This is a genomic window from Paenibacillus sp. 276b (genome assembly GCF_900107875.1).
GTDB lineage: Bacteria > Bacillota > Bacilli > Paenibacillales > Paenibacillaceae > Paenibacillus > Paenibacillus marchantiae.
Window position 1 is genome coordinate 980416 of sequence record NZ_FNRR01000001.1, and the last position, 115343, is coordinate 1095758.

A 115343-nucleotide genomic window follows, 5' to 3' on the forward strand; every position below is an offset into this window, starting at 1 on the left:
TGTGAGCAAACGATTGGCAAGGCTTACTGTAGGCACGGAAGTTGATCCATTCCGCAAAGAGTTCGCTTCAGAGATCGCGGATCATGTGTTCTATCCTCAGGATCTGACACTGGATAAAGTATACGAGATCAATAATAACAAGAAGTTTGATATTGTAGTGGACGCGGTTGGTAACCAGCTTCATGTGGGATTTGAGATGATTGCCAAAGGCGGCAAGATCATTCCTATGGGTTATGACGACAGCTATGAGGTGACGTTCAAATCAACTGCCGTAATTAATGATGGTATTAGTATCATTGGTGCGGTAGCTAATCACTCGATGATCAGTACAGCATTGAAATTTGCACAAAGTATTCCGGAACTGGAGCAAATGGTTACCTCCAAGGAACTGCTGAGTGATTATGAACAGGCATTCAATGGGACAATTGGGTATCATCTGCGTAGCGGAGAGAAATTGCCCATGAATTCGGTTAAAACAGCTCTAATCTTGTAAGTATGTAGACATTGTCGGGTTTGCCGCTGCGAAAAGAAGGAGTTCGCAGCGGTGAAAACCACCGCAAAAAAGGGGGAGATATCGATTGAAGCTGCTACAGGATTTGCCGAGAAATCCGCGGTACTCCATCTTACTTGAACCGGTATGGGCCATTCCGGGCACGATTGTTCTTTTTTATGCTCCCTTATATATGAAGGAAGCCGGACTTTCGGATATTGAAATTGGTTTGATCAATTCGGTGAATCTTTATTTTGCCTTTATATTTCAGTTATTTGCGGGTTCAATCACGAATAAGCTTGGCCGCAAGCGAACAACACTGATTTTTGATCTGATTGCTTGGAGTGTTCCCATGTTCATCTGGGCTTTCTCCCAGAATTTTTGGTTGTTTCTGATCGCTTACCTGCTTAATGCAACCTCCAAATTTGTGACGGTTTCCTTCAACTGTCTAATTATTGAGGATGTTGAGGAACACAAGCGATCCAAGGTATTCGCCATTCTCAACATGATCATTACTGGTGCTGGAGTACTGACACCGATCGCTGGGGTAGTGATTGCTGATGTTGGCATTGTGCCAACACTAGCCAGTATTTATTTTGTCGGTGGCATCCTCATGACCGTCATGTTCTTCATTCGCAACCGATATACGGATGAGACCGCAGTAGGGAAGGAACTTATGGGAATGCATAGCCAGACCCGGGTGATCCAGAGTCTGGCTTCCAGTATGCGACTTTTCGGCAAATCATTCTACAAACGGAGACTTTTACCGATTATTCTCATCACGGTGCTTTCCAATCTGATCCTGCAGCTGAACTTTTTTCAGGTGATTTTTTTCAAGGAACAATTAAAATTCAATGATCAGATTATTTCATTTATCCCGGTCGTCACCGCTGTAACCGTCATGCTCTTGTATTTGGTCATTATCCCGCGTCTGAAACGGCGTTCAGAAGAGAAGTATGTCAGTTTCTCGATCATTTTGAGTACAGTGGGGGCAATACTTTTTCTGTTGATCCCTGCGGGAAATATAGCCATGTTATTTCTGACTCTAATTGTACTGGCGGCAGGCAATTTCATCTTACAAACGTACCGGGACTCACTGCTTATGAACCGATTGGGTACACATGAAAAAGCGGATATGTTCTCGGCAGTGCAGACCGTCATGACGTTAACCGCGATTCCATCAGGTTACCTGACAGGGCTACTGTATCACTATAATCCTGTGCTGTTATTCAGTGTCATTCTTATATTTTACATCGTACTCATGGTCATTATGTTATTCCTCCCTGATCCCCAGAAACACTCCCAAGTGATCAGTTCTTACAAAAATATGTAGGAGAAGGGGTTTTCTGTATAACGAACGAATATATAATACAGAAAATGAACCTGGGAGGCATAGAAATGACAAACGTATTTGCAACAGAAACAAGAAACCAAATGAACTGGATTAATGAGCCGAAGACCTGGTCTTATACCGATCAAGGCGTTCTAATTGTAGAAGCTCAGGCTGATACAGACTTTTTCCAGGACCCAGCGGGTAAACACATCCGTGCAACCGCGCCATTTCTGTCGATGCCGGTGCCTAACGATTTTGAAATGACGACCCAGCTAACCGTGGACATGCAACATCAGTATGATTCCGGATGTTTGATGGTGATGGCGGATGAACGAAACTGGTGCAAGCTTTGTTTTGAGTATGATGGAAAAGCAGCTACCATTGTGTCGGTAGTAACGAAGGAAGGTTCATCCGACGATTGCAATTCGGTTGAAGTTCCCGTAACGAATCCTTATCTGCGCATACGCAAAGTGGAGGACTGCATTTCATTTTTTTATTCACCCGATGGGGTGGAGTGGAAATTAATTCGATATTTCGGCATGCCGATAGAGGGGGAGATCCGGGCTGGAATTGTTGGACAGTCACCAGCCGGAACGGGATGCACCTGTCACTTTTTATCGATGAATGTTACCCGTCCGGACGTGACTGCACGCTTCTAAGCCCATTTTCCCGCCAATCGGCTGATCATTGGAGGGAGAAAAGCGGAATGGTAAAAGCCTTTATTTTGGATTTTGATGGACTTATTGTGGACACGGAGACTCCCTGGTTCTATGCTTTTCGCGATATTTATAAAGAGCATGGACTTGAACTTGGGCTGGAGCTTTGGTCGAAAAACGTAGGAACATCGTTTGAAGAATTTCATCCTTTTCTATACCTGGAGCAAGCGCTGCAAAAACCGATCGATCACGATCATATCAAGTTGCTCTCTGAACAGAAATACGAAGCATACCTGGGACAGGCAGCAATTCTTCCAGGCGTGCATGAGTTGCTCCGGTCTGCCCGTAAAAAGGGAATTCAACTTGCCGTTGCTTCCAGCTCTACCCGGGATTGGGTTCATGGTTATTTGCGCACACTCGGCATTTTCGAACTATTCGATGTCATTCATACAGCCGAGGACGTCAAGAGGGTTAAACCGGACCCGGAATTGTATCTGCTCGCCCTGGAGAGTCTCGGGATCGGGGCATCCGAAGCGGTTGTGTTCGAAGACTCACCGAATGGACTGAAGGCAGCCAAAGCCGCGGGGATTCGCTGTGTCATTGTGCCTAACGAGGTAACGCATAATCTGGAATTCTCGAAGTATGATCTGCGGTTAACCTCGCTGGCAGAGATCACGATGGAAATCCTTTAACTCTGGTATTGCTTGCGTAACTCGATAGGGGAGATTCCTTCATATTTTTTGAATACGGATCCAAAATAACTGGCGCTGTTGAAACCAACAGCCCGGGCAATCTCGTGGGCCGTTATTCCGGCGTCATGGACGAGCATTTCTTTGGCTTTCAATAACCGATACCGTGTCAGATAATCAAGCGGAGTCATTTGGAATTCCTTTTTGAATATCCGATTCAAATGCTGTTCGGTGACGTCCATTTGCTGAGCCAGCATGGAGAGCGAGATATCCTGATCATAATTTTGCTTGATAAAAGTAACCAGTCCACCCAGCTTTAATCGGGCATCCGAGCGTTCATAAGCACCATAACGATCTCCATCAATGGTTAACCTGACCAGTAGCATGTATAGCAATGCGGATACGTGCCAGATCTGATCCTTGTGCCGGGACTGTAGCGCCAACGTTATTTCATGCAACAGGATATGAAGCATCCCATCCGGCTTGAAGGCGCGCAGCTCCCCGATCTGCAAGGTATGCAGAAACCGGGGCAATAAATAGCCATTAAAGGACAAACAATCGAACAACAATGAATCACTCAGATTGTCGTAACGGTATGTGACCTCCGGGAACATAATAAGAGCTGTTCCTTTCCGAATCGAAAACTCATGATTTTGGGCTGCAATTTTCCCTGTTCCCCCGATACACTGCACAATACTGTAATCCCGTGAATGGCCGTTCCAATTCATTAATTCATCTACGGTCAGCTGGTTTTGACCTGTAATCATAAGCGGCATATCGGTATCCAGTGAATTCCCCGTACTAGGTTTCGGCATCGTTGTGTTATTCCTCATTTCGTTAAAGGTCGTGTGCGTAAATGGCGCGGATACAGAGTTAAAAGAAACCTGATTTGAATTATATTACATAAATAACATTAATTTAAACGAACTATTTACTTCGATGAACGACTTATCGAAAACCTTTTAGGATTATGTATCATCATGTCGATGCCTTGCCATTATCAGACCAAACAGTATACGCTATAATGGATACAGTGATTTAGGAAAGGGATGCAGTCATGAAGAAAGTCATCGTCGTAGGATCAGGAATTCTTGGGGCTTCCACAGCATATCAATTGGCAAAACGGGGTGCGGAAGTTCTTATTATAGACCGGAAAGATCGAGGGCAGGCTACGGATGCTGCTGCCGGGATCATCTGTCCCTGGTTATCTCAGCGCCGTAATCAGGATTGGTATCAGCTTGCCAAGGCTGGTGCACGTTTTTATCCCGGTTTGATTGAAGAACTCAAGAGTGAAGGGGAAACGGAAACGGGTTACGCTCAAGTGGGTGCTCTTAGTATTCATACGGAAGTAGAGAAAATCAACAAGATGCAGGAGCGAGCACACCTTCGTAAAGAAGATGCACCGGAGATTGCCGATATTACCCGTCTGGATGCAAAAGAAACCCATGAGCGTTTTCCTCTCCTGGAGGAGAACTTTCAGTCCGTCTACATCAGTGGTGCTGCGCGTATCGATGGACGTGCACTGCGTGATGCCTTAATCCGATCGGCACAGCGAAATGGAGCGGTCCTGATTAATGGGGACGCGACACTTCAATATGAATCGGACCGAGTAACTGGAGTGGTTGTTGACGGTCAAGTCATATCGGCTGACGAGGTTATTGTGTGTGCCGGCGCTTGGGCTAGTGAACTGTTGAAGCCCTTGGGCATTGATTTTAAGGTTCATTATCAGAAGGCGCAAATTATGCATTTGCAGGTTCATGATCGAGAAGACACTGGGAAATGGCCTGTGGTCATGCCTCCTTCGGATCAATATCTGTTAGCCTTTGATCAACAGAAGATTGTGATCGGGGCGACTCACGAAAATGATATTGAAGGCTATGATATAAGAGTAACCGCAGGCGGAATGCAGGAAATTTTGAATAAAGGATTGGAACTGGCTCCAGGTTTAGCCGATAGCACGTTTCAGGAAGTAAGAGTAGGTTTCCGTCCGTTTACACCAGGTTTTCTTCCGGTAATGGGTGCTGTTCCTGGTTGGAATGGCTTAATCACAGCCAACGGGCTTGGTGCGTCTGGGCTAACGATGGGGCCTTTTATTGGAAGTCAACTTGCCAAATTGGCTCTGGGTATGAAATTGGATATCGATATTCAGCCATATGACCTTGGAAAAGCAATGGATCATCAGAAATGAGGTGAACGATGACGTATTCACAGCGCTTAACTCACGGTAACTCATCAGACATTATTTATCTGGAGCACCAGATTGGCATCACCGAGGAGGAATTAGCAAAAGCCGAGGAAGAGCGGAGGGGTTACGAATCGGATTTAAACAAGTTAAAGACGTCTCCGGCGTATCATTCAAATTCAGCGACGAACGTCTCTAATGAGCAAAAATGGGTAGATGAGTTAAACAAATTGCAAAGTATGATTAAGGATATCCGCACCCGACTTAAGAAGTTGCAAGAAGATTTAGGGGAACTTGAAGATTAATAGGAATGGATTGACATTTGGAAAAACACATGTTGTAATAAGCCTGAGCTATTTGCAGGGGGACTGTTCGCAGTTGAGAAGGTTAAAACCTGACCCTTTGAACCTGTTAGTTAATACTGACGTAGGGAGCAAATGACATGTACTCATGTTATTTTGCCCTTGCCGAAAATAGGACAAGGGCTTTTTGGTCTGCATTTTGGATGACAGAACGCGATAGCTGGATGTGAAGCGGGAACATTATAATTTTAATATAAGGAGAAATGATCATGTCATTTTCAAGAACGTTAAAAGATAAGTCCAGAACCGTATGGGAAGATGGATACAACCATCCTTTTTTACATGAAATGGGGAAAGGCACACTGGATCAAGAAGCGTTTAAGTTTTATCTTCTTCAGGACTATACATATCTGATTGAATATGCGAAGATTTTTGCCATGGGTGCGGTGAAGGCGACAGATGAAAAACTGATGACGAACTTTACGGTGATTCAACACGCTATTCTGTACGAAGAAATGGATTTGCATCGAAATTATATGAATGAATTTGGGATTACGCTGGATGAAAATCATGCTGTCAAACCCTCTCTTTACAACAAGGCGTATACGTCGAATATGATGAGTGTTGCACAAACAGGTGGGGTTGCTGAAATCATCGCCGTCATTTTCCCTTGTGCGTGGACGTATTACGACTATGCCACAAGATTAAAAGAACAATATCGAGATTCATTAGAGGGCAATTTCTATCAGACTTGGATCGAAAATTATGCAAGTGATGAATTCCGCGACTCATTCGAATGGTTCTATGATACACTGGATGCATTATGCGAACATAAAACCGAGCAGGAACTGGAGGCCATTGAAGACATATTCAGAAGAAGTGTTGAATTTGAATATCTATTCTGGGATATGGCTTATAAACGGCAACTCTCGTACTTCTGATGAATGCAATCTACTACAACCAGAGATAAGGATGAACATACAGATGGACAATCGTGGAGAACGCATCTATTTACGATTTTTGAACGTGGAAGACGCTGCTGGGCTACTGGATTTGCAGTTCCGTAACCGGGCTATTTTCGAAGAAATATCGGCAAGCGAACGATCGGATACATTCTATACATTGGAGGGCCAAGTAGCCCTTCTCGAAGGTTGGAACAAGGCGAGGGAAGAGGGGAAACGGTACTCTTTCGGGATCTTTCTGAACCATACGCATGAGCTTATTGGGGAGATCTCTCTGTTCGAGCTTGAACTGGATTCCACCACCAAATGGATTGTTGGTTATGTGCTCGATCAGGTGCAGAATGGCAAGGGATATATGAGTGAAGCCCTTCAGCTAGCACTGGATTTTGCTATGAATGAAGCGGGTATAAAACGAGTGGAGGCAGGTGCGCTGCCTGACAATGCCGGATCGATTCGAGTGCTTCGCAAGGCGGGCTTTCAGGAGACGGACCGGCAGAATATTAAAATCAAGGGGATTTGGAAGGAACATATGATGTTTGCAGTGGATTTGCAATAGGTTACTAGATATCGTAACGTGAACCACCTAAATCATCCAGGGGGAACTTATGAATAAGCGGAAACAAATGTTATTGGACTCAGCGCTTGTACTCTTTGGGAAACATGGAGTGACCAACACCTCCATACAAATGATCCTAGACGAGTCAGGTGTGTCCAAAGGAACATTTTATAAATTCTTTGGCTCGAAGGATGATTGTATTCTTGCCATTCTGGAGCAACGTGTACAGGAAGATATGATGATTCGCAAAGATTTGGAGAGCCAAAGCTATGCTTCCGATTTTGATTTACTGGTGGATCAGATTATGGTGCCGATGATTTTGCCAGAAAAAAAGCTTGTTGTGGAGCTATTCTGGACAGGCTTCTACTCTGGAGAATGCGATCTGAAAAACTTGACTCGCATACAGTTAAATTGGTTATCTGAACGACTGGTACAGGTATTTGGTAAAGAATTAAAACCTTTTGCTTATGAAGGGGCTATTTTTGGTTTTGGCATGATCCATCAAATCTCGAACATGTGGAGAAACTTCCATCTTGACCAACCGGATTGGAACCATCTTGTGCCCAAAATCCTGAACTACATTGAAATCTTGCTTCGCTCCATGCTGGAAAGACAAGAGCATATTATAGATTTTCCAAGTCTTTTGATGATCGCTCCTGATTCCAAAGAAATTGTGTTGGATAAAAATAACCTGATTGCAGGTCTTCAGAAATTCAGTCATTCTATTCTCCAATTGGAAGTACCTATTAAAGCGAAAGAACTGACCAAAGGGCTGCTTGTTTTAGTTGAGCAGAAAGAGCTCAATATCTCCATGTTGGAAGTAACGCTACAGGCGTTTCAAACGGAATTTGAATCGTCTTCTCTTCAGTGTGAGGCAAACAGGATTGTCAAAGACTGCAGATCGTATCTCGAACAATTCAGGCAGATCCTCATGGAGAGAACGAGTTAACGTAGCTGTTCTTAACTTAAGTGGGCAGGCAATTGTTCATTTATATTATGTAATACACCACAAAAAAGCGGCAGATTGGACGTAAAGCTTAGTGTCCTGATCTGCCGCTTTTTATATAAGATACAATAGGCTCTACATGATGTAATTCATGTAAATATTGCTCTTAATTTGTATTCATCGAGACTTTTTGTCTTACAGGCTGCTTGGAGTCTTCCTCCGTCGCTTGTTTGGTACGTTTGATGAAGAAGGAAAGTAGCAATCCGAGAACGGCAATGCCAATAATGACAACATAAGCATCATTAATTCCCTGGATCATGGATTCCATTCCCAATTGCTGCTGGGTTAAACCTTTGGCTGCGCCCGTTGCCACCATATCCTGTACATGTGCCGTTGTGCGACTGGTCATTACACTTACGAGCAATGAAGTACCCACAGCGCCAGCCACTTGTCTCACGGTGTTGGATATCGCTGTACCGTGTGGTCCTAGTCTTGGTGGCAGTTGATTCAAACCTGCTGTTTGGATAGGCATCATAAGCAAGGCCATACCAATTCGGCGACCTGTTGACATCAATACTAGGTAAGTATAGCTAGTAGAATCCGTTAAATCGATGAACCCGATGGTGGTTACAATCGTAATGACCATCCCGATAATCGCCAGCCATTTTGCGCCAAACCGGTCAAACAATCTACCCGTTATCGGCATCAGGAAGCCCATGACAAGCGCCCCTGGAAGCAATAATAATCCGGACTCCAATGCAGTGTAACCCCGTGCATTTTGGAGGTATAAAGGAAGCAACATCATATCAGCATACATGATCATCGTGATCGCGATATTAATGATTGTGGTCAGTGAGAACATATTATACTTGAAAGCCCGCAGATCGAGCAGCGGATTTGCAGACGCGAGTTGTCTCCATGTGAACAGTCCAAGAGCAATGACTCCTGCTGCAATGCATATGATTACTTCTGCGCTTGACCATCCCAGAGTTCCTGCCCGGCTGAAGCCATACAGCAATGCGCCGAATCCAATCGTGGACAGCAACACGCTGAGTGTGTCGAACTTGAGATTGATTCGTTCCGATACATTTTTGAGATATACAAACGCAAAACCAATAACAATAACGGTTAGTGGGATCATCCCGTAAAACATCGTTTGCCATGTGTAGTTCTCAAGAATATATCCAGCAAGGGTTGGCCCAATCGCTGGAGCGAAAATGATGGCAAAGCCGACCATCCCCATCGCGGCGCCCCTTTTCTCAGGAGTGAACAAGGTAAGAATGACATGCATTAACAATGGCATGATAATACCAGCACCGGCTGCTTGAACCATACGTCCTGTCAACAGTGTACCAAAATTACTCGCAAGGGCAGATATAATCGTACCGATGAGGAAAATAAACATCGAAGCTTGAAATAATTGCCGTGTCGAAAAGCGTTGCATGAAATAGGCCGTGATAGGAATGAGTACACCATTCACCAGCATGTAGCCTGTTGTAAACCATTGGGCTGTTGCTGCTGAGATATTAAAATCCCCCATCAGCTCCGGAGTTGCCACGCTCATAACGGTTTGGTTCAATGTGGCAAGAAATGCACCCAAAATCATAACAAACAGTATGGGGCCCTTTTTTACGTCATCTCTTTCTTTTAATCTAGCCTGACTCAATCCATTCCATCCTTTCAATCCACACGTGACTAAATTTACAACGTGTTGTATAGTTTACATTGTATTTATTGAATTATATACATATTCCCGTAGATTACAATTTACGATTTTGGGTATTTTCGTTGCTTATTTTACTAAATAATAAAATATGTCGTCTAATTCAGAAATAAACGACTGATCATTTAAAATTGTAATTTTTAAAATTTGAGGAGTGATATTGCATGAAAAATGAAAAGAAGTCTGCTACAGATCCTCGTATACTTCGTACAAGACAGTTGATTCGTGATGCTTTTGTAGATCTGTTGCAGGAAATGGACATCGAGAAACTATCCGTCAATCGAATTGCAGAACGTGCGACGATCAACCGCGTGACTTTCTATCTGCATTATCGTGACATCACAGACATGATGGAGAAAATGGCGGACGAGATGATCGAGCACATTGAACGAATTGTGGACGAATATGCTCCTCAATTTGAAGATGCTGCCAAAGACGATGGTTGGCCAGTGCTTGTAAAATTGCTTGAACACTTTGCTGATCATTCCAAATTCTATCGTGTCGTTCTCGCTTCCAGACGAACCCCCATTTTTACGGAGAGGCTCATGAAATTACTAACGACACTCGTTTCGGCCAAGATCGAAAGCTTGGAGCTGGGAAGCTCTCTTTCACAAGCGGGTATTCATAAGGAGATCGCAATCTGGTACAGTTCCTCAGCTCTGATTGGTACCATTGTATCCTGGCTTCGTAATGACATGCCCTATGCACCGCATTTCCTTGCCAAACAGTTCTCTTTAATTCGTGCTTATTCTTACAATGACTTGATATAACAAAAAAAACATCCAGCTATAGTTAGACTCAACTATACGCAGATGTCTTTTCAACAGACTATAAATGGGCTAATCTCCTGTCGGAGTTCGTAAAATCATATACAGCCCGATGAGTGCTGCCAGAGCACCAAAAATGATGCCGGACAGTCCATTGTAAAAGGTGGGATCTCCTTTGTATGAAAATGACATGATCGCAGTTTGTGTTAATGAAAGTGAGATCAATGATGAAGAGAAGTTCGTCAGTTTGATGGCTTCAATGACCGGTTCATTATTCCGTCTCGCCATAATGGCGCCCCCAAGAGATACTGCGATTTCGGTAAAAGTAACGGCAGCAATGATGAAGGCGGCATAGTGAGGATAATGCGTTCTGCTGCCTGTAACAAATAATAACTTACTGCAATAAATGATGTACACCGCACTTGAAGCGAGCACAATATTACCTATATATCGGTATGCCGCGTATTGTTTTTTTAGGATTTCCTCCGGGCTGGAATCATCAAGATTCGAGTCCTCATGTGCTTTGGCTGCGTAATACTTAGCAACAGCGATGCCAATATTATAAAAGGCGTTAATACATAAAAAGAAGGAGAGCGTAAAGATTCCTAAAAGTATTTTCCCAACTGCGATAAGGGCATTAAGTGGAATAGATAATTTTGCAAAGTAGATAATTCGATTATTTTTAACTTTAAAAACAGATTCTCCTCTATTCACTGGACGTATCCAATTCACTGTATCCCTCCCGAACGAAACCTCGATGTGCAAAAAATGAGTCTAGTGTTCAAGCATACCATAGTAAACCATATGGTCCACGTATGAGGTTTAGACATGTTCATCCCTACCTATCTGTAATCCTGTATTATTATTGTTTTCATTTCTTGAGCTTGTTTATTTTGCCCAAAAATACATAACCCTTAAGAACTTAATTCTCGTCATTAAATATACGAACGGTATAAAAATATGCCTTTAATTTTCCATAAAATGAATATAGTTCGAAAGTTTCATTCCAAATAATATACGATTAGTATAAAATTGGTTGTGCGCTGAACTGTCAATTCATGTGCAACAAAGGAGGAATCAAAGGGAGCCGAAGAACTGAAGTGGCGCTGGTGATGATTATCAGAGGCATGGAAGAAATCCCTCTTTCCTTTGGATAAAATAGTTCGAGAGGCGGTGTACTGGATGTACAAAGAAGTGATTCGTGTTCACGATATTACCAATTTCCAGTCCAGATCGGAAGAGTTTTTTCCTCTTCACTGGTTTCGGAAAATGTTGTCAGAGAAACCTGTCTACTATCATGAGGATACGGACACATGGAATGTGTTCAGATATGACGATGTCAAGCAGGTACTAAGCAATCATGAATATTTTTCATCCGAAGGCTCAAGAACTACCATTTCAGTCGGAGCTAAAAACAAGGAAGGCACACCGCCGGACAAAATGAATATTTCGAGCATAGATCCTCCAAGTCATCAAAAAAGCCGTTCGTTGCTCTCAGCTGCTTTTACACCCCGCAGTCTGAAAAACTGGGAGCCACGGATTAGGAACATTGCGAAGCAACTGGTGGAGGATATCGAGCTGAACACAACAATCGACATTGTGCAAGCACTGGCAGCACCATTGCCTTCCATGGTTATGTCTGATTTGTTGGGCATACCGCTGACGGACAGCCACCGCTTCAAAAGTTGGGTAGATATTCTGTTTCAACCCGCCAATAGAGAAAATGCAGAGGCAATGGAAAAGAAAAAGCAGGTCGCAGCGCAGGAGTATTACCAATTCCTGTACCCTATTGTCGTTCAGAAACGGACTCAGCCTGGCGATGATATCATTACAGATCTGTTGAAAGTAGATGTAGACGGCGAGAAGTTTTCCGATGATGAGATTGTTCGAACCACAATGCTTTTGCTTGGGGCCGGTATCGAAACAACCAGTCATATGGTATCTAATACATTTTATTCTTTTCTCTATGATGACCCCAACCTGTATGTGCAATTACGAGAGAACCCTGAACTGATCCCACTTGCTGTGGAAGAGATGCTTCGTTATCGCTTCCATAACGCCAAGCGACACCGGACCGTTAAGAAGGATAATGATCTGTTGGGTGTAGAATTGAAAAAAGGGGATGTCGTTATCTCCTGGATGAGTGCGGCGAATATGGATGAAACTATATTTGAAAATCCGTTCGACTTGAACATTCACCGTCCCAATAACAAAAAACACCTTACCTTTGGAAATGGTCCACATTTCTGTCTGGGTGCTCCGCTGGCGAGAATGGAGTTGATTGTTGCTTTGACAGCATTCGTAGAAAGGGTACCTTTCATCGAATCGGTTGAATCATTTGATTTGGAAAACAACCTTACCGTCTCGGCTCCAGGTCAGTCGCTGACGTACTTGCCTATGAAGGTTGTGCATTAGGATATAGATTAAAATCATACAGTCAAAATAACAAAAGCCGTAGATTGGATGTTTAACAACATCTGATCAACGGCTTTTATAACGTTCAAGGCTTTTTTCTGTCAGGAAAGAATGGGAAAATAAAACAAGACTGATCAGAACGATGTAGTCGACTCTTACGGTGAGTGAGTAAGCCTTTGATTTAAAAGAGGGGAAGGGTCATCTCACACATAAGACAAATGAGAAGATCACATTAGAGGAGGTTGCGATGAAGACTCGAAGTGGTCTTCTTTGTGCATCATGTCTCTGTTTCCGTTGGGAACGGAGAACTGCTGAGCTAGAAGCTGCTGTTCCTTGATGAGCAGATCGACTTTATGGTGCAAATGGTCCAATTGTTTGTTGTAATGTTTGTAGGTGTAGAATCCGATTACAGCCTTAATCGCGAAGAAAATAACAGCTGCCGTAATAATCAATATATAGTTAGAAGCAATATGCCTGATCCAGCTATTGAGTTCACTTATCACGTATAACTCTTCCTTTCACAAGAAATGCAGATTACTTCTATTCATTGCCTTCGTTATAGGAAAGATTACGTGGAAAATGTTCTCAGATGGATTCCTCCGAAAGCAAGATGGAGCATAGCAACATTGTGTTTATTCCTGTTATTCAGTAGAATTATTTTAATTAATATTTTCCAAAGGAGAGCAAATACGTGCTGGAACTCAGCTTTAACGACCCGGAAAAACTGGTAACTGTAACCCACGCCTTGTCGACTCGTTCCCGGATTGACATTCTCCAGCTTCTTAATGCCAATAAATTAAACATTATTGAAATTGCCGAAGCACTTAACCTGCCCGTGTCAACGGTAGCCAACCATATTAAAGTGCTGGAGGCAGCCCATTTAATACATACGGAGATGCTCCCAGCCTCTCGTGGGGCCATGAAGGTTTGCAGCCGCAATTATGATGATATTCATATCGCCCTGGATCGAGTGACTTCCTTTCCCACACGGGATACGAATGTTTATGAAGTACAGATGCCGATAGGGCATTACAGCGACTGTGAAGTTGAGCCAACATGCGGCATGGCGAGCACGGAGGAGATGATTCTGAAGGAAGACGACCCGGCAAGCTTCTATCATCCTAAGCATATTGATGCTCAGATCATTTGGCTGGCAAAAGGTTATCTGGAATATTTGCTTCCAATGGATATTCCGCAAGGTGCAACGATTGAATCTTTGGAATTGTCCATGGAAATCTGTTCTGAAGTAGCAACTTATAACAATGATTGGCCCTCGGATATTTCCATTTGGGTGAATGGCACTGAGATCGGGATGTGGACTAGTCCCGGAGATTTGGGCGACCGCCGAGGTAAACTGAATCCGGCATGGTGGTCTGATGGTTCCACACAATACGGCATTCTCAAAAAATGGCGTGTGGACGACAACATGACCATGCTGGACAAGGAGAAAATTTCGGATGTGTCCCTGTCAGATCTTCATCTTGAGGATAAACACAAGTTAAGATTACGCATTGGAATTCATCCGGATGCTAGGCATCAGGGAGGCATGAACCTGTTTGGCAATGAGTTCGGAGATCATGAACAGAACATTATTATGCAGGTAAGGTATACGCTGAATGCGGGTGATCAGGATGCGAGATATGCCAAATAACGGTACCTCATGTATCATGAGTATCGAGCGTTTTAAACCGAACTTGTTTCATCTGGAGCAGGGTGAAGGTTTATTCAAATCCCATTCACATGCTGCACTGCTACTGTTCCAGCGGAATTGCTCAGTCGAAGCTCCTCATGCTGTCAACGATCTAACGGTTCAAGGCATCATTCAGGAAGTCCTGAAAGAGATCCATTCGTCTTACTACACGCCGATTACGGTTAGTGAATTGGCCTCTCGACATTTCCTGTCAGAAAGCAATCTGCGAAAGAAATTCACGGAATCGGTGGGGGGTTCTCCGAAGCAATGCATTATCAATCTTCATCTAATGGAAGCCAAACGGATGTTACAACAAACCAACAAGGCAGTCGAAATGATATCTTCGGGAGTAGGGTTTACTTCGTCCAGCCGATTTTATGATTATTTTGTCAGATTTGTCGGGGTTACCCCACTGGAATGGCGGATGCAAAGCATTCAGTAAAGCTTCAACAGGAAAAACCGTCTCCAGGACGGTTTTTTTCGACCGACGAAATCGCTTGAAGGTTGTCTTTTTTTACAACTTAATAAAAGCGTTTTCACAATTGTCTGCAAACAAATTCTTCCAGATAATAGAAAATAGCACGATATGAAGGGAGAGAAAAGAGATGACAACCAGTACATTTTGTAATCCGGTGGCATTGCAATCCGCAGACCCTTGGGTCTACAGGCACTCCGATGGTTATTATTATTTTATGCGTTTACGGGCAACGCGCATTCAAAAATTTGAATGGAACAGGGATGGAACTCCTGATTTTGGTGTGCCTTTCAGCGATGATCATGCGCTCCAAGTTCCATCGGAAGAGTAAAACAGAAGACTTGAGAATAGGGGCTGGGTATGCGTATAATTACAACTATTTTGTAATTAATGGCGGAGTAGATAAATGATTTGGTGAAAACGGATGCTCTCATTAAACGAAGAAAGTAATAATTATTTTGGCTTGAACTGGATTTTTCCGCATTGGAACAGTATTTTAATGGTGTTATTCGGTGGATAATTAACTTTCCCATGCTGTTTGAAGGAAATATAAGCAATAATACCAGACGAATTTTATTACAAGAAAATAAATTGAAAACGTTGACATCTAATTATTGTGTAATTATACTTTGATTCAAATACAGAACAAATATTGCCCCATTGTTGTGTCCACCATTCCAATACTGATGGTATACCCTTTCCTGCAAAAGTACTTTGTAAAAGGAGTATATACCGGTTCAATCAAAGGCTAATTAGGAGTGATTTACGTATGAATAAAGACAAGATGACATTAACACCACGCCCGGAATACCCTCGCCCTCAGTGGGTACGTAACCATTGGATCAATCTGAACGGAACTTGGCAGTTCGAAATAGATCATGGCAAAAGTGGAAAAGAACGAGGTTATGAACAGTCCGAACATCATCTCTCTGGGACAATCACTGTTCCGTTCTGTCCAGAGAGTAAACTGTCCGGGGTGGCCTATATCGATTTTATGGCTGCGGTATGGTACAAACGGGAATTCTCTATCCCGGATGCCTGGATGAATGGACGCATTTTGCTTCATTTTGGCGCTGTTGATTACGAAGCCGAGATCTGGGTCAATGGAAAAGCCGTTGGTAAACATCGGGGAGGCTATTCGCCATTTCATTTTGATATCACATCCCATGTTTCGTCGGGAACGAATGTAGTCACGGTTTATGCGGAAGACGATGTGCGTTCTGGACTTCAGCCGCGAGGAAAACAGAGCGAACGATTCCACTCACATGGCTGCGATTACACGCGGACTACTGGCATTTGGCAAACGGTGTGGCTGGAGCAAGTGCCAGAGGTGTATCTCTCCGACATGAAAGTCGCGGCTGATCCGGATAATGCATGTGTGCACCTTGAAGTGAAAATATGCGGTAACGCTGCTGGAGGAGAGCTGGCTGCAACTGCCCGCTTTGGCGGCAAGGATGTTGGATCGGCAACGGCGGTTGTTCATGGACCTGCTGTGAAGCTTACCGTCCCATTATCCGAAATCCATTTATGGGAGCCGGGGCATGCCAAATTGTATGATCTGGAGTTAAAGCTGCATGGGCAGGATCAGACCATCGATACGGTAGACTCGTATTTCGGACTGCGGACGGTAAGGCTGGATGGCATGGCATTTCGTATCAATGAGAAGTCCGTTTTTCAGCGGCTTGTGCTGGATCAGGGCTTTTACCCGGATGGCATCTACACGGCACCTAGCGACGAAGATCTGCGCAAGGACATCGAGATCTCCATGGGGCTTGGCTTTAATGGAGCGAGATTGCACGAAAAGATGTTTGAGCCACGTTTCCTATATTGGGCTGACCAGCTTGGTTACCTGGTATGGGGAGAACATGCCAACTGGGGACAGGATATTACAACGACCGAAAGCCTTGCCCGGTTCTTACCGGAATGGATGGAAGGTATGGAACGTGACTTTAATCATCCCTCGCTTATCGGCTGGTGTCCGTTCAACGAAACGTGGGATCGCGATGGAACCCGGCAGGATAACGACGTGCTGCGTATTGTCTATGAGATGACTAAACGTATGGACCCGACACGTCCTGTCATTGATACCAGCGGTAACTTTCATGTGGTGACGGACATCTTCGATTTGCATGACTATGATCAGAACCCGGATACGTTCCGGGCCAGATATGAACCGATGAAAAGCGGTGGGGAAGTATTTAATACCTTTCCAGAGCGGCAGACGTATGAAGGGCAGCCATATTTTATCAGTGAGTATGGCGGTATCTGGTGGAATCCGGATCAGCAAGATGAGAAAGCTTGGGGTTACGGGGACAGACCACAATCCGAAGAAGCTTTCATTGCACGTTATGAGGGACTAACCAATGTCCTGCTGGACCATCCGAAGATGTTCGGGTTTTGTTATACCCAGCTATATGATGTGGAACAGGAAGTGAATGGACTGTACACGTATGACCGCCGTCCCAAATTCGACCCGGAAACGATTCGTCGCATTAATTCCCGCAAGGCTGCCATCGAAGATTGAACGTTGCAGGTCAGGTACGCGCATGATTCATAATCCTATAGGGAGCGTGACTGTAGATGAAAATAATGAATTACAGGAACAAATTGTTGCTGGCCTTATGTGTATTTCTTATTTTCCCGATGGGACAGACGACGCATGCAGCGACCGTTCAGAATAATTTCTATAATGTCGTAATGCAGGATGGAGCTGATCCATGGGTCTACAAACACACTGACGGATTCTATTATTTCACCAAAACAACAGGTGGTAACGTTACCATCTGGAAGTCAGCTCAATTAACAACCATTGATGCGGCTCCAACCACTGTGGTGAATACCGGCTGCTGCGGCATCTGGGCTCCAGAGCTTCATTACATCAACGGTGCATGGTACATCTATTATGCGAAGGATGATGGAGACAACGTCAATCACCGTATGTATGTCATGGAAAATACGTCAGCTGACCCCACACAGGGGACCTGGCAATACAAAGGGCAGATTACGGATCCCACCAACAAGTGGGCTATCGACGGGACGGTATTACAGGTGAACGGACAGCTCTACTTCATCTGGTCGGGCTGGGAAGCAGATACGAATGTAAGGCAAAATCTGTACATTGCCCATATGAGTAATCCCTGGACGATCGATTCAAATCGCGTGGAAATTGCGCGACCAACCTACGCCTGGGAAACCAATCATTCCCCGAATGTAAATGAGGGACCGCAGGTGATCGTTCGAAACGGAGTTATCAGTCTAGTCTACTCGGCAAGTGGTAGTTGGACCAACGACTATTGTCTGGGGCTTATTACCGCTAACGCCTCAAGCAACTTGCTGAATCCGGCATCCTGGAGCAAGCGCAGTCAGCCTATCTTCCAATCGGGGAACGGCTTGTATGGTCCGGGTCATCATTCTTTTACGAAATCGCCTGACGGGACTGAGGACTGGATCATGTACCACACAGCGAAATTCAATAATTCCGGATGGAATCGTGAGATCCGCTTACAGAAGTTCACCTGGAATGCCGACAATACCCCGAATTTGGGTACACCGGTGAATCCCAACGTACCTATTGCTCTACCTTCGGGAGAAAAGTCAATCGTTCGATATGAAGGAGAAGAGGGAACCTTTGGTGGGATCGCTTATGCATCCCAGAGTCCTTCTGGTTCAGGCGGCATGAAAGCTGGTCATATCGATACGGCGGACAGCTATGTAGAATTTAACGTCAATGCAGCAACTGCGGGCACATATATTCTCCTGGCGAGGACAGCGAATGGCACAGCAGGCAGCAACTGGTCCAACCTGCTGCTGAGTGTGAATGGAGGCACAGCCAGTCCTTTCTACATTACGAACAAGGGATGGGAGAACTGGGGACTGTCCACAGCGAGAGTTCAGCTAAAGGCTGGTGTGAACAAAATTCGTTTCTCCAAAGGTGAAGGATATGGAGAACTGGACTTCTTTGATATCAAACCTGCAAATTAGAGTGTTATAATCCCATCCGAACCCTGCCGGTGTCCATTTGGACCTTGGCGGGGTTTTGTGATTTGAAATGGAAAACTTTCCGATTCCATTCATATTCAGTTCATAAAAGTACGATATTCTTCCCCTATAAACGATATGGGAGGAACCACAATTGACAAACATACAGCAAAGAACAACAGGTACTGAACTTGGAGATTGGGCCATTGAGGCAGAGGGGCTTGTGAAAATTTTTGGAGATAAACGTGCAGTGGATGGTGTGAATCTGAACGTGAAGGCAGGTACGATCTATGGCGTACTGGGCCCGAATGGAGCAGGGAAAACAACAACCATTCGGATGCTGGGCACGCTGCTTCGGCCCGATGGAGGATCAGCCAAAATATTTGGACATGATGTGGTGAAGGAGTCACATATCGTACGCCAGCTAATTGGACTTACAGGACAATACGCATCGGTTGACGAGTCACTGAGTGCCAACGAAAATTTGATGATATTTTCACGGCTGCTGGGTCTTGGCCGCGCAGAAGCGAAACGCAAAACAGCCGATTTGCTCGAAGAGTTCGGCTTGACGGAGGCGGCGAAACGTCCAATCAAAGGGTTCTCCGGAGGCATGCGCCGCCGTCTCGATCTCGCAGCAAGCCTTATTGCTCAGCCGCCGCTGATCTTTTTGGACGAACCGACAACTGGACTTGACCCACGGACACGTGCACAGATGTGGAATACGATTCGCCAGTTGGTCAAGACTGGTTCAACCGTGCTTCTTACAACACAATATCTTGATGAAGCGGATCAACTGGCCGACCGTGTTGCCGTAATTGATCAGGGCCATGTTGTGGCCGAAGGTACGGTGGATGATTTGAAAGCCTCCGTTGGCACTGCATCACTTCAACTGCGCATCCAGGAACCGACACGGATTGAACACGCCCGTCAGATTGTGGAGCAGATCCTTCGAACAGAAACCAGCGTATCAGCAGAAGCAGGAAAGATTACTGCACCGATGGCGAATGCGAATATTGCAGCAGATCTGCTGATTGCCTTTCGTTCCGCAGGCATTGATCTGGCAGAGATGAGTGTCCAGAAACCTACACTTGATGAAGTATTCCTCACCATTACGGGTCAAGATGCGAGTGGCAATGCGTCTCATACGTCTCAAGAATCAAAAGCAGTGGAGGAGTTGCAAGTATGAACAGTACAATAGCGAAACAAAATCCAAGCCGTAAGCTCAGAAAATACACAAGCTTTGGGCAAACCGTCCGGAATTCCTTAACGATGGCTTATCGCGGGATATTGAAGGTTAGACGAACACCAGAGCAATTATTCGATGTTACACTACAGCCGATCATTTTCACATTGATGTTTACGTACATTTTTGGTGGTGCGATCTCGGGAAATATTCAAGCTTATTTGTTGGTCATTATTCCGGGTATACTTGTGCAGACGGTAATTACAAGCTCCGTCGTGACTGGTGTGCAATTGCGTGAGGATATGGATAAAGGGGTATTCGACCGATTCAAATCATTGCCTATAGCACGTATTGCGCCACTGGCCGGAGCATTGCTGGCAGACACGATACGCTATACCATTGCAACGTTCCTTACCTTTACGATTGGATATTTATTGGGATATAGCCCTGCAGGTGGATTGGGTCATGTTGCCTTGGCAGGATTGCTAGTTATTATTTGCGCTTGGGCCATCAGTTGGATTTTTGCTTTTCTTGGTGTTATTGCACGTACAGCGTCCAGTGTACAAGGGATTTCCATGCTCGTATTGTTTCCGCTCACCTTTGCTTCAAACGCTTTCGTTCCGGTAGATACGATGCCGAATTGGCTTCAGTGGGTAGTTAATGTCAATCCGATATCCCATTTGGTTTCAGCTGTACGCGAATTGGCGAATCAAGGGACAATGGGCACAGATCTGGTGACCAGCCTTGCCGGAGCAGCGGTTATTGTAGCCATTTTTGCACCATTGACAGTGCGAGCATATATGCGCAGAACGTAATTGGAAATCATCAAATATTGTTAAACAAGTGTAGCGTGTCAGGAAAGAGATGTTATGCCTTCATGGTATAAGGTCTTTTTCTTGACAGAATGTGGAGTATAAGGCAAGGTTGAAAGAATGGAGGTGGTCACTTTGACAAGCGTATTGGTCGTTGATGACGACCCGCATATCCGAGAGCTGGTAGGACATTTTTTACAGCAGGAGGGTTTGCACGTAATCGAGGCTGTTGACGGTTTGGATGCACTGCGATTACTCGCTGACCATAAGGTAGATCTGGTCGTTCTCGATATTATGATGCCAGGCATGGACGGATGGGAACTATGCCGCCAGTTGCGGCAGCAGACGGATCTGCCGCTCCTGATGTTAACGGCCAAAGGGGAAACCTCGCAGATCATCAAAGGATTTACCCTGGGGACGGATGATTATCTGGTGAAGCCTTTTGATCCGCTGGTGCTGGTTGCTCGGGTGAAGGCTTTATTGAAACGATATCGGATTATGACTTCACAAGTGATCCTGCTTGGTGAACTGGTCCTGCGGGGTGATACGTTTGAGTGCAAGAAAGGTGATCAGGATATTGTGTTGCCACGCAAGGAATTTGAACTGCTATTCACCCTTGCGAGTTACCCTGGCAAAACCTTTACCCGTGATCAGTTAATCGAAAAGATCTGGGGGTATGATTACGAAGGGGACGAGAGAACGATTGATGTGCATATCAAGCGACTTCGTGAACGGTTTCCGGAGGAAGAGCATGCTTTCGTCATTCGTACTATGCGGGGTTTGGGCTATCGCCTAGAGGTAAGGCAATGAAGCAGGAGGGTGGATTTCTTCATGTTTCCAGAAACGTCATTCTGGTATCTCTGGCCCTGTTTGCCTGCTGGACAGCAGCTTTCTACCTTACGAGATATGTGTATTCCTTTGTCCCATGGGAACCGCATGAATTGCTTGCTTTTCTGATTAATGCCATGCTGGGGTTCATTTTTTTTGGATTATGCATTACAATGATCGGTCCGCTGGTTAAAGGCAGGCAATATGAATTTTTTAATGAGATGATTCAGGCTTTGAAAAGCATTTCCCGGGGGGATTTTCGTGTGAATCTGGATGCGGAATTTGCCAATAGAAACGGGAGACAGAGAAATCCCCATCCGTTTGTGCAGTTGGTTGAAAGCATCAATGACATGGCGGCAAATCTCAAAGCGATGGAAGATTTGCGTCAGGAATTCATCTCCAATGTATCACATGAGATCGGATCGCCGCTCACGTCAATCAGCGGTTTCGCCAGGGCGCTGAAAAATAAAGATATGGACCAGGAAAAACGGGAAAAGTATCTGACGATCATTGAGACGGAATGTGTTCGTTTGTCCAGACTGAGTGATAATTTAATGAAGCTCGCCGTTCTGGATTCATCCGAGCATGCATCACATAAAACATCTTACCGCTTGGATCGGCAGCTGGTAACTCTGGTTCTAGCCTGTGAACCCCAATGGGATGACAAAAAAATTGATATGAACGTAGAGCTGGAAGAAGTTGAAATCTTTGCTGATGAGGACTTGATGATTCAGTTGTGGATCAACCTTATTCATAATGCAATCAAGTTCACGCCAGAAGGCGGAAAAATTGATGTTTTCCTTACACAAAGTGATGGCAAGGTCAGTGTACGTATTTCTGACAGTGGACCCGGCATCACCAAGCAGGATCAGCTTCGCATATTCGAACGTTTTTACAAAGCGGATCAATCCCGCACACGTGCCTTGGGTGGCAGTGGACTGGGCCTCTCTATCGTGCATAAAATTGTGGAGATGCATGAGGGTACTGTCTCCGTGTTCAGTGAACCAGGAGCAGGTGCGACATTTATTGTACAGCTACCTGTCCATTTATAATAATAAAAAGGGTAATCGATGGATGTTGTCCGTCAATTACCCTTTTTATTTCAATTAATTCGGCTGTTATTGTACAAAATAAGGTATATAAGCGATAATCTGCAGGGTAGCCAATACATAAAGGCCCGTAAGGAGTGAGCAATCTGCTGATATCTCCCACTCAACAACAGCGTCTGATTGACGTGATGAAATCATTCCCGATACAACCCAAGTACTCCAAAGCACAGCTGCTGATTAATGAGCTGAAATTAAGCTCTTCAGGAGAGATGGAGATGTTCTATTCCCCACATAATGAATATATCAATGCAGCCGCAAAAGTCATGCTTGTGGGCATCACACCAGGTTGGCAGCAAATGGAGATTGCTTATAGAACGGCTATCCAAGCTTTGAAAGCACACAAATCATATGAGCAAGCCTGTAAAGAAGCCAAAATAGCGGCAAGAATGGCCGGCTCTATGCGTACCAATTTGATTCTAATGCTCCAGGAAATAGGCTTGCATGAATATATAAGAGTGTCCCATGTACAAAGGTTATTTGAAGCAGACTGTACATTGTTACATACAACTTCTCTGATTCGATATCCAGTCTTGGTGAATAAGCAAAATTACAATGGACATCAGCCTTCCATTCCTCAAAGTGAATTTTTGTATCAAGCTGTACTTGAGTCATTTCTGCCTGAATTGGAACAGTTAAAGCATCCTCTTATTATTCCATTAGGAAAGTCGGTGGAGGCTGTACTACATCAATTGCTTGATGAACATCGGGTAGATGAAGAGAAGATTTTATGGGGATTTCCTCATCCATCTGGTGCCAATGGCTCTCGTGTGAAACAGTTTCTTCATACGAAGTCGGGGATGCAGAACATTCTGAGGGAATGGCGAGATTAAACTTCTTACTTGCTTTTTACAAATTCAATAATAGTATAATGATTACGACTACATGACATGGAAACAGGAAAAGAGGAAACAAATGCCTACAATACTGGTTGCTGACGATGATCCGAATATTCGTGAACTCGTCTGTTTATTTTTGAGAAATGACGGATTTGAAACGGCTGAAGCTGCGGATGGCAAGGAGGCACTGACCGTTTACGGCTCAACACATGTCGATCTTGTTGTGCTTGATATCATGATGCCTGTCATGGATGGCTGGACGTTATGTAAGGAGCTGCGAAGAGCCAATCCTGATCTTCCGCTGCTCATGCTGACGGCGAGAGGTGAGACCTGGGAAAAGGTGAAAGGATTCGAACTGGGGACCGATGATTATCTAACGAAACCGTTTGATCCGTTGGAGCTCACGGCTCGCGTCCGAGCATTACTCAAACGATACAAAATCGGCTCCACACAGACGATCCATTTCGGCAACGTCATCCTGGATCGACAAACCTACAAGGTGACGAGCGGAACAGAGTCGCTTACATTGCCGCTGAAGGAGTTCGAATTGCTCTATAAACTCGCTGGAACACCCGGACAAGTCTATACACGTGAGCAATTGATCGATCAAATCTGGGGTATTGATTACGCCGGTGATGATCGAACGATAGACGTACATATTAAACGCCTGCGTGAACGGTTCGCATCAACACCCGATTTTCGGATCGAAACGGTGCGAGGCCTGGGGTACCGGCTTGAGGTTTACGAATGATTAGATCGTTATATATTCGTGTGGTCCTGACATTTCTGGTCTCCGTCATCGCCGGCACGGTCATTTCTTTTTTCATGTCCACGATGATATTCGAAGATCAATTGAATGAAAATGCTCAAATTAACATACGTAACTTCGGCCAAGATGTCGTGCAGATTTACAAGACCCTTCCATTAAGTGAAGCAGAATCGTTTGTTAGTGAAATGAAGCTACTGAATTCATATCATATTCGAATTTACGATGCAACGGGTCAGTTCCAGTCGTATGGAAAGCTTAACGGACATAAATCGGCCGCGGTGACGAAAGAGCAACTAAAGAAAGTGTTAGATGGAGGCGTAGTCCAGGACAATCCGAACGGTATTGCTACAGTTCTTTTAGGGTTGCCGGTGAAAACGGAAGTGGGAACAAAAGCAATGTTTTTGGAGACGCTCGCTCCACCTTCTTCCTCGTTTGTCGTCAAATGGGCTTCGATCTTTGCAACCTGTTCATTGGTTGCAGGAAGTATTATCATTCTGATTGCTTCCATATTCTTGGTTAGACCGATTAAAAAACTGACAAAAGCAACGAAGCGGATCGCTGCTGGAGATTTCAACGTCAAGCTGAATATCAAGCAAACCGGAGAACTGGGCACACTGGCGCGCAGCTTCGAAGAAATGATGCATGATTTGCAGCAGTTGGAACAGATGCGCAGGGAATTTGTAACGAATGTGTCGCACGAGGTTCAATCTCCGCTGACTTCGATATCCGGTTATGCTCAAGCACTGAAACAAGTAAACCTCTCAGAGCAAGAACGAAGCCGATATCTTGAGATTATTATCGCCGAGGCGAAGCGGATGTCCAAAATGAGTGATAATCTGCTCAAGTTGAGTATGCTTGAATCACAGTCACAGCAACCGCGACTTAGCACACTCAGCCTGGATGAACAGATCAGGCGGGTTATTGTAACTCTCCAGCCACAATGGTCTGCTCGCAACATTCACTTTGAGCTTGATCTCCAAGGCGTTAAAGTCTTGGCTGATCACGATCAGTTGAACCAGGTATGGACGAATATTCTCAGCAACGGTATCAAATTTTCCAAGGATGGCGGCGTAATTCACGTTAGCACCAAGCAGGATATCAAGAACGTGACTATTCGAATCTCCGACACAGGTATCGGTATCCCTCTTGAAGACCAGAAGCGTATATTCGAACGATTTTTCAAGTCGGATCGTTCTCACAGTCGCAAGTATGACGGCAGTGGTATGGGGCTTGCTATTGTTAAACAGATTGTATCGCTTCATCAAGGGGATATTAGAGTAGAAAGTGAACCTGGTCAGGGAACAACCTTTATTGTCACGTTGCCAATCACTCCACCACTAGAATAGTTGGGCTTACAGGGATAAGGGGTGGATGTGTAGAATATTCACCCGATTGTCTAAACCATATGTTCAGGCCACGTTTCACATGCAAGCTTCTTTGCATGTGAAACGTGGCCTTTTTTTGTTAGTTCATACTTCGTTCATATTGTCGTCATGATGAGGACATCTTGGTTGGTTAGGCTTGATTTAACGGCTTGTTACGGCCATTAAACAGATGAGAACAGGAGCAGATGAGTGTGACACATGAAACAGAGAAGAAACAGTGGGGCGTTCCCTGTGAATCTCCCTGTTCTTTTCTTTATTCAAAAGAATCATCCGGCAACAGACAGGTGGATCCCTGAGCACGAGAAGTTAATAAAGGATTCTGTACATGGTGAAGTGGTACTGCTGGAGGCAAATCATTATTTGTATCGTTCCCATGCCAAAGAAATTGCTGAAAAATTCAGAGGATTTATGACGTCCCAGTAAATATTAATTTATTTAGTTGTTCATATTCAGTTCATATTGACGTCACGGGGAGTACATTTTCATTGGTTAAGATTACATCAGTAGCACAGAAGAAAGCCGAACAAACAGTTCAAGACAGGAGAAGATGAGAGTGACACAACCAGAGGAAAAGAAAGCGAAGAATGGCTCGAGGGCCAAAAAGGTAAGAAACAATATACTTAAAGTACTAGGAGCAATCGTAATCGTCATTGTTCTGTTTCTAGGTATTGTTTATATCACGAATGTGATCAGTACCAATTCAGAGGCGAAAAAGATAGAGACTTACGGCCAGCACGTATCTGTAGACGGGAAAAATATGAATGTGTTAATTCAAGGCGAAGGCAAGGAAACGATCGTGCTTCTGCCAGGTTATGGAACAGCTTCGCCAGCGCTTGATTTTAAGCTGCTCATCGATGAGCTATCTCCATATTACAAAGTTGTGGCGGTTGAACCTTTCGGTTATGGATTAAGTGATGGAACTGAAAAAGAACGAACCGCAGAAAATATCGTAACAGAAGTTCATGAAGCTTTACAACAGCTTAACATTAACCAGTATATCCTCATGGGCCACTCCATTGCAGGCATTTACGGCATTGAGTATGTGAACAAATATCCAAACGAGGTGACTGCATTTGTCGGAATCGACAGCAGTGTTTCAACACAACCGGGTATGGATGCCAAATTACCTACAAAAATGTTCGGATTCCTTAAAAAATCAGGTCTCCAAAGATTAGTAGTCAAATTTGGTGGTGACCCTTATGCTGGACTCGCATTTGATGAGCACACCGTAGAGCAGATGAAAATGCTGTCGAATAAAAACTCGAATAGTTCCACGATGTTAAATGAGATGGACCATATTGCTTCCAATTTTAAAGATGCTCAAGGTTTAACCTTCCCCAAAGACCTTCCACTTCTTCTCTTTATTCAAGCGAATAATGAAGGTGTAAAAGGTTGGATACCTTTGCATGAAGGTCAGATCAAAGATTCGGTACACGGAAAAGTAATCACAATGGATGGCGAACATTATTTACACCATACGTTATTTAAAGAAATAGCTGAGGACTTTAGAGCATTCATGAACGAAGCAAAGTAAATATCCTGTATAAGTCTACTCGAGATTTTACAGATGTGTATAAATGAATATGAAAAAACCGTCCTGTGGGGCGGTTTTTCCATAGTATATCCAATTCGGCCGATGTCCGTGATGAAAGAGAGGAATTCAAATGAGATTATTTGAAATACTTTTAGTTTTATCCTGTTTCGCTTTACTCGTAGATCTATTGTTTATTAAAAGAAGTGCAAAGAAAATAGGATTGGGTTTGGGTATAGGAAGTAGCGTTATATTATTAGTCCAATTGTTTGTTGAGGGATACAGATGGCAGTTGCTTTTGGTATATATCATGACGGCTCTGTTCATACTCATCGTTTTATTCAGACATTCCAAAAAGATGGTGAATCTAAAAATAGGGAAGTTCTTGAAATATAGTTTATCTTCCCTAATCGTCATTCTGCTGGTTGTTTCTACTGCCTTGTCTGTATACCTACCTGTTTTTAATTTGCCGAAGCCGGATGGTCCAGAGAAAGTGGGTACTCAAACATTTCATTTTACAGACCAGAATAGAGCTGAAGTCTTAACTGAAGATCAAAGCGACAAGAGGGAGTTAATGGTCCAATTCTGGTATCCTACTGAGAACATGAATAACAACAAGCGTGACACGCTGTTTCCAAATGATAAAGAAATGTTCAAAACGTATATTAAGAGCTTCTCTGCTTCTTTAAAACTGCCCGAATTTTTGCTCGACTACTTGAAGTATAGTCAAACCAACTCTTATGAAAATGTAGAAATATTACCTTCCACAAGTCCTTATCCCGTGGTACTGCTATCTCATGGTATGGGAACCAGTAGAGTTCTACAAGCATCACAGGCCGAGAATCTGGCCAGTCATGGTTTTATCGTGGTCACAATCGATCATACGTACAGCACCTTTGCTACCCTTTTTCCGGATGGCCGTGTAACGGGCTATACAACAAAAATGACAACCATAGATGACCGCAGTGAAGTTGGGGATATATGGACAAAAGACGTTGAGTTTGTTATCGATCAAATCGAAAAGCTAAATTCAGGTGTAATTGAAAGTCAATTTAAAGGGAAGATCGATTTAAATAACATAGGCGCGATGGGACATTCTTTTGGGGGAGCAACGGCGTTTAATGCAACGTATTTAGATCAACGAATCAAGGCCGGGGTTAATATGGATGGGTCACTGAATGAAGTAGAAGATAGAGATGATATAAACAAGCCGTTTATGTTTATCAGATCGGGAAATTTTGAAGACTGGTTAGCCAATTTTGAAAGTGATAGAAATTCGGATGACGAAGTAACTAAGTTTCTTTCAGATGAGCTGCACATTATGAAAACGGTTATCAATCAGGGGGGGAATGTGATTTATATAGAAGGAACCCAGCACTTCAATTTCACGGATCTTCAATTCTATTCGGAGCTGATTAAACTGTCCGGAATTACAGGAGACATCAATGGTAAAAGAGGGTCAAACATCGTAAATCAATATGTACTTGATTTCTTTAATAAGCAATTGAAAGGATCGGGCGGAACTCTAATTCAGGGGCCGAGCGACTTGTATCCAGAGGTGAAATTTATAGATCCGAAAGAACTCTAATTTAAACTCAGGAGATGATGTGAATGGGACGACAAACGGGAAAACGAACTTCAATCACCGCCTTAACTCTGGTGTTAATGATGTTAGCTCCAATGTCAGTCATGGCCGCACCAGCTACGAGTAACAACAGCGATCTGACGTATGAACCAACCAGGAAAATAGTAGCGGAGAAAGCGAAGATCCTTACTGAGACGTACGGTACGACCAGTGTGCAATATGCATTAATCGATGCTGGAGAGATTGTGGTGTCCGGTCAAACGGGCAAGAACGATATCAATAACAAGGTGCCTCTTACTTCGAACACGATCTATGGCATTGGTTCAACCAGTAAAATGGTGCTTACAGCGGCTGTAATGAAGCTGGTTGACGAAGGTAAGATTGATTTGGATAAGCCTGTTGTGGACTATATCCCTGACTTTAAAATGAAAGATAAGCGCTACAAACAAATCACACCACGCATGCTGTTGAATCATTCCTCCGGTCTGCTGGGCAGCTCCGGCAGCAATGCCACACTGTACGGGGATAATGACACGTATTCACATGACACTTTTCTGGATCAATTGGCGATACAGACTCTAAAAGCCGATCCAGGAGAGTACTCCGTATATTGTAACGATGGTTTTACATTAGCGGAAATTCTAGTCGAAAGAGTTAGTGGCATGGGCTTTACTGCTTTTATACACAAGTATATTACAGAGCCTCTGGACATGAATCATACCAAAACACCACAGGATGTGGTTGGGCCAGCAGAAATGGCGGGAATCTATTCTCCTTTATATGAAGGCCAGCTTCCACAAGAGAATTATAATATCATCGCTACTGGAGGTATTTATTCTACCGCTGAAGATCTTGTGAAATTTTCACAAATCTTCACGGGAGAGGTCGAAGGTATTCTTTCCAGTAAGTCGGTAGAAGCCATGGCGCAAGAAGAATACAAAAGAGGTATGTGGCCAGAGGACAGCGATTCATCTATTTCGTACGGGTTAGGTTGGGATAGTGTGAACTTGTACCCATTCAGTGAATACGGCATCAAGGCCGTTACGAAAGGTGGAGATACCATATCGTATCACTCATCATTAATCGTACTGCCGGAATACAATTTAGCTGCAGCCGTTACCTCATCAGGTGGGACAAGTGCAAAAGATCAGTTTATTGCGAGTGAATTATTACTCAGCGCACTTGAGGACAAGGGTATTATTACAGAACGGAAGCCAGAAAAATCATTTGGGGTGCCAGTAAAGGCAGATATACCTAAAGAAATATCCACGTATGCAGGTATGTATGGCGCCAATAATTCGGTTAAGAAGATCGAAATGAATCATGCTGGACAAATGACTGTATCCACACTCGCAGCTCCGAGTGATTCGGCTCAAAAATACACATATACAGCTGATGGTACTTTTGTTAACGATAAAGGCACAGAAAAGTTGAAATTCGTTACGGAGAAGAATGGAAGTACTTATCTGTGGTCTCGATCTTATATTTCCTTGCCAGGACTTGGGCAGTTGGCTTTCTCAGAATATACAGCGGAGAAGCTGGAAGCCAATGAATTATCCCAGGATGTTACCGCCTCGTGGGAAAAGCGTGAAGGTAAAAGATATTACGTGGTGAATCAGAAATATACATCAACGGTTTATCTCCATTCGTCACCAATCATTCCTATTCATTCGAATAAAGAGACACCAGGGTATATGTCTAATAATAAGATTATTGGAGCAAACGAAGCAGTCACTGAGCTGCAAATCCCTGGCATGGCTGGACGTGATACAAAGGAAATTTATTTCTCCAAAAAGAACGGAGTGGAGTACATTACAGCTGTAGGTAGCGTATTCGCCAGTGAGGAAATTGTACAACCACTCTATTCCGGTAAACAATCCGCTACAACCATTCAAGCAGATGGATATGCAAAATGGTTTTCGGTACCAGCATCTGTGAAAGGAAAAGTTATGACGGTTAAGATGCCTGCAAATGGAGCCTTTGCCGTATATGACCAGACGGGTATTTGTATTAATCACACCGAGGTCAGCGGTAAGAATGAGGTTGTCTTACCCAAAAACGGCCGTATTGTATTTGCAGGTGAGGTCGGTTCCACATTTGAAATTTCATTGAAATAGACAAAGTCTTTATCCCCTTTAAGTGTCTACTTAAAGGGGATATTTTTATGACGTAAAAAGGAAGGATCAAGGATCGTGAATCATCATGTACTCAAATTATTTTGCCTATTCATACTCGGTTCATATAGACGTCACGAAGAGTACATTTCTATTGGTTAAGCTTATTTTAGTACCAAAGCTATGATACTTTAATAAAGAGATACTGACAGGAGAAGATGCAAATGATACAACAAGAGAAAATGAAAGTGCTCAAGAGAACAGTCAAAAAACGAACTTCAATTGCAGCTTTAACGCTAGCGTTAACCATGTTAGCCCCATTATCTGCAATGGCCACACCGGCTGCCATGAACAACAGCAACCTTACGTATGAGGCAACGAAGAAAACCGTGATGGAAAAAGCCAAATTACTGACTGAGACGTATGGTACGACGAGTCTGCAATATGCGCTCATCGATGATGGAGAGATTGTGGTCTCCGGTCAAACGGGCAAGAACGATATAAACGACAAGGTACCTCTTACTTCGAACACGATCTATGGCATTGGTTCAACCAGTAAAATGATGCTTACCGCCGCTGTAATGAAGCTGGTTGACGAAGGCAAGATCGATTTGGATGTGCCTGTTATGAACTATATGCCTGACTTTAAAATGAAAGATAACCGATACAAACAGATCACACCCCGTATGCTGTTGAATCACTCAGCCGGTCTTCTGGGCACCTCAACCAGCAATGCCACATTGTACGGAGATAATGACACGTATTCACATGATACGTTTTTGAAGCAATTGGCGAATCAAAACCTTAAAGCAGATCCCGGCGCATACTCAGTCTACAGCAACGATGGCTTTACGTTAGCCGAGATTCTGGTCGAAAGAGTTAGCGGCATCGGTTATACCGCATTTATACACAAGTATTTCACAGAGCCTTTGGACATGAACCATACCAAGACACCACAGGATGTAGTTAATCCGGCAGAAATGGCGGGAATCTATTCCCCTTTTTATGAGGGACAACTTCCAAAAGAGAATTATAATATCATTGCTACTGGAGGTCTGTATTCCACCGCTGAAGATCTGGTCAAATTTTCACAAATCTTCACGAGACAGGTCGAAGGCATTCTTTCCAGTAAGTCTGTAGAAGCTATGGCGCAAGAAGAGTATAAAAGAGGCATGTGGCCAGAGGATAGCGATACGCTTATGTCTTACGGGTTAGGTTGGGATAGTGTGAACTTGTTCCCATTCAACGAATACGGCATTAAGGCCGTTATGAAAGGTGGAGATACGTTATCTTATCAGTCCTCATTAGTGGTACTCCCGGAATACAACATGGCTGCAGCCGTTATCTCCTCAGGCGGGTCAAGCTTAACCAATCATTTCATTGCCAATGAATTATTACTCAGCGCACTTGAGGAAAAGGGCGTTATTAAAGAACGGAAGCCGGAAAAATCATTTGGCGTACCCGTAAAGGCCAATATGCCTAAGGGAATATCCAAGTTTGCAGGTATATATGGTGGCAATAATTCAGTTACGAAGATCAACATCAATAAGACTGGACAAATGACTGTATCTTCACTTACAGCTCCGAGTAATCCGGTTCAAGAATACACATATACAGCAGATGGTACTTTTGTTAACAACGAAGGTACAGATAAGTTGAAATTCGTTGTGGAGAAAAATGGGAAAACCTACTTGTGGTCACGATCTTATATATCTGTTCCAGGACTCGGACAGCTGGCTTTCTCAGAATATAATGCGGAGAAGCTTGAAGCCAATAAATTATCCAAAGAGATTAACGCCGCATGGGCAAAGCGCGATGGTAAAAAATATTATCTAGTGAATGAGAAATACACATCAATGGTCTATCTGAATGCTTCATCGATCCTGCCTATTCATTTGAGTAAAGAGAACCCAGGTTATATGTCTAATCATAAGATTATTGGAGCAAACGAAGCAGCCAATCTATTGCAAATTCCTGGTACAGCCGGACGTGATACGATGGACATTCATTTCTCTAAAAAGAACGAAGGAGAGTATCTTACAGCCTTAGGGTATGTATACGCCAGTGAGGAACTGGTGAAACCAATCTATTCGGGTAAACAATCCGCAACAACCATTCAAGCAGATGGATATGCCAAATGGTTTTCGGTACCAGCGACTGCGAAAGGAAAAGTCATGACAGTCAAGTTGCCTTCAAATGGAGCCTTTGCTGTATATGACCAGACTGGAATTTGTATTAATCACACCGTGGTCAGCGGTAAGAATAAAGTTGTCTTACCAGAGAATGGCCGCATTGTATTTGTAGGTGAGGCTGGATCCAAATTTGAAATTTCAATAAAAAAGTAAATTAACGGATTTGCAAACGGCTGTACGACAAACAAACTCAACAGGAGAAAACCATCATGATGAAAAAAATATTAATCATTTTACTCAAAATATTCGGAGCCATAGTTATCGCTTTTGCATTATTTATTGCCACTGTCTATTTTGTAAATGTATTTAGCAACAAGTCGGAGGCAGGGAAAATAAAACCCTATGGTCAGTCCGTAGCGGTTGACGGGAAAAACATGAATGTGTTGATCCAAGGAAAAGGTGAAGAAACCGTGGTATTGCTTCCGGGATACGGAACACCTGCCCCAGCCCTCGATTTTAAACCGTTAATTGATGAGCTATCTCCGTTTTACAAAGTCGTCGTCATTGAACCTTTCGGTTATGGATTAAGTGACATAACTGAAAAAGAGCGTACCACGGAAAATATGGTCAGTGAAATTCATGAAGCTCTACAGCAGCTTAATATTACTCATTACACGCTGATGGGTCATTCCATTTCAGGAATCTACGGACTAGATTATGTAAACAAATATCCAAACGAAGTAAATGCTTTTGTTGGGATTGATAGCAGCGTTCCAACGCAGGGAGGCAACGATGATCCATTCCCAACAGATGTGTACAAACTGCTCAAAAAATCAGGGTTCTACCGATTGTTAATGAAACTGGCCCCTGATCAACTGATTGCACCAGCTGTTGATGATGAAACCAGAGAACAAATTAGAATGCTTTCACTCAAAAATACGTTTAATCCGAACAACTTAAGTGAAGGCGAAAATTTTGGTCCCAATTTCAAAGCTGCTGAAGGCTTGACCTTCCCCAAAGATCTGCCTGTCATTTTCTTTTTACAAGCGAATGATACCGAAACGGAAGGATGGATACCTATGCATGAAGAGCAAGTTAAAAATTCAGTACATGGTAAAGTGATGACATTCGAAGGTGGACATTATTTACACCATACCCGATCCAAAGAAATAGCCGAAAACTTCAAGAAGTTTATGAATGAAGTAAAATAAACTTAGAACAAACGTAGTATCTTTCAGAATGGATTTCAGAAAGAATGAAACGCCCGTTCCCCAGTAGAACACAGGGGAACGGGCGTATTTTCCTTGCTCATTATTATTGATTGGTTAACGAAATTTCGAACCTTGAACCAGCTTCACCAGCAAATACAATCGTACCGTTTTCAGGCAATGTAACTTCATTTTCACTACTAACCACGGTATGATTCGTACTGATACCCGTCTGGTCATATACAGTGAAAGCACCTTTCGAAGGCATCTTCACTGTCATCACTTTACCTGCGGCTGCTGCCGGTACCGAATACCACGTCGCATAACCATTCGTTTGAATCGTTGTCTTCGATTGTTTCCCCGAATAGAGCGGTCTCACAAGTTCTTGACTGACGTAGACCTTTCCTCCTGCTGAGACGTATTCTACGCCGTTTCTCTCGAAGAACTTATACTCCATCGTATCCCGGCCAGCCAAGCCTGGAATTTGCAGTTGGTTCACGGCCGAATTTGCATCAATAATTTTATTAGTATACACATAACCTGGTGCTTCATCGAACATATGAATGGGGATGATCGGCGTTGCACTGTCATATACCGTTGAGGTGTATTTTTCATTCACCAGGTAATAAATGTTGCCTTCACGCTTCTGCCAAGCGGCTGTTACATCTTCGGATAATGAATTGGTTTCGAGCTTTTCTGCCTTGTATTCCGAGGAGGCGATCTGTCCAAGCCCTGGCACCGACTGGTACGAACGGGACCACAAGTATGTATTCCCGTTATCCTCTTGAGTGAATTTCAACTTTTCTGTACCTTGCTCATTCACGAAAGAGCCATCTTCAGTATACGTATACTTTTGTTCGGTACTGTTCGGCGACAATAGCTGGGACATCGTCAACTGTCCTTCATCATTCACTTCCAACTTCAATAACGAGCTGCCAACCGCCCCATAAATGCCAGCATACTGCGTTAGCTCTTTCGGCATGGTTGTTTTTACAGGGGCGCCAAATGATTTTTCCGGCTTCCGTCCTTCAATAATATCCTTTTCCTCAAGTGCGCTAAGCAACAGCTCGCTCGCAATCAATTGGTCGGTTGTGCTTGATCCACCTGAAGAGGTAACGGCTGCAGCCATGTTGTATTCCGGAAGCACAATTAATGACGAATGATAAGCAATCGTATTGCCACCTTTGGTAACTGCCTTGATGCCGTATTCGCTAAATGGGAACAAGTCTACACTATCCCAACCTAACCCGTACGAAATCGATGAATCGCTATCCTCTGGCCACAGGCCACTTTTGTATTCTTCCTGCGTCATGGCTTCTGCTGACTCACTGGAAAGAATACCTGTGACCTCTCCCGTAAAGATTTGCGAAAATTTGACCAGGTCTTCTGCGGTAGAGTAAATGCCTCCAGAGCCAATCATATTCGTGTTCTCTAGTGGAAGTTGTTCCTTATTCAGCTGCGAATAAGTTACCGCCATTTGGTCAGGATCAATCAGATCCTGCGGCGTTTTGGTATGGCTCATACCCAAGGGTTCGGTGAAATTCTGTTGGATGAAATGGCTAAAGCTCATGCCACTAACCTTTTCGACCAGAATTTCAGCTAACGTAAAGCTATCGTTACTATACACCGAGTAGGCTCCCGGATCTGCCTTCAAATTTTGCTCGGCCAATTGATCCAAAAATGTATCATGTGCATAGGTATCATTGTCCCCATACAGTATGGCACTACCGCTTGAGGTTCCAAGAATCCCGGATGAATGATTCAATAGCATACGAGGTGTAATTTGTGTGTAACGGTTGTCCTTCATCTTAAAATCTGGGATATAGTTTACAACCGGCACATCCAAATCAATCTTGCCTTCATCAACCAGCTTCATCACAGCGGCGGTAAGCACCATTTTACTGGTTGAACCGATGCCATACATTGTATTAGAAGAAAGGGGGATACGGTTCTCCGGGTCGTTTTTGCCTACTTGTCCGGAGATTACGATCTCTCCCTCATCCATGAGTGCGTACTGCACACTTGTTGTACCGTATGTTTCGGTAAGGAGCTTGGCCTTCTCCATCACCGCTTTTTGGGTCATATTATACGTGAGGTTACTGGTGTTACTTTTTGCCGGTGCGGCGAGAGCATTCATTGGGGCTAACATGGTTAACACCAGGGTTACAGCGGCGAATGAAGTTCGTTTTTTCAGTGTCAATCTCATCTTCTCCTGTCTTATCTGTAGATTAGGTATCTCTGTGGTGGTACGTAAGTTAGTGTACTCTAGGACGGTGAACTGAATATGAATTGGGACAGAATAAAATGGAAAAATACGGGTTGACAGAAAAATCCCTTACGTATACAATCGTATACATAAACAATTTGTATACAAACGTATACGAAGATGGAGGTGCTTCAAAAATGAGAGAAAGACATATAAATGTGAACGAACAACCTGATCGCCATGGAGAGCGGTCCAGACGGGGTCGTGGGGAAGAAGAGCGACAAGGTGAAGGTTCAAGACGTGGGAGAGGGCATGGAGAGCATCACGGAAAACGGGGCAATGGGGCACAAACGTTTCGCCGTGGAAGAATTTTAGTCTTTTTGGAACAAATGCAGAATCGAAGAGCTACGTTGGCCAGACAGCTTGGTCAGGAGGAGTTCCGGAATATTCATCAGATGATAAGTGGTGAACTGAAAGCCATTGATCAGGTCATTGATGAATACATCCAACTTTTTGAATTACAAAATGAAGAAGAAAGCCCTAATCAGGATCTGGAGAGTGAATAAGAATGGTTCGTCGTTTTTTCTCGTATTATCGTCCTTACAAAAAACTATTTTTAATTGATTTTGGTTGTGCAGTACTAGCTGGTTTACTAGAGCTGGCATTTCCACTTGCTGTAAGCAAGTTCATTAATGAGTTGCTGCCAGGTCAAGATTGGCCACTCATTATCCTCGCATGTATTGTCTTGCTGTCGATCTATGCGCTGAATACCGTCTTGAATTATGTCGTGACCTACTGGGGACATATGCTTGGCATTAACATTGAAACCAACATGCGTTCGAAGATGTTTGCTCATTTACAAAAGCTATCCTTCCGGTTTTTCGATAATCGCAAGACGGGTCATCTGATCGGTCACCTTACCAATGATCTCAACGATATTGGAGAGGTTGCTCACCATGGACCTGAGGATGTATTCATCGCGATTATGACTCTAATTGGATCTTTCTGGCTTATGGCGAACATTAATTTAGAGCTTGCACTGATCACCTTTGTCATTATTCCTATCATGGCCTGGGTCATTATTGTGTTTGGTGGGCGCATGACGAAGACCTATCGGCGCCTCTTCGGAGATGTGGGGAATTTCAATTCCCGTATCGAAGACAACGTAGGCGGAATTCGTGTCGTTCAATCGTTCGCTAACGAAGAGCATGAGAAAAAACTATTTTCTGTAGATAACGAGAACTTCCGTAAAACAAAGCTGCTTGCTTACAAAACGATGGCGAAGAGTATATCGGTCAGCTACATGATGATGCGTTTGGTTACTGTGTTCGTTATGATTAGCGGTGCCTGGTTCTTTATCGATGGCAGAATTGATATGGGTGATTTCATGGCATTCCTGCTGTTATCCAACATCTTCTTCCGTCCGATTGAGAAAATAAATGCTGTAATCGAAAGTTATCCTAAGGGCATTGCAGGATTCAAGCGTTATCTGGAAATCATTGATACCGAGCCGGAAATCGCTGATGCGAAAAATGCCGTGGAGCTAAAAAGCGTCCGTGGAGATATTCGCTTCGAAAATGTCTCATTCGGTTATGAGGAAAATCGACGTATTCTGAATAATATCAGTTTGTCCATCAATCCAGGGGAAACCGTTGCATTTGTGGGTCCTTCCGGTGCAGGTAAAACGACCATTTGCAGTCTGCTTCCACGGTTCTATGAAGTAGAGGAAGGTCGGATTACCGTTGATGGAGTTGATATTCGTGAGGTTCAGCTGGAATCTTTGCGCAAACATATCGGTATTGTTCAACAGGATGTATTTCTCTTCTCAGGCACAATTAAGGAAAATATCGCTTATGGCGATTTAACGGCAACAGACGAGCAAATCTGGGATGCAGCCCGTCGTGCATCTTTGGAAGAGTTGCTTCTTACTTTGCCAGAAGGGATCAATACGATCATTGGTGAGCGTGGTGTCAAACTTTCCGGAGGTCAGAAACAGCGCCTGTCCATTGCTCGGATGTTCCTGAAAAATCCACCGATTCTCATTCTGGACGAAGCAACGTCTGCTCTGGATACCGAAACCGAAGCATTAATCCAGAAGTCCTTGGCGGAACTGTCAGTGGGCAGAACAACCCTTGTTATTGCACACCGACTGACAACGATCAAGAATGCAGATCGCATCCTTGTAGTCAATGCGGATGGCATCGCAGAGCAGGGTAACCATGAGGAACTGGTCGCTGCCGGAGGCATATACAGCAGACTTCACCAGGTGCAATACAGCCATTCTTAATAGCCAAAAAACAAACCGTGCATTTGCGCGGTTTGTTTTTTGTTTTTTTTTGTTTTTCAATAAAGTGACATTCATTTGAACTATAAAGTTCATCAATATTATATATTGTTGACAACGTCCACTAAACTGATTATTATAATGTTGACAATGTCCACTAAAAGGGAGGGTTTCACATCGACTCTCAGCAAATAAATGCAGATATGTTGACTGAAATGCGGCGTTTTAACCGTTTTTATACCAATATACTCGGTGTACTCGATAAACATATCCTGGGAACGGGATACTCCTTCGCTGAAGCAAGGGTCATTATTGAAATTGGCATTCAAGGGGAGAGCATTGCGAACAATCTGGTGGATACACTGACCATTGATCGCAGCTACATGAGCCGAATTGTAAGTAAACTGACCCGAGAAGGGCTGCTGATGAAAGTGGATTCAGCTGCTGACAGCCGCGTTAGTTTGATTCGCCTGACTGAAAAAGGGCAGGAGCTTTACGGTGAGTTGAATGAACGTTCAGATCAGCAGATTGTGAAGTTAATGCAAGGTTTGGATGAGGAAGAGATCAGAGAAGTTTACGCTTCAATGATGAATATTCAGGATAAGTTGAACAAAAGAGCAGGAGAGACAAGACGATGATACGATTCGAATGTGATTACAACGAAGGCGCGCATGAGCGCATTTTGCAAAGACTAATTTCAACGAACATGGAACAAACGAGCGGTTACGGTAAAGATGCCCATTGTGATCGGGCGAGAAGCCTTATTCGACAAGCTTGTGAAAATGAACAGGCGGATGTGCATTTTTTGGTTGGTGGTACACAGACCAATACAACGGTTATTGCCTCCATTTTGCGTCCATACCAAGGCGTGATTGCAGCGACTTCGGGCCACATCGCGGTCCATGAGACGGGAGCGATCGAAGCCACAGGTCACAAAGTGATCACGGTACCAAGCGAGGATGGGAAGATCACGTCAGATCAGGTCAAAGCGGTCTATGATGCCCATTGGAATGATGCAGCACCTGAACATTGTGTCCAGCCCGGAATGGTTTACATATCCCAGCCTACTGAGAACGGTACGATGTACAGCAAGGCAGAGCTGCAAGCATTATTTAATGTGAGCCAACAGTGTGGTCTCCCGTTCTTTATTGATGGGGCACGTCTTGGGTATGCTCTTGCTTCCCGGAATTGTGATACGACTCTCGCTGATCTCGCCCGCCTATGTGATGTATTCTATATTGGCGGAACCAAGATCGGAGCATTGATGGGAGAAGCGGTAGTCATCCTGAACGACAAGCTTAAGCCAGATTTTCGTTATATGATCAAACAAAAAGGCGGCCTGCTTGCCAAAGGCAGATTGTTGGGGATTCAATTTGAAACGCTGTTTGAAGATGGTCTGTATCTTGAAATTTCCCAGCATGCGGTGGACATGGCCATGTTAATTCATGATTCGCTTGTGGAGCAAGGTATTACTTTCCTATATGATTCACCAACCAATCAGCAATTTCCGATTCTGCCAGATGATCTGCTTCAGGATTTACGCAGCCGTTACTCGTTCACATTCTGGGAAAAGGTGTCCGATACACACAGCGTCGTTCGTTTTTGTACCAGTTGGGCAACCCAGCGGGAAAATGTGGACTCACTGATTCGGGATATTTCCCAGGCTCTGAACAAATTGAAAGCTTGTGTATAATCATTAATCACTAAAGGATAGTACATTGACGGAGTAAAACGCCAAAGAATAAGTCGCCATGTTAATGGCGACTTATTTTTTTTTGTTTGCTGCTAATGGTTCCATGAATTTAATTCTAAAATTGAATCACGACCATTTGATGACAGGACCACTCCGGTATCGTGTAGGTCACAACGCCGTTCACCTGACTGAATGAGAGACTAAGGTTCTGTGGCGCCAGATACACATCTTGTACTTGTTCGGCAGCCGCAACCGTCACCTCTGTATTGATAAGTGGAGGGATATCCTCGATAACTTCCACACCTTGTCCTCTACGTACTGGAGAGGCATACAGTAGATGATTCACCCAACGGTTCGAGTTCTTCTGAATCTGCAGCGTGGTAACCCCTTGGGCAGGTAGGTTGGTTATCAGCGACTTGTTGTTACTCAGTAAACTGTCCAACGCGTAACAGATGATTTCCTTGACAGCCAAACTCCCCTTCGTCGCATAATCTTCAAAAACATTCCACGCGATATAGATTCCATCCTGACCTTCAGCCATGCCAGTTCCCGATTCCTGCAGATCAGAAGGGGTATGCTGGTGAGAGCAGAACGTGAACAAGTCACGGTTAAAATATGAATTTTCCTTACTGCCAAGTACAATGCCGTCTGTCGTGGGCACTGTGTTCTGTCCTTCGGTGTACATGACGAAAGAGGCTGTACGCAGCGAAGGAAGCTCGAAATTCGGACGGAAATAGGAGGGACGGAATGGGGAAACATCCTGATATTCTACACCCAAATCGAATTCAAAGCCCGTACCATCCGGTGAGAGTCCGGAACGGCCAGTGGCGAGAATTTTGCCGCCCCCGGCAAGAAATGCTGTCAGTTTGGTTTTAATTGACTCTGTAATGCTAATGGCATCCGGCAAAATAACAACTTTATATTTGGATAGATCAGCCTGTAGATCTACTACATCGAAGAGATAGTGGCCTTCCAGCAAAACTCTTACAGCACCGGTATCGTGGTGTTTGTGCTGGTTATGAGGATCGCCTCCGGATTCCCATAAGGCTGCTTCCACTGACAGCAACGCGATATCGGCCATAGCGGTAGTATCTCGGCACCATTCTTCCTTTGCTTCTACCTCGCGGTAAGCTTCCCCGATCAACGAATACGTGGCAAGGTCCATCTGACCACCTGGATGCAGCTGATCTCCAATGGAGCAGCGTGCCCCGTTCGCAAGGCTCAGTGCAGTTTCATAACGCAGCGCGTTGGGGTGCTTGTATCCACCGAATTCGCCCCAAGAGGTATGGAATTTTCCGGTCATGCCGAGGAAATCCATGCCCAGTGTTTGCGCATAACGTGCAGAGAGTGGGAAGTGGTCGTACCCCCAGCCGCCTGTTGGTAGCGATTCCAATTCTAAATGGGTATTTACATGGGCGAGATCCCGCCGCCCTCGGTCGACGTGACTACTGTTGTGGAACACTGGTAATCCGGGTTTTACTGCATGCACAGTCTCATTCATTCGATTAGCATAACGAGCATACGTCTGTTCCCACAGTTTTTTCATATCTTGAATGTTTCGTGGATCGGAGCCCTGTGAGCGAATCTCGGCAACACAATATTGACAATAACATTCCCGAACACCAACGATATCTAGGAAGATGCCGTCCGCATGATAATTCTTTACGACTTCCTCGACCTGTAGAGTGAGCACGTCAAGATAAGGGGTGTTCATGCAAAATTGATGATATCCCGGTGTCATGAAGTCGGCTGTCCAACTGATTTGCTCCTGCTGATTGCGGATGAGCCATTGTGGATGTTTGCGAGCGAGTCGCTCATCCAGGCCAGCAGAGAGATAGACCGGTGTCTTCACACCTATCTCATGAGCAGCTTCAATCTGGGCACCCAGAAGATCGAAATTCAGATGTGGATGCATTTGATTGGCGGTTGTCGGGTGATAGGCCCAGCCATGATGGCACTTGGAGAAAATGGTGATGGAATCGACGTATCCAGTCTTAAGCATCTCCTGAAATTGCTGCTTCGAAAAATCACGGCCAATGCCTTCAATGGCTTCTGACGTATGAAAATCGAGATGAATTTGACGAAATTTCATGCTTGCATCCCCCTGGTCATTAAATGATAGAATCATATTATATCTACCACTCTAATCGATCTTCAGCTCCGATACAGCTGACAATTACGACTACATATAGCACATTCTCTACATTCTGAACAAAGGAGGGATCTCATGCTTGTACTTGAACTTCAAGTTCCGCCGTTTCCGCTATTAGCAGCCATTGGGCACACCGAATGGCAACCGGGGATGCAGCATGCCCAGCGTAGCTTTGATGTGTTCGATCTTATTATTTGCGCCAAAGGAGCGCTGTACATGGAGGAAGATGGCCTCCGTTACGAGATTGCGGAAGGTATGATGCTGGTTCTTGAACCTGGCAAAGACCACCGTGGCTATAGACCAACGGATGTGCAGACGGAAGTATACTGGATTCATTTCCAGCTTCCCTCTGTGCAAAAGATGATTTTGAAAGAAAAGACGACTTGGGAGCAGCCTTTGCTTCAACAAACAGACCAGGATATTGAGGCTCCCCCAGGAGTCATTGAAATTCCCAAATTCGCCGCGGTGGATCTACGTAACCTGGAGCCGATACTGAAAGAAATGCTTGAGCTGCACCATGTACTCACCCGTCAGCGTTCCTTCGAGCTTCATGTTCTGTTGGGCCAATTCCTACTGCAATTACAGAAGGGAATGAGACAGAACAGCCCGCAGGCTCGTTCCTATTTTCTAAGCGAGAAGGTGGCAACTTATCTTGGTCAACGCCTCGATCAGCCGTTTGATTCAGGACAGATGGAGCGTGATCTGCTTTATCATTTTGATTACCTGGCCCGCTGCCTGAAGCAGTGTACGGGGATGAGCCCGCTCCAATACAGGCATCACCTGCAAATGGAGAAGGCCAAGCGGTTATTGGCACATTCGGAGCTTCCGCTGAAGCGTATCGGCGAGTTGTGTGGACTGCAGGACCATAACTATTTTACTCGGTTGTTCAAACGTCAAACCTCCCTTACGCCTGGAGAGTACCGCAAGAAGCATCAGTTGTATTTCATGGAATAGACATGATCAAACGAAAAACCGCCCGAAAGGGCGGTGGATGATGACGTATTCAATGTCCTGGAATTTCAAATGATCAAGCTTTAAAGTCCTCGCTTCGTACAGGACTAGCATTCGATAAGGCCTGCCGAAGACTATCCGCTCCATGCTCCTGGTAACTAGGAGTCCCCGGTTGTTGGCGCCACGATTCGTCCAAACCGCCGGCGTCTATGGCGTCAAATCCCAACTCTTCGACAAGTTGAAGTACAATTTTCTTTGTATCCGGATCATCACCAGCTACCGGGAGAGCAAGTCGATCCGGTGAGCCGGCAGGCAGTCCACGTTCAAGCAGATTAACAGCGGAAATCCCATTAAAGGCTTTGTTGACAGGATGTTTCAAGAATTGCTCGACCCAGCGGCTTTCAGGTAAGCCACCCTCGATCTCGGCAATAAAGCCGTCACGCTGACGGGGGTAATAGTTCCCGGTATCAATAATGGCAGCACCAGGTGCAGTTTGGTCTAAGATACCATCAGGGAGATCCGGAATATTCTTTTGTGGAATCGTTACAATGACCAGCTCGGCTCCATGGGCGACGTCCGTTACTTCAAGCGGTTTTGCGCCTGTCTCTTCAGCTAGATCCGTCAAGGTATGAGGACCGCGCGAGTTAGCAATCGAGACATCATGACCAAGTTTGGTGAGACGACGGGTGAGATTACCACCGATATTTCCCGTTCCAATAATTGCGATTTTCATTTATTCCGACTTCCTTTCCCGATTTAATATGGTATGACCTCTTCACTGTAACAGAGAACAATAGAGCTGTAAACAACTTCTTGACTGAACGTTACAAATTACCTATACTAAGATTTATTATTTCGTTGAGAAGGGAGGAAATGAAGTGACCAGAGGTGGAAGACCACGAGAATTTAAGGATACGGCTGTGATTGACGCAGCCATGGATGCCTTTTGGTTGAACGGATACGAAGGGTGCTCTACTGAGGATCTATGTAAACAGACCGGTCTCGGGAAGGGCAGTTTATATAATGCGTTTGGTAGCAAACATGATTTATATGAAAAGGTACTCCAGCGTTACCATGAGGAAGGAATACGGGAGCAAAGCGAGATTTTACAGAGCCCCTTACCGTTGAAAGAAAGATTACGCGGCCTGCTGGAGTGGGGTGTACAGGAAGATTTCTCGGAATCAGGGCGAAGAGGCTGTCTCCTAATTAATGCAGCAATGGAACGGGCACGGGTTGATCCTATGGTTGAAGAAGTGGTGACACGGCATATCGGATTGTTGGAGGATGCACTTTATAATCTGATGGAGCAGGGTGTCCAGACAGGAGAGATTACTTCAGGGAGACCAGCCAAAGAACTGGCAAGCCTGTTCCTAAGCAGCTATTACGGACTTCGCGTGCTTAACAGTTCTTCACAGAACCGTGATCTGGCAAAAAGTATTGTAGAAGGTACATTGGCAGCTATTTACTAGCCGGGTAATCCGGCACTTTTTTTTGCATTAGTTTTGTACCGATCATTACAATAGTGTGGTTTTATAACTCATATGAAAAGGGGAATTGAAGATGCCATTGGCAATCTATGTGCTTAGCTTGGCTATTTTTTGCATGACTACCTCAGAATTTATGGTAGCTGGAATGATGAATACACTTGCGGGGGAATTTGGAGTATCTGTCTCGCAAGTAGGATATTTGATTACAGCCTTTTCAGCGGGGATGGTCGTAGGAGGTCCCTTACTAACCGCTGCTCTGCTGAATATGCCTAGGAAAAAAGCATTTATTATGCTAACCGGTGTGTTTCTCGCTGGACAGTTGCTTGGCGCGATCGCAGGTAGCTATGAGGTTATGATGGCCTCACGCATCATAGCAGGTGTTGCTTCCTCGGCTGCTTTTGGCGTATCAATCTCGATCTCTGCTTCGCTGGTGGAAGAAAACCAGCGGGGACGGGCGGTGTCGATAATCTTCGGTGGTCTTATGATCGCCACGGTTCTGGGTACACCTGCTGCAACGTGGGTGGCCGATGCTTATGGCTGGCGTTTCAGTTTTTGGGCGGTCGCCATTCTTGTTCTACTGTCAGGAGTAACTGCATTGAGGTTGATCCCTGTATTATCTAGACCGGAGCCCACAAGTTTGCGTCATGAAATGAAATCTTTTCGCAATCGCAAGCTATGGGCGGCTTACCTGACAAGTTTTCTTATTATAGGAGCTACCTTTGCAGCATTCAGCTACTTTGCTCCAATTTTTACAGAGCTGACGGGCTTTTCAACGTCCGCGGTGCCACTATTGTTTGTTGTGTATGGAGCTGCTACGGTTGTTGGTAATCTGATTACTGGTCGACTGGCGGACCGATACACCATGCTGATTCTAACGATAGGGCTTGTTCTCTTGACGTTTGGTCTTCTGACATTCGCCATTGGCGTACATACAGCTGCCGTGGTTATTCCTGCTGTAGTCATCATCGGGTTGGTCGGGGTTCCAATGAATCCGCCTATGGTCGCGCGAGTGATACGCGCGGGAGGAAGTGGTCTGATGGTGAACACCGTTCATACCGCGATCGTCACCTTTGGTGTAGTGGTAGGGTCTTCTGTTGGTGGCTTGGCCATTAGTGCCGGTTACGGCCTGGTTGCGCCGATCTGGGTCGGGGTTGTGTTGGCTTTGGTAGGTGTAATTTCGCTGCTTCCGTATATGCGTGGAATCTTCAAAGTTAAGGTTGCAGATATGGATATAAAACATTAAAAAGCGTTTGATAAGCCGATTTGGCTTTCAGAATATGGTGTGGTGTTCAACAATATGAATAAGAGCAGCCCAGATACGATAAAAGTACTGGACTGCTTCTATTTTTTTGAAATGTGCCCCGGGACATTTCTTCGTATTATTTATAATACAAATGAATTACCCTAATAAATTATTCTTCTGAGATAAATCTTTTGCCAAGCCACAACATTCCGACGCTAATGATTAGAAAATATAAGGGCATTATCAGCAATGAACCGTTATGCAGAGCACCCATTCCCCATGTCGTAAGGCTTACCAGCAAATAGTAGCCCAAGCTGAATATGGCACCTGCTGTGCCAATTACATCTTGAAAATGAACAAGCGCAAGACTTAGACAATTGGGCAAAGCAATACCTGCGCCAATCAACAGAACAAACATGGCAGTTAACATGCAGATGATTTGCAAAAGATTGGGCAGCATAGACAAGCTGCTTCCAAGGGTTAGGAGCAGAGCCCCGCTGGTCATGACCAGACAACCCAAACGAATAATCTTTTCCGGTGCGTAAACGGTCAATAACCTTTTGGAGATCATTGCACCGACCACCGATGCCAAGGCCACAATAATGCCCAGAAAACCATAAACGCCAGGCGACAGATCAAAGTGTTCAATGAAGATGAAGGGAGCTTCGGCATAATAACTGAATAAAACTCCGTTAATACCACCGATCAATACCCCAAACACCATTACGCGCGGCATGGCGAGCATCTTTTTAACAACCGGAAGTATAGCCACCTTGGATCGTAAAGAAACGTTCGTTGTCTCCGGCAGTTTAATAAAAGCATATATGAACAACAAAACGCTCATCAGTACTAACGCAAAGAATACCCATCTGAAGCCAAGGGCCTGATCAATCCAACCACCAATAAGGGGCCCAACTGCCGGCGTAAATGCAATGACAGCAGAGATTTGCGCAAACATCGCATGTCTTCGATCTCCCGATACACTTTCGCGAAGCATGGTTTGGGTGATAATCGAGCCAGTTGCGGCACCGAGAGCCTGTACGAAACGGCTGACGAGAAGCAACTGAATTGATTCCGAATAAAAGCACATCAAGCTTCCGATCCCATATACGATGAGACCGCCCAGCATTGCAGGTCTGCGACCAATCAAGTCGGACAGCCAGCCCCAGCAGAAAACGCCTAAGGCAAATCCTATAAAATAGATGCTTAACGTGAATTGTACGGAACTATTAGATACACCAAGTGCTGCTGCGATATCTGGCAGCGATGGAGTGTAGATGGTTTCGCTGATTTGTGGAAAAGCGATAAGAACAATCATTAAAAGCAAAGATGGTACAGCATATTTCTTCATTATATATTAGCCCTCCTACAAGCTTATACTCTTTTATGACAACAAGAATATGAGCCTAGCTAGGGAAAGGGGGGCATCATGATGGTGAGACGACTATAAATCATCATTTGTTGAATTACCTTTCATCATTATAAGAGTAGGAGGGTTTGACAATCATTGTTAATACTCGGCCTAGGTTAACATGCTTGAAATGGCAAGTCAACCAGCTCTAGCTAATCGTACGACTAAGCAGTTTTGTCCCAAGCTCTGAACGTACTAGACTTGGAATTATGAAATTTAATGAAGCTAGCTATACGCCAAATGGCAATATAGGACAGGGCAACTACATTATTCAGGAATCCAAGAGTCTTGGGATCAATGCCTGAGATGAACAAGAAGTCAAAGAATCGGATCGAGAAGATAACAATAATTAAAACATAAAGAGATACGTTTCTTTTATAATACATCTTGCCATCCGATTTCCGCTCGAATTGGGTCACCAGAATTAATGGGATCGACAGAATTGCACCTATAGCGATCGAACTGATCATTCTGCCTGATGTAAGCACCAATGTAGGGTCGAACAATTCAAACAAAGATGAAGAGATATAAAGGATCGGAATTAATAATTTCCGGCCTGATTCGTGCAATGGCTTCTTGCTGCCCTGGATAACGCCCCTTAAGATAAGCACGACAATTAATAATGAGATTGTTAAAGATATTGGATTCATGGTAAGCACCTCGTTTGTTTTTTGTGTAACCTAAGTATCGAGGATATTTAAAATTTATATCAGTGTACAAAGTAATTCGTTTAAGGTGACTTTTGTCATCTTCCCAAAACAAATAGGGCGACCTCTTCCCAATTGAATCCGGGAAAAAGTCGCCGCTTCAAAAATCTTTTTTTATTGTCTATGTGACAGGGCTATGACCTCGGAAGGCACCTGTCGCTCAATTTGACGAAGTAGAACAACTTGACCGCAGCAATTTTTTACAGTTAGATCGTAACGGCCCTGATGGTGGCAACAGACAACTACTTGTTCGTTATAAGTTCCGTTAGCTGGTACATATCTCTTTTTTAGTGATTTTTTTGGATATGTCCACTCATTCATTGCAGTGCTGGAGTGAGCTAAAAAATATCAAACGGTCGCATCATTTCGTAGTCTTCATGCTCAAGCATGTGACAATGCCATACATAACGCCCGGTAAAAGGTCCGAAACGAGCAATAATCGTTGTAACGTAACCGAAGGGGGTTGCTACAGTATCTTTTAATCCCATTTCATACGGATTAGGAGGACTGGGCGGGCCTGTGAAAATAAGTTTTCCGGTTTTCTGAAAATGAGAAACATCAAAACGTTGACGATCAAGAATTTGAAAATCAACCAAATGAATATGAATGGGGTGAGGGTCATCATCAATGATATTAATGATACGCCAGATTTCAATCGTATTTACTTCAATTCTTTCGGAGATTCGATCCATCCACATTTTTCCATCTAATAGATTTAAGGAGCGACCATATTGATCCTTCACTCTGACAAGTGTTAAATATCTTGTTCTCTTTGCCATACTTTTTGGGAGTCGTTCGAATGCTTCTAAATAAAATGGAAGTGAGCTGGTATCTATACTTTTTAATGGGACACTTATTCTGAATTGCATGATATCTATTGTTTCAGGGGACGCACTCTTGGTGACATTTTTGAGAATAATAGTTTGACCATAATATTGAGAAAAATCAATGATCACATCTATACGCTCGGCACTTAAAAGTACAAATTCGTTTATTCTTATTGTTGTCTCAAGAAAGCCGCTATCGGTTCCGAGTTGATAAAATGGTTGATTGGATTCCATTTTTAATGTAAGGATTCGACTATTGGATGCGTTTAAAATCCGAAAACGGTATTTTCTTGGTTCTACCTCCAAAAATGGATAAACCTTGCCGTTTATCAGAATGGTATCCGCATCAAAAGGAGGAACAAGGGAAGGATGAGGCAAGTTTGCATCGTTTTGATCCGGTTTGCTGGGGTAGTTTAGAGATCCGTCCGGATTGAAAGATCGGTCCACAATGAGTAGAGGGATTTCATATTTTCCTTTCGGAAGATTAAGGGATTGTTCATTTTGGTCTCGAATGAAATAAAATCCCGCGAGTCCTGCGTAGACGTTCAATCTTGTAATGCCTACTGTATGATCGTGGTACCATAACATTGTAGCTCGTTCAATATTTGGATACGTATAAACCTCTCGTTCAAACAAAGGTCCCGTTTGCTCAAAATTTCTCGTAAACCAAGCCTCGGGGTAGCCATCACTATGAGCTGGCGTTCTTCCTCCATGTAAATGCACAACGCTCCTACCCTCTGGAACAGTAATTTCCGAACCATGAATCGTAGTATCAACGGGAAGAAAGTGCTTATTGGGCAGGTCGTTCATCCATTTAACAAACACGGTTTCATTCTTCATCACTTCAAACGTAGGACCTGGAAATGTTCCGTCATAGCCCCATAAACGGGTAGGCCCGAGGTCTCTATGTAGCTTCTGAGAAAACTCCTTCATAGTCACTTCGTAATAAGAACTATTACTGCTTCGCTTCCTAGGAGATAATGTGTTTGGAATAGGCAGTTCATCCACGAATTTTTGTAGTTTTATCTTTTCAGGCATAAGAATTTGGAGCCTCCCTAAGGTTAGAATTACTATGTAATTTTATGATCTTGAACTTGTTCATTATGTTAGTTGTATATAACTATTGGGTATGCATTCTATTTGTATGTCATTTATACAAACGAGTAAAACGATAGTGATTTCCGCAATCTTTCACTATATGATAAAAGAAATGGATGATTTCAATGAAAGGGAGCGTCGCTTTGGATCGGAAAAGTGGAACAAACACTCTTGGAAGGGCTTTGGATATTTTATTTGCGTTATCTGAGGCGAATGGAACATTATCGGTTAGTGAGATCGCAGAAAAGGTCAGCATTCCAGAAAGCTCAACCTATCGTTTTTTGCAAACGCTTGAAAAGAACGGGATTGTGGAACGTAGGGGCAAGAATCAGATTGGACTTGGTTTGCGTATTCTGGATTTAGCTCGTAGCTTGAACCAACAAATTCATCGTGAGTTGTTGTCACTTGCATTGCCTATTATGATCGATCTGATGGAGTCTACAAAAGAAACTTCGTTATTGTTCGTTAGAACTGGAAATGATGCTGTATGCATTCAACATGTGAAAGGCCGAGGTCTTATTCAATTTGTAATCGAGAACGGTAGACGTTTGCCTTTACATCAAGGCGCTTCTGGAAAAATTATACTGGCTTTTGAAAATGAAAAGACGATTGAGCAGGTTGTAGCAAATAGTACAACCGATCGGAACCGATCGGAATTGATTGATAGCTTGAAAGCTGTCAGGGAACAGGGCTTCGCTTGTACTGAAGGAGAATACGATCCCGATGTGTTCGCTATTGGTGCACCGGTATTGGATAGTCATGGTCTTGTCGTGGCAAGCCTATCTATTGCGGGTCCTTTATTTCGCGGGACCAAAGAGAGGATACCCGAAATGATTCATAGCGTTATGGAATCGTCCAAGCATCTCTCCAATCTACTTGGAGGGGAATAGAAAAAATCACCGATCACAATTAATCCCGATAGAAATAGTGGAATTAATGATTGACAAAAGAATGTTCTTGGTAATATTATTGAAATAAGAAATCTAATTATCGCATGTTAATAATAAATGGCTGACCATAACAGTGGAGGTCTTGTTTTTCGCCTATTGGCGAGAAATAAGGCCTTCTTCTTTTTTAGCAAGAGTTCGCAATATTAGTTAAATGTGAAGTAAGGAAGTAAAAAAATTTATTTATTTATCCGAGTTAACAAATTTGTTTACTGTACTTTTGAAGAGGAGGAAGAACGATGACTGAAGCAGTGGCAGTTGAGTTCCAACATGTAAATAAAAATTATGGCTCCGGTAGTGTGCTGCATGATTTTAATCTTACGGTACCGAAAGGTCAGATTGTAACAATTATTGGGCCCTCGGGTTGCGGCAAAACTACACTGCTCAAAATGATCAACCGCCTTGAGGAGCCGAGTCAGGGAAGGGTTCTCGTGGAAGGGCGAGATGTAGGAGCTGCAGATGCAGTCCAACTCCGACGCGATATCGGATATGTGATTCAACAAATTGGATTGTTTCCACATATGACCATAGAAGAGAATATCGGTATTGTTCCGAGGCTTAAGGGGGCGAAAAAGGAAGAACGAAAAGAGAGAGTGGATCTATTACTGAACCTGATCGGTCTTCCAGCTGAACAATATAGCAAACGTTATCCCCATGAGCTTAGTGGCGGGCAGCAGCAACGGATCGGTGTAGCCCGTGCACTAGCGTCAGACCCTTCCATTATTTTAATGGACGAACCCTTTAGCGCACTTGATCCCATCAGCCGGGTCCAGCTACAAAAAGAACTGATCCAGCTGAATCAGCGGCTGCATAAAACGATAATTTTTGTCACCCACGACATTGAAGAAGCGCTGAAGATCGCTGATCGGATTATTCTACTGAAGGAGGGTGAGGTAATTCAGAACAGTACACCTGCGGAGCTGCTGGCCCATCCGGCAAACGACTTTGTGATCGAATTCATCGGTCAGGAGAGGTTTCGTCCTTCTTTTCCAAGTGAGATGGCGCAGCATATTATGATTGACGGTCTCTCGATAAGTAATATCTCAACAATCGTAGAGGCACTTGATCTCTTGCGTTTGAATCAGGCTGATGCCCTTGCTGTGACCGGGAATTGGGGAGAGCTGCTGGGTATTGTAGGAATTGAAGAAATCAGTGAACATCTGCAGCATGACAGCAAAATGAAGGTCGGGGATATTGTGAAAAATGGGACTCCCGCCCTCTTTGAGAACACACCAATTTCTGATGTATTCGAACTGATGCAAAGTCAACGAATATTGCCTGTCGTGGATGATCAGAACCGCTTAATCGGTACGGTAACCCGCTCAGGTGTTATTGAAGCCATTGGGAGACATTTTCACCGAGAGGAGACCAGTGCATGAACCATATATGGGATACGTTAGCTGCTGACTGGCCGATGATCGTTGAGAAAATGGGAGAGCACATGTATCTGTCCCTCATTTCCGTCCTCATGGCGGGAATCATTGCAATACCCCTTGGTATTTATCTGACCAGCCGCAAGCGGATGGCGGATACAATCATTACTGTAGTCTCTGCCATCCAGACCATTCCAAGTCTGGCGTTGTTCGGATTCATGATTCCGCTGGTAGGCATCGGCACAACACCTGCTATTATTGCATTGACCTTATATGCCGTGCTTCCGATGCTCCAGAACACCTATGTCGGTATTAATGGAGTTCATCCTTCTCTGATTGAGGCAGGAACCGGGATGGGCATGACCAAATGGCAGATGATGAAGATGATTCAGCTTCCGATTGCGCGTAGTGTCATCATGGCCGGCGTAAGGCTCGTCGCGGTGCAAACGATAAGTCTTACGACAATTGCGACCTATATTGCCGCAGGAGGACTGGGAGATATCATCACAAGAGGCATTGCCATGATCAATACGGTTACCATTATGGAAGGGGCCATTCCCGTCTCGCTGCTGGTAATCTCCGTTAACTTCATTTTGCTGCTTCTTAACAGGGCACTTACCCCAAAGGGGTTGCGGCATTTGAATAAATTTTAAGCTTTTACCTAGGGAGAGGGGCACCAATCATGACAACCACCAACAAAAAAAGATGGAATGTAACCAAAGGAGGCAGGCTACTTATCACCCTTGGGCTGGTGTTGACAACCGTGCTGACAGCAGTGGGGTGCTCGAATTCCAATGCGTCCGGGCGTAACGATACCATCGTACTGGCCACGAAAGGATTCGCAGAGTCTGATATTTTGGCCAACGCCTTCAAACTCTTGGTTGAGAATGACACGAAGCTGAAGACAGAGATTAAGAAGCTGGACAACACACTGCTCTGGAATGCCATTGACTCAGGGGATGTGGATGCCTATGTAGAGTACAGCGGGACGGCCTTGATCAATATTTTGAAGCAGGAACCAGAATTTGATGCAGATAAAGCATTTAAAACAGTCGTAACCCAACTCAAGGAAAAGAACAAATTGATTGCGCTAGACCCCCTAGGGTTCAACAATACCTATGTCTTTACAGTACGTAGAGAAACCGCTGAGAAGTATGGGCTAAAGACAGCTTCTCAACTTGCTGAGAAATCAGGTGAACTGGTTTTTGGAGCCAGTGAGGAGTTTCTGAATCGCCCAGATGCCTGGCCTTATGTAGAGAGCATATACAAACCAAAGTTCAAGGAGACAAAGTCCATTCAGGACCCTTCCTTGCAGTATCAGGCGATAAAGCAAAAGCTGATTGATGTGAAGCTCTCGTATTCAACGGACAGCCAAATCCTGGCCAATGACCTCGTAGCGTTGGAGGATGACAAGCATGTGTTTATTCCGTATGATGCATTTCCAGTGGTTCGTGAGCAGACGCTGGATGAACATCCCGAGTTGAAAGAAGTCCTCAACAAGTTGGCAGGAAAACTGGATGAGAAGGCAATGCAAAAGTTGAATGCAGAGGTGGAACAGGATCAGAAACCGGCACTTGATGTTGCGAGGGACTGGCTGAAAGCCCAAGGGCTAATCAAGTGAATTTCTACATGATGGATCAATAATTAATGGTAATTACGTTGTCTAACAACGAGTTAATAAGAGAGGGTGACGCATTGTGAGTAATGATAAACGGCAGCTTGCGCTGGGGGCAATGATGTTTTTTCCGGCGGGTGAGCATATTTCAAGTTGGAGACATCCCGGGTCTGAAGCAGAGGGACTCCTTGATTTCAATTATTACAAAAGAATTGCGCAGACGGCGGAACGTGGAAGATTCGACATGTTCTTCTACGCCGATGAACTGTACGTCTGGGATCGATTCGAATCCGGTATTAGCCATGCCAATAGCATTCGGCCGGAGCCGTTCACACTGCTTTCCGCTTTGGCGGCGGTAACGTCTCATATTGGTTTGGCGGCGACCATCTCGACGACCTATAACGATCCGTATCATATTGCCCGGAAGCTGGCGACGCTGGATCATTTCAGTGGCGGGCGAGCCGCGTGGAATATTGTGACGTCTCAGACGGACGAAGAGGCCCGGAACTTCGGTAAGGAACGCCATCTGCAGCATGAGCTGCGATATGAACGTGCGAAAGAATTTGTAGAGGCAACGCAAGGACTTTGGGACAGTTGGGAAGAGGATGCACTGCTGTTCGACAAGGAAAATGGGTACTTTGCAGACAAGAACAAGCTGCACAATCTGGATTACGAAGGTACTCATTTTAAAGTAAAAGGACCCCTTAATATCTCCCGTCCACCACAAGGGTATCCTGTTTTGATCCAAGCCGGAGCTTCGGAAGCCGGTAAAGAGGTAGCCGCGGCAACGGCCGAAATTGTATTTGCCCCTGGTGGCACATTCGCAGAAGGGAAAGCGCTGTATGAAGACATCAAGGGAAGGCTTTCCAAATATGGACGTTCTCCCGATGAGATCAAGATATTGCCTGCCTTGATGCCCATTATTGGTGCTACTGCGGAAGAGGCAGCAGAGCAGCTTGCTATTGTGGAGAATCTTACTCCAGACCGACTGGCTTTGGACTTGCTATCACATTACATCGGGGTAGACGTTTCCGGCTATCCGCTGCATGAACCGCTGCCTTTTCTACCTGAAGTAGAAGGCTTTAACCAGAGTAAAAGTGGTTTACAACGTATCCGACGTATCCTCAAGGAAGAAGATTTGACGCTGATTCAGCTTGCCAAACGGATTGTAAGCAAACGGGCTTTTGCCGGAACTCCCGAGCAGATTGCCGATCATATTGAGGAATGGTTCAACAATGGTGCTGCGGATGGATTCAATATTGCCTTTACTCACCTTCCTGGTGCTCTGGAGGATTTTGTAGCAGAGGTAGTGCCTATTCTTCATCGTAGAGGTTTGTTGCGCCTAGAATATGAAGGAACTACACTGAGGGACCATTTTGGACTCAGCAAACCAGAGAACCGCTATTCACAAGAAAAGATTACTTTAGGAACGGCAGAAAGATAACTCAACGAGGAAGTACAAATAGCTCTAATGTGATGATTTAGCAGGAGACGGAAAGCGAGGAGTGACTGTGAAAAAGATTGTTGCCGAACGAGGCGGCGTGCTGCGGTGCAAAGGCTGGCGTCAGGAAGCACTACTGCGCATGCTGGAGAACGTGCTCGAGAACGGTGAGAACCAGAAGGAGCTGATCGTCTATGCCTCCCTTGGAAAGGCCGCCCGTAACTGGCCTTCCTATCTGGCAATTGTCGATACCCTAAAGCAATTGGAGGAAGACGAAACACTGGTCATTCAGTCAGGCAAACCGATTGGTGTATTCAGAACCCATCGGCAAGCACCACTTGTCGTAATGGCTAACTGCAATCTGGTCGGCCGATGGGCAACCAGTGAGAATTTCTATGAGTTGCAAGATAAAGGACTGATCATTTGGGGCGGCCTTACTGCGGCTGCTTGGCAATACATCGGATCACAGGGTGTCATACAGGGAACCTATGAAATCTTCCAAAGTATCGCAAGGCTGCACTTCGGCGGCGATTTGCGAGGACGTTTCATTCTAACCGCTGGATTGGGCGGTATGGGGGGCGCGCAGCCTTTAGCAGGTTATATGGCTAATGCGGCAATCCTTTGTGTAGAGGTTGCGGAGGAGAGAATAGACAAACGAATCGCTGCCGGTTATTTACAGCGAAAGACAGATAGCCTGGATGAAGCATTACTATGGATTAATGAAGCTGTAAGCAGCGGCACAAGCCTGTCCGTTGGACTGCTCGGAAATGCTGCGGATGTTTATCCAGAACTGCTTCGGAGGGGTGTCCAGCCGGATATTGTGACTGACCAAACATCTGCACATGATTTGTTATACGGCTATATTCCAAGCGGATACTCACCTGCATCCGCTGGTGTGGCACGACGAGAACATCCGACGGAGCTTCAAGCCGCTGCCGGAGCTTCAATTGCGAATGAAGTAAAGGCGATGTTGGAATTCAAACAACGGGGCGCGGTTGTTTTTGACAATGGTAACAATATCCGTTCACAAGCAGTGCAATATGGAGTTACGAATGCTTTTGAGATCGATATATTTACGGAAGCTTTTCTTCGTCCCCTTTTTGCGCGGGCTATCGGTCCTTTCCGCTGGATCGCTCTTAGCGGCGAGGCAGAGGATATACGAATCATTGACGATTATATCCTGAAAGAATTTAGTGATAATGACATCGTATCCAATTGGATCAAACTCGCGAATACGTATGTGCCGTTTGAGGGATTGCCGGCCCGTATAGGCTGGTTTGGGCATAAAGACCGCAGCAAGCTGGCACTCGCGGTTAACCAATTGGTTCGAGAAGGAAAACTTGCAGGACCAGTCGCCTTCTCCCGAGATCATCTGGATGCAGCAGCTATGGCTCATCCCAACATTATGACCGAGCGAATGAAAGACGGAAGCGATGCGATTTCGGACTGGCCGTTGTTGAATGCCATGCTCAATTGTGCATCCATGGCTGATCTGGTGGCGATTCATTCCGGCGGAGGGGGCTACTCTGGTTATATGACAAGTGCGGGAGTCACCATTGTAGCCGACGGATCAGAGGCAAGTGATGCACGTCTTCGTACAGCGCTTGACAATGATACTGGTCTTGGCGTACTCCGATATGCGGATGCCGGTTATGAGCAATCGTTGGCCGAGGTTAAAATAAAGGGGATTGCCCGAATTGATACCCATCAATATGAAACCATTTCATCCACTGTAAAATAACATCGGGAAATGGTTCAACGAAATTTTCATCTAGGAGGAAATTTTATGCGGGAATTAACAAGAGATGATGTAAACGCTGCTGTCAAAGGCGGCTCTGTATTTGCCAGCGGCGGCGGAGGCTGGGTGGATCATGGACTGGAGATCGGGCACGCGGCACTGAGCATCGGACGACCGAAGCTCCTTTCGGTAGATGAACTGCCAGATGACGCCATTATATTGACATGTACCGCAATCGGGGCACCTGCCGGACGAGACTGGCAAATGCTTGGAAAGGACTACATTAAGGCTGTTCAGCTAATCATTGAAAACTATGATGGCAAAATAGCCGGGGTCATGACTCCGCAGAATGGCATGTCCAGCACCATTAACGGTTGGCTGCCGGCAGCAGCCCTTGGTCTTGCTGTTATTGATGCTACTGGAGATATCCGCGCACACCCGACAGGCAAGATGGGCTCACTTGGCCTCGCGTCTTCTATTGATTACGAGACGATACAAGCAGTGGCTGGCGGCAAACCAGAGATTGGCAGCTACATGGAACTTGTGGTTAAGGGAACTCCGGCACGGACCTCCAATATACTGCGTACTGCTTCGGACATGGCGGGTGGGTTTATTGCTGCCGCACGGCACCCGCTCCCGATCAAACATATTAAGAAGCACGCTGCGATCGGTGGCATCTCGATAGCGATTGAGTTGGGCCGTGTCATTATGGAGGCAGAGCCGGATGGTCCGGAAGCGGTGCTAGAGGCCGTGGTACACAAGACCAATGGAAGAATCCTCGGCAGAGGGACGGTGACGACAAAAAATGTTCATTATTCAGGTGCTTTCGATGTGGGTACGATCGAAGTATCCATCCCCAACCGTAGGCTTACACTTCATGTGATGAATGAATATATGGCTGTTGGGGACGATGAAGGTACACGCCTGACCACGTTCCCGGACGTAATTACTACGTTTGACCTGAAGAAGGGTCTGCCTGTGAGTGTAGGAGATGTTGAAGAGGGTATGGAAATAGCGGTCTTCGCCATTGATAAATCCAAGGTACCACTGAGTTCCAGTGTAAAGGACCCCACCGTATATCCCGAGGTGGAAGAAATGCTGGGCATCGATTTGCAGAGCTATGCTTTTGACAAGGAGAAAACAATCTATGCTTGAGGAGAGCATTCTCTTGCTCAGCTCTAACCAAATTGTATTGGACGGAAGCCGCATGACCATTGAGGATGTGGAGAGTGTGGCTCGTTCGCGGAGATCCGTAGTGATTGCAGATGAAGCCTGGGAACGACTAGTCTCTGCACGTAAAGTAATTTATGAACTAGCTGCAGAAGGCGTTCCTGTCTATGGACTGAATCGTGGAGTAGGCTGGAATAAGGACAAGGTCATCGGAGATGATTATTTTGAAGATTATAACCGGAATTTATTGTTATCTCACAGTGCTGGGGTGAAGCCGGAGGCTACAGAAGATGTCGTTCGTGCTGTGATGCTTGCCCGGTTAAATAGCCTGCTTGCAGGAGCTACCGGTGCTCAGCCCGATATTGCCAAACGTTATGCAGATTTTCTCAATATGGGTATTCACCCGGTTCTACCGCTTCGCGGATCTGTGGGTGCGGCGGATATTACCTCGATTTCGCATATCGGTCTGGCCATGATTGGTAAAGGTGAAGTGAACATGGCAGGCAATCGGATACCAGCGAGCGATGCGTTAATGGTAATGAGTTTGGAACCCCTGCGCCTTGGCCCCAAGGACGGTCTGGCTATCGTCAGTTCCAATGCTCTCTCAGCCGGAAACGGAGCACTGGCGCTCTTCGACATCCAAGAATTACTGGATACCGCAGACTCTGTATACGCGCTGTCTTTGGAAGCCATCCGGGGAAATATTAGTCCGTTGGATGAAGCGGTTCATCTCAAGCGTCCTTTTCCAGGGCAGTTAAAGAGCCTGGCCATGGTCCGGCGTAGTCTGCGTGGCAGCGGACTCTGGAATGGTTTTAATCCTGATTCGTTGCAAGACCCGCTGAGCTTCCGTGACGCTTGCCAGATTCATGGTGCGGCAAGAGATGCTTATGCCTATGCGCGCCAGCAGCTTGAAGTTCATCTCAATAGCTCGGACGATAACCCCTGTGTGCTGACGGAAGAGCGGAGAATCTTGTCCTGCGCCAATTATGATCCCATAACATGGACATTAGGCTTCGAGATGCTTGGAAGTGCGCTGCATCATGTATCCAAAAGTTCATGCTATCGCATGATCAAGCTGGGTGACCCGGACTTTACAGGGTTAAGCCGTTTCTTAACTGCTGATTCGAGCAGCTCCGTCGGTTTCTGCACGGTTCAGAAAACAGCAACCTCACTGGATGCAGAAATTCGTCATTTGAGTAATCCGGTTTCATCTGATTATTTCTCACTGGCGGGAGACATGGAGGATCATGCAGCCAATTCTCCTTACGTTGTAAGCAAGGTAAGAGAGATTGTTGATCGTGTTACTTATATTTTGGCGATTGAAGCGCTCCATGCTGCTCAAGCTATTGATCTGCGTATGGATATGACTCTGGGTGAGGGGACAAGAGCAGGTTATGAACTGTTGCGTTCCGAGGTTCCTTTTTTGTCAGAAGACCGTAATCAAACCATAGATATAGAGCGTGCTTACCTTCTGCTTAAGGAAGGGAAATGGCTGAAAGCAGTTCGTGGGAAGATGAATTAATTCTCTCAATAATGATGGAAAGAGGAGGAAGTTACAATGGCACATGTTGATCCCCAGTGGTCTTTACGGGACCATTCCCATGAGGGCTGGCAAATTCGTGCGGAGGTCAGTCCAAAGTGGATTCGCGTAAAATTTGACGGGCAGTTTATCGCAGACAGCAAGGAAGTTCTCGTTGTTACCGAAACAGGTAGACTCCCCGTTTATTATTTTCCGAAGAAAGATGTGAACCTTGACGTATTCATACCTTCAGAAAAGCTGGTGAATGATCCGTATAAAGGAAATCAATTGTTTTGGCATATTAGCAGCGGTGGACGTACGGTAGAGAATGCGGTATGGAGCTATTCGGGTGTGCAACAGGAAGAGGTCTATTTGCAGAATCATTATTCTTTTTCATGGAATAAAGTAGATGCCTGGTATGAAGAAGAGGAAGAAATATTCGTTCATGCGCGGGACTCGTATTCCAGGGTGGATGCGATTCCAGCCTCACGTCATGTTCAAATCGAGTTAGATGGAGTAATTGTTGCTGATAGCAAGCGACCTGTGATTCTCTATGAGACAGGATTGACCCCGCGCTATTATCTTCATCAGGAGGATGTGCGCCTTGATTTGTTGAAGCCCGTTGATTTAACCACAACTTGCCCTTATAAAGGGATAGCCAGCTATTGGACTGCTTCAGTTAATGGAAGAGAATACAATAATCTTGTTTGGAGCTATCAGGACCCATTACCAGAAGTTCATGAAGTTGAAGGACTGTTATGCTTTTATCATGAGTCAGTGGATGCGCTCTATGTGGATGGGGTAAAGTGGTCCCTATCTGCTGATGATCGCCTTCCTTACCGCAATTTAGGATGGGGGGTAAAGTAAAATGGTAAATCATCTGGATTCATCTATTGCCTGCTCTCTGCGTCAGGAAGATAAACTAATGTTGAAGGCAGATCTAAATCCGCGCCGGGTTCACATCACGTTTGCTGGTGAGACTATTGCGGACAGCACACGTGTTATTACACTTCATGAGCGCGGCAAGCTACCGGTATATTATTTTCCACAAGTAGATGTGTCGCAACAATTTCTGGTGAAGACCGAGTTGCAGACCCACTGCCCTATTAAAGGGGATGCTTCTTACTGGACCATTCAAGTGGGTGAGCGTATTTCTGAAAATGCAGTCTGGGGTTATGAGAATCCACTTAAGGACATCGAGTCGATCAAAGGTTTTGTGGCTTTCTATTGGAACAAGGTGGACGCCTGGTATGAAGAAGAAGAGCAGATCTTCGTCCACCCGCGTGACCCATACAAGCGAGTTGATGCGATCCAAAGTTCCCGCCATGTTCAGATCGTTCTAGATGGCATCAAGCTTGCAGATAGCCGCCGCCCGATGATTGTATTTGAAACGGGCGTCCCCGTTCGCTATTATCTTCCGATTGAAGACGTGGATCAGAATGTGCTCACCGCAAATGACAAGCAGACATCCTGCCCTTATAAAGGTGATGCATCCTACTGGACGGCTGTTCTCAATGGACAGACCTATGAGAATATCGTGTGGAGCTATCTAAATCCAATTCCTGAAATTCCAAAGATTGCTGGATTGATGTCGTTTTATAATGAGCAAGTCGATGTCTATGTGGATGGCGAGTTACAGCCCAAACCAAAATGGTACTATTCTGCACTTGAATTCTTTAATGAAACTGAAGTAACTGTCAGAAGACAATGATGAGTGTGTGATGGGGGACTCTGTCTGCTGCATAAGCGGATAGAGCCCTTTTTTTGATGATTGGCTCAAAAGCCTTGTCAATACACAACGATTTGAATACCTTATGACATAACACAAAAGAGGAGGAGATTACATGAGTGAAGTAGGATATGGAAATGTTGGAGGTCTTGGTGGATACGGTGGTTTCACATCCATCGGTGCAATCCTTGTTCTGTTCATCTTGTTGGTCATCATCTCTAAAGCGTTCCTGGTTTAATTCCTTTACCTTATGAACAACTCTGCTGGCATTCCGCTGGCAGAGTCTTTTTGTCATGATTACAATTTGAAAGCGTTTGACATATAGAATTATCAATCTATAATTATGGAGTTATGCATTCAACATAGAATGGATGAAGTTAAGGAGAATAGGTTGGAATGACACTTAAAAAAAGGATCTTTTTGCTGTTTTTTCTCAGTGCGTTTATTCCCTTCATTAGTATATTTGCAATTTCCTACTACACCATTGATTCCATTTTTGCGAACAAGATCGATGATGGCATTCGGAGCAATTTACAGCAGGTGACTTCCTCACTGGAGAATTCGATCACCAACCTGAATCATGTTACTCAGCAATTGTCTTACAGTGGTACATTAGGTAAAAAGTTGGATGAGGTGTTGAAACCATCCTCCAATATATTTGAATTGATTGAAACGCGGGATGAATTAAAGAGCGAATTAAATGTCGTAACGTTTACCAACCCGAATATAGGTTTGACATTGTATTATTTTCAGAAGGATGGCTCCACACAGTTCGGAAACTTTCCCATAAAGGACCGTTTTTCACCCGAATCTTTGCCTGTGCTCTCCAAAGCATATGGGATCACCTACTATGGTCCTCATGTCAGTATGAACCGGTTTGATGATCAACTCGTCTTATCCGCCATGCGGAAGGTAAAATTACCCCAGAGGGACGATGCTTATATTTACGTTGAATCCGGTTTTCACCTTGCGCAGGATATATTGGGTTACAATCAGTACAAGGGAGATTTATCCCATCTGATCCTCGATGGAGAGGGAAATATTGTGTATAGTGAGATTTCCAAAGCGATGAAAGTCGGTGAGAATTTTTCCAGCTTATCGAATGGTACAGCATCGGACGGAATAGCTCGCGGTCATCATTGGTTCAGACAGGACTCCACTCAGAACTGGAGCGTTGTGTCGGTGATCTCGCAGGCCAAGTATCAACAGGAGAAAAACCAATGGTTGCTTCAAATATTACTGGTCGCTTTATTTTTCCTTGGATTTACGGTATTTCTGGCTTGGTTGCTGTGGAAGATGGTTTATAAACCCCTCGGTCTGTTCCATTCGCAAATCAACGGAATGTCTCAAAATCCACAAACGGCAGGCAGTCAGACACGCACGCAAATTCCCGAATTTGATTTTCTGTTAGGCGAATTCTCGAATATGCAGCATCAAATCGGTGACCTCTTTAAAGAGGTGCAGCAGAAAGAGAAAATTCGTGCAGACCTTGAAGTAGAGAAGCTGTTGTATCAGATTAATCCTCATTTTTTGATGAATACGCTGGATACGGTGCACTGGCTGGCGGTAATGAATGGACAAGGGGAGATCGACAAGCTGGTGCAGTCCCTGAATAAGCTGTTGTATTACAATTTAGGTAAATTGGGACAGGTTTCCACAATGGAAGAAGAGATTGATGCGCTTAGACAGTACTTGACCCTGCAGCAAATCCGCTATGATTTTGAATTTGATGTGCGTATTTCCGCTGATGAGCAAGTGCTTCAAATACCTGTACCTCGTTTTATACTACAGCCGTTGGTTGAAAATTCACTTTATCACGGACTGAGCGACGAAGGTTTTATTCAAATTGAAGTTACACGCAAAGAAACGCTAAACATTATGATTCAGGATAACGGAGCAGGCATGACGGAGGAAGCGATTGAAAGACTTCTGAACAACCGTGTAGCTGAACATCAAAAAGTAGGGATGGGCATTGGGCTCAATTACGTTCACCGCATGTTAAAAGCACAATACGGGGAGCAAGCTCAACTGGTGATTGAGAGTGAATTGGGAACAGGGACAAGCATATTGCTTATACTTCCGATCAAAGGAGAAGATATCTCGGCATGATTAAGGTATTGATTGTGGATGACGATAAATTGGTACGAAAAGGAATAAGCTCCGCGATGCCGTGGAACGAGTTCGGCATGGAGGTAGTTGGAGAAGCAAGTAACGGGGCTAAGGCATTGGATTTTCTGGAATCCAACTCGGTAGATCTGATGTTAACGGATCTGGCGATGCCGGTGATGTCTGGCATTGAACTGATGCGCGCTGCAAGGCAGCTCTACCCCGAGCTTCATATTGTCGTGCTTACCCTTCATCAGGATTTCGATTATATCCAAGAGGCGCTTAGGCTGGGAGCGATCGATTATATAGCCAAAGTTCAGCTCGAGAAGGAGCAGTTCGAACATGTGCTGAATCGAATACATACCCGGATTGGTGAGCTCGCGAATACAAGACGAAAGCTGCCGCAGCTTGGTGAAACCAATATCCATTACCGTAAAGTGTATGCTCTGGTTTCACTGGACCGAAAGTCCGGCCAAAATTGGCCCATTGGACTCGAATCCAATGTAGACGAGGTCCTATTTGAAGTGGAACGGAACAGCTGGATGTGGGCGGCATCCCTGGATGGAGAAGATCAGCTATTCGATAGATTGAAGGGATACTTGGATCAAATTCCCCAAGGAGCCCTACTGGTGCTGTCTGATGTTCAAGAACGGACATGGTCGCAAATTCAAAACTGGATTATAAACTATACAGAAACGTCCTTATTTTATGCGTATGAACCCCAAGATCCGGTTATTGCCGTTTCCTTGAATGAACAAGACACTTCTCCAACAGAACCTCAGGATGAGGACATGGATCGAATTAAGCGAAGTTGGTTTCTATCTCCGTGGACGCATAACGACAATTTTTATAACCAGCTTGTTGAAGAGTTTAAATCCCTAAGGCTGCAAAAAGGGCAATTGATGGGATTACTGTATTCCCTTGTCATGGAGTGGAACCATCTTTTTGCCCAGACTACGCTGGGCAGAATCTCAATGATCCATTCTTTTCAATCCTGGTACGAAGTGGAACAGTGGATCAAGCAGACCTCTGAGAGTATTCGAAAGGCGGATGAACAGACTTCGTATTCTCAGGAAATGATAGATGGTGTGAAAAAAGCCGTGATGATTATGCAAAATGATTTGGATCAGGCTTTTACAGCTTCAGGGCTGTCCCAGCAACTCAACATTAGTCGAAGTTATTTCAGCCAATGCTTCAAGGACATCATGGGAAAAACCTTTAATGATTACTCCCGATATATCCGAATGGAGAAGTCGAAAGAGTATTTATTAAACACAAACAACACGATTTTCTGGATTGCAGAGCGGGTGGGTTATACGGATGAGAAATATTTCAGCCGAATCTTTCGCGAACTGACAGGCGTGCTGCCTAGTGAATATCGACAATTAGGCAGAGCGGACAAATAGTGTGCGCTCCACATAACCGACTGAAATCCGGTGAAAGAAGGGAAAGCAATGATCAAGAAGATGGCTGCGTGTGTTGTTGTCGTCAGCTTGATTGCAGGTATCGTATTTTTCAGTATTTCTTACTTTCGGGAATCGCCTATTGGACCAGCAACATCTATACCTGACACAGCCTCCACCGATCCATTTGGCAGATATGAACATCCCGTTTCCATCCGGTTGGGATATGTGGTCGACCCAACTGGTACGGATCTCTCTGAAGGAGAGACATTAGAAAAGAACATGTGGAAAACGGCGATTAAACAAAACCTTAACATTGATGTCGAAGTCATGTGGCAGGTATCCAAAGAGAATTTCGGTCAGAAAATTGATTTGGCTATCGCCAGCAATGATTTGCCAGATGCGATGATCGTTAATCAGGTTCAGTTGAATGAGATGGTCAAAGCGGGAGAAATTGAAGATCTAACCAAGGCATACGCAAGCAGCGCTTCACCCGAGATGAAGAAAATTATCGACAGCACTAATGGATTGGCACGGGAACAAGTGACCTTTGAAGGGAAAATGATGGCTGTTCCGTCTGTGACGGCGGAAGACTTCAGCATGCTCTGGATCAGGCAGGACTGGTTGGATCGTCTTGGGTTGAAACCACCGAAAACGGTGGACGAATTGGAAGCGATCGCGAAGGCCTTTGTGGAGCAGGACCCGGATGGGAACGGAAAACGGGATACGATCGGGCTTGCCTCAAGCACAAGTCTGTTTAACGATTTCAACAACAGTGCTTTTGCTTTTGATCTAACACCGATCTTCTCGGCTTATGGAGCTTTCCCCGGATATTGGCTCGAAAAAGATGGAAAACCTGTATACGGTTCGATTCTACCAGAGACAAAGAACGCTTTGGTCAGGCTTCGTAATATGTATGCCAAAGGTCTCCTTGATCCAGATCTGGGCATTCGCAAAGAGCCAGAGGAAACTGTTATTAGCGGACAGGCGGGGATGTTCTTTCAAGGTTTCTTTGCAGGCTACTGGCCGCTCCCAAGCGCTTGGCTGAATGATCCCAAGGCGAACTGGCAGGCTTACGCGCTCCCACTGGATGCAAATGGAGCATTTCGTGTGAAGGTGGATAATCCCTCAAGTTCTTTCCTGGTGGTTCGAAAGGGGTATGCTCATCCGGAAGCGATCATTAAAATAAACAATCTGTACCTCCGGGATGAGTTCAAGTATGGTACGAGTTTTATGCTGAGCCGCAATTTCTTTGCTCCAGCAGATGAAGCACGATTTGAATCCAAAGCCGTGCAGGAGATTCTGACCGGAACCAAATCCCCAGCTGATTTTAAGGACAAGTCCGAATATAAGCTGTTGGAAAATACGGTTTCGACGATAAAACAAACCAAGCTAAAGCCTTATGATCAACTTGGCATTTCGTATTGGGATCAGCACAGTGAGAACTTTATGCGTGGTTATTCATTACTCGTGGGTGGAAGAAACTTCTTTGATCCGAATATTCATAAAGTTCGAAGCCTTACCTACAAACGCACGCCAGCCATGGAGAGCTCGTGGGTTAAACTGTCCAAATTGGAACATGATACGTTTTTGAAAATTATTTTAGGCGCTGCACCGATCGATTCATTCGATCAATTTGTACAGGAGTGGAAGGAACAGGGCGGCGATCAAGTAACTGCTGAAGTGACTGCATCCCAGAATCAACGCTGAAGAGCTAACCTATACAACGCTGAATTCCACACGTTTTTGTACTCAATTCAATCATTCATAGCCGGTAGACTCCTGTTTGAGGAGTTTGCCGGTTTTTCTTTGTGCCACACTCGCTGTGCTACCTTCCCTTATTAACGAGGATAGACAAATGTAAGTCAGTAGGTAAGATAAATGTTCACAACCTCCATGTTGCTCGTTGATCCGAGTGAAAACTGTATACATTTCTCTATCCAAACTAGCGTTTAATCCCTATCTCGATTAAGCTTCTCCAAGTTTTATAATGAAAGCGCAAACAACATGATAGAGAAATAATCAGAACGAAGGGGAGTTGAATTTGATGAGAAAAAATTGGTCAATAAAAAGCAAACTGTTGACGAAACGACTGGCTGTGCTGTCCATGTCCGCATTGATGGTTTCCGTCCTTGCAGCCTGTGGGGGATCCTCCAATCCACCGACTGCTGAGGATGCAGGCCAATATGAGGTAACACCTGGAGATCCGTTCAGTGCCTATAAAGACGAAGTGACGGTAACGATGGGGCGTGTTACGACGGCGAACCCGAAATTACCGGCTGGAGATACATATGAGAACAATGCGTATACCCGTCTGGTTAAAGAATCGTTTAACGCACAAATTAAGGACCAATTTGAGGCTAACGGTGAAGATTACAGTCGTCAAGTTTCTCTTGCAATCGCTTCCGGGGAACTGCCCGATATGATGCGTGTCGATTCCAAGGATGAACTTAAAGAACTGGTTGATAATGATCTGATTGAAGATCTGACGGAAGTATACAAACAATATGCCACCGATAACATCAAACAGGTTTACGACTCCTACGATGGCCGTGCACTGGACAATGCCACGATTGATGGCCGACTGATGGGCCTTCCAGCAACCTCTCTGGACTCCGCACCAACTATGGTTTGGGTTCGTCAAGATTGGCTGGATGTGCTGGGAATCAAACTAGATGCTGACGGAGACGGTGCCATCAAGCTCGAAGATGTAGAGAAAACAGCAGAAGAGTTCCTGAAAAAAGATCCTGGGCAAACCGGGAAACCGGTGGGCATTCCTTTTGTGAACACCCTGAATACGACGGACTATAATGGTTCTGCCTACACCATGCTGGGTGTTGCTTCAACCGAAGGGGCGTATCCTCAATATTGGATGAAGGGTGAAGACGGCAGCATCGTTTATGGTTCAACTACAGAGGAAACCAAGCAGATGCTGGGCATTATGGCCGACTGGTTCAAGAGAGGTATCATTGACCCGCAATTTGGAACCCGTACATTTGACGATATCAATGCACTATACACAAACGGTCAGAGCGGAATTGCTTTTGGACCGTGGCACATTCCAGACTGGGGATTGAGCAGTGTTAAACAGATGGATAAACATGCGAAATTCACGGCTTACACGCTGGAAGATGCAGACGGCAAGGTAAACGTGGCACACGCCAATCCATCCGGTCAGTTTATCGTAGTGAGAAAAGGATATGAACACCCGGAACTCGCGATTAAAATTATAAATCTGTTCTACGATAAACTGGCAAATGACAAAGATGTCGCAACTACCATGCCAGAGGCAGCCAAGTATTTGGAAAGCGGCGTAGACGGTTCAACCAGACCTTTTAATATCGAAGTCAACTCGGCAACCTCACTGCTGGATGATTACTCCGACGTCGTTCGTGGAATTAAAGGCGAGATCGGTTTGGATCAAGTTCGTACAACAGAATCGAAGAACAATATTGGCAGTATCCAAACGTACTTGAAAGACCAGGATACGGATGATGTAACAGCTTGGTCGAAATATCACTCACGTATGAACGGAGTGGGGCTAATTGATAAGTTGACCCAAGAAGGCAAATTTAACTGGATGACGCCAGCGTTCTCTGGAACTACACCAAGCATGAAACAGACGTGGGCTAACCTGACCAAAATGGAACAGGAATCTTTCATCAAAATCATAACGGGTGCAGAACCGCTGGATTACTTCGAAACATTCGTCACCAATTGGAAGAAACAAGGCGGCGATCAAGTGATCCAGGAGATCGAAGCCGAGACCACATCCCAAAAATAATTAAGCTAACACTGCTGACAGGCTGCGCTAAGCAGCCTTTCTTCAGGAAAGGGGTTCATCCATGAAGCAGGAAAAATATAAAGCAAGAAACCGCTTGGGCACGGGTGCCATGTATCATATGATGATGCTGCCAGGCATTTTATTTTTGCTGGTATTCAGCTACATTCCAATGGTTGGTGTCATTACGGCGTTTCAGGATTATGTACCAGCCAAAGGTATGTTTGGCTCCGAGTTTGTTGGACTCAAGCATTTTATTTATATGTTCAAACTGCCGGACATCGGCCAAGTGATCAGCAATACGTTGGTGATTGCCATCGCCAAGATTCTACTCGGGACACTGATGGCCATCATTTTTTCCATTTTATTAAATGAAATCCGTTTTAAATTCGTTAAAAAATCCGTGCAGACCATTGTATATCTGCCTCACTTTTTGTCTTGGGTCGTTCTGGCCTCCGTGGTCGTTAACATGTTCAGCCTGGATGGAAGTGTAAATCAGATTTTAGCCTTTTTCGGCTTGGAAAATATTAATTTTCTCGGAAGCAATACCTGGTTCCAACCGCTAATTATCGGGACGGACGTATGGAAGGAATTCGGTTATAGTTCCATCGTTTATTTGGCTGCAATTACCTCGATTGATCCCGGCCTATATGAAGCGTCAGGCATAGATGGAGCGAGCTGGTGGAGAAAAGTATGGCATATTACATTGCCGGGTATGCTGCCTATTATCCTGCTCATGGGGGTCATGAGTCTGACCAATATTTTGAGCGCAGGCTTCGATCAAATCTACAATCTGTATAACCCGGTTGTCTATGAGTCGGGCGATATTCTGGATACCTATGTATACCGGATTGGTCTCGTTGGCAGACAGTATAGTTTTGGTACGGCTGTTGGGTTGTTCAAGTCAGTGATCGGTATTGTTCTATTATTGTCCGCCAACGAATTGGCCAAAAAATACACCGACAGAAAAATATTCTAAGGAGGCGAAACTTGTGTCTTATTCCGCAAGCCTGAAAGACCGAATGGGCCGGTTTGTCATCTACGCCATCGTTATATTGCTGGCTTTGATCTGCCTCCTTCCATTATGGAATATCGTTGCGATTTCATTCAGCAGCAGTGAGGCCGTCTCTGCCAATGCCGTAGGTCTGTTACCCGTCAAGTTTACAACAGCCGCTTATTCGAAAATTATTGAGGATGCGCAGTTCTGGCGATCCTTTGGCATTTCCGTTCTACGTGTGGCTCTATCCCTTATACTCAACATGATTCTTATTGTTTTGATGGCTTACCCGCTCTCCAAATCGAAAAGGGAGTTTAAGGGCAGAAATATATATATGAATGTCATGATTTTTGCCATGCTGTTCAGTGGGGGCATGATCCCTAGTTATCTGTTGATCAAAAACCTGGATATGCTCAATACAATTTGGTCGCTTGTACTGCCAGGTGCTGTCCCGATATTCAGTGTCATCCTTGTGATGAACTTCTTCGCCGCAGTACCGAAAGCACTTGAAGAAGCGGCATTCATTGACGGAGCGAACGCATTGCAGGTTCTGTTCAAAGTGTACGTGCCCGTGTCTATTCCGGCGCTGGCGACTGTATCCCTATTCAGTATCGTGGGCACATGGAATGATTTCTTTAGTGGATTGATCTATATGACCAAAGTCAGCAATTATCCGTTAATGACCTACATACAGTCTCTTAACGTAAATATTGCTGAACTTCTGCAATCCGGCACAAACTCAGCTCAGCTCAGCAATCTGACTGAGATTTCGAACAAAAATCTAAATGCAGCCAAAATCGTAGTGGCTGTCATTCCGCTGCTGCTGATTTATCCGCTTCTGCAAAAATACTTTGTAACCGGAATTGTTGTGGGGTCGGTAAAAGAATAATAGTGAATGAAACGGAAATTGGATAAGCAGAATCTGGTTCAAGAGAAAGGTGGTGCGTTATGGGAAATAAAAGTTGGTGGAAAGAAATTGTCGTATATCAAATTTATCCCCGCAGCTTTCAAGATAGCAATGGTGACGGAATCGGGGATCTGAAAGGTGTATTATCCCGACTCGATTATCTGAAGGATCTTGGGATAGGTGCGATCTGGCTGTCACCAGTGTGCAAGTCCCCGCAAGATGACAACGGGTATGACATTTCCGATTATCAGGATATCGATCCGATGTTTGGTTCACTTGAAGATATGGAATTGCTAATTCAGGAAGCAGGCAAGCGGGACATCCGAATTATTATGGATCTGGTGCTTAACCACTCATCAGACGAGCACCCCTGGTTCAAGGAAGCCCGGAAAAGCAAGGATAATCCGTACCACGATTATTATGTGTGGAGAGATGGTGTGGAAGGAACACCTCCCAACGATTTAGGTTCAACGTTTGGTGGATCGGCCTGGGAATGGGTCCCCGAGTTGGGACAGTATTATCTGCATCTTTTCTCTGCTAAACAACCGGATCTTAACTGGGAGAACCCCAAGGTACGGCAGGAGATATACGATATGATTCAATGGTGGATGGATAAAGGCGTAGGTGGTTTCCGTCTTGATGTTATCGATCTGATTGGCAAGCAGCCTGACCTCAAAATTACAGGAAATGGGCCAAATCTGCACCAATATATGCGTGAACTCAGTAAAGAGACATTCCAGAAGGGTGATCTGCTAACCGTCGGAGAAACCTGGGGAGCAACGCCCGAGAGTGCCAAGCTTTATAGCAACCCGGACGGCAGTGAACTATCCATGGTCTTCCAATTTGAACATATTAGCCTGGATGAGCAGGAGGGGAAAGGCAAGTGGGATCTCCAGCCGCTGGATCTGCTTCAATTAAAGAAAGTGTTATCCAAATGGCAGACCGAACTGAAAGGAGAAGCCTGGAACAGCTTGTTCTGGAACAACCATGACCTTCCGCGGATCGTGTCCCGTTGGGGAAATGACGGGGAATATCGTGTGCAGTCTGCCAAAATGCTGGCTACTCTTCTTCATGGCATGCAAGGTACGCCATATGTGTACCAGGGTGAAGAGTTAGGCATGACGAACGTACGTTACCCAATTGAAGAATACCGTGATATTGAGTTGCTGAATCTGTATAAGGAACGGGTCGAGAATGGGTATCCAGAGGAAGAAGTGATGGAATCCATTTATGCAAAAGGCCGTGATAACGCACGTACGCCGATGCAGTGGGATGCTTCCGAAAATGCGGGTTTTACGGAAGGCAAACCATGGATTTTGGTAAATCCGAATTACACGGAGATTAATGCGGAAGAATCTATACATGATTCAGATTCCATTTACCATTACTATAAAACACTGATTCAGCTGCGAAAAGAGCATGAAGTGATCATTTATGGGGATTATGAACTGTTGTATCCGGAAGACACCAACCTTTTTGCTTACACACGAACACTTGGTGATACCAAATTGCTAGTCCTGTGCAACTTCTATGGCAAAGTTGTTCCATTCCAGCTTCCAAGCGAATTTGCAGGGGATAAAAGATTATTAATTAGTAACTATTCGGACGTTGTTTCAGAAAACGCACTTCGTCCTTATGAAGCAAGGATGTATCTGCTTGTGTAATTTCAAAAGAGGGTTGATGGCGAATAGCCTTCAACCCTCTTTTTTGACAAAAAGAAGCTTTTGCAAGAAAACATCAAGCGCCATGGAATGTGAATGTTCCTTGTGACGAATGATGGAGAAGCTGCGTTCCAGATGTAGCTGTCTAATTCGCAGTTCTTCGACTTCCCCGGTTGCCAGCTCCTTATGAACAATCCACTTGGATACCATAGCAATTCCGAGTCCCGCAGCAACAGCTTCCTTCACACCCTGACTGCTGGTGAAAACATAGGACCGCTTGGGACGGATTGCAGTCAGTTCCATAAAATGATCGCTAAACGCGCGTGTTCCCGAACCCAACTCACGAAGAACCCAGACCTGATCCTGAAGCATATTCTGCTCTACCACAACGGAACCGGTGAGGGGATGACCGGAAGGAGCTACAACGATCATCTCATCTTTCATGTAAGGGATAACGTCAAGGTCTGCCGAGGCTTGCGCTTCACCCTCCACAAATCCGATATCCAGTTGATTTCCCCTAACCGCAGACAGAATCTCTTGGGTATTGCCAATCGTAACCTGAATGTTGACCTGCGGATACTGTGATGCGAATTCTGCCAATTTCTTAGGCAAAATGTATTCACCGATGGTGAAGCTGGCTCCGATCTGAATGCTTCCGGTCACCTCATTCCGCAGCATCTGAATCTCCTGCCGAGCTTCATCGTAGCGGGCCTGAATGACTTTGGCATGTCTGTAGAGGATTGCCCCCGCTTCAGTCAGGGACACTTGTTTTGGAGAACGATGCAGCAGCTTGGCTCCCAGCTCATTCTCCAGATTTTTGATATGAAGGCTTACCCCAGGTTGGGACAGATTCAGCAGTTCTGCGGCCTTGGAGAAATGGCTTTGTTCCGCAACGGTAACGAAGACTTTTAACGCATCAGTTATCATTAGAATTCCTCATTTGAACAGTGTATTTTCTTGGTTATAAGCCTATTGAGCTCATTTTAGCATAAGATACCTAATCAATCATAAGTTTTTGTGATGATTAGGATCGCAGATTCATATTTCACTTCCTTCCTGTCTACTTCTATAGTAAGGATATACTTTATCCAATAAGGAAGTGTGGAGCGATGATTTTACAGACCCAATTGACATTCGTTAAAAACATAAAAGGTGTTAGGAACAGGGGATTTCTGCAGGGGATCGGACTGACTTTATTACTCTCGTTTATCGCCAAGCTGCTGGGTTATCTACCGCTTTTAAATATTATGGGTCAATTGGTTATTGCAATTCTGCTTGGCATCTTGTACCGGGCGGTGCGTGGCGTTCCGCTGACCGCTCAATCAGGGATCTCCTTTTCGGCAAAACGATTGCTGCGGTTCGGCATCATCTTGCTTGGTTTGAAGCTGAACCTTCTGGATATTGTCCATGCAGGCTACAAAGTCGTTGCGCTAGCGGCAATCAATGTTTTTGTTACGATTTTTGTTGTCTACGGACTGAGCAAATGGTTAAAGATCGACAAACGAATAGGGCTGCTGACTGCTTGTGGAACAGCCATCTGCGGTGCAGCGGCAGTGGTCGCGATTGCGCCACAGATCAAGGCCAAAGATGAAGAAACGGCAGTAGGTGCGGCCACGGTAGCTATATTGGGAACAATCTTCACCCTTGCATATACATTGTTATACCCGGTATTGGGTCTAAGTGCGAAAGGATATGGCTTATTCACAGGAGCTACACTGCATGAAGTGGCACACGTCATCGCTGGGGCTGCACCAGGAGGGCAAGCGGCAATAGATATGGCAGTTATCGTGAAGCTAACCCGGGTCGCTATGCTGGTGCCGATTGCACTGATCATCGGTTTGTGGAGTGCACGACAGGCGCGTGGTGGAGAGCAAAAATCATCTAAAGGTATCCGCTGGCGAGAATTGCCAGTGCCCTGGTTCATTTTCGGTTTTCTGGCTATGAGTGGCTTAAACACGCTGGGCATTATTCCACAAGAGATGATCTCGGGACTTCTGGTTCTGTCCTATATGCTGCTCGCGATGGCCATGGCTGGATTGGGGTTGGGTGTGGATATTGCAACCTTCCGTCGTCTGGGCAAGAAACCTTTTTTGGCAGGATTGCTGGGCTCTATGGTGTTGTCCATTCTAGGCTTCATGCTTGTTCGTGGCTTTGGCTTGAACTAGGATTGTATTCAAACTTAGGTATTCCCCTAAATGAATTTAATAAAAAGCACGCATTGACCCTAAGTGGATCAATGCGTGCTTTTTGTTGTTTGAAAGATGCTGGCTATTAGATCCAGAACGAACACGAAAGGAATAGTATAAATTCTTTGCTTGAAAAATTATAAATATTTCCCTCTTTTGGTTCAAAAGTCCGAAATGCACACAGGAAAGTCTGGATAACGATGTATTTTCTGCTCGCAAGCCTTAAGGCTGCTCGTTAACATCCAAAATGGAACATTAGAAGTCCGAATACCGTCTCTAGGGGTCCGATAAGGAGAATTGGAAGCGGTTTATACTTAATCTATTCCATAGATGACAAATCCAAGCAGAAAAGCAAATCAGTTTATCCAAGAAACTCCTCAAGGTAAGTAGCGACCCAATATTATGGTTTCACAATCCTTTTTGAATGCCTTTGCTATTTTTTTGTCATGTACTTTGATAAGGGGGTGATGATCGGCGCAGCGAAAAAATAAGGAAGATCAACCGTCCATTTTCATTGAAAAACCATTTTGCTAATAACCTGAGGAGGAATTGAATTTGCGCAACAAGTACATTATGTGGTCACTCGTATTAACGATGTTGATCTCGAACGTATTCCTGACTGTCGGATTTCCATCTCCTGTATCAGCAGCCGAAAGACCGGACCTGGCACAGGGCAAACAGGTTACCGCGAGCGGGTACAACCAAACATACAGCCCGACCAATGTGATTGACAGTAACCAAGCAACCTATTGGGAAAGTACCAATAGTGCGTTCCCCCAATGGATTCAAGTGGATCTTGGCACCAACACCAACATTGACCAAATCGTATTGAAGATTCCGACAGTGTGGGAAAAGAGAACCCAAACGATAACCGTGCAAGGCAGCACGAACGGTTCATCGTTCACAGATATCGTAGGTTCTGCGGATTATGTATTTAATCCAACCGTTGGGGAGAACTCGGTTACCATCGATTTTCCTGCTGTCGAGACAAGGTACGTTCGCTTAAGCGTAACGGGCAATTCCGAGTGGCCGGCAGCTCAACTGTCGACATTTGAAATTTACGGTCCAGCCAGTGAGGGACCAACGCTACCTGGCCCCGATCCTGTGGATCCCCCAATCATCCCTACAGAGGGAAGCAACATCGCCATCGGTAAGTCGATTACTGCATCGTCCAGTACCTTATCCTTCGTAGCTGCGAATGCAAACGATAACAATATCAATTCGTACTGGGAAGGGGGCAGCAATCCAAGCTCACTGACGTTGGATCTCGGCTCCAATCATAAGATTACATCCATTGTACTTAAACTAAACCCGGATCCGGTCTGGAGCACCCGAACACAGACCATTCAAGTGCTTGGACATAACCAGGATACAACCACCTTCAGCAATCTGGTTTCCGCCCAATCATATACATTCAACCCGGCTTCCGGTAACACGGTGACCATTCCCGTTACAGCCACGGTTAAACGTCTGCAACTGAACATTACCACGAACTCGGGCGCTCCTGCCGGGCAAATTGCTGAATTTCAGGTATTCGGCACACCTGCACCTAATCCTGATCTGACGATTACAGGCATGTCCTGGTCTCCATCTTCTCCAGTGGAGAACAATGCCATCACCCTTAATACCATCGTCAAAAACATTGGTTCCGCTGCTTCTCCAGCTTCTAGCGTCAACTTCTATCTAAACAATGAACTGGCGGGTTCCTCACCAGTAGCTGCTTTGCAAGCAGGGGCTTCGACTACGGTCTCGCTTAATGCTGGCAATAAAGCAGCTGCATCATATACGCTCAGTGCCAAGGTGGATGAGAATAACCAGATCATTGAAGAGAATGAGGGAAACAATAATTACACACACGCTTCTTCTTTGGTGGTTGCACCGATTACAAGTTCTGATCTGGTAGGCACGGTCTCTTGGAGTCCAGGAACCCCTACAGCAAACAGCACAGTAACATTTACAGTTAATCTGAAAAATCAAGGCAACATGGCCTCCGCAGGTGGTGCACACGGAGTTACAGTGGTTCTCAAGAACGCTGCCGGAGCAACACTTCAGACGTATAGTGGTTCCTATACCGGTACATTGGCACCTGGAGCTTCGGTCAATGTCAATGTAGGTACCTGGACTGCTGTAACTGGTAACTACAATGTGACAACTACCGTAGCAGTGGACAACAATGAAGCTCCGGTCAAACAAACGAATAACGTCGTTACAACAGGTTTGAACGTATATTCAGCTCGTGGTGCAAGCATGCCTTATACCCGGTATGATACGGATGATGCTACGCGTGGTGGCAGTGCCACACTGAAATCCGCACCAACCTTTGATCAGGCTCTTACGGCTTCGGAAGCCTCTGGCCAGCGCTATATCGCACTTCCTTCCAACGGTTCTTATGCTCAATGGACGGTTAGACAAGGGGAGGGAGGCGCAGGTGTAACCATGCGATTCACGATGCCGGATTCCACAGATGGCATGGGTCTTAACGGCGCACTTGACGTTTATGTTAACGGGACCAAGGCCAAAACGGTTCCTTTGACCTCCTACTACAATTGGCAGTACTTCTCCAGTGATCATCCGGGGGATACGCCAAGTGCAGGACGTCCGTTGTTCCGTTTTGATGAAGTGCACTGGAAACTGGATACACCTCTAAAAGCTGGAGATACCATTCGTATTCAGAAAAACAATGGAGATAACCTGGAATACGGTGTGGATTTCCTCGAAATCGAACCCGTTCAAGCGGTGATCCCGCGCCCGGCTAACTCTGTCTCTGTAACCGATTTTGGTGCGATTGCAAATGATGGAAAAGATGACCTTGCCGCATTCGAAGCGGCAGTCCAATCCGCGGTATCTACAGGCAAGACTCTATATATCCCTGAGGGCACGTTCCATCTGGGCAATATGTGGAAAATTGGTACGCCGACGAATATGATTAACAACCTCACCATTGTAGGTGCAGGCATCTGGCATACGAACATTCAGTTTACTAACCCTAATGCAGCCTCAGGCGGAATTTCTTTCCGTGTGCAGGGTAAGCTGGATTTCAGCAATATTTATATGAATTCCATGCTGCGTTCGCGCTATAACGAGAATGCAGTATACAAAGGTTTTATGGACAATTTCGGTAAAAATTCAAAGGTTAGCAACGTATGGGTTGAGCACTTTGAATGTGGTTTCTGGGTAGGGGATTACGCCCACACACCTGCAATCATTGCCGATGGCCTAGTGATCGAGAACAGTCGTATTCGGAATAACCTTGCTGACGGTGTCAACTTTGCCCAAGGCACGAGCAATTCGACTGTACGCAACAGCAGTGTCCGCAACAATGGTGATGATGGTCTGGCCGTATGGACTAGCAACGTGAATGGTGCTCCTGCCGGTGTGAACAACACATTCTCGTTCAACACGATTGAGAATAACTGGCGCGCAGCAGGCATTGCATTTTTTGGTGGCAGTGGACATAAGGCAACCAACAACCTGATTGTTGACACGGTTGGCGGTTCGGCGATCCGGATGAACACTGTTTTCCCTGGATACCATTTCCAAGATAACACAGGTATTCTGTTCTCCGATACAACGATTATTAACAGCGGCACGAGTAAAGATCTGTACAATGGTGAACGCGGAGCTATTGATCTTGAAGCTTCCAATGATTCCATCAAGAACGTTACGTTTACCAATATTGACATCCTCAATACGCAGCGCAGTGCTGTTCAATTCGGATACGGCGGCGGTTTCCAGAATATTGTGTTTAATAACATCAACATTAATGGTACCGGTCTGGACGGAATTGAGACATCTAGGTTCACAACCCCACATAAAGGTGCAGCAATATACACTTATACCGGTAATGGTTCTGCCACATTCAATAATCTGACAACAAGCAACATTGCCAACCCTAATGTGAATCAGATTCAAAATGGCTTTAATTTGATCATTCAATAAATTATTTCAAACAAAAACAGGGAGCTCTAAGAGCTTCCTGCTTTTTTAGGTTAATTTAATGAAGTATGGGTGAACATTGATCGGGAACTGAAATATTGAAAAATAGCCCGTAAAGTAAGTTTTTAAGATGCCCCATATTTGCTTCTGTAGTGGCTTAATGTGAGAAGAGGCCAAATATATGTATAGCTGTGATAATGGGAATAAAAGTTCCCGGGAAGACCTGCGCCTGTGGGATATGAGGTTCTCCAATCGTTCTCGTGCATTGATGCAATAAGCCGTAGAACGCCTTGATTCATCTCAGGTGTAGGCTTGGGTTGGACTGCAATGAGCGCGTCAAGTGCCCAAGCGGTCTGGGAAGGGGTACTTTCCCCTAATGGCACATAGTGCAGGAGTCGGTCACTTTGACAGGATTCTCCCCAGCCACCGTCGGAGTTCTGGATGCTTAAGAGCCACTGCGCTCCTTTTTGCACTGTACCATGGCTTGCTGGTAGTCCAACTGCCGTAAGACCGGTTAATGCAGCCCAGGTACCGTAGATATAACATACGCCCCATCTTCCGTACCATGAGCCATCCTTTTCCTGGTTTCGAATGAGCCATTTTGTTCCACGTTTGATCCATTCATGCCTGGTATCAAGCCCGGCAAAGTTACCGAAATACTCCAAGGTACGTCCCGTTAGGTCAGCCTCTGAAGGGTCTGTAGCCGCAGATTTGGCACCATCGATGGCGAGCCAGGTGAGCATCTCCTTGTTCGTATTTTTTTCGAATGCCGGCCAGCCGCCGTCTTTATTTTGCATGGACAGGACCCAATTCAGCCCACGATTCCAGGATTCCTGAAACGTTGGAAGAGTAGTGGACAAGCTTCGAATAGCCCGTAAAGCTGCTGTTGTATCATCCACGTCTGGATTGATTGTATTCGACTCCGAAAATCCCCATCCTCCAGGGACGGTATTCGGATTATGGATGCTCCAGTCGGCTCTTTTATCTTGCTGACGGGAGAGCAAATAGGAGGCCGCGAGTTGAATAGCCTTATGGTCATCGGTAAGAGAAGCCTCCTGCAATGCGTAGGTGATTAAGGCCGTATCCCATACGGTAGAGGGGGAGTTTTGAATCGTTGTTTGACCTCCAGAAGAACGGCACTGCATTGCCGTGAGTCCGGTTATGGCTTTCGTAATCAGGGGATGCTGCTTATCGTATTTTAGGGCCAATAGGGCAAAGATCATGAGAATTGTACTGCTGGCGTAGCTGTATAATGTGCCATCAGACTCAATCCGCTCTATTATGAACTGTTCTGCCTTTTTTCGTGCAGTGTCGTGGATGTGGTGAGGGTTACCGATCAGTCGGCTGCTTCCGCTTAGAATGTCGTCCTGCATTTCCTGATATCCCGGAGTCGTTAGCTCATCTCCAACATTTCGTGAGTCAGTCAGATCAGATAGATCGGGCGCATGGGGTGGTGTAAGGGCGAAGCGCAAGTCGGTCATAATGAGCATGGGAGTGAGGTGAACTCTGGAATAACCGGAAAATTCAAAATAGTTGATGGGAAAATAGGTAGGGAACATCAGTATTTCCAGGGGGATCATAGAGATGGATAAAGGCCATTTCATTTGTCCGGTAGCGGCAAGAATGGCTTTGGTCAAAATGCTGCTAACTTTTCCAATACCTCCTTTGGACTGAATATACTGTTTGGCCCGCTGGATTGGCTCGTCCGTACTCTGGCTGTACCCGGAGTATAGCAGGGCGTAGTACGCTTCAACCGATGCGGATAAATTTCCATCCTCTTCATCGGCGTACAATTTCCAGCATCCATCCTGTTGCTGTTCGTTAAGGATACGATCATGCAACTCCCGGATCAGCGCTTCATTCGGGACTTCCAATACCCGAAAGAGAATGATGACATAAGCATCAATTACCGTACCGTTCTCAAAACAGAAATGCCAGGAACCATCTTGTTGCTGCTGTTGAAGCAAGGAAGTCATGATCCGATTTATTTCCTCATCAATTGCGCTCAGTACATGGCTCATTCCAGGGATACCTCCAGAGGACGTCATTTTTGTATTATATGATGGCAATCAGGGGGAAATGAGGAGCAGAATGAGCGTAGAATCCAGTCCATTTCAGGATTTTCTACAATTTTATATAAAAAAATAAAATTTAGTGTTGAAATTTTTTCCAATAAAGTGTATAAATATCTTTGTTAACGCTTACAAGATTTTGATCTACATCTTTCTCCGATACCCTTCAAAAAGGAGGTGAAAGTACTACGACATGCAATAACTGAAAAAAGGACTTTATGATTTTAAAAATGAAATCGATTTCATTTTGTAGTATCTGATATTCGGCAGTCCAAATTATCATAAATCAAAGGAGATATGTTTATGAAGATATGGAAAAAGAGTGCGTTAGTGTTGCTGTCCACTTTTCTGGTAACGGCGGGTTCATATGGTTCATATATGCCCAAGACTGCGCATGCAGCGGGTGAACAGGTGGAGGTATGGATTTCAACTTCAGACCCTAATTCTGAACCAGCAGTGGGGCTTAGAACAGATGCCAGACTCACCAAGATTGCATCAAAAAACTTCAGCAGCAACTCAGGCAATGCGGATGTTACCATTACGGTCAACGAAAACCAAACGTATCAGCAGATGGATGGTTTTGGAGTGTCATTAACGGATGCTTCCGCATGGCTCATGAACTACAAGCTGGATAATAATAAGCGCGCGGAAGTGATGGAGAGGCTGTTTGGCAACACAGGCATTGGACTTAGCTTATTGAGACAGCCGATCGGAAGCTCCGATTTTGCTTGGGCCGCCTATACCTATGCCGATACGGCAAATGATACTTCACTCAGCCAATTCACGATCGACCGGGACAAGGCTTACATACTGCCCATGGTCAAAGCGGCAATCGCCAAGAATCCCAATATCAAAGTAATGGGTTCCCCATGGAGTGCGCCTGCCTGGATGAAATATTCCAACAATCTGAACGGCGGCAAACTGAAAGCAGAACACTACGGAACATATGCGAATTATTTCAAAAAGTACATTGAAGCCTACCAGGCTGAAGGGGTACCCATCTATGCTGTTACGTTGCAAAACGAGCCAATGTACGAGCCATCACATTATCCTTCCATGGGTATGAATGTAGAGGATCAGACGGGCTTTATCGGCGATTATCTTGGTCCAACACTCCGCAATGCCGGAATCAACACCAAGATTATTGCATTCGACCATAACTTTCTGAACTGGACCTTCCCGAACCAGGTCATTACGAATCTGAAGAACGCAGGCAAAGGCAGCTACGTATCCGGGAGCGCATTCCACCATTATGACAGTGGGGACGGATCAACAATGACCTCCATGCATAACAGTCACCCGGACAAGGAAGTTTGGTTCACGGAGGGTGGTTTCGGCAACTGGAATGATCCGCAGAATGGTACCTCATCTGGTTTCGATAATATGATGAATGAGTTCATTAATATTACGAGAAACTGGTCCAAATCGATCATTCTCTGGAATGCTGCCCTGGATCAAAAAGACGGTCCTGCATTGCTTTCACCGAACAACACGAACAAAGGCATGATTACAATCCGCAACTCGGACAACCGTAATGACGCACCTGAGAATAATGTCACATATCACAAACAATATTATTTGCTGGGTCACTTTAGTAAATTTGTAGTACCCAATGCATACCGCATTGACAGCAACACCGGATCTGAAGTCAAAAATGTGGCTTTCCGCAATCCGGACGGTTCCAAAGTGGTAGTTGCCTACAACTCTTCCAGCTCGTCGAAAAATGTGAAGATCCAATGGGGCAGCCAAAGCTTCGTTGTCACTATTCCAGGCAAGTCCGCTATGACGTATAAATGGAATGGAAATGTTTCTTAAGGGGTAGCAGGAATTCAGATTCCCGCATTCAGCAAGCTAAGGGCCGCGCGGGTCGCGGCTCTTTTATTTGCTTTTATTTAAAGATCATCCACGGTATACATTTGTTGTGGTTTTTACATATTCAAGGATTTTACAATTTTAATATTATGATTTTTTAGTTTAACTGACCTCTTACATTGGGTTGATATACTAGCCTGAGCTTTTATATGGGAGAGGGGTTAGACAACTTGAAAGACATCAATCAACGCTGGGTAGCGACGATCCTTGTGGCAGTAATGGTTATCCAATCATTCTGGACATTTGCAGGAATCGGACATGCTGCAGCATCAGAAAACCTTAACACCAGCAATTTAGCGAAAAACGTGGTGATCAGCCATTTTTATGGAGGCAAAAAAGACGACGTACTCGACGTGTACGGCAACGACTTTGTAGAACTATATAATCCGACAGCAGAACCTGTTTCGCTGAACGACTGGTCTATACAATTTGCTGATAACCAAAAGAATAACTGGAAAGTAGCTCAGCTAGGGACAATGACTGCCCAGATTCCGGCATTTGGTTATTATCTGATTGCGCTTGGCAGCAATGGTAATGTCGGGGAGCAGCTTCCACAGCCGGATGCGACTGAAGCTTCATTTAAACTAGATAACAACAATGGAAAGCTGGTTTTGTTGAATACTACACAACTGTTGACGGCCAATGATCCGATGGCTGACGCTTTACAGCAACATGTGGTTGATTTTGTTGGATATAATGCAGATGCTTATTGGGGAAGTCCGGCTCCACAAGCTGGCAAACAAAACACCATGCAACGATTGGTGTTCGATCCGCTAAATCCGGAGAAATCCACTAAAGAAGCTGCGTTTCCGAATCGCGGAAACAACTGGGACACTCGGAATAACGGAAATGACTTTGAGAAGGTCAAAGGGGCGAAGGCTCGCAATTCAAGCACAACTTCCGCCTATGTCATTCTGGAAAGTAATCAAAGGTTAGAAATGCAATCGGCTTCGAGCGTAGATCCTGTACATAACAAGATTGTGTTGAATGCATTTGGAGGCTTGGTTAAGCAGGGACCATGGTCATCCGACGACTTCAGTGTGCTCGGCCTCCCGGCAGGATTCACTGCTGAAGCCAATGCGAACGGAGATCAGATCGAAGTGACCATAACTGGAGACGATACCGGGAATGTGGTTTCAGACAGCCTTCTGACATTTGAGATTCATCCTGGTGCGTGGGATCAAGTACACAGACCAACCTCATCCTTAACGGTGTATCAAGGAAGCAACACCGTAACTTTGGCTCAATTCACACCATCCAATAAGATTGTAGCAACATTGGACTCCTCATCGTCCAACATTCGTATGAACAGCGCGAAGGACTTAAATACCACGATCCAACTTAATCTTAGCGCCGGCGTTCCCGTGGATGGGGTATTGGACTCGAATGCTTACAGTGTGACGGGCCTTCCTGAGGGAGACTGGAGTATCCAGGCTGAGGGCCGAAGCAGTGATCGTACAATTACGCTATCCATTTCGGGTACATCCACTTCTGCTGTCATGAACTCCGTCATGTTGAATGTGACGTTAATGGCTGAGGCTGTGCAGGATCCGGACTGCCTGGCTTCGGAAGTGATCAGCGTCCCCCTGCTTCGGTACAGTCAACCACTTCTTGCTGATGAGAATCGCAAACATGTCGTTGAAAACAGCATCATAGCGGACAATACAGGTTTTAATGACCCTGCCACCAAAGAATATAAATATGGAAGTGACGCCATGGGAGCGAATGAATATACATTCCTGCGTGGTACACATTCCTTATTCAAGGCTGATCTGGCAGCGGGTCTTATTCCTTCACCGAATTCGGTCATTCCAGGCTGGAATGAGAAGGACATCCTTACGTACACGCAAGGCGATGCCCATATTCAGAATGTGGGAACTTTTAACGACAGTACTAATCAAATGGTGTTCAGCTTGAACGATGTGGATTCTTCCGGCATCGGCAGCTTTTATGATGATCTGATTCGCTTTGTTACTAGTATTTATGTAGTCAAATACGAAAAAGACAGCTCTGCGATTACCAATCTGCAGGACGCCGATTTCCGGGACGTATCTCGTACTTTTCTAGATACCTATAAGGATACTCTGATAAAGATTAATAGCGAGATAAGCCCCAAAAACACTAAGTTGACCAAAAGCAATGTAACTCCATATACGAAAGAGGTCATGGACAAAGTCTCCAAAGTGTCTTACGAGGAAGCATTGCAAAAGTTGCTCGGGAAGCGGGCACTAGATGGAAAATTAAACATTGCCGGCAACTCCGATAAGTTTGAAGCCGCTACAGATGCGGAGAAATCTTCCCTGCAAGACGCTTGGGAAGCATACAAATTGCAAGTCAGAAGCAATTTCCTCAATCTGAGCGATGATGAATTCGATGCCTATTTCAAGCTAAAGGATATTGTACGCCGTATTCATCAGGGAATTGGCAGCATTGGGGTTGAACGCTACAATGTGTTAATCGAAGGAGCAAGTGAGGCCAATACGGATGATATTCTGCTCGACGTGAAAGAGCAGACCCGGGACGCCAATTTATCGAAAGATGCTTATCTTAAAACTTCAGTTGATCCCGATTCTTATCTGGGTGTACTCGAAGCAATGAATCGCTCGTATCTGATCAAGGAAGTCTCACCTTTTAAAGGGGATTACACGGATAAGCCGTTTAAGAACAAGCAAGAGCTGGAGCAGTATTTGGTCGATGCAGCCAAGGCTTACGCTTATGCAAGCTCGCGCTTGGACAAGGTATCCGATGAGTTGAACTACCGTTTTGAGGAACGTTTTGTAACAAATATCGTACCCATCTGGGATGATTTGCAGAACTTTATTCTTAATGCAGCGGAGGATTACTCCCACCAGGTCGCAGCTGATTTTGCGCTTGTGAAGGAAGATATGCGAACCGGGAAGCTGATTGACGTTTCCACATTGGATGATTTATCTGTTGATCAAGGCGCTTTGACTCCAGCATTCAATCCTGCAATCACGGCGTATACTCTGAATGTTGAACAAGCAACAGACTCCATCAGTATTACGGCGAAGGCTACGGATAGCCAAGCTACTTTGTCTGCTAAAGGTGAACCCTATGCAAACGGAATAAATCAATCTTTCGGGTTGTCTGTTGGAAAAAATGTAATTCCAATTACGGTGCAAGCACGTAATGGATCAAGCAAGACTTACAGTATAACTGTCGTCAGAGCCGGAGATTCCACCTCGGTTCCACCAACGTCTTCGACTCCTTCAACTCCAACTGGAGGAACGAATGGTGATCAAACGGGTACCAATGCCAACAGTGGAACGATTAGTGTGAATGGTGAATCGTTGAGCTTGGGCGGGGTCAAAATCAATGTGCCAGCCGGAGCGATGGAGAGCAGCATCGTCATTTCCGTAAATAAAGTAAGCCAAACGTTGAATCTGTTTACCGATTCCACATTGAAACTGCTCGGAGATGTCTATGAGATTACTGCAAGCAAGAGCGGGAATTTCAGCAAACCGGTAACTGTCACCTTGCCATTCGACAAGAACAAGGTGGACTTTGACAAATCAATAGTGGGATTGTATTGGTTCAACGAGCAGGCCCAAAAGTGGGTTTCACTCGATAATATGAAAGTGGATCAAATGAATGGAACGGTATCGGGAACCATTAATCATTTTACCAAGTTTGCTGTTCTGGTATCCGATAAGACCGTAACGCAAGCTCCGGAAGGAACCAAGAATTTCACGGATCTCGTAGGACATTGGGCTTCCGGCAGTATTATGGATTTGGTTGAACTCGGTGTGATCCAGGGTTATCCGGATAACAGTTTCAGACCGGATAAAAAAATTACCAGAGCCGAATTTGTTACTCTTATCATTAAGGCTTTACATCTGCAAGGCTTTGCTGACAAAGGATTTGCGGATACTACGACGCATTGGGCGCAAGACGCAATTTCCACTGCGGCAGGTCTGGGCATTGTGAATGGATATAGTGATGACACCTTTGGTCCAGATGAATTGGTGACCCGTGAGCAAATGGCGACAATGGTCGTTCGTGCAGCGCAGATCGCTGATTCAGACAGTAATATCAGCTTCTCCGACGGTGCTGAAATATCCGGTTGGGCACGTTCAGCACTTGCTGCCGCCATTACCAATGGGCTTGTTAACGGTTATCCAGACGGAACATTGAAGCCAAAAGGGAATACAACTCGCGCAGAAGCCGCTGCACTCATCGAAAGAACTATTCAATTGACAAAACAATTCACATTATAAATCCAAGATTTTAAAAAGGCTGCTCTCCAGCAAGTTTAACTTGCTGGGAAGCAGCCTTTCTGTATTGTTTGTATGTTTTTGTATTGCTTATATCTTTTTGTACCTGGTTCATTCGTTTTGTTACAATGATATCCCATTTTCGATAATGACGCGATTGAGCTTGGTATTCACCGGATTGGAAATCGTATCACCCACAGGACATTTACTTTCTAGAAATTGTACAAATGATTCAACTTTTTCTTCAGATGAGCTGGTTTTGATATAAAACGTGTATCGGATATCGGAATAACCGGGGCGTACATCAGATCGGTTAAAAAATCCGTCAAGATCCAGTTCACCTTCAACTTCAACTCTGAAATCATCAAGGACGACATCGAATTTGGAGGCATAGACCCGGGCCACAATGGATTGACATGCGCCAAGGGAGGCAAGTAAAGCTTCTACAGGATTCATTCCTGTATCCGTACCACCGAGGTTTGTTGGCTCATCGATGATCAGTTCGAATTGTCTTGCTTTGGTGATTACTTTAACCCCATCTTGTAGGTGTGCAGTAGCTTTGAAAGTCTGAACATTAGCCATCCGATACCTCTCCTTTATAAAACATTGTATGTAACTTGGTTTAGTATGGATTATAGTTCCATGAATCACAAGTTGTCAATATAAGGATGGGAATAGAATTAGATATTCACTCTTTAAATTAAAAAATGGATAGCCTAATGCTATCCATTTCTCTAACATTTCAACTTCTCAGCCGGTGTACTTATTCACTCATAACATGATCATATTTTTCCTTCAAACGTTTGATATCTGCTCTCGGCGGCGCGCCGAACATGCGGGAGTACTCCCGGCTGAATTGCGACGCACTCTCGTAACCAACCCGGAATGCTACATCCGCAGCATCAGCTGACTCAGCCATAAGGAGACGACGTGCTTCCTGAAGCCTCAGCTGCTTCTGAAACTGAAGTGGGCTCATGGCGGTAATTTCTTTGAAATGTCGATGGAACGAGGACACACTCATATTGGCTGTCTCCGCAAGATCTTCGATTCGAAAAGGCTGCTCCCAATGTCGAACAATATGCTCAATGGCTTCCCGAATCCGGTAGCTACTGCTGCCTTCCACTGCAATCTGGGCCAGTTCAGCTCCATAAGGTCCCTGCAAAAGCCGGTACAGGATCTCCCGCGTATAGAGTGGGGCAAGGAACGGGATTTCTCCTGGTGTATCCAGCAGCCGAACCAATCGAAGTACAGCATCTTGAATGGAGGGCTCCATCTGTCCAACAAATAGGGCGCGTCTGGCGTTTTCTTTAGACGTGACCTTAATATTACATTCATTCAGTACTTCAAGAATCTGGTTCTGTGTAAACTCAAGCTTCAGACTCAGGTAAGGCATATCAGTGGATGCTTTTATAATCTGACCAATCACTGGAAGGTTCATGGAAGCAATCAGATAATTGGATGGTCCGTATTCGAATCTTTCCTGTGCCAGCAAGATTTCTTTCAAGCCTTGAACGATCACACAAAAGGAAGGCTTGTAAACCCTGTAAGCAGGCTCGCTTATGCTGGAATGCTGATAGACATACAGGGAAGGGATTACCGTTTCCTTAGAGCTGTTATGAATGGAATGGCGCTTGATTAGTTCGGTGAGTTCCTGTTTCTGCTGCACTGCGTTATCGGACATACATATCCTCCTTGCAAGTTGTTCTTGCTTCATTATAAGACTTAACGACCTTAGACAAAAGTGGGCCTGAGAGGATCAGGCAATCAATTAAGACAAATGATATACCGCTTCGCTCCTTCAGTTCGGCATAATAATATTAGGCTCGCAGAATCAAGCAAGGGGACGCAAAAAGGCAATCAGCCAGCAAACCTGTAGTACTTCTACGAAAACAGAAAATTTATCCTGAACAAAAGGAGGTATGGGAATGAGTCATGTATTAGTTTTGGGTGCCAACGGTCAAATCGCCCGCGAAGCGATAGACTTGTTTCTCAAGGAAACCGATGTCAGGCTAACACTCTATTTGCGGAAATCCAGCAGGCTTGGAAATATCGATTCGAATCGTGCGCGTGTGATCGACGGTGACGTGATGGATCAACTCAAATTGAAAGACGCCATGAATGACGTGGACGTTGTCTATGTCAATCTTGCAGGTGATCTGGAACAGTACGCCAGAACCATCGTGGAAACGATGAAATCTGCAGGAGTGAAACGACTAATTTTTATCAGTTCTATGGGGATCTACGATGAAGTGCCTGGACAGAAGTACAGCAGCATATTGGACCCTTATCGTAAAGCAGCTTCCATTGTTGAAGCTTCAGATCTAGATTATACAATCTTACGACCAGCGTGGTTTACCAGATCAAACGAGATTGATTATGAAATAACCCAGAAAGGCGAGCCATTCAAAGGCAGCGAAGTATCCTGTAAAAGCGTGGCTGCTTTGGTGGTTAAGTTGGCAGAGTCACCAGAACTGGAAATACGACGCAGTCTTGGTGTGAGTAAACCCCATTAATTCAGTGTACTCCTAAATGGAGATAATAAATTTATGTGCGTTAGTTCACATTCACATCATTTGAATGAAGAAAGGAAGTTTTATGATGCAAAAACGAACACTGGGAAATAGCGGATTGGAAGTTTCGGCAATTGGGCTTGGTTGTATGGGAATGAGTTACGGGTATGGTCCAGCTTCGGACAAAACGGAGATGATTGCGGTCATACGGGAAGCTGTTGAACACGGTGTAACTTTCTTTGATACCGCCGAAGTCTATGGTCCATATATCAATGAAGAACTCGTTGGCGAAGCACTTTCCCCTGTACGTGATCAGGTTGTCATAGCGACAAAGTTCGGATTTGACATTCAAGGTGGCAAACAGAGCGGGATGAATAGCCGTCCTGAGCAGATCAGGAAAGTTGCTGAAGAGTCTCTTAAACGACTTAAGATCGAGGAAATTGATTTGTTTTACCAGCACCGTGTTGATCCGGATGTGCCGATTGAAGAGGTTGCCGGAGCCGTGCAGGATCTGATTCGAGAAGGTAAAGTGAAGCATTGGGGGTTATCGGAAGCAGGCGTGAACACGATTCGACGTGCGCATACCGTTCAGCCAGTCGCTGCTGTTCAGAGCGAATATTCCTTATGGTGGAGAAGTCCGGAAGAAGAACTGATTCCAGCGCTTGAGGAGCTCGGTATTGGGTTTGTCCCTTTTAGTCCTTTGGGTAAAGGATATCTCACGGGAAGTTTTAATGCAAAAACAACGTTTGATCAGGGGGATTTGCGTAATATTCTGCCACGCTTCACGCCCGAGGCGCTCGAGGCCAATCAAGTGCTGGTTGATCTGTTGAAAGAGAAGGCGGAGAAGATGCAAGCTACCCCTGCGCAAATCGCACTTGCTTGGTTGCTGGCCCAAAAACCATGGATTGTACCCATCCCGGGAACGCGCAAGTCAAGTCGTCTCAAAGAAAATATGGGTGCGGCGGACATTGAACTTACACCCGAAGATGTACAGAGCATTAATGAAGCAGCTTCAAAAATCACCCTGATGGGTTCTAGATATACGGAAGAATTGGAGAGAAGAACGGGTCTTTGATCCATTTTAGTATGCCAGAAAGATGGGTGGGAAGGTTGAGTAAACGCTTATCGAACCAAGTGAAACAAATTGTAATCGAGAGATTGGAGTCCCAGATCAAATGGGAAGAAAATCCGATTTTCAAAGAATTGTATCTCAGTTATTGGATAAAATTAACTTCATAAAGGAGTGTTTTAACATGGAATATGTAAAATTGGGTCGTACCGGACTGGACGTTTCGAGATTATGTCTTGGTTGCATGAGCTATGGAGTTCCTGAACGCGGAATCGCTCCATGGTCGTTGAATGAGGAAGAGAGTCGTCCTTTTATACAAAAAGCGCTGGACTTGGGTATTAACTTCTTTGATACAGCCAACGTCTATTCGGATGGTACAAGCGAAGAAATCGTGGGTCGTGCGTTGAAGGATTTTGCTCGTCGTGATGAGGTTGTTATTGCAACAAAGGTTTACTTCCGCATGAAGCCGGGGCCAAATGGTGCAGGTTTGTCGAGAAAAGCCATTATGAATGAGATTGATAACAGCTTGAAGCGCCTAGGCACCGATTATGTGGATCTGTATCAGATCCATCGATGGGACAGCAGTACTCCAATAGAAGAAACGATGGAGGCCCTTCATGATGTTGTTAAGGCGGGGAAAGTCCGTTATATAGGAGCTTCTTCAATGTATGCCTGGCAGTTTATGAAGGCTCAGCATACGGCGGAACGCAACGGCTGGACCCCATTTGTCTCCATGCAGAATCTATTGAATCTGATGTATCGGGAAGAAGAGCGGGAAATGCTGCCTCTCTGTCGTGAAGAGGGAGTGGGTGTAATTCCATGGAGTCCTCTTGCCAAAGGGCGTCTTACTCGGGATTGGGATGAGAAAACAGCCCGTTCATCGAACGACGAAGCAGGAGACCGACTTGCTGCGGGAATGGTTGATGCCGATCGTAAAATAGTGGAGACTGTCGCTGATATTGCGAACAAACGAGGTGTTTCCAGAGCAACCGTTGCACTGGCATGGTTATTGCAAAAAGAAGGTGTCACCGCACCAATTGTGGGTGCAACGAAAGAACATCATCTGGAGGATGCCGTAGCAGCCTTGTCCGTAAAGCTAGATGCGCAGGAGATTGCAAGCTTGGAGGAATACTACGTACCACACAAAATATATGGCATGTAAGTTCCCTCTAGCCCAGTAGCGAAAAAGGGTTGCCAATCAAAAAGAATTGTGTATAATTGGAGTCACATCAAAATACTCAAATGTTTTCTAGGGTTCCGCGACAGTTATGTCGGTCTGGTCCGAGAGAAAACTCACAACCTATTGGTTGTGTCACGGAGGGACAAAAGCCTGGGAGATGAACTGCTTAATGCAGTTTGTTTCCCGGGCTTTTTTATTTTGGCTTCATGTAACTAATAATACACGTAGCAAAATTTGATAAGGAGTGTGACAGAAATGAACAAAACATGGTTGTCCGTCGTTATTGCAGCTTTATTTGAGGTCGGTTGGGTCATTGGATTGAAACATGCCAGTGGTTTTCTGGAGTGGGGGGCTACACTGATCGCGATTATTGTCAGTTTCACCTTGATGATTGCGGCTTCCCGCTCACTTGATGTAGGGACTGTATATGCGGTATTCGTTGGACTGGGTACAGCAGGGACTGTACTGGCAGAGATTATATTGTTTGATGCGGCGATTCAATCCGGGAAAATGCTGCTCATTGGGGTTCTTTTACTGGGCGTAATCGGTCTTAAAATGCTTAGCAAAGGAAAAACAAAGGAGGTACATGAATCATGAATTGGGTATTTCTTATTTTGGCAGGTGTCTTTGAAATGATTGGGGTTTTGATGATTAATAAATTGCACAAAGATCGTAACCTGATGTCAATCATACTGTTGGTTGCAGGTTTTGGACTAAGCTTTCTGTTCCTATCGCTTGCGATGAAGACTCTTCCGATGGGAACGGCATACGCCGTATGGACGGGAATCGGCGCTTCCGGGGGAGCTATTCTCGGCATGATATTTTATGGGGAACCTCGAAATGCGTTAAGAATTCTGTTTATTGCCATGGTGCTTGGATCAGCAGTAGGGTTGAAACTGGTAAGTTAATGGATTGATGTTTCATCGTTTGTTCAGAGCTAATGTATGTTCAACCATAATGGCATCCAGGGCTGAATTTTCAAAATATGATATACAGAAGTGCTTTTTAATGTTATCCTTATGTGTTACGTTTTGAAATGAGATATACGTCAAATGAATATTTGTTGCGTAAATTAAGGAGACCTAATGACATTTAAAGACTTGAATATTATACCCGCAATTTTGGAAGGCTTGAACAAAGCAAACTATACTGCCCCGACACCTATACAGGAACAGGCGATTCCAGCCGTATTGGCAGGCAGAGATTTGCTTGGCTGTGCGCAAACAGGTACAGGCAAGACGGCAGCATTTTCTGTGCCTATCATTCAGTTATTAAGCGAAAAGTCGAACGGGCCCAAAGCCGCACGCCATATTCGCTCATTGATTTTAACACCAACAAGAGAACTTGCGATTCAGATTTCAGATAATATTAAGGCATATAGCCGTTTTACCGATATTCGTTGTGCCGCAATCGTTGGTGGCGTTTCACAGAAAGTCCAGGAGCGTGCGCTCAATCAAGGTGCAGATATTATTATTGCAACGCCCGGTAGACTGATTGACTTGGTCAATCAAAAGCGTATTGATCTGAAACATGTGCAAATACTGGTTCTTGATGAAGCAGACCGCATGTTGGATATGGGCTTCATTCATGATGTGAAGCGAATCATTGCGAAGATGCCGAGCAAGAAACAGACCTTATTCTTCTCAGCTACAATGCCTCCTGAAATCACAAAAATGGTAAAAACACTGCTCGTTGATCCGGTAAAAGTAGAAATTACACCCGTCTCCTCCACAGTGGATCGAATTGAACAGTCTGTGTATTTATTAGAAAATGGCAAAAAACAGAGTCTGTTGAATCATATCTTGCAGGATAAATCTATTGTTTCGGCATTGGTATTCACTCGTACAAAGCGTGGAGCTGACCGTGTAACTCGCGATTTGTCCAAAGTGAATATTACGGCTCAGGCCATTCATGGTAACAAATCTCAAAATGAGCGTCAAAGAGCCTTGAATAATTTCAAAAGTGGAGTTACACGAGTACTGGTGGCGACGGATATAGCGGCAAGGGGCATTGATGTTGAAGAGCTGTCACATGTAATCAACTTCAACCTTCCTAATATTCCGGAAACGTATGTCCACCGAATTGGCCGTACAGGTAGAGCAGGGCATAGCGGAATGGCGATTTCCTTTTGTGAAAAGGAAGAGCTTCCGTTCCTGAAGGATATCGAGAAAGTAATCAAGAAGACCATTCCTGAAGTGAAAAATCATCCTTATCCGATGACAAGTGTGCCTGCTTTTGTAAAATCGAATCAAACATCGAAGTCTGCACCTCATAAATCTGCAGCCGATAAACCCGCGAAGTCAAAAGCGAATCCGGCTCGCAAACCTAAATCCGAGTGGTTTAAGAAGAGCGGTAAAGCTAATCACAGTAAGCCAAACGGTAGTAAGCCAAATAGCAGTAAACCAAACCACAATAGTACAAGTCACAGTAAACCAAAGAGCAGCAAAGTGAATAAAGCTCTCTAAAATAACGAGCAAATGCCTTCTCCATTTCGTGGAGGAGGTTTTTTTATGAACACAAAATCGATACGATATTGATAATCATTTTCAATAAGAATAGAATAATAGAGAGGAACTTAAAAAATGTCCCAAGGCCATTGTATCCAAGTAGTGACTTGAGGCAATCAGGAGGCGTAATTCATGTTCATTCAAACTCGCGTTATGGTAGTCGAAAAGGGCCATAGTCATAAACTGGTGGAACGGTTCAGTGCCCCTAGCCCTGTAGAAGAAATGCCGGGAATGATTGATTTCAGTGTAATGGTTAACAAAAAGAGTAAAGAACACGAAGAAGTGATGGTGCTGATTCGTTGGGAGTCGGAAGAAGACTGGAAGAATTGGGAGAAAAGCGATGTGCATATTAAAGGTCATAAGGAGAAAAGAGGACAGGAGAAACCCGAGTATCTGATTAGCACTACGGTAAATATGTACGAAGTACAGAAAGTGAAGACAGCTAGAGTATCGAATGCATAGTTCGAATGATGAAAAACCGATTTCATGAATTATTTCATGGAGTCGGTTTTTTTTGTTGTATGTCCATATAAGTTGCGTAGCGATCAAGGAAGCTGTCTGAGAAGATGATGCCTGTGATACAGGAAGAATAGTTGAAAATGAAATGCTTGATATTTACATGCAAACGTACATTCGGTATCATTAGATTGGGTAGGGAAAGTTGTTGTCTTCTGCGCAAAGGAGAGATACTGAATTGAAGAATAAGATTATAGAGTACTGTTTGAAGAAAAAAGGTGCAACAAAGGATTATCCCTTCGGAGCCGATCCTGTTGCTATGAAAATTGCAGGGAAAATGTTTGCGCTTATTTTTGAGGACAAGGCGGAAAACGTTCGCTTGAACTTAAAATGTGATCCGATCATTGCCGAAAACCTGAGAGAGCAGCATGAAGCCGTTCAACCGGGGTATCATATGAACAAAAAGCATTGGAATACCATTATTCTAGATGGCTCCTTGTCGGAGCAGGATATCTTTGTCATGATTGATCATTCGTACGATTTGGTTGTCAAAACGCTGTCCAAGAGTCTTTTGGAATCCATATCTTAATTAGACCACATGCAATAACAATTTAGACAGCAGGTGGTCGGCGCCAATTGCAGAAAAATCAGCTTTTTTTGAAAAGTAATAGCGGTAGTCCCAGGGTGTTAACTTCGTATCCTGAGACTACCGCTATTTTAGTTACGTGCACATTGCAAGTTATCCCAAATTCATTTTGATTAATTCTCCTAATTGCTCAGACATGACTTCGGGTGGATGGGGCATTTCGTTCTTGATCCACCACTCAACGACCCCCACATAAGACATGACCACATATTGGAGAATGATATCCTCACTTAATCCGGATTTTCTGGCCTGAGATAAGTGTACTTCCTCCTTAAAATCCTCATTAAGAAATTCAACCAAGCGGTTGCGGAATTGTCCCGCTCCCTTACTGGCCATCATCGTCGAGAAGAACAAGTAATTCTGTTCCAAATAGGTAAACCAGGGAACGATGGATTCTTTCCATTCCAAGTCGGAAACCGAATGACAAATTTCACTTAATTCTTGGATATGCCCGTCAATGAGCTTGTCCAACAGATCATACTTATCGACGTAGTGCAGATAAATGGTGCCTCTGCTAACGTCCGCTCTATCGGAAATATCCTGTAGAGTAATATCATCGAAATTTTTTTCTGACATCAATTCAATCACTGCTGCTTTGATGGCTTCTTGTGATTTTCGAATTCTTCGATCCACTTTGGTCATGTGATTCTCACCAAACTTTCTAAAGATAATAAACAAATTTATGTTTAATGTTCACTAATTAACGAAACGCGTTCAATTAACAATGGTAAGCTTTCTTATTCTGTCTATAATTATTAACAGATGTTCATTAATATATCAATATTTGTTTTTATACAAAAACAGGTCAAAACATAGATTTCATAACTAGAGTGGGGGATGAATGATGCAACGTTTATGGACAAAGTCATTTATTCTAATGACGCTGGGTTTGCTTTTTTTATTTACTGCATTTTATATGCTGTATCCCACACTGCCACTTTTCATTAAAGAGATGGGTGGCAATGAAAAACAGGTGGGCTTGGCTATGGGAGCTTTAATGTTATCTTCCGTCATCCTTCGTCCTTTTGTTGGTGGACTACTGGATCGATTCGGCAGACGTCCGTTTATGATCGGAGGGTTGATTTTATTTATATTGGCGATGTACATGTACAACTGGGTTGGTGGAATTATCATGCTGATTGGACTTCGTATCGTGCATGGAATGAGCTGGGCTGTATCCACAACTTCCATGATGACAGCTGTGACTGACATGATTCCATCGGCTCGGCGCGGGGAAGGTATGGGGTGGTTTAGCACCTCCATGACGCTGGCAATGGCGGTTGGCCCCATGATTGGTCTGGGGATTATGCAAGGCACATCATATCAGACGATGTTTCTCTTTGCTGTTGGTTTGTCCGTCGTGGCCCTGCTTTTGACGCTAGGAGCCAAAATGCCATTTCAACCACATACGGACAGAAAGAAAATCCAAATCTTCGAAAAATCAGTCCTGCCTGTGATGGCGCCAATCTTTTTTCTTTTCATTGCATATGGTGGAATTACTACATTTGTACCCTTGTTTGCGGAGCAGATCAAAGTCAATTCTGGCACATTCTTTCTGGTCTATGCCGCGACACTTGCACTATCCCGGCCCATTGCGGGAAAGCTGTCCGATAAGAAAGGAGAGACAGCAGTCATTCTCCCGGCCCTTATCATTACGATCATTGCTTTGATTGTGCTTAGCTTTGCAACCAGTTTACTTGGCGTGCTCGCTTCAGCAGTTCTGTACGGGATCGGCTTTGGTTCCGCTCAGCCAGCTCTTCAGGCCATTACGCTCCGCCTTGCCCCCGAGGATCGGAAAGGGGCAGCCAATGCTTTCTTTTCAACGGCGACTGATCTCGGTATCGGACTGGGTGCGATGGTCTTGGGTCTGGTCTCTGAATACATGAGCTATCACATATTGTTTATGGTTAGTGCCTTGTCGGTCCTGGTTTCTTTTCTGCTTTTCATGATCTACGTAAGACGGTTGTTGAAAATCAAACAGACACTGCCTGCCAAAACGAGTGATTCCGTTTCATTGTAGTTGAATGGTAGTGTGTTAAATCAAATTTGTAGTATAATTTGTGCAGTTAAGAGCAGCAATTATTTCAGGATGCGGAGGCTTACTGCATGTTCATTAGAGAGATAGAAGAAAGAGATAATCAAGAAGTAGAGTCTCTGATTCGAAGTTGTTTGATCGAATTCGGGGCCAATAAATCTGGGACAGCGTGGGCTGATCCGAATCTGGGCGATTTTTATCATCTTTATCAACGCGAGGGCTCCAGGTATTGGGTGGTTGAGCATAACTCAACCGTTGTAGCTGGCTGCGGTATCGGACCCGTGGAGGGATTTTCACATATTTGTGAGTTGCAGAAGATGTATGCCTTAAAAGAAGCACGAGGCACCGGAATCTCATATGAATTGCTTCAGATTTCCCTTGATTTTGCCAAAGAACACTATGAACAATGTTATCTTGAGACGCTTAACAATATGGTTGCGGCCAACAAGTTCTATATCAAGAACGGTTTTATTCCTTTAGAAGAACCGTTAAATGCAACGGAGCATTTTGCTTGTGATGCATGGTATATCAAAACATTATAAATTCCACAACTCATGCCAAAGAGCCTAGTTCAAGCGGCAGATTGCCGACGATGAATTAGGCTTTTTGAGCATTTTATATACCCATTTACGTTAAAGAAACGTCAAACAGAGCTGCTCTACAATGCGGTCAGGAGAGTTGCCGCGTACGTTTTTTTGAAACAGATACGAATCATTACTCATGGCAGTCAGAAGCATGTCCGTTTTGAACAAGCTGATGGCCTGCGATTCGTCGCTCTCTGTTGCCATCTCTTCGAATAATCCAAATAGCTGTTGATGCAATTGGTCATAAAGAGGACTTGAGGTTCTGGACTCTGATCCTTGATATACTGCATTCTCGATGCCCGAGAGCAGCTCCGCATTTTTCTCTCTAAACTGGATAAACAACGTCAGCAGACCCCGCAATCGCTCAGTTGGTGGATACTGTGCGTTTTCCTGCAAATATATCTCCACATCATCGAAGAACAGCGCTGCGTTATCTTTGATCAAGTCCATACATAACTCACTTTTATTGCGGTATCGGCGGTATAAGGTACCCGCTCCAATCTGCGCTTCGGAAGCGATCTGATTCATGCTGACCCGCTCCACGCCGTGCAGCTCGAATAATGTGCTAGCCACATCCAAGATACGTTGGCGATTCTCGGCAGCATCCCGTCGCTCCGAACGAGAGGTTGTATTGGTTTTATCCACTGTCTGTCACTTCCTATCCTTCAACGTCCAAAATTTGACAAGGGGAGAACCCTCCGTTTAATATCAAGAAGAGGTTAAGCGGAGAGTTCTCCTTTTAATCTTAATCAAAACGAGAGGAATGTGCAACCCATGGAGAGTCATCATAACCAAGCTGCACTTCTGGTCATGGATATGCAGAACATCATTGTATCGCAATATGCGAAGCACGAGGATGCACTGTTCCCTTTTCAGAAAGCGATAGAAGCAGCTCGCAGACATAACGTACCTGTGATTTTTGTGAAGGTTGGTCATCGCCAGGATTCCCCTCCAATCAGTGAGCGCAACAAATTGTTTGGAAAAAAGTCGAGCCGTGGTGGTGAGAACGCAGCCAATCCGGCGATGAAAATGGCAATGGACATTCATGAATCGGTACAGCCGCTTCCAGGAGAGCACATTGTGGACAAGTTCCGCGTCAGTGGATTCTCAGGAAGCAACCTGGAAAACCTTCTTCAATCCCATGGCATTAATACACTTATTCTTAGCGGTATCGCAACAAGTGGAGTAGTGCTGTCTACCTTGTGTGAGGCGGCGGATAAGGATTACGCGCTGACTGTACTTTCTGATGCTTGTCTGGATAGGGACCCTGAAGTTCATCGAGTTCTCGTAGAGAGCGTATTCCCCAAACAAGCTGATGTGCTGACAGTAGATGATTGGATAAATTCATTAATGTAAACCAATAAAATGGTCGAAGCGAAGGGATGGTAATTATGAGTGAGTTAGATCTTAATGTTTCACAAAAAGCAGCACTGAGCCTGTTTAGTGGGGAAAGTGGTGAAAATCCGTTTTCACTGATCAAGCAATTGCGTGAAACAGGTCCTGTTATTCCAGTATCCTTGCCAATGGGTGGTACAGATCGCGGGCAGTGGTTGGTCACACGAATGGAAGAAGCGTCACAGGTACTCAAAGATCATGCCCACTTCACGGTAGACCCACTCTCCATCGACGGCAATGAGAATATTCTGAAAGCCTATGTGGAAAACGTAGATCCAGATGCTCCTCCAACGTTCTTTACCGGAAAATCAATGCTCTCTGTAGATGATCCTGATCATCGGAGATTACGTCGACTGGTCTCCAAAGCCTTTACCCCCAAATATATGGAAAGTCTTCGTCCACGTGTGCAGCAGATCGCTGATGAGTTACTAGATCAGGTTCAATCCCAGGGTGAGATGGACTTGGTCAAGGACTACGCCTTTCCCTTACCGATTCATGTGATATCCGATATGCTGGGAGTACCTAAAGCAGATCGCCCGCAGATCCAGACCTGGTCCTCCGCGATTGCACACGGTCTGGGCCTCGGAGTGCGTGAACCAGGAGTGGAGGAACACCTCAAAGCCTTCGGTGACTATACCGCACAACTGGTAGCTGAGAAACGCAAACATCCTGCGGATGATTTGATCAGTCAATTGATAGCTATAGAAGAAGAGGGCGATCGACTAAGTGAACCAGAATTGCTATCCATGATTACGTTATTGATCTTTGCTGGCCATGAGACGACATCTAATCTGATTGCTACGGGTACAATGATGTTATTGGATCATCCTGAACAATTGGAGAAGCTTAAGGCTGATCTTAGTCTAGCACCTTCTGCTGTTGAAGAATTGCTGCGTTTTAACGGGCCTGCAACCATTGCTGGACCTCGTTTTGCGACTCAGGATATAGAGCTGGCAGGGCAACAGATCAAAAAGGGAGATATGGTCATCCCCGTGCTGAAATCAGCCAATCGGGATGAACTTCAATTTGAACAGCCAGAGGATCTGGATGTTACACGTCATATTAATCGTCATCTGGCTTTTGGTCATGGCATTCATTCCTGCTTGGGAGCTCCACTTGCTCGTGTGGAGGGAGATATCGCCTTTACAACATTGTTAAGACGCATGCCTAATCTGCGACTTAATATTCCTCGGGAAAACATTGAGTGGCATTTGGCGCTAAGTTCGCAGAGCCTGGCTGCCTTACCTGTCGCATTTTAGCAGCAAGAGTTAGAGCTAGCTTCTATCGGCAAGAAAAAAATATATACCCAAAAAATCCGCCATGTTTGGCGGATTTCTTGTGTTAGGCTATAAGTTTTATGACGATAGGCAACACTCCAGGAATAAAGCTGTTTGATTTTGAACTTATGCTAGATTGATCATCGCACATTAACCGGAAATTGTATGAAAAACGAAGAAGAATGATGAAGTGAAAAGCAATTTGATACAAAATAAATGATTTGTTACAATATTATCGACTGAATTAAACTTTACGTTTAAATTTCCTGTTTCATAAATACATAAGAGGTGGTGAACGAATGCTTGAGCTGAGTTTTGATAATCCGGATGAACTGGTCACGGTCACGCATGCGTTATCGACTCGATCCAGAGTGGATATTCTCCGACTATTGATCTCCCAAAACCTGAATATCGTTGAAATCGCGGAAGCTCTCAAACTTCCCGTATCCACAGTAGCCAGCAACATCAAGGTTTTGGAAGCAGCAAGGCTGATTAATACAGAACTGCTGCCTGCCTCTCGCGGGGCGATGAAGGTATGCAGCCGCAATTACGATGATATTCATATTGCTCTTAATCTGGAGAAAGCAATTCCCAAAGGCGACATTCAGGTGTACGAAGTGGATATGCCTATCGGTCATTATAGTGATTGTGAAGTGTCACCCACATGCGGCATGGCGAATGGCGAGGGCATGATTATTCGTGAGGATGAACCCGCCAGCTTTTATCATCCGAAGCATGTCGGAGCGCAGATTATGTGGTTTCGTAAGGGATATGTCGAATATTTGATGCCACTGGAGATTCCGGCAGAAGCGGTAATCGAATCGCTGGAACTGTCCATGGAAATATGTTCTGAAGCGCCAAACTATGATCATAATTGGCCTTCCGATATCTCCGTATGGATTAACGGTGTGGAAATTGGTATGTGGACATGTCCTGGTGACTTTGGAGATCGGCGCGGCAAGCTCAACCCGGCGTGGTGGTTTGAATGGTCAACACAGTATGGTTTATTAAAGACATGGCGGGTGGACAAAAATAAGACGACGCTGGATATGGAGAAAATTTCAGCAGTGGATCTGGCTCAGCTTAACCTTCAAAACAGCCACAAGTTAAGGGTGCGGATCGGTATGAAGCCGGATGCGGTTCATCAGGGAGGCGTAAATCTCTTTGGGAGACAATTTGGAGATTATGACCAAAATATCAAGATGACTGTACATTATGCTGTTCATTAGAATGAGATGAAGAAGAAAGGCCTTGGTTGCAGATATTATGTAACTAAGGTCTTTTTTTATTTGATAATTACACTAAATATGTTTGAAAGCGTTGACAAGAGATAATTACCCTTATATAATCCCCTATAGATACAGTAATAATGTAATAAAACAATTATATCGTTTGTATCTACAAATTAGAGTAAAGGGGATACTCGCATGAAAAAAAAGATCGGCAGGTTAGCACTGACATTATTGCTCTCATTCTCAACCGTGTTAAGTGCATGTAGCGGAGGCAGTAATGAGGCGGGTGAGAGTGGCACTGGTGATGGAAAAGTGACATTGTCATTCTGGACATTGTTCGATGGTGGTGATGGCGCAAACATGCAGACATTAGTCGATGAATTCAACAAAACCCATCCGGACATAGAAGTGAAGAATACCAAATTGGCCTGGGGCGAGTATTATACGAAGCTCGTTACTGCTGTTGGTAACGGTAATGGACCGGACATTGGGATTTCCCATTCCTCCAGACTGCCCGATCTGATCAATCAGGGGGTTGTCACAGAGCTTGATACTCCGGCTACGGATGCAGGTGTGGATTGGAGCACCTATAACCAGAATCTCTTGGATGCGGTTACTGTAGAAGGTCAACATTATGCAGTCCCCATTGACACACATCCCTTTATCATGTTCTACAACAAAAAACTGCTAAAAGATGCAGGCTTGCTTGGTGAAGACGGAAAACCGATTCTGGAGCAATCGGCTGACGGATTTTTGAGTTTCCTTCAAACTTTAAAAGAGAAGTTGCCTGCCAAAACGACCCCGTTTGCATTGTCCAATAATAATGATGACCCTTACCGCTTGTGGTGGTCGCTGTACTCCCAGTTGGGTGGTAACGACGTGGTGTCGGATGATCTGAAGTCCGCAGCCATTGATAAGGAGAAAGGCATCAAAGCCGCTGACTATATCCAGAAGCTTTATACCGAAGGCTATATCAAGAAGAATGATCCGGACTTCTATAAAAATTTTCAAAGTGGAACAGCCGCTATTATCATGACAGGGGTCTGGACGACAGGAACGTGGGAATCCACCAAAGGACTTGAGTTTGGTGCTATGCCAATTCCGAAATTCTACGACCAGGAAGCAACATGGGGAGATTCTCATACCATTGTTTTGCCACTGACTAAGGATGAGGATCCGGCTAAACGCAAAGCAGCGATGACTTTCGCCGACTGGGTTGCTGACAATGGTCAGGTGTGGGCGAAAGCCGGACATATTCCATCCAAGCCATCCGTGCTGGAAAAACAGGAATTCAAGGATCTGCCATACCGCAGTGATTATTCCGAAGTTGCGAGTGTAGTTAAATTCAGCAAACATTCCACCAAAAATGCACAAATCCGCGATGAAGCTGCCTTTAAATTTTTGAATGAAGTATGGATGAACAAAATGACTCCTGCGGATGCCATGAACAACATGGAGACAGCCATTCAGAAAATACTGAGCGAATAGAAGGAAGACGGGTCACGCAAGCCTGCGTAATCACTATCTCTAGACAAGAAATCGCCGGCTTGCGTGCCAATCAAAGGGGAGACGCATATGAAGATCAAAAAAATGAGAGCGGATATGCAAGCGCTGGTATTTCTGCTTCCATTCTTAATTATTTATGGTTTATTTACGATCTGGCCCATGATTAAAGGTGTGGAGATGACCTTCTACAAATGGACGTTGATCAAGAAAATGGATTTTGTTGGCCTGGATAACTTCCGAAAAGTTTTTCAGGACAGAGAGGTTTGGGAAGCGATCTGGCATTCAACCTTCTTTGTTTTCTTGAGTACACCGACCATGATTATACTCGCGATTCTGCTGGCTTTGATTGCCAACCGAAAATCGTCTTTACAAAAGTTCTACCGCATCATCTTCTTTATACCAAGCGTACTCTCCGTTGCCGTCGCAGCTTATCTGGGTTTATTCGTATTTCAGCCTTATACGGGATTCGTCAATTCCGTCCTGCATCTTGTCAGGTTATTGCCTCAAAATTCCGAAATATTCTGGCTGACGGAAACGGGGCTCGCCTGGGTCGTTATTACCGTAATTACCTTGTGGTGGACAGTCGGATTTAACTTTATTTTGTATCTTTCCGCCATGCAGGAAATACCGGATGAAATTTATGAAGCAGCAAGGCTCGATGGTGCGAGTGATACACAAATATTTTGGAGGATTACTCTTCCTTATCTGAAGCCACTGACCAAAACCATTACCATGTTGCAGATTATCGCTTCCTACAAGGTCTTTATGCAGATTTATGTCATTACAGGCGGGGGACCGCTGGATCAGACACGTCCGATTATTCAGTTAATCTATCAGACCGGATTCAAGAACAACAACCTGGGCTATGCCGCAACGATGTCCTATATTTTATTCGTGATCCTGCTGGTGCTGTCGGCGCTGCAATACTGGATGACTAACCGGAAAGGGGCGGAATACTGATGAAATGGTTATATCGCACAGGTTCTGCGTTGATGGCGGTTATGTTTGCGGCCCCACTTGTGTGGATGCTGATGGTCTCCATCAAAGAAGAAGGCATGAAGATTATTACGGTCCTGGACTGGTTTAAACCGCCATATTCACTTGCCGTCTATAACGAAATTCTGACAACGACAAAGCTGTCACAGTGGGTGGTTAACAGTCTGTTCGTCGCTGTAGTTGTAACAGTACTGACTGTGATTTTCGCTGCCATGGCTGGATTCGCTCTGTCCAAAGTACCGTTTCGTTTCCGTACATTTGTTTTTTTCTTCATTCTTGGCGGACTGCTGATTCCGGGTGAAGCAACCATTATTCCGCTCTATCAGGTAGCCAAGGATTTGCATTTGCTGAACTCATACAGTGGATTGATTATTCCTGCTTTGGCTTCACCAGTAGCTGTCATCGTGCTCAAAAGCTTCTTCGATGGGGTTCCCAATGATCTGCTGGAGAGTGTGCAAATTGACGGGGGAGGCTTTTGGCGAATCTTTACCAGCATCATGCTGCCTTTGACACGTCCGGCCATGGCATCGATGGCGATTCTGACATTTATCGGTTCGTGGAACAATTTCTTATGGCCATTCCTTTCCATAACCGATGATAATCTGTTTACGCTACCAATGGGTATCCCAACGCTAATGGGTCAGTATTCAGAAGATTACGTCAAACCAATGGTTATCAATGCAGTGGCCTCTGTTCCCATCATTATATTGTTTATCATTTTTGAGAAACAGATTGTTAAAGGCATCAGCATGTCTGGTATTAAGGGTTAACACTTTTTCAGGCCTATGAGCCAAATACAGAGGAGATCGGAGAGAACAAGATGACAACTAAATTTTATAACAAGGATTATCCAAGACCGCAATTTGTACGCAATGAGTGGTTGGATTTGAATGGAGAATGGGATTTTAGTTTTGATGATAATAAGGCGGGTGAAAGCGAGCAGTGGTACGACCAGAATCAGTTTCCGGAAGGGACGAAAATTAAGGTTCCCTTTACCTATGAGACCCAAGCGAGCGGTATCGGAATCGAGACATTTCATCCTCTGGTCTGGTACCGCAGAAGTGTTCAGATTCCCCAGGAAGCAAAAGGAAAACGGAGCATTCTGCATTTTCAGGGAGTGGATTATCGCGCAAAATGTTGGGTGAACGGAACGGTTGTTGGTGAACATGAAGGTGGGTACGCAGCGTTTTCATTCGACATTACCCCTTATATCACTTACGGATCGGAGAATAACATTGTGCTTGAAGTAGAAGACAGTCAGAGCGCGATGCAGCCTCGGGGGAAACAACGCTGGGTGGATGACAATTTTGAATGTTTTTATGTGCAAAGTACCGGGATATGGAAAAGTGTTTGGCTGGAGCATGTGAGTGAAGCAAGGGTTGAAGCAGTTAAGATGACACCGGATATCGATCGTCATATGATTCGTGTGGACTTTCAATTGAATGGAATTGAAGGCAAGAGAAACTTGCGTTTGGAGACACGGATTGAGTTAAAGGGTCAGCATGTACAAACCATCAGCCTATCTCCAGACAGACCTTGGATGACCGTGGAAGCTAGTGTTAAACATGAAGCAGGCGGTCCGTGGAAACAGTCGTTATGGTCACCGGGCTCACCGAACCTGTACGATATCGAGTTTGTGATGTACGAAGATGAGAAAGAAATCGATCGGGTTCATTCCTATTTTGGTATGCGAAAAATATCGATTGAAAATGGGCAGATTCTGCTGAACAATGCTCCGTTGTACCAAAGAATGATTCTGGATCAGGGCTATTGGACAGAGAGCCATTTGACCCCACCTTCAGTGGAAGCGCTGATTGAGGATATCGATAAAATTGCCGAGATGGGATATAACGGAATCCGTAAACATATGAAACTGGAAGATCCACGCTTTTTGTATTGGTGTGATGTAAAAGGCATGTTGGTCTGGTCTGAGATGGCAGCAACCTTCGAGTTTAATGATGAGGCAGTGAGCCGATTCACCAAAGAATGGCTTGAAATTGTACCTCAGCAATACAATCATCCCAGCATCATTACCTGGGTGCCATTTAATGAATCGTGGGGAATACCGACGATTGGTCACGAGGTAAGGCAGCAGCAATTCACGCAATCCATTTACCATCTCACCAAAGCCATTGATCCGTATCGTCCGGTCATTACCAACGACGGATGGGAGCATACGGTATCGGATATTTTGACAATCCATGATTATGTGGAGACGGGAGAAGCCTTTCTGGAACGGTATCAGGATAAGGACTTGATCGTAAATAACAAGATTGCTTCCAATCGATGGAAGTTTGCATTTGCTGAAGGTTACCACTATAAAGGACAACCCATTATCATCAGTGAATTCGGCGGTATTGCTTTTCAATCGGATAAAGGCTGGGGTTATGGCAATCAGGTGGACTCGGTTGAAGCCTTTATTGAACGTTTCCGTTCCATCACCGAAGCGATCAAAGCCATTCCCTATATCTCGGGCTATTGTTATACACAGGTCACCGATGTGCAGCAGGAGATTAATGGTCTGTTGACGGAAGACCGTAAACCGAAAGTGCCACTGGAAGTGATCCGTAAAATCAATCTGGGGTGACAGGAGAGCTGAACATCATGCTACGACAGGATTATCCAAGGCCTCAATTTGTACGTAAAGATTGGCTGAGTTTGAATGGGGAATGGGAATTTGAATTCGATGATGATAACAAGGGACGTTCGGAAAAATGGAGTGAGGGCAAGCGAGCATTCAGCCGGCGAATCCAAGTGCCATTTGCTTTTCAAAGTCAACTTAGTGGCATTGCAGATCCGGAATTCCACGATAATGTATGGTACAAACGAACCTTTGACATTCCGAAGAACTTCACTGGCAAACGGCTGCTGCTGCACTTCGGAGCCGTGGACTATGAAGCCTCTGTCTGGGTCAATGGACAGCTTGTGGTTCGGCATGAAGGGGGACACACCCCTTTTCATGCCGACATTACGGATGCTCTGCTGGAAGGAAACAATACGCTGACCGTACAAGCGATAGATTATAGCAGGGATGTAACATTACCACGCGGGAAGCAGTTCTGGCAGGAGCAATCTGCCCAAATTTTCTATACCCGAACTACTGGAATATGGCAATCGGTGTGGCTTGAAGCTGTCGCACCCGTTCATCTACAGAAGGTGCGTCTCACTCCCGATGTCGATCGCAACGAGATCGAAGTTACGGCTCATCTTCAAAGGGAGCAAACAGAACCAAGGGATTGGCACGCACAGGATGTCAGGCTCCGTGTACAAATTGCCTATCAAGGTGAGCAGCTGTCTGAGGATGAATATCGGATTAGCGGCAGGACAGAGACCCGTACCATCGGACTTCACACCTTTAACGAGCATGGCCTTGGCAGGCTGTGGTCACCAGAGCAGCCCAATCTGTATGACATTCATTTCACTGTATTGGTGGATGGTGTGCCTGTCGATGAGGTCGATAGCTATTTCGGCATGCGCAAAATCTCTATTGAACAAGGTAAGCTGTTTCTGAATAACCGTCCTTATTATATGAAGCTTGTTCTGGATCAAGGGTATTTCCCGGATGGAAATCTGACTCCACCGAGTGACGAGGCCATCCGGCGTGATGTGGAATTAACGAAGGAACTGGGGTTTAACGGCGCCAGAAAACACCAGAAGATTGAAGATCCGAGATATCTGTACTGGTGTGATCAACTGGGACTGCTGGTGTGGGGAGAGATGGCGAATGCGTACGATTTCTCGGATCAATACGTCGCCCAGATAACAAGGGAATGGCAGGAGGCGCTGGAAAGGGACTACAACCATCCATGTGTTGTGGTCTGGGTACCTCTTAATGAAAGCTGGGGTGTTCCGAACATCCTGACCAGCAAGGAGCAGCAGTATCATGCCTTGTCGATGTATTATTTGACCAAGTCACTGGATTCTACCCGTCCGGTCATTTCCAATGATGGCTGGGAGATGGTTCAGACCGACTTGTATAACATCCATGATTATGAATGGAGAAGAGAGGTTCTGGAGGAACGCTACCGCACTCGTGAAAATGCGGTAAAAGCCCTTCCGGGCAGTCGAAAGCTTAGCGTGGGTAACTATCGTTATGAAGGACAGCCCGTTTTAATTACCGAATTCGGTGGAATCGGGTATAAGAAAAGTGACTGGGAAGGCTGGGGTTACTCCGGAGCGGAAAATGACGAGGATTTTGCACAGCGATTGCATGCCGTAGTACAGCCACTATTGGATTCTCCAGTAGTAGAAGGATTTTGTTACACCCAGCTGACGGACGTGGAACAGGAAATTAACGGTCTGCTGACGTATGACAGACAGCCCAAGATGCCGATGGAACAGATTCGGGCGATTATTGAAGGACATTATCCATCGTCGGCCGGCGAATAAGGAGGGGAATACGTGTTGAATACAAAGGAGAAAAGTAGATCCTGGGAAGGCGATTTTCAAGGGGAAAAGGCCATTTACCTTCGCTTTGGTTCCAGTGAGGCTGTTATGCTACCGGAGATCGGTGGTAATCTGGTCGCTTATCGTGATCTTGAACGGGGGCTTCGCTTCCTTCATGAACCTTCACCGGAAGAGATAGATTCATTCAAGGCAAGACCCATGATTCACGGGATCCCGGTTCTGTTTCCGCCAAATCGATATGAGGACGGGCGGTTTGCCTGGAACGGGCAGACGCTTCAGTTTCCGGTCAATGAGGAAGCAACAGGCAATCATTTGCATGGATTTTTGTATAATGCGCCCTGGGTTGTGGATGAGTATGGGCATACCGAGAATGAAAGCCATGTCTCGGTGTCCATAACTGTTGACGAAACTCATCCGATATACGTATGCTTTCCTTTTCAATTCAGTATTACATTACGCTACTCGCTGAGCAGTGATGGACTCATGCAGCATGTCCGCATTCGCAATCATGGAAGCTCCAGCATGCCGTGCCTGATCGCTTTTCATACTTCAATTAACGCTCCCTTTAATTCCGGGGGATCGGCTCGTGATTACAAGCTCAAGCTAACCATTGGAGACAGATGGGAATTAGATCAACGTATGCTGCCAACGACCTGTTTTCGGCCCTTGATTCAGGAGGAAGAGCAGATGCGTGACTCCGGGGTATATCCCTTCTTTGCAGAAATGGATAATCACTACACTGCTGTACCGCAAAACGGGAGAAACCGGATGGAGCTTCAGGATACGAGGAATGGAATGACCCTGATCTACGATGTGGGAACTTCTTATAAACAATGGATGATTTGGAACAATCATGCGGAAGAAGGGTTTTTCTGCCCCGAACCGCAGATTAATCTTGTGAATGCACCAAATCTGGATATGCAGGCCGAGGAAGCTGGATTATTTAGTTTGCAGCCGGGAGAAATCTGGGAGGAAACGAGCAGATTATATCTGCGTCATTCGTAAAAATAAAGATGAAGGGGAGCAGCCAGGACAGCTAATGCTGTGATCGCTGCTCCTTTTAAAAACCATTGAAGGCAGTGAATTCAGCCTGTCGTCGCCACACTGAATTAAAATAAGATAATGCCTGCTGCTCCAGCCACACTGAGAATCAGAAGGGGATGAAGCTTGTACTTGAGCAGAAGAAACAAACAAACTTCGCTAATAAGTAGTGTCGCAATCCATACCCAGCTTATGCCTGAGTTTTCACTTGGATATCCAAAATGAATGGCAGCATAGATAATGAGTCCCGTCGTTACGGGGCGCAAGCCATATAAAGAGGACTTTACCCATGAATTGTCGTGCATCCGATAAAATAAGGCGGAGAGTAGCACAATTACCACGAGTGAAGGCAAAATCATACCTGCAGTAGAGACAACGGCTCCGATATAACCTGCCGTCCGATAACCAATCAACGTTGCAGCATTGGTTGCAATCGAGCCTGGCGCCATACCGGCCAGCGCTACGGTTTGTTGGAATTCAGCGCTTGTCAGCCATCCTTTTTCCGTTACCTCGTGTTGAATGATCGGGATAACGGCGTAACCGCCACCAAACGAAACGAGGCCTACACGTATAAACATCATGAACAGGTCCCAGTACATCTCAATCGCTCCGATTCGTCTTACTTAAATGTAATATTCCAGTTCCGGGTAGCTGCCTGTTACAGACTTCTTCTCCATTTTCACTTGAAGGCCCAGCCGTTTTTTGATCCGAATCACGGCCATGCCGCATATCAATCCCGAAATAATAAGATAGAGGGGATGGATTCCTGCAAACAGAAGAACAGCTACGGTCACAATGGCAGCTATCGCTGTTGTTGTATCTAAGATAGAATACCTGGCCGTCCGATAAGCTGCCATGCTAATTAGTGCAATAATGCCACCGTTCATTCCTTTTAAAGCAGCTTCAACTTTGGGTTGGTTACGAAATAGGATGGCGAACACGCTGATCAGGATCACAATCAAAAACGTGGGACATGTCACGCCCATGACGGCAGACACAGCTCCCGCAATTCCTGCCTGGCGATGTCCGATCATCGCAGCGGCATTGACGCCAACTCCTCCGGGAGCAGATCCGGCAAGCGATATAAGCTCACCGATCTCGTCCTCTTGCATCCATTTTTTCTTGTTCACCACTTCGCGTTCAATAATAGGCAGCATTGCATATCCGCCTCCAAATGTGGAAGGGCCGATGCAAAAGAAAGTCCAAAAAAGCTGTGTCAGTAACATAAATTGTTCTTTCAGGTTTTGGATGCTACCCTTATCCTTTCCATCACGCATGATGAATTCGAGGCATCGGCATGGACTCCTTGCCAAGCTCAGCCCAGATGTATTTGAGCAGAAGCTCAGACTTGAGCTGGGTGTACTCAGGTTCATTCCACAAGTTAAAACGTTCATGGGGATCCTGTTCAAGATCGAAAAGTTCACCATAGATTTGATTGTAATAGACGGTGATTTTATACCGCTGTTCGACATATGTTTTTTGATGAATCGTCGTGGGTTCATGTCGAAATTCGCAGAGAGCATGATTACGAACGGCTTCCTTGGCGCCCATCCACACTTTCTTCTGATCGATGCCCGTCATGGCGTGCGGAATTGCAATGTTGCAAAGAGACAAGAAGGTAGGAGCCAGATCGACCAGCGATTGTATGGCATTTGATTTTTTCGCAGCAGGCACCTGACCAGGATATCTTACGATAAATGGGATTTTAATAAGATCTTCGTAATGGAATCCACCCTTGGCCTGAAGACCATGCTGTCCGAAGAAATGACCATGATCCGTTGTGAAAACGACGATTGTATCGTCTGCAATACCCAACTCATCCAGCTTATCGAGAATTTTGCCAATATATTTATCCATCATGCTGATCATTCCGTAATACACGCCGACCAGTTTTTTCTTGTCATACTTCGTTAGCCGGGATTTGTCGCCATATTCATAATAATGATGCGAACGGTAACCGTGAATGCCGAAGCCGGTTTCAACCAGATGCTCAAAATTCGGATTCTCCTCCTGGGTCAGTTGAAAATGGGGTGGGTTACGATCATGCTCTCCAGGTGTTATCGACGGAATCGTCAGATCATCGGGGTCATACATCGAATCCCAAGGTTCCGGTACCAGATATTCCGGATGCGGATCGAAAAAGCTGGCCCACAGAAAAAATGGATCATCAGCATGGGTGTATTGCTCCAAAAGGGAATTGGTTCGTTCGGCTATCCAGGTGTTGTAGTGATATTTCTCAGGGATGGGCCACGTATACGTTACGGAAGGGTCCATCGTCCCAGTTGGGGGAAGGAAGTAATCCCTCCAGTTCGTACATCCCTGTTCTTCCAGCCATAGCGCGTAATGCTGACCGACATGCGCTTCATTCGTATGATTACGTGTTAACTCTACGTGGTCAAAGCCGTAAAATGGACCGTGGAAATGTCTCCAGTACTCCAAATCCTGTAAGATGGGATACGCTTCTGCCGACGGGTATTCCTCCGTAGATTTCAAAGGCTGAAAATGTGCCTTACCTACTAGGGCAGTGCGGTAACCTGCCTCCTGGAAACTGTCCCCGACGGTATGACGGTCTTCAAGCAGTTTTGTGCCTAACGTCCAGGCTCCATGCTGACTGGGATACATACCTGTAATAATAGAAGCACGGCTAGGGGTACAGGTAGGGTTTGGGCAATAAGCCCGATCAAACGTTGTTCCTTGCCGGGCAAGACGGTCCAGATTGGGCGTGGAAATCTCAGACTGAAAAGCTCCGATCGTGTTCCAGTGCTGCTGGTCACTAGTGATTAGCAAAATGTTAGGTGTTCTCGACAAGTGTAATCGCCTCCTAGTAAGATGATATTGAAAAAAACGAGTTATAAAAATAGCCCGGTGTTATATTTTTATTGTCATTTTGTTATGATCAAACAAAATAGGAGAAGGAGGGAACTCCCTACGATGCAGGAATATGAGTATGAGCATGCAGAATTCATCTACTATAAGCCAGGTTATTTGGATAAAGAAGAACACATCTGGCCAGTCCGGGCAGGGCGAAGTATAGCCAAATCCAATTACCGAGTTGGCCCCAAACGTATCGAGTGTTACAGTCTTCATTTTGTGCATGAAGGTAGGGTCAGGCTTGAATTTGATGGCAAGCGAGTGGACCTGCAGAAGAATGATCTGTTTTGTCTGTTTCCCGGCAGAACCTATTACTATCACATGCTTCCCTCGGAATCTCCGCTGCAAATGAACTGGCTGGCATTGGATGGGCCTAAAGTCAAACCTTTATTGGAGCTGGCTGGTTTAACTCCGGAAAGTCCGTTTGGCAAACAGATGTTTTCTCCACAGGTCCAGGAAACGTCCGAACGACTGATTCATGCATTAGCATGTGTGGAACGGTGGAAGCCAGCAGTATCGCTGGAGTTGCATGGGTTGGTATATGGATTGTTAGCCAGCCTTGTTCCAGACACCAACTACGCACAGCCTACAGAACTAGCGGGCTGGATTCATGAATGCATGGATTACATGGAATTGCATGCAACAGAGGGTATTTCCGTGCAGCAGGTCGCCGACTTCGCAGGGGTACATCGTTCATACTTCTCCAACATGTTTACCACTCAGGTTGGACTGCCTCCGTTAAAATTCATGCAGAGAATACGAATGGATAAGGCCAAACAGCTTCTAAAGGATACGGATGCTACCGTTACGGAGATTGCTTTGTCTCTCGGTTATCCGAATTTATATTCATTTACCAGAGCATTCAAAATCTATTATAAAGTACCTCCAATCATGATGAGGAGAACCTCAAGCTGATCCTGAACAAACGCATGTCCAGTACGGAGAACGCTCACTTTTTATTGGATCTTGAAAAAGGAGACTCCCACAATGAAGCTCTCTACATTGCAGAGATGGATTTCACCGAAACGCAGCATTCAAGGGAAAATTTTTATCGCTTTTATTGCCGTTACCCTAGTATCCATTATTTTAATTACGGTCATTGTTTATATGAGCATGCGTGAAACGATTACGCAAAATGCGATTACTTCGGTTTCGGACAGCATAAGGCAGGCAGATGAATCATTGAACATAATGCTGGAAGAGATCGACCGTCTGAATACGGTCGTGGTGACTAACAAAAACACGGTTATTGACACTTTGCTCAGTCCGAATGAGGAAATCAGTTACGAGTGGTTTCAGGAACAGAAGCGGATGGATGAATTTCTATCGTCCCTGATCGATTATAAGGCCTATATTTCACGGATAGCTGTGGTGGGCCTGAGCGGGAAGGTATTTTTCTCAGGTGGACCTTGGCTGGACAGGACCATCTTGGGTACGCCAATGATGAATTACATGCTGCAAAATGGATCAAAGCACGCATATTTCAAGCAGACAGGAGTATCAGATGCGGTTACCATTGGTCGGGAGATTCGTTATAACCGTGCGACCATAGGGTTTGTCATGGTGGATCTTAATTATGAGTTTATCCAGAAAACATATGACGTGAGACCAACTACAGATAGCATGATCTATGTGCTGGACAAGGGAAATCAATTCATCTATGAAACCCGAACTGACTCACCTCTTACTCCATCTTATCAGCAAATTAAGAAGATCAATCAGCAATTTACAACGAATGGTGAAGCGGTCAGGCGCTACATTGATGGAAAAGAATATATCGTTGTTCGCCGTCAATCCGACTATACTGGGTGGAGTACTATTTCTTTGGTTCCGATGGATTCTCTGCTGACCGAATCGGTGAAGCTGCGCAACCTGCTGGCAGAGGTGTCCATTATTGTGTTTGTCGTTGTACTGATCGTTTCACTTCAAGTCTCTTCCCGAATTACCCTGAATATCCGAAAACTAAAATCACTGATGATGTTGGTGAAGGACGGAAATCTGACACTTCCCCAGAATGAGATTAACAGTGAAGATGAGACAGGACAACTGTACCATGTCTTTAACGGTATGGTGGAAGAATTGAAAGATCTGCTCGAAGGAATCCGCGTCAGCGAGAAAGAGAAGCGGGAAGCTGAGCTTACTGCGCTCCAAGCACAAATCCATCCTCATTTTTTATACAATTCGCTCAATACGATCAAGTATCTGGCCAGGCTAAACGGAGTTCCAAA

Annotated in this window: 98 protein-coding genes, 1 pseudogene and 2 riboswitches (2 of these 101 only partly in view); of the genes and pseudogenes, 80 read left to right on the plus strand and 19 right to left on the minus strand. The window is 44.9% G+C overall.

What is annotated here, in order from left to right; genetic code table 11:
• The 4 genes from BLV50_RS04275 to BLV50_RS04290 form a co-directional block, all read left to right on the plus strand.
• Positions 1-493, plus strand: partial view of a zinc-dependent alcohol dehydrogenase gene (locus BLV50_RS04275; RefSeq protein ID WP_063565196.1) — the 3' portion only. Its footprint begins 539 nt before the window's first position; 493 of the gene's 1032 nt are visible here — the last part of the coding sequence; its start codon lies beyond the left edge, outside the window; it ends in the stop codon at positions 491-493.
• A gap of 85 nt (positions 494-578) precedes the next feature.
• Entirely contained in the window at positions 579-1823 is a 1245-nt protein-coding gene (locus tag BLV50_RS04280; protein ID WP_072732718.1) for an MFS transporter, read from the plus strand.
• Positions 1824-1888: 65 nt separating this feature from the next.
• Positions 1889-2482, plus strand: coding sequence for a DUF1349 domain-containing protein (locus BLV50_RS04285; RefSeq protein WP_072732719.1), 594 nt, complete (start codon positions 1889-1891; stop codon positions 2480-2482).
• 47 nt (positions 2483-2529) lie between these two features.
• Positions 2530-3171 (plus strand): HAD family hydrolase, encoded by a 642-nt coding sequence (locus BLV50_RS04290; protein WP_177031114.1) that lies wholly within the window; start codon positions 2530-2532, stop codon positions 3169-3171.
• Here BLV50_RS04290 and BLV50_RS04295 read toward each other — a convergent pair.
• On the minus strand, positions 3168-3983 hold the full coding sequence (locus BLV50_RS04295) for an AraC family transcriptional regulator (protein ID WP_063565192.1): 816 nt from the start codon (positions 3981-3983) through the stop codon (positions 3168-3170). The genes BLV50_RS04290 and BLV50_RS04295 overlap by 4 nt on opposite strands.
• A 242-nt stretch (positions 3984-4225) precedes the next feature.
• Here BLV50_RS04295 and BLV50_RS04300 point away from each other — a divergent pair, with 242 nt between their 5' ends.
• The 5 genes from BLV50_RS04300 (at position 4226) to BLV50_RS04320 (ending at position 8119) form a co-directional block, all read left to right on the plus strand.
• Positions 4226-5356, plus strand: coding sequence for an NAD(P)/FAD-dependent oxidoreductase (locus BLV50_RS04300; RefSeq protein WP_079694334.1), 1131 nt, complete (start codon positions 4226-4228; stop codon positions 5354-5356).
• An 8-nt stretch (positions 5357-5364) separates the two neighbouring features.
• Positions 5365-5655, plus strand: coding sequence for a hypothetical protein (locus BLV50_RS04305; protein ID WP_079694333.1), 291 nt, complete (start codon positions 5365-5367; stop codon positions 5653-5655).
• A gap of 46 nt (positions 5656-5701) precedes the next feature.
• A riboswitch (TPP riboswitch) is annotated at positions 5702-5800 on the plus strand.
• Positions 5801-5921: 121 nt separating this feature from the next.
• Positions 5922-6593: a thiaminase II gene (gene tenA, locus BLV50_RS04310; RefSeq protein WP_063565189.1), complete on the plus strand. Its 672-nt coding sequence runs from the start codon at positions 5922-5924 to the stop codon at positions 6591-6593.
• 43 nt (positions 6594-6636) lie between these two features.
• The gene (locus tag BLV50_RS04315) at positions 6637-7170 is read left to right on the plus strand and encodes a GNAT family N-acetyltransferase (protein ID WP_063565188.1); all 534 of its coding nucleotides are present in this window, start codon (positions 6637-6639) and stop codon (positions 7168-7170) included.
• Positions 7171-7219: 49 nt separating this feature from the next.
• Positions 7220-8119, plus strand: a complete 900-nt coding sequence (locus BLV50_RS04320) for a TetR/AcrR family transcriptional regulator (protein WP_090806094.1) — start codon at positions 7220-7222, stop codon at positions 8117-8119.
• 163 nt (positions 8120-8282) lie between these two features.
• Here the strand turns inward: BLV50_RS04320 and BLV50_RS04325 are convergent, their stop codons facing one another.
• Positions 8283-9722: a DHA2 family efflux MFS transporter permease subunit gene (locus tag BLV50_RS04325; RefSeq protein WP_063565244.1), complete on the minus strand. Its 1440-nt coding sequence runs from the start codon at positions 9720-9722 to the stop codon at positions 8283-8285.
• Positions 9723-10003: 281 nt separating this feature from the next.
• On the opposite strand from BLV50_RS04325, the gene BLV50_RS04330 reads away from it, so the two are divergent.
• Positions 10004-10609: a TetR/AcrR family transcriptional regulator gene (locus BLV50_RS04330; protein ID WP_064638644.1), complete on the plus strand. Its 606-nt coding sequence runs from the start codon at positions 10004-10006 to the stop codon at positions 10607-10609.
• A 69-nt stretch (positions 10610-10678) separates the two neighbouring features.
• On the opposite strand, the gene BLV50_RS04335 is transcribed toward BLV50_RS04330, so the two are convergent.
• A complete protein-coding gene (locus BLV50_RS04335; RefSeq protein WP_090806096.1) occupies positions 10679-11338 on the minus strand; it encodes a hypothetical protein in 660 nt (219 codons plus the stop codon).
• A 450-nt stretch (positions 11339-11788) separates the two neighbouring features.
• On the opposite strand from BLV50_RS04335, the gene BLV50_RS04340 reads away from it, so the two are divergent.
• Positions 11789-13021 (plus strand): cytochrome P450, encoded by a 1233-nt coding sequence (locus BLV50_RS04340; protein WP_090806098.1) that lies wholly within the window; start codon positions 11789-11791, stop codon positions 13019-13021.
• A gap of 227 nt (positions 13022-13248) precedes the next feature.
• On the opposite strand, the gene BLV50_RS04345 is transcribed toward BLV50_RS04340, so the two are convergent.
• Positions 13249-13524, minus strand: a complete 276-nt coding sequence (locus BLV50_RS04345; RefSeq protein WP_063565183.1) for a hypothetical protein — start codon at positions 13522-13524, stop codon at positions 13249-13251.
• A 188-nt stretch (positions 13525-13712) separates the two neighbouring features.
• On the opposite strand from BLV50_RS04345, the gene BLV50_RS04350 reads away from it, so the two are divergent.
• The 19 genes and pseudogenes from BLV50_RS04350 to BLV50_RS04435 all read left to right on the plus strand — a co-directional run bounded on the left by BLV50_RS04350 (position 13713) and on the right by BLV50_RS04435 (position 34659).
• On the plus strand, positions 13713-14672 hold the full coding sequence (locus tag BLV50_RS04350; protein ID WP_090806100.1) for an ArsR/SmtB family transcription factor: 960 nt from the start codon (positions 13713-13715) through the stop codon (positions 14670-14672).
• Between the two features lie 16 nt (positions 14673-14688).
• Complete coding sequence (locus tag BLV50_RS04355; RefSeq protein WP_256337843.1) at positions 14689-15153, plus strand: helix-turn-helix transcriptional regulator; 465 nt, start codon at positions 14689-14691, stop codon at positions 15151-15153.
• Between the two features lie 163 nt (positions 15154-15316).
• A complete protein-coding gene (locus BLV50_RS32660; RefSeq protein ID WP_090806104.1) occupies positions 15317-15517 on the plus strand; it encodes a hypothetical protein in 201 nt (66 codons plus the stop codon).
• Positions 15518-15833: 316 nt separating this feature from the next.
• Positions 15834-15938 (plus strand): annotated as a pseudogene (locus BLV50_RS33295) (carbohydrate ABC transporter permease); the annotation flags it as partial.
• Positions 15939-15955: 17 nt separating this feature from the next.
• Positions 15956-17710, plus strand: a complete 1755-nt coding sequence (locus BLV50_RS04365) for a glycoside hydrolase family 2 protein (RefSeq protein ID WP_305367654.1) — start codon at positions 15956-15958, stop codon at positions 17708-17710.
• A 56-nt stretch (positions 17711-17766) separates the two neighbouring features.
• Entirely contained in the window at positions 17767-19167 is a 1401-nt protein-coding gene (locus tag BLV50_RS04370) for a family 43 glycosylhydrolase (RefSeq protein ID WP_090806106.1), read from the plus strand.
• 160 nt (positions 19168-19327) lie between these two features.
• Positions 19328-20350: an ATP-binding cassette domain-containing protein gene (locus BLV50_RS04375; RefSeq protein WP_090807470.1), complete on the plus strand. Its 1023-nt coding sequence runs from the start codon at positions 19328-19330 to the stop codon at positions 20348-20350.
• Positions 20347-21162: an ABC transporter permease gene (locus tag BLV50_RS04380; protein WP_063565177.1), complete on the plus strand. Its 816-nt coding sequence runs from the start codon at positions 20347-20349 to the stop codon at positions 21160-21162. Before BLV50_RS04375 ends, BLV50_RS04380 begins: the two co-directional genes overlap by 4 nt.
• A gap of 132 nt (positions 21163-21294) precedes the next feature.
• On the plus strand, positions 21295-21969 hold the full coding sequence (locus tag BLV50_RS04385) for a response regulator transcription factor (protein WP_090806109.1): 675 nt from the start codon (positions 21295-21297) through the stop codon (positions 21967-21969).
• The gene (locus BLV50_RS04390) at positions 21966-23039 is read left to right on the plus strand and encodes a sensor histidine kinase (protein ID WP_090806111.1); all 1074 of its coding nucleotides are present in this window, start codon (positions 21966-21968) and stop codon (positions 23037-23039) included. Before BLV50_RS04385 ends, BLV50_RS04390 begins: the two co-directional genes overlap by 4 nt.
• Before the next feature lie 134 nt (positions 23040-23173).
• A complete protein-coding gene (locus tag BLV50_RS04395; RefSeq protein ID WP_256337845.1) occupies positions 23174-23926 on the plus strand; it encodes a hypothetical protein in 753 nt (250 codons plus the stop codon).
• A gap of 82 nt (positions 23927-24008) precedes the next feature.
• Positions 24009-24683 carry a response regulator transcription factor gene (locus BLV50_RS04400; protein ID WP_063565174.1) on the plus strand — a complete coding sequence of 225 codons (675 nt, stop codon included), beginning with the start codon at positions 24009-24011 and terminating at the stop codon, positions 24681-24683.
• The gene (locus BLV50_RS04405; RefSeq protein WP_079694321.1) at positions 24680-26047 is read left to right on the plus strand and encodes a sensor histidine kinase; all 1368 of its coding nucleotides are present in this window, start codon (positions 24680-24682) and stop codon (positions 26045-26047) included. The genes BLV50_RS04400 and BLV50_RS04405 overlap by 4 nt, the downstream gene beginning before the upstream one ends.
• Before the next feature lie 237 nt (positions 26048-26284).
• Positions 26285-26509 carry a hypothetical protein gene (locus BLV50_RS04410; RefSeq protein ID WP_371129218.1) on the plus strand — a complete coding sequence of 75 codons (225 nt, stop codon included), beginning with the start codon at positions 26285-26287 and terminating at the stop codon, positions 26507-26509.
• A 130-nt stretch (positions 26510-26639) separates the two neighbouring features.
• Entirely contained in the window at positions 26640-27620 is a 981-nt protein-coding gene (locus tag BLV50_RS04415; protein ID WP_090806112.1) for an alpha/beta fold hydrolase, read from the plus strand.
• Positions 27621-27750: 130 nt separating this feature from the next.
• Positions 27751-29205, plus strand: a complete 1455-nt coding sequence (locus BLV50_RS04420) for an alpha/beta hydrolase family protein (RefSeq protein ID WP_090806114.1) — start codon at positions 27751-27753, stop codon at positions 29203-29205.
• Between the two features lie 23 nt (positions 29206-29228).
• The gene (locus BLV50_RS04425) at positions 29229-31319 is read left to right on the plus strand and encodes a serine hydrolase domain-containing protein (protein ID WP_079694319.1); all 2091 of its coding nucleotides are present in this window, start codon (positions 29229-29231) and stop codon (positions 31317-31319) included.
• A 221-nt stretch (positions 31320-31540) separates the two neighbouring features.
• A complete protein-coding gene (locus tag BLV50_RS04430; protein WP_090806116.1) occupies positions 31541-33661 on the plus strand; it encodes a serine hydrolase domain-containing protein in 2121 nt (706 codons plus the stop codon).
• A gap of 56 nt (positions 33662-33717) precedes the next feature.
• Positions 33718-34659, plus strand: a complete 942-nt coding sequence (locus BLV50_RS04435; RefSeq protein WP_064638614.1) for an alpha/beta hydrolase — start codon at positions 33718-33720, stop codon at positions 34657-34659.
• A gap of 103 nt (positions 34660-34762) precedes the next feature.
• Here BLV50_RS04435 and BLV50_RS04440 read toward each other — a convergent pair whose 3' ends face one another.
• The gene (locus tag BLV50_RS04440) at positions 34763-36862 is read right to left on the minus strand and encodes a serine hydrolase domain-containing protein (protein WP_177031115.1); all 2100 of its coding nucleotides are present in this window, start codon (positions 36860-36862) and stop codon (positions 34763-34765) included.
• Positions 36863-37059: 197 nt separating this feature from the next.
• Here BLV50_RS04440 and BLV50_RS04445 point away from each other — a divergent pair, with 197 nt between their 5' ends.
• The 4 genes from BLV50_RS04445 to BLV50_RS04460 all read left to right on the plus strand — a co-directional run bounded on the left by BLV50_RS04445 (position 37060) and on the right by BLV50_RS04460 (position 40839).
• Positions 37060-37428 carry a hypothetical protein gene (locus tag BLV50_RS04445; RefSeq protein WP_090806120.1) on the plus strand — a complete coding sequence of 123 codons (369 nt, stop codon included), beginning with the start codon at positions 37060-37062 and terminating at the stop codon, positions 37426-37428.
• A gap of 2 nt (positions 37429-37430) precedes the next feature.
• A complete protein-coding gene (locus BLV50_RS04450; RefSeq protein ID WP_064638610.1) occupies positions 37431-39149 on the plus strand; it encodes an ABC transporter ATP-binding protein in 1719 nt (572 codons plus the stop codon).
• A gap of 200 nt (positions 39150-39349) precedes the next feature.
• The gene (locus BLV50_RS04455) at positions 39350-39784 is read left to right on the plus strand and encodes a MarR family winged helix-turn-helix transcriptional regulator (RefSeq protein WP_231952523.1); all 435 of its coding nucleotides are present in this window, start codon (positions 39350-39352) and stop codon (positions 39782-39784) included.
• Positions 39781-40839: a threonine aldolase family protein gene (locus BLV50_RS04460; RefSeq protein ID WP_090806122.1), complete on the plus strand. Its 1059-nt coding sequence runs from the start codon at positions 39781-39783 to the stop codon at positions 40837-40839. The genes BLV50_RS04455 and BLV50_RS04460 overlap by 4 nt, the downstream gene beginning before the upstream one ends.
• A gap of 115 nt (positions 40840-40954) precedes the next feature.
• On the opposite strand, the gene BLV50_RS04465 is transcribed toward BLV50_RS04460, so the two are convergent.
• On the minus strand, positions 40955-42931 hold the full coding sequence (locus BLV50_RS04465) for an alpha-amylase family protein (RefSeq protein WP_090806125.1): 1977 nt from the start codon (positions 42929-42931) through the stop codon (positions 40955-40957).
• Positions 42932-43066: 135 nt separating this feature from the next.
• Between BLV50_RS04465 and BLV50_RS04470 the strand changes: the two genes are divergently transcribed.
• Positions 43067-43945: a helix-turn-helix transcriptional regulator gene (locus tag BLV50_RS04470; RefSeq protein ID WP_090806127.1), complete on the plus strand. Its 879-nt coding sequence runs from the start codon at positions 43067-43069 to the stop codon at positions 43943-43945.
• A gap of 73 nt (positions 43946-44018) precedes the next feature.
• On the opposite strand, the gene BLV50_RS04475 is transcribed toward BLV50_RS04470, so the two are convergent.
• Complete coding sequence (locus BLV50_RS04475; protein ID WP_063565162.1) at positions 44019-44675, minus strand: NADPH-dependent F420 reductase; 657 nt, start codon at positions 44673-44675, stop codon at positions 44019-44021.
• 145 nt (positions 44676-44820) lie between these two features.
• On the opposite strand from BLV50_RS04475, the gene BLV50_RS04480 reads away from it, so the two are divergent.
• Together BLV50_RS04480 and BLV50_RS04485 are read left to right on the plus strand one after the other, a co-directional pair.
• A complete protein-coding gene (locus tag BLV50_RS04480) occupies positions 44821-45411 on the plus strand; it encodes a TetR/AcrR family transcriptional regulator (RefSeq protein ID WP_072732740.1) in 591 nt (196 codons plus the stop codon).
• Between the two features lie 91 nt (positions 45412-45502).
• Entirely contained in the window at positions 45503-46672 is a 1170-nt protein-coding gene (locus BLV50_RS04485) for an MFS transporter (protein WP_090806129.1), read from the plus strand.
• Positions 46673-46841: 169 nt separating this feature from the next.
• Here BLV50_RS04485 and BLV50_RS04490 read toward each other — a convergent pair whose 3' ends face one another.
• The 3 genes from BLV50_RS04490 to BLV50_RS04500 all read right to left on the minus strand — a co-directional run bounded on the left by BLV50_RS04490 (position 46842) and on the right by BLV50_RS04500 (position 50655).
• Positions 46842-48023 carry a multidrug effflux MFS transporter gene (locus BLV50_RS04490; protein WP_090806131.1) on the minus strand — a complete coding sequence of 394 codons (1182 nt, stop codon included), beginning with the start codon at positions 48021-48023 and terminating at the stop codon, positions 46842-46844.
• Positions 48024-48247: 224 nt separating this feature from the next.
• Positions 48248-48733 (minus strand): CcdC protein domain-containing protein, encoded by a 486-nt coding sequence (locus tag BLV50_RS04495; RefSeq protein WP_063565158.1) that lies wholly within the window; start codon positions 48731-48733, stop codon positions 48248-48250.
• 395 nt (positions 48734-49128) lie between these two features.
• Complete coding sequence (locus BLV50_RS04500; protein WP_090806132.1) at positions 49129-50655, minus strand: multicopper oxidase family protein; 1527 nt, start codon at positions 50653-50655, stop codon at positions 49129-49131.
• Positions 50656-50858: 203 nt separating this feature from the next.
• On the opposite strand from BLV50_RS04500, the gene BLV50_RS04505 reads away from it, so the two are divergent.
• From BLV50_RS04505 to BLV50_RS04590, 18 genes are all read left to right on the plus strand, one after another.
• Positions 50859-51605: an IclR family transcriptional regulator gene (locus BLV50_RS04505; protein ID WP_256337846.1), complete on the plus strand. Its 747-nt coding sequence runs from the start codon at positions 50859-50861 to the stop codon at positions 51603-51605.
• 296 nt (positions 51606-51901) lie between these two features.
• Positions 51902-53041 (plus strand): ABC transporter ATP-binding protein, encoded by a 1140-nt coding sequence (locus BLV50_RS04510; protein ID WP_090806136.1) that lies wholly within the window; start codon positions 51902-51904, stop codon positions 53039-53041.
• Entirely contained in the window at positions 53038-53688 is a 651-nt protein-coding gene (locus tag BLV50_RS04515) for an ABC transporter permease (protein WP_063565155.1), read from the plus strand. The genes BLV50_RS04510 and BLV50_RS04515 overlap by 4 nt, the downstream gene beginning before the upstream one ends.
• A gap of 29 nt (positions 53689-53717) precedes the next feature.
• A complete protein-coding gene (locus BLV50_RS04520) occupies positions 53718-54656 on the plus strand; it encodes an ABC transporter substrate-binding protein (RefSeq protein WP_063565154.1) in 939 nt (312 codons plus the stop codon).
• Between the two features lie 76 nt (positions 54657-54732).
• The gene (locus BLV50_RS04525) at positions 54733-56094 is read left to right on the plus strand and encodes an LLM class flavin-dependent oxidoreductase (protein WP_256337847.1); all 1362 of its coding nucleotides are present in this window, start codon (positions 54733-54735) and stop codon (positions 56092-56094) included.
• A gap of 61 nt (positions 56095-56155) precedes the next feature.
• Positions 56156-57832: a urocanate hydratase gene (locus tag BLV50_RS04530; RefSeq protein WP_090806138.1), complete on the plus strand. Its 1677-nt coding sequence runs from the start codon at positions 56156-56158 to the stop codon at positions 57830-57832.
• Positions 57833-57877: 45 nt separating this feature from the next.
• Entirely contained in the window at positions 57878-58984 is a 1107-nt protein-coding gene (locus BLV50_RS04535) for a DUF917 domain-containing protein (protein ID WP_090806140.1), read from the plus strand.
• Complete coding sequence (gene hutH, locus BLV50_RS04540) at positions 58977-60521, plus strand: HAL/PAL/TAL family ammonia-lyase (protein ID WP_090806142.1); 1545 nt, start codon at positions 58977-58979, stop codon at positions 60519-60521. The genes BLV50_RS04535 and hutH overlap by 8 nt, the downstream gene beginning before the upstream one ends.
• Before the next feature lie 36 nt (positions 60522-60557).
• Entirely contained in the window at positions 60558-61385 is an 828-nt protein-coding gene (locus BLV50_RS04545; protein WP_090806144.1) for a DUF427 domain-containing protein, read from the plus strand.
• A gap of 1 nt (position 61386) precedes the next feature.
• Entirely contained in the window at positions 61387-62229 is an 843-nt protein-coding gene (locus tag BLV50_RS04550) for a DUF427 domain-containing protein (protein ID WP_090806146.1), read from the plus strand.
• A gap of 133 nt (positions 62230-62362) precedes the next feature.
• Complete coding sequence (locus BLV50_RS04555) at positions 62363-62485, plus strand: sporulation protein YjcZ (RefSeq protein ID WP_079697598.1); 123 nt, start codon at positions 62363-62365, stop codon at positions 62483-62485.
• 158 nt (positions 62486-62643) lie between these two features.
• A complete protein-coding gene (locus BLV50_RS04560) occupies positions 62644-64356 on the plus strand; it encodes a sensor histidine kinase (RefSeq protein WP_090806148.1) in 1713 nt (570 codons plus the stop codon).
• Positions 64353-65759 carry a response regulator transcription factor gene (locus BLV50_RS04565; protein ID WP_072732748.1) on the plus strand — a complete coding sequence of 469 codons (1407 nt, stop codon included), beginning with the start codon at positions 64353-64355 and terminating at the stop codon, positions 65757-65759. Before BLV50_RS04560 ends, BLV50_RS04565 begins: the two co-directional genes overlap by 4 nt.
• A 48-nt stretch (positions 65760-65807) precedes the next feature.
• Complete coding sequence (locus tag BLV50_RS04570) at positions 65808-67466, plus strand: extracellular solute-binding protein (protein ID WP_256337848.1); 1659 nt, start codon at positions 65808-65810, stop codon at positions 67464-67466.
• Between the two features lie 337 nt (positions 67467-67803).
• Positions 67804-69540, plus strand: coding sequence for an extracellular solute-binding protein (locus BLV50_RS04575; protein WP_064638589.1), 1737 nt, complete (start codon positions 67804-67806; stop codon positions 69538-69540).
• A gap of 61 nt (positions 69541-69601) precedes the next feature.
• Complete coding sequence (locus tag BLV50_RS04580) at positions 69602-70516, plus strand: ABC transporter permease (protein WP_063565144.1); 915 nt, start codon at positions 69602-69604, stop codon at positions 70514-70516.
• 13 nt (positions 70517-70529) lie between these two features.
• Positions 70530-71423 carry a carbohydrate ABC transporter permease gene (locus BLV50_RS04585; RefSeq protein ID WP_079697595.1) on the plus strand — a complete coding sequence of 298 codons (894 nt, stop codon included), beginning with the start codon at positions 70530-70532 and terminating at the stop codon, positions 71421-71423.
• Positions 71424-71482: 59 nt separating this feature from the next.
• Complete coding sequence (locus BLV50_RS04590) at positions 71483-73105, plus strand: glycoside hydrolase family 13 protein (protein ID WP_090806150.1); 1623 nt, start codon at positions 71483-71485, stop codon at positions 73103-73105.
• A gap of 30 nt (positions 73106-73135) precedes the next feature.
• Here the strand turns inward: BLV50_RS04590 and BLV50_RS04595 are convergent, their stop codons facing one another.
• Entirely contained in the window at positions 73136-74029 is an 894-nt protein-coding gene (locus BLV50_RS04595; RefSeq protein WP_090806152.1) for a LysR family transcriptional regulator, read from the minus strand.
• A 182-nt stretch (positions 74030-74211) separates the two neighbouring features.
• On the opposite strand from BLV50_RS04595, the gene BLV50_RS04600 reads away from it, so the two are divergent.
• Together BLV50_RS04600 and BLV50_RS04605 are read left to right on the plus strand one after the other, a co-directional pair.
• Positions 74212-75267 (plus strand): YeiH family protein, encoded by a 1056-nt coding sequence (locus BLV50_RS04600; RefSeq protein ID WP_090806155.1) that lies wholly within the window; start codon positions 74212-74214, stop codon positions 75265-75267.
• A 576-nt stretch (positions 75268-75843) separates the two neighbouring features.
• On the plus strand, positions 75844-79227 hold the full coding sequence (locus BLV50_RS04605; RefSeq protein WP_090806158.1) for a discoidin domain-containing protein: 3384 nt from the start codon (positions 75844-75846) through the stop codon (positions 79225-79227).
• 122 nt (positions 79228-79349) lie between these two features.
• On the opposite strand, the gene shc is transcribed toward BLV50_RS04605, so the two are convergent.
• Positions 79350-81245 carry a squalene--hopene cyclase gene (gene shc / locus BLV50_RS04610; protein WP_090806160.1) on the minus strand — a complete coding sequence of 632 codons (1896 nt, stop codon included), beginning with the start codon at positions 81243-81245 and terminating at the stop codon, positions 79350-79352.
• A gap of 354 nt (positions 81246-81599) precedes the next feature.
• Here shc and BLV50_RS04615 point away from each other — a divergent pair, with 354 nt between their 5' ends.
• Entirely contained in the window at positions 81600-83111 is a 1512-nt protein-coding gene (locus BLV50_RS04615) for a glycoside hydrolase family 30 protein (protein WP_072732756.1), read from the plus strand.
• A 227-nt stretch (positions 83112-83338) separates the two neighbouring features.
• Positions 83339-87406 carry an S-layer homology domain-containing protein gene (locus tag BLV50_RS04620; protein WP_177031116.1) on the plus strand — a complete coding sequence of 1356 codons (4068 nt, stop codon included), beginning with the start codon at positions 83339-83341 and terminating at the stop codon, positions 87404-87406.
• 120 nt (positions 87407-87526) lie between these two features.
• Here the strand turns inward: BLV50_RS04620 and BLV50_RS04625 are convergent, their stop codons facing one another.
• Together BLV50_RS04625 and BLV50_RS04630 are read right to left on the minus strand one after the other, a co-directional pair.
• Positions 87527-87985 carry an OsmC family protein gene (locus BLV50_RS04625; RefSeq protein ID WP_063565136.1) on the minus strand — a complete coding sequence of 153 codons (459 nt, stop codon included), beginning with the start codon at positions 87983-87985 and terminating at the stop codon, positions 87527-87529.
• Positions 87986-88166: 181 nt separating this feature from the next.
• Positions 88167-89084 (minus strand): AraC family transcriptional regulator, encoded by a 918-nt coding sequence (locus BLV50_RS04630; RefSeq protein ID WP_063565135.1) that lies wholly within the window; start codon positions 89082-89084, stop codon positions 88167-88169.
• A 244-nt stretch (positions 89085-89328) separates the two neighbouring features.
• Here BLV50_RS04630 and BLV50_RS04635 point away from each other — a divergent pair, with 244 nt between their 5' ends.
• The 8 genes from BLV50_RS04635 to BLV50_RS04670 all read left to right on the plus strand — a co-directional run bounded on the left by BLV50_RS04635 (position 89329) and on the right by BLV50_RS04670 (position 95714).
• Positions 89329-89916, plus strand: a complete 588-nt coding sequence (locus BLV50_RS04635; protein WP_090806164.1) for an NAD(P)H-binding protein — start codon at positions 89329-89331, stop codon at positions 89914-89916.
• Between the two features lie 85 nt (positions 89917-90001).
• Positions 90002-90988 (plus strand): aldo/keto reductase, encoded by a 987-nt coding sequence (locus BLV50_RS04640; RefSeq protein WP_063565133.1) that lies wholly within the window; start codon positions 90002-90004, stop codon positions 90986-90988.
• 178 nt (positions 90989-91166) lie between these two features.
• Positions 91167-92144 (plus strand): aldo/keto reductase, encoded by a 978-nt coding sequence (locus BLV50_RS04645; protein ID WP_090806169.1) that lies wholly within the window; start codon positions 91167-91169, stop codon positions 92142-92144.
• A 76-nt stretch (positions 92145-92220) separates the two neighbouring features.
• Positions 92221-92321, plus strand: a riboswitch (guanidine-I (ykkC/yxkD leader).
• Between the two features lie 96 nt (positions 92322-92417).
• Positions 92418-92759: a DMT family transporter gene (locus BLV50_RS04650; protein ID WP_063565132.1), complete on the plus strand. Its 342-nt coding sequence runs from the start codon at positions 92418-92420 to the stop codon at positions 92757-92759.
• Positions 92756-93070 (plus strand): DMT family transporter, encoded by a 315-nt coding sequence (locus BLV50_RS04655; protein WP_064638568.1) that lies wholly within the window; start codon positions 92756-92758, stop codon positions 93068-93070. Before BLV50_RS04650 ends, BLV50_RS04655 begins: the two co-directional genes overlap by 4 nt.
• Positions 93071-93247: 177 nt before the next feature.
• Positions 93248-94627 carry a DEAD/DEAH box helicase gene (locus tag BLV50_RS04660; RefSeq protein WP_090806171.1) on the plus strand — a complete coding sequence of 460 codons (1380 nt, stop codon included), beginning with the start codon at positions 93248-93250 and terminating at the stop codon, positions 94625-94627.
• 174 nt (positions 94628-94801) lie between these two features.
• The gene (locus tag BLV50_RS04665) at positions 94802-95131 is read left to right on the plus strand and encodes an antibiotic biosynthesis monooxygenase (protein ID WP_090806173.1); all 330 of its coding nucleotides are present in this window, start codon (positions 94802-94804) and stop codon (positions 95129-95131) included.
• A gap of 232 nt (positions 95132-95363) precedes the next feature.
• Positions 95364-95714: an MmcQ/YjbR family DNA-binding protein gene (locus BLV50_RS04670; RefSeq protein WP_063565128.1), complete on the plus strand. Its 351-nt coding sequence runs from the start codon at positions 95364-95366 to the stop codon at positions 95712-95714.
• A 150-nt stretch (positions 95715-95864) separates the two neighbouring features.
• On the opposite strand, the gene BLV50_RS04675 is transcribed toward BLV50_RS04670, so the two are convergent.
• On the minus strand, positions 95865-96413 hold the full coding sequence (locus tag BLV50_RS04675) for a TetR/AcrR family transcriptional regulator (protein WP_090806175.1): 549 nt from the start codon (positions 96411-96413) through the stop codon (positions 95865-95867).
• Between the two features lie 202 nt (positions 96414-96615).
• Between BLV50_RS04675 and BLV50_RS04680 the strand changes: the two genes are divergently transcribed.
• Both BLV50_RS04680 and BLV50_RS04685 read left to right on the plus strand, forming a co-directional pair.
• Positions 96616-97791: an MFS transporter gene (locus tag BLV50_RS04680; RefSeq protein WP_063565126.1), complete on the plus strand. Its 1176-nt coding sequence runs from the start codon at positions 96616-96618 to the stop codon at positions 97789-97791.
• An 86-nt stretch (positions 97792-97877) separates the two neighbouring features.
• Positions 97878-98348, plus strand: coding sequence for a GNAT family N-acetyltransferase (locus tag BLV50_RS04685; protein WP_072732766.1), 471 nt, complete (start codon positions 97878-97880; stop codon positions 98346-98348).
• A 90-nt stretch (positions 98349-98438) separates the two neighbouring features.
• On the opposite strand, the gene BLV50_RS04690 is transcribed toward BLV50_RS04685, so the two are convergent.
• On the minus strand, positions 98439-99035 hold the full coding sequence (locus BLV50_RS04690) for a TetR/AcrR family transcriptional regulator (protein ID WP_064638562.1): 597 nt from the start codon (positions 99033-99035) through the stop codon (positions 98439-98441).
• A 129-nt stretch (positions 99036-99164) separates the two neighbouring features.
• Between BLV50_RS04690 and BLV50_RS04695 the strand changes: the two genes are divergently transcribed.
• The 9 genes from BLV50_RS04695 to BLV50_RS04735 all read left to right on the plus strand — a co-directional run bounded on the left by BLV50_RS04695 (position 99165) and on the right by BLV50_RS04735 (position 110208).
• The gene (locus tag BLV50_RS04695; protein WP_064638560.1) at positions 99165-99746 is read left to right on the plus strand and encodes a cysteine hydrolase family protein; all 582 of its coding nucleotides are present in this window, start codon (positions 99165-99167) and stop codon (positions 99744-99746) included.
• A gap of 35 nt (positions 99747-99781) precedes the next feature.
• Positions 99782-101044, plus strand: a complete 1263-nt coding sequence (locus tag BLV50_RS04700; RefSeq protein WP_090806176.1) for a cytochrome P450 family protein — start codon at positions 99782-99784, stop codon at positions 101042-101044.
• A gap of 317 nt (positions 101045-101361) precedes the next feature.
• Positions 101362-102291, plus strand: coding sequence for an ArsR/SmtB family transcription factor (locus BLV50_RS04705; protein ID WP_063565121.1), 930 nt, complete (start codon positions 101362-101364; stop codon positions 102289-102291).
• Positions 102292-102489: 198 nt separating this feature from the next.
• The gene (locus BLV50_RS04710) at positions 102490-103782 is read left to right on the plus strand and encodes an ABC transporter substrate-binding protein (protein ID WP_063565120.1); all 1293 of its coding nucleotides are present in this window, start codon (positions 102490-102492) and stop codon (positions 103780-103782) included.
• Positions 103783-103869: 87 nt separating this feature from the next.
• A complete protein-coding gene (locus BLV50_RS04715; RefSeq protein WP_076288454.1) occupies positions 103870-104760 on the plus strand; it encodes a carbohydrate ABC transporter permease in 891 nt (296 codons plus the stop codon).
• Positions 104760-105566, plus strand: a complete 807-nt coding sequence (locus BLV50_RS04720) for a carbohydrate ABC transporter permease (RefSeq protein WP_062318999.1) — start codon at positions 104760-104762, stop codon at positions 105564-105566. The genes BLV50_RS04715 and BLV50_RS04720 overlap by 1 nt, the downstream gene beginning before the upstream one ends.
• A gap of 50 nt (positions 105567-105616) precedes the next feature.
• Positions 105617-107383 carry a glycoside hydrolase family 2 protein gene (locus tag BLV50_RS04725; RefSeq protein WP_090806178.1) on the plus strand — a complete coding sequence of 589 codons (1767 nt, stop codon included), beginning with the start codon at positions 105617-105619 and terminating at the stop codon, positions 107381-107383.
• A 17-nt stretch (positions 107384-107400) separates the two neighbouring features.
• Entirely contained in the window at positions 107401-109185 is a 1785-nt protein-coding gene (locus BLV50_RS04730) for a glycoside hydrolase family 2 protein (RefSeq protein WP_063565117.1), read from the plus strand.
• 12 nt (positions 109186-109197) lie between these two features.
• Positions 109198-110208, plus strand: coding sequence for an aldose 1-epimerase (locus BLV50_RS04735; protein WP_256337849.1), 1011 nt, complete (start codon positions 109198-109200; stop codon positions 110206-110208).
• A gap of 104 nt (positions 110209-110312) precedes the next feature.
• Here the strand turns inward: BLV50_RS04735 and BLV50_RS04740 are convergent, their stop codons facing one another.
• From BLV50_RS04740 to BLV50_RS04750, 3 genes are read right to left on the minus strand one after another with little or no spacing between them, the layout of a single operon-like run.
• Positions 110313-110843, minus strand: coding sequence for a chromate transporter (locus tag BLV50_RS04740; RefSeq protein WP_090806180.1), 531 nt, complete (start codon positions 110841-110843; stop codon positions 110313-110315).
• A gap of 24 nt (positions 110844-110867) precedes the next feature.
• Complete coding sequence (locus BLV50_RS04745) at positions 110868-111521, minus strand: chromate transporter (RefSeq protein WP_090806182.1); 654 nt, start codon at positions 111519-111521, stop codon at positions 110868-110870.
• Positions 111514-113052: a sulfatase family protein gene (locus BLV50_RS04750; protein ID WP_090806183.1), complete on the minus strand. Its 1539-nt coding sequence runs from the start codon at positions 113050-113052 to the stop codon at positions 111514-111516. Before BLV50_RS04750 ends, BLV50_RS04745 begins: the two co-directional genes overlap by 8 nt.
• 123 nt (positions 113053-113175) lie before the next feature.
• On the opposite strand from BLV50_RS04750, the gene BLV50_RS04755 reads away from it, so the two are divergent.
• Both BLV50_RS04755 and BLV50_RS04760 read left to right on the plus strand, forming a co-directional pair.
• Positions 113176-114030, plus strand: coding sequence for an AraC family transcriptional regulator (locus BLV50_RS04755; protein ID WP_079696142.1), 855 nt, complete (start codon positions 113176-113178; stop codon positions 114028-114030).
• Between the two features lie 72 nt (positions 114031-114102).
• On the plus strand, positions 114103-115343 hold the 5' portion of the coding sequence (locus BLV50_RS04760) for a sensor histidine kinase (protein WP_090806185.1). Its footprint extends 559 nt past the window's final position; 1241 of the gene's 1800 nt are visible here — the first part of the coding sequence; the start codon lies at positions 114103-114105; its stop codon lies beyond the right edge, outside the window.

What these genes read in the sequence shown, in the direction of transcription:
- BLV50_RS04285 (WP_072732719.1), top strand. Translation starts at nt 1,889, where the DNA reads ATGACAAACGTATTTGCAACAGAAACAAGAAACCAAATGAACTGGATT.
- BLV50_RS04290 (WP_177031114.1), top strand. Translation starts at nt 2,530, where the DNA reads ATGGTAAAAGCCTTTATTTTGGATTTTGATGGACTTATTGTGGACACG.
- BLV50_RS04295 (WP_063565192.1), bottom strand. Translation starts at nt 3,983, where the DNA reads ATGCCGAAACCTAGTACGGGGAATTCACTGGATACCGATATGCCGCTT.
- BLV50_RS04300 (WP_079694334.1), top strand. Translation starts at nt 4,226, where the DNA reads ATGAAGAAAGTCATCGTCGTAGGATCAGGAATTCTTGGGGCTTCCACA.
- BLV50_RS04305 (WP_079694333.1), top strand. Translation starts at nt 5,365, where the DNA reads ATGACGTATTCACAGCGCTTAACTCACGGTAACTCATCAGACATTATT.
- tenA (WP_063565189.1), top strand. Translation starts at nt 5,922, where the DNA reads ATGTCATTTTCAAGAACGTTAAAAGATAAGTCCAGAACCGTATGGGAA.
- BLV50_RS04315 (WP_063565188.1), top strand. Translation starts at nt 6,637, where the DNA reads ATGGACAATCGTGGAGAACGCATCTATTTACGATTTTTGAACGTGGAA.
- BLV50_RS04320 (WP_090806094.1), top strand. Translation starts at nt 7,220, where the DNA reads ATGAATAAGCGGAAACAAATGTTATTGGACTCAGCGCTTGTACTCTTT.
- BLV50_RS04325 (WP_063565244.1), bottom strand. Translation starts at nt 9,722, where the DNA reads ATGATTTTGGGTGCATTTCTTGCCACATTGAACCAAACCGTTATGAGC.
- BLV50_RS04330 (WP_064638644.1), top strand. Translation starts at nt 10,004, where the DNA reads ATGAAAAATGAAAAGAAGTCTGCTACAGATCCTCGTATACTTCGTACA.
- BLV50_RS04340 (WP_090806098.1), top strand. Translation starts at nt 11,789, where the DNA reads ATGTACAAAGAAGTGATTCGTGTTCACGATATTACCAATTTCCAGTCC.
- BLV50_RS04355 (WP_256337843.1), top strand. Translation starts at nt 14,689, where the DNA reads ATGAGTATCGAGCGTTTTAAACCGAACTTGTTTCATCTGGAGCAGGGT.
- BLV50_RS32660 (WP_090806104.1), top strand. Translation starts at nt 15,317, where the DNA reads ATGACAACCAGTACATTTTGTAATCCGGTGGCATTGCAATCCGCAGAC.
- BLV50_RS04365 (WP_305367654.1), top strand. Translation starts at nt 15,956, where the DNA reads ATGAATAAAGACAAGATGACATTAACACCACGCCCGGAATACCCTCGC.
- BLV50_RS04370 (WP_090806106.1), top strand. Translation starts at nt 17,767, where the DNA reads ATGAAAATAATGAATTACAGGAACAAATTGTTGCTGGCCTTATGTGTA.
- BLV50_RS04380 (WP_063565177.1), top strand. Translation starts at nt 20,347, where the DNA reads ATGAACAGTACAATAGCGAAACAAAATCCAAGCCGTAAGCTCAGAAAA.
- BLV50_RS04390 (WP_090806111.1), top strand. Translation starts at nt 21,966, where the DNA reads ATGAAGCAGGAGGGTGGATTTCTTCATGTTTCCAGAAACGTCATTCTG.
- BLV50_RS04400 (WP_063565174.1), top strand. Translation starts at nt 24,009, where the DNA reads ATGCCTACAATACTGGTTGCTGACGATGATCCGAATATTCGTGAACTC.
- BLV50_RS04405 (WP_079694321.1), top strand. Translation starts at nt 24,680, where the DNA reads ATGATTAGATCGTTATATATTCGTGTGGTCCTGACATTTCTGGTCTCC.
- BLV50_RS04410 (WP_371129218.1), top strand. Translation starts at nt 26,285, where the DNA reads ATGAAACAGAGAAGAAACAGTGGGGCGTTCCCTGTGAATCTCCCTGTT.
- BLV50_RS04420 (WP_090806114.1), top strand. Translation starts at nt 27,751, where the DNA reads ATGAGATTATTTGAAATACTTTTAGTTTTATCCTGTTTCGCTTTACTC.
- BLV50_RS04425 (WP_079694319.1), top strand. Translation starts at nt 29,229, where the DNA reads ATGGGACGACAAACGGGAAAACGAACTTCAATCACCGCCTTAACTCTG.
- BLV50_RS04430 (WP_090806116.1), top strand. Translation starts at nt 31,541, where the DNA reads ATGATACAACAAGAGAAAATGAAAGTGCTCAAGAGAACAGTCAAAAAA.
- BLV50_RS04435 (WP_064638614.1), top strand. Translation starts at nt 33,718, where the DNA reads ATGATGAAAAAAATATTAATCATTTTACTCAAAATATTCGGAGCCATA.
- BLV50_RS04440 (WP_177031115.1), bottom strand. Translation starts at nt 36,862, where the DNA reads ATGAGATTGACACTGAAAAAACGAACTTCATTCGCCGCTGTAACCCTG.
- BLV50_RS04445 (WP_090806120.1), top strand. Translation starts at nt 37,060, where the DNA reads ATGAGAGAAAGACATATAAATGTGAACGAACAACCTGATCGCCATGGA.
- BLV50_RS04450 (WP_064638610.1), top strand. Translation starts at nt 37,431, where the DNA reads ATGGTTCGTCGTTTTTTCTCGTATTATCGTCCTTACAAAAAACTATTT.
- BLV50_RS04455 (WP_231952523.1), top strand. Translation starts at nt 39,350, where the DNA reads ATGTTGACTGAAATGCGGCGTTTTAACCGTTTTTATACCAATATACTC.
- BLV50_RS04460 (WP_090806122.1), top strand. Translation starts at nt 39,781, where the DNA reads ATGATACGATTCGAATGTGATTACAACGAAGGCGCGCATGAGCGCATT.
- BLV50_RS04465 (WP_090806125.1), bottom strand. Translation starts at nt 42,931, where the DNA reads ATGAAATTTCGTCAAATTCATCTCGATTTTCATACGTCAGAAGCCATT.
- BLV50_RS04470 (WP_090806127.1), top strand. Translation starts at nt 43,067, where the DNA reads ATGCTTGTACTTGAACTTCAAGTTCCGCCGTTTCCGCTATTAGCAGCC.
- BLV50_RS04475 (WP_063565162.1), bottom strand. Translation starts at nt 44,675, where the DNA reads ATGAAAATCGCAATTATTGGAACGGGAAATATCGGTGGTAATCTCACC.
- BLV50_RS04485 (WP_090806129.1), top strand. Translation starts at nt 45,503, where the DNA reads ATGCCATTGGCAATCTATGTGCTTAGCTTGGCTATTTTTTGCATGACT.
- BLV50_RS04490 (WP_090806131.1), bottom strand. Translation starts at nt 48,023, where the DNA reads ATGAAGAAATATGCTGTACCATCTTTGCTTTTAATGATTGTTCTTATC.
- BLV50_RS04495 (WP_063565158.1), bottom strand. Translation starts at nt 48,733, where the DNA reads ATGAATCCAATATCTTTAACAATCTCATTATTAATTGTCGTGCTTATC.
- BLV50_RS04500 (WP_090806132.1), bottom strand. Translation starts at nt 50,655, where the DNA reads ATGCCTGAAAAGATAAAACTACAAAAATTCGTGGATGAACTGCCTATT.
- BLV50_RS04510 (WP_090806136.1), top strand. Translation starts at nt 51,902, where the DNA reads ATGACTGAAGCAGTGGCAGTTGAGTTCCAACATGTAAATAAAAATTAT.
- BLV50_RS04515 (WP_063565155.1), top strand. Translation starts at nt 53,038, where the DNA reads ATGAACCATATATGGGATACGTTAGCTGCTGACTGGCCGATGATCGTT.
- BLV50_RS04520 (WP_063565154.1), top strand. Translation starts at nt 53,718, where the DNA reads ATGACAACCACCAACAAAAAAAGATGGAATGTAACCAAAGGAGGCAGG.
- BLV50_RS04535 (WP_090806140.1), top strand. Translation starts at nt 57,878, where the DNA reads ATGCGGGAATTAACAAGAGATGATGTAAACGCTGCTGTCAAAGGCGGC.
- hutH (WP_090806142.1), top strand. Translation starts at nt 58,977, where the DNA reads ATGCTTGAGGAGAGCATTCTCTTGCTCAGCTCTAACCAAATTGTATTG.
- BLV50_RS04545 (WP_090806144.1), top strand. Translation starts at nt 60,558, where the DNA reads ATGGCACATGTTGATCCCCAGTGGTCTTTACGGGACCATTCCCATGAG.
- BLV50_RS04550 (WP_090806146.1), top strand. Translation starts at nt 61,387, where the DNA reads ATGGTAAATCATCTGGATTCATCTATTGCCTGCTCTCTGCGTCAGGAA.
- BLV50_RS04555 (WP_079697598.1), top strand. Translation starts at nt 62,363, where the DNA reads ATGAGTGAAGTAGGATATGGAAATGTTGGAGGTCTTGGTGGATACGGT.
- BLV50_RS04560 (WP_090806148.1), top strand. Translation starts at nt 62,644, where the DNA reads ATGACACTTAAAAAAAGGATCTTTTTGCTGTTTTTTCTCAGTGCGTTT.
- BLV50_RS04565 (WP_072732748.1), top strand. Translation starts at nt 64,353, where the DNA reads ATGATTAAGGTATTGATTGTGGATGACGATAAATTGGTACGAAAAGGA.
- BLV50_RS04570 (WP_256337848.1), top strand. Translation starts at nt 65,808, where the DNA reads ATGATCAAGAAGATGGCTGCGTGTGTTGTTGTCGTCAGCTTGATTGCA.
- BLV50_RS04575 (WP_064638589.1), top strand. Translation starts at nt 67,804, where the DNA reads ATGAGAAAAAATTGGTCAATAAAAAGCAAACTGTTGACGAAACGACTG.
- BLV50_RS04580 (WP_063565144.1), top strand. Translation starts at nt 69,602, where the DNA reads ATGAAGCAGGAAAAATATAAAGCAAGAAACCGCTTGGGCACGGGTGCC.
- BLV50_RS04590 (WP_090806150.1), top strand. Translation starts at nt 71,483, where the DNA reads ATGGGAAATAAAAGTTGGTGGAAAGAAATTGTCGTATATCAAATTTAT.
- BLV50_RS04595 (WP_090806152.1), bottom strand. Translation starts at nt 74,029, where the DNA reads ATGATAACTGATGCGTTAAAAGTCTTCGTTACCGTTGCGGAACAAAGC.
- BLV50_RS04600 (WP_090806155.1), top strand. Translation starts at nt 74,212, where the DNA reads ATGATTTTACAGACCCAATTGACATTCGTTAAAAACATAAAAGGTGTT.
- shc (WP_090806160.1), bottom strand. Translation starts at nt 81,245, where the DNA reads ATGAGCCATGTACTGAGCGCAATTGATGAGGAAATAAATCGGATCATG.
- BLV50_RS04615 (WP_072732756.1), top strand. Translation starts at nt 81,600, where the DNA reads ATGAAGATATGGAAAAAGAGTGCGTTAGTGTTGCTGTCCACTTTTCTG.
- BLV50_RS04625 (WP_063565136.1), bottom strand. Translation starts at nt 87,985, where the DNA reads ATGGCTAATGTTCAGACTTTCAAAGCTACTGCACACCTACAAGATGGG.
- BLV50_RS04630 (WP_063565135.1), bottom strand. Translation starts at nt 89,084, where the DNA reads ATGTCCGATAACGCAGTGCAGCAGAAACAGGAACTCACCGAACTAATC.
- BLV50_RS04635 (WP_090806164.1), top strand. Translation starts at nt 89,329, where the DNA reads ATGAGTCATGTATTAGTTTTGGGTGCCAACGGTCAAATCGCCCGCGAA.
- BLV50_RS04640 (WP_063565133.1), top strand. Translation starts at nt 90,002, where the DNA reads ATGCAAAAACGAACACTGGGAAATAGCGGATTGGAAGTTTCGGCAATT.
- BLV50_RS04645 (WP_090806169.1), top strand. Translation starts at nt 91,167, where the DNA reads ATGGAATATGTAAAATTGGGTCGTACCGGACTGGACGTTTCGAGATTA.
- BLV50_RS04650 (WP_063565132.1), top strand. Translation starts at nt 92,418, where the DNA reads ATGAACAAAACATGGTTGTCCGTCGTTATTGCAGCTTTATTTGAGGTC.
- BLV50_RS04655 (WP_064638568.1), top strand. Translation starts at nt 92,756, where the DNA reads ATGAATTGGGTATTTCTTATTTTGGCAGGTGTCTTTGAAATGATTGGG.
- BLV50_RS04660 (WP_090806171.1), top strand. Translation starts at nt 93,248, where the DNA reads ATGACATTTAAAGACTTGAATATTATACCCGCAATTTTGGAAGGCTTG.
- BLV50_RS04665 (WP_090806173.1), top strand. Translation starts at nt 94,802, where the DNA reads ATGTTCATTCAAACTCGCGTTATGGTAGTCGAAAAGGGCCATAGTCAT.
- BLV50_RS04675 (WP_090806175.1), bottom strand. Translation starts at nt 96,413, where the DNA reads ATGACCAAAGTGGATCGAAGAATTCGAAAATCACAAGAAGCCATCAAA.
- BLV50_RS04680 (WP_063565126.1), top strand. Translation starts at nt 96,616, where the DNA reads ATGCAACGTTTATGGACAAAGTCATTTATTCTAATGACGCTGGGTTTG.
- BLV50_RS04685 (WP_072732766.1), top strand. Translation starts at nt 97,878, where the DNA reads ATGTTCATTAGAGAGATAGAAGAAAGAGATAATCAAGAAGTAGAGTCT.
- BLV50_RS04695 (WP_064638560.1), top strand. Translation starts at nt 99,165, where the DNA reads ATGGAGAGTCATCATAACCAAGCTGCACTTCTGGTCATGGATATGCAG.
- BLV50_RS04700 (WP_090806176.1), top strand. Translation starts at nt 99,782, where the DNA reads ATGAGTGAGTTAGATCTTAATGTTTCACAAAAAGCAGCACTGAGCCTG.
- BLV50_RS04705 (WP_063565121.1), top strand. Translation starts at nt 101,362, where the DNA reads ATGCTTGAGCTGAGTTTTGATAATCCGGATGAACTGGTCACGGTCACG.
- BLV50_RS04710 (WP_063565120.1), top strand. Translation starts at nt 102,490, where the DNA reads ATGAAAAAAAAGATCGGCAGGTTAGCACTGACATTATTGCTCTCATTC.
- BLV50_RS04715 (WP_076288454.1), top strand. Translation starts at nt 103,870, where the DNA reads ATGAAGATCAAAAAAATGAGAGCGGATATGCAAGCGCTGGTATTTCTG.
- BLV50_RS04720 (WP_062318999.1), top strand. Translation starts at nt 104,760, where the DNA reads ATGAAATGGTTATATCGCACAGGTTCTGCGTTGATGGCGGTTATGTTT.
- BLV50_RS04725 (WP_090806178.1), top strand. Translation starts at nt 105,617, where the DNA reads ATGACAACTAAATTTTATAACAAGGATTATCCAAGACCGCAATTTGTA.
- BLV50_RS04730 (WP_063565117.1), top strand. Translation starts at nt 107,401, where the DNA reads ATGCTACGACAGGATTATCCAAGGCCTCAATTTGTACGTAAAGATTGG.
- BLV50_RS04740 (WP_090806180.1), bottom strand. Translation starts at nt 110,843, where the DNA reads ATGTACTGGGACCTGTTCATGATGTTTATACGTGTAGGCCTCGTTTCG.
- BLV50_RS04745 (WP_090806182.1), bottom strand. Translation starts at nt 111,521, where the DNA reads ATGCGTGATGGAAAGGATAAGGGTAGCATCCAAAACCTGAAAGAACAA.
- BLV50_RS04755 (WP_079696142.1), top strand. Translation starts at nt 113,176, where the DNA reads ATGCAGGAATATGAGTATGAGCATGCAGAATTCATCTACTATAAGCCA.